This is a genomic window from Achromobacter sp. FW305-C-30-7, from assembly GCF_058783105.1.
The window spans coordinates 385,325-500,667 of sequence record NZ_JBYSYI010000001.1; the positions used below are offsets into that span (position 1 = coordinate 385,325).

At 64.5% G+C, this 115,343-nt stretch carries 97 protein-coding genes (1 of these 97 cut by a window edge); 55 read left to right on the forward strand and 42 right to left on the reverse strand.

The window, feature by feature from the left end; genetic code table 11:
* Positions 1-177: 177 nt before the first annotated feature.
* The 6 genes from AC3WOB_RS01945 to AC3WOB_RS01970 all read left to right on the forward strand — a co-directional run bounded on the left by AC3WOB_RS01945 (position 178) and on the right by AC3WOB_RS01970 (position 9,257).
* Positions 178-741: a hypothetical protein gene (locus tag AC3WOB_RS01945; protein ID WP_492274000.1), complete on the forward strand. Its 564-nt coding sequence runs from the start codon at positions 178-180 to the stop codon at positions 739-741.
* A 334-nt stretch (positions 742-1,075) separates the two neighbouring features.
* A complete protein-coding gene (locus AC3WOB_RS01950; RefSeq protein ID WP_492274001.1) occupies positions 1,076-1,669 on the forward strand; it encodes a recombinase family protein in 594 nt (197 codons plus the stop codon).
* A gap of 456 nt (positions 1,670-2,125) precedes the next feature.
* Entirely contained in the window at positions 2,126-2,485 is a 360-nt protein-coding gene (locus AC3WOB_RS01955; RefSeq protein ID WP_492274002.1) for a hypothetical protein, read from the forward strand.
* 640 nt (positions 2,486-3,125) lie between these two features.
* Entirely contained in the window at positions 3,126-3,428 is a 303-nt protein-coding gene (locus tag AC3WOB_RS01960; protein ID WP_492274003.1) for a pentapeptide repeat-containing protein, read from the forward strand.
* Between the two features lie 229 nt (positions 3,429-3,657).
* Positions 3,658-7,947, forward strand: coding sequence for a hypothetical protein (locus tag AC3WOB_RS01965; RefSeq protein WP_492274004.1), 4,290 nt, complete (start codon positions 3,658-3,660; stop codon positions 7,945-7,947).
* 107 nt (positions 7,948-8,054) lie between these two features.
* The gene (locus AC3WOB_RS01970) at positions 8,055-9,257 is read left to right on the forward strand and encodes a tyrosine-type recombinase/integrase (RefSeq protein ID WP_492274005.1); all 1,203 of its coding nucleotides are present in this window, start codon (positions 8,055-8,057) and stop codon (positions 9,255-9,257) included.
* Positions 9,258-9,303: 46 nt separating this feature from the next.
* Here the strand turns inward: AC3WOB_RS01970 and AC3WOB_RS01975 are convergent, their stop codons facing one another.
* Together AC3WOB_RS01975 and AC3WOB_RS01980 are read right to left on the reverse strand one after the other, a co-directional pair.
* Positions 9,304-10,290 (reverse strand): DUF4435 domain-containing protein, encoded by a 987-nt coding sequence (locus AC3WOB_RS01975; RefSeq protein ID WP_492274006.1) that lies wholly within the window; start codon positions 10,288-10,290, stop codon positions 9,304-9,306.
* 1 nt (position 10,291) lies between these two features.
* Positions 10,292-11,809 (reverse strand): AAA family ATPase, encoded by a 1,518-nt coding sequence (locus AC3WOB_RS01980; protein ID WP_492274007.1) that lies wholly within the window; start codon positions 11,807-11,809, stop codon positions 10,292-10,294.
* Between the two features lie 437 nt (positions 11,810-12,246).
* On the opposite strand from AC3WOB_RS01980, the gene AC3WOB_RS01985 reads away from it, so the two are divergent.
* Positions 12,247-14,385, forward strand: a complete 2,139-nt coding sequence (locus AC3WOB_RS01985) for a laminin G domain-containing metallophosphoesterase family protein (protein ID WP_492274008.1) — start codon at positions 12,247-12,249, stop codon at positions 14,383-14,385.
* Positions 14,386-14,417: 32 nt separating this feature from the next.
* Here the strand turns inward: AC3WOB_RS01985 and AC3WOB_RS01990 are convergent, their stop codons facing one another.
* The 4 genes from AC3WOB_RS01990 to AC3WOB_RS02005 form a co-directional block, all read right to left on the reverse strand.
* Positions 14,418-16,001 carry a sulfatase-like hydrolase/transferase gene (locus AC3WOB_RS01990; protein WP_492274009.1) on the reverse strand — a complete coding sequence of 528 codons (1,584 nt, stop codon included), beginning with the start codon at positions 15,999-16,001 and terminating at the stop codon, positions 14,418-14,420.
* A gap of 4 nt (positions 16,002-16,005) precedes the next feature.
* A complete protein-coding gene (locus tag AC3WOB_RS01995; protein ID WP_492274010.1) occupies positions 16,006-16,992 on the reverse strand; it encodes a Bug family tripartite tricarboxylate transporter substrate binding protein in 987 nt (328 codons plus the stop codon).
* A 22-nt stretch (positions 16,993-17,014) separates the two neighbouring features.
* Positions 17,015-17,446 carry a MarR family winged helix-turn-helix transcriptional regulator gene (locus AC3WOB_RS02000; RefSeq protein WP_049797877.1) on the reverse strand — a complete coding sequence of 144 codons (432 nt, stop codon included), beginning with the start codon at positions 17,444-17,446 and terminating at the stop codon, positions 17,015-17,017.
* A 292-nt stretch (positions 17,447-17,738) separates the two neighbouring features.
* Entirely contained in the window at positions 17,739-18,713 is a 975-nt protein-coding gene (locus AC3WOB_RS02005) for a LysR family transcriptional regulator (protein WP_492274011.1), read from the reverse strand.
* Positions 18,714-18,837: 124 nt separating this feature from the next.
* Between AC3WOB_RS02005 and AC3WOB_RS02010 the strand changes: the two genes are divergently transcribed.
* Both AC3WOB_RS02010 and AC3WOB_RS02015 read left to right on the forward strand, forming a co-directional pair.
* Positions 18,838-19,806, forward strand: a complete 969-nt coding sequence (locus AC3WOB_RS02010) for a Bug family tripartite tricarboxylate transporter substrate binding protein (protein ID WP_492274012.1) — start codon at positions 18,838-18,840, stop codon at positions 19,804-19,806.
* Entirely contained in the window at positions 19,803-21,329 is a 1,527-nt protein-coding gene (locus AC3WOB_RS02015) for a sulfatase-like hydrolase/transferase (protein ID WP_492274013.1), read from the forward strand. Before AC3WOB_RS02010 ends, AC3WOB_RS02015 begins: the two co-directional genes overlap by 4 nt.
* A gap of 115 nt (positions 21,330-21,444) precedes the next feature.
* Here the strand turns inward: AC3WOB_RS02015 and AC3WOB_RS02020 are convergent, their stop codons facing one another.
* The 6 genes from AC3WOB_RS02020 to AC3WOB_RS02045 all read right to left on the reverse strand — a co-directional run bounded on the left by AC3WOB_RS02020 (position 21,445) and on the right by AC3WOB_RS02045 (position 27,413).
* Positions 21,445-22,374 (reverse strand): electron transfer flavoprotein subunit alpha/FixB family protein, encoded by a 930-nt coding sequence (locus AC3WOB_RS02020; protein WP_013392407.1) that lies wholly within the window; start codon positions 22,372-22,374, stop codon positions 21,445-21,447.
* A gap of 2 nt (positions 22,375-22,376) precedes the next feature.
* A complete protein-coding gene (locus tag AC3WOB_RS02025) occupies positions 22,377-23,126 on the reverse strand; it encodes an electron transfer flavoprotein subunit beta/FixA family protein (protein ID WP_454668052.1) in 750 nt (249 codons plus the stop codon).
* A 25-nt stretch (positions 23,127-23,151) separates the two neighbouring features.
* Entirely contained in the window at positions 23,152-23,601 is a 450-nt protein-coding gene (locus AC3WOB_RS02030) for a MarR family winged helix-turn-helix transcriptional regulator (RefSeq protein WP_207467849.1), read from the reverse strand.
* Between the two features lie 67 nt (positions 23,602-23,668).
* Positions 23,669-24,478: an enoyl-CoA hydratase/isomerase family protein gene (locus tag AC3WOB_RS02035; RefSeq protein WP_492274014.1), complete on the reverse strand. Its 810-nt coding sequence runs from the start codon at positions 24,476-24,478 to the stop codon at positions 23,669-23,671.
* 96 nt (positions 24,479-24,574) lie between these two features.
* Positions 24,575-26,593 (reverse strand): oxidoreductase, encoded by a 2,019-nt coding sequence (locus tag AC3WOB_RS02040; protein ID WP_492274015.1) that lies wholly within the window; start codon positions 26,591-26,593, stop codon positions 24,575-24,577.
* Between the two features lie 49 nt (positions 26,594-26,642).
* Positions 26,643-27,413 carry an enoyl-CoA hydratase/isomerase family protein gene (locus AC3WOB_RS02045; protein WP_492274016.1) on the reverse strand — a complete coding sequence of 257 codons (771 nt, stop codon included), beginning with the start codon at positions 27,411-27,413 and terminating at the stop codon, positions 26,643-26,645.
* Positions 27,414-27,606: 193 nt separating this feature from the next.
* On the opposite strand from AC3WOB_RS02045, the gene AC3WOB_RS02050 reads away from it, so the two are divergent.
* From AC3WOB_RS02050 to AC3WOB_RS02075, 6 genes are all read left to right on the forward strand, one after another.
* A complete protein-coding gene (locus AC3WOB_RS02050) occupies positions 27,607-28,581 on the forward strand; it encodes a Bug family tripartite tricarboxylate transporter substrate binding protein (protein ID WP_492274017.1) in 975 nt (324 codons plus the stop codon).
* A gap of 203 nt (positions 28,582-28,784) precedes the next feature.
* Positions 28,785-30,047, forward strand: a complete 1,263-nt coding sequence (locus AC3WOB_RS02055; RefSeq protein WP_492274018.1) for a CaiB/BaiF CoA transferase family protein — start codon at positions 28,785-28,787, stop codon at positions 30,045-30,047.
* Complete coding sequence (locus AC3WOB_RS02060; protein WP_207467856.1) at positions 30,023-31,177, forward strand: acyl-CoA dehydrogenase family protein; 1,155 nt, start codon at positions 30,023-30,025, stop codon at positions 31,175-31,177. Before AC3WOB_RS02055 ends, AC3WOB_RS02060 begins: the two co-directional genes overlap by 25 nt.
* A 22-nt stretch (positions 31,178-31,199) precedes the next feature.
* Positions 31,200-31,673, forward strand: a complete 474-nt coding sequence (locus AC3WOB_RS02065; RefSeq protein ID WP_173145130.1) for a MaoC family dehydratase — start codon at positions 31,200-31,202, stop codon at positions 31,671-31,673.
* Between the two features lie 20 nt (positions 31,674-31,693).
* Positions 31,694-32,461, forward strand: coding sequence for a glucose 1-dehydrogenase (locus AC3WOB_RS02070; protein ID WP_207467858.1), 768 nt, complete (start codon positions 31,694-31,696; stop codon positions 32,459-32,461).
* A gap of 62 nt (positions 32,462-32,523) precedes the next feature.
* Entirely contained in the window at positions 32,524-33,558 is a 1,035-nt protein-coding gene (locus AC3WOB_RS02075; protein WP_492274602.1) for a Bug family tripartite tricarboxylate transporter substrate binding protein, read from the forward strand.
* Positions 33,559-33,621: 63 nt separating this feature from the next.
* Here AC3WOB_RS02075 and AC3WOB_RS02080 read toward each other — a convergent pair whose 3' ends face one another.
* The gene (locus AC3WOB_RS02080) at positions 33,622-34,638 is read right to left on the reverse strand and encodes an acrylyl-CoA reductase family protein (protein ID WP_492274019.1); all 1,017 of its coding nucleotides are present in this window, start codon (positions 34,636-34,638) and stop codon (positions 33,622-33,624) included.
* Between the two features lie 126 nt (positions 34,639-34,764).
* Between AC3WOB_RS02080 and AC3WOB_RS02085 the strand changes: the two genes are divergently transcribed.
* The gene (locus tag AC3WOB_RS02085; protein ID WP_207467860.1) at positions 34,765-35,556 is read left to right on the forward strand and encodes an IclR family transcriptional regulator; all 792 of its coding nucleotides are present in this window, start codon (positions 34,765-34,767) and stop codon (positions 35,554-35,556) included.
* Here the strand turns inward: AC3WOB_RS02085 and AC3WOB_RS02090 are convergent.
* The 4 genes from AC3WOB_RS02090 to AC3WOB_RS02105 all read right to left on the reverse strand — a co-directional run bounded on the left by AC3WOB_RS02090 (position 35,533) and on the right by AC3WOB_RS02105 (position 41,650).
* Positions 35,533-36,696, reverse strand: coding sequence for a CaiB/BaiF CoA transferase family protein (locus AC3WOB_RS02090; protein ID WP_492274603.1), 1,164 nt, complete (start codon positions 36,694-36,696; stop codon positions 35,533-35,535). The genes AC3WOB_RS02085 and AC3WOB_RS02090 overlap by 24 nt on opposite strands.
* Positions 36,696-37,157: a PaaI family thioesterase gene (locus tag AC3WOB_RS02095; RefSeq protein WP_492274020.1), complete on the reverse strand. Its 462-nt coding sequence runs from the start codon at positions 37,155-37,157 to the stop codon at positions 36,696-36,698. Before AC3WOB_RS02095 ends, AC3WOB_RS02090 begins: the two co-directional genes overlap by 1 nt.
* A gap of 184 nt (positions 37,158-37,341) precedes the next feature.
* Positions 37,342-40,722, reverse strand: a complete 3,381-nt coding sequence (locus tag AC3WOB_RS02100; RefSeq protein WP_492274021.1) for a hybrid sensor histidine kinase/response regulator — start codon at positions 40,720-40,722, stop codon at positions 37,342-37,344.
* Between the two features lie 229 nt (positions 40,723-40,951).
* Complete coding sequence (locus tag AC3WOB_RS02105; RefSeq protein ID WP_013396630.1) at positions 40,952-41,650, reverse strand: response regulator; 699 nt, start codon at positions 41,648-41,650, stop codon at positions 40,952-40,954.
* A 493-nt stretch (positions 41,651-42,143) separates the two neighbouring features.
* Here AC3WOB_RS02105 and AC3WOB_RS02110 point away from each other — a divergent pair, with 493 nt between their 5' ends.
* Together AC3WOB_RS02110 and AC3WOB_RS02115 are read left to right on the forward strand one after the other, a co-directional pair.
* Complete coding sequence (locus tag AC3WOB_RS02110) at positions 42,144-43,778, forward strand: ShlB/FhaC/HecB family hemolysin secretion/activation protein (RefSeq protein WP_492274022.1); 1,635 nt, start codon at positions 42,144-42,146, stop codon at positions 43,776-43,778.
* An 80-nt stretch (positions 43,779-43,858) separates the two neighbouring features.
* The gene (locus tag AC3WOB_RS02115) at positions 43,859-46,885 is read left to right on the forward strand and encodes a two-partner secretion domain-containing protein (RefSeq protein WP_492274023.1); all 3,027 of its coding nucleotides are present in this window, start codon (positions 43,859-43,861) and stop codon (positions 46,883-46,885) included.
* A gap of 67 nt (positions 46,886-46,952) precedes the next feature.
* Here AC3WOB_RS02115 and AC3WOB_RS02120 read toward each other — a convergent pair whose 3' ends face one another.
* The 10 genes from AC3WOB_RS02120 to AC3WOB_RS02165 all read right to left on the reverse strand — a co-directional run bounded on the left by AC3WOB_RS02120 (position 46,953) and on the right by AC3WOB_RS02165 (position 59,124).
* Positions 46,953-48,143 carry a fimbrial protein gene (locus AC3WOB_RS02120; RefSeq protein ID WP_492274024.1) on the reverse strand — a complete coding sequence of 397 codons (1,191 nt, stop codon included), beginning with the start codon at positions 48,141-48,143 and terminating at the stop codon, positions 46,953-46,955.
* 35 nt (positions 48,144-48,178) lie between these two features.
* Positions 48,179-48,958, reverse strand: coding sequence for a fimbrial biogenesis chaperone (locus tag AC3WOB_RS02125; RefSeq protein ID WP_492274025.1), 780 nt, complete (start codon positions 48,956-48,958; stop codon positions 48,179-48,181).
* Positions 48,955-51,585, reverse strand: coding sequence for a fimbria/pilus outer membrane usher protein (locus tag AC3WOB_RS02130; protein WP_492274026.1), 2,631 nt, complete (start codon positions 51,583-51,585; stop codon positions 48,955-48,957). The genes AC3WOB_RS02125 and AC3WOB_RS02130 overlap by 4 nt, the downstream gene beginning before the upstream one ends.
* Before the next feature lie 81 nt (positions 51,586-51,666).
* Positions 51,667-52,398, reverse strand: coding sequence for a fimbrial biogenesis chaperone (locus AC3WOB_RS02135; RefSeq protein ID WP_492274027.1), 732 nt, complete (start codon positions 52,396-52,398; stop codon positions 51,667-51,669).
* 13 nt (positions 52,399-52,411) lie between these two features.
* Positions 52,412-52,972: a fimbrial protein gene (locus AC3WOB_RS02140; protein WP_013396623.1), complete on the reverse strand. Its 561-nt coding sequence runs from the start codon at positions 52,970-52,972 to the stop codon at positions 52,412-52,414.
* 323 nt (positions 52,973-53,295) lie between these two features.
* The gene (locus AC3WOB_RS02145) at positions 53,296-54,096 is read right to left on the reverse strand and encodes a winged helix-turn-helix domain-containing protein (RefSeq protein WP_492274028.1); all 801 of its coding nucleotides are present in this window, start codon (positions 54,094-54,096) and stop codon (positions 53,296-53,298) included.
* 33 nt (positions 54,097-54,129) lie between these two features.
* Complete coding sequence (locus AC3WOB_RS02150) at positions 54,130-55,140, reverse strand: fimbrial protein (protein WP_492274029.1); 1,011 nt, start codon at positions 55,138-55,140, stop codon at positions 54,130-54,132.
* 40 nt (positions 55,141-55,180) lie between these two features.
* Positions 55,181-57,685: a fimbria/pilus outer membrane usher protein gene (locus tag AC3WOB_RS02155; protein ID WP_492274030.1), complete on the reverse strand. Its 2,505-nt coding sequence runs from the start codon at positions 57,683-57,685 to the stop codon at positions 55,181-55,183.
* 15 nt (positions 57,686-57,700) lie between these two features.
* Entirely contained in the window at positions 57,701-58,510 is an 810-nt protein-coding gene (locus AC3WOB_RS02160; protein ID WP_013396619.1) for a fimbrial biogenesis chaperone, read from the reverse strand.
* A gap of 83 nt (positions 58,511-58,593) precedes the next feature.
* The gene (locus AC3WOB_RS02165) at positions 58,594-59,124 is read right to left on the reverse strand and encodes a fimbrial protein (protein WP_013396618.1); all 531 of its coding nucleotides are present in this window, start codon (positions 59,122-59,124) and stop codon (positions 58,594-58,596) included.
* Between the two features lie 524 nt (positions 59,125-59,648).
* Here AC3WOB_RS02165 and AC3WOB_RS02170 point away from each other — a divergent pair.
* The 7 genes from AC3WOB_RS02170 (at position 59,649) to AC3WOB_RS02200 (ending at position 67,809) form a co-directional block, all read left to right on the forward strand.
* On the forward strand, positions 59,649-61,502 hold the full coding sequence (locus AC3WOB_RS02170) for a hybrid sensor histidine kinase/response regulator (protein WP_492274031.1): 1,854 nt from the start codon (positions 59,649-59,651) through the stop codon (positions 61,500-61,502).
* A 23-nt stretch (positions 61,503-61,525) separates the two neighbouring features.
* Positions 61,526-63,205 carry an ATP-binding response regulator gene (locus tag AC3WOB_RS02175; RefSeq protein WP_492274032.1) on the forward strand — a complete coding sequence of 560 codons (1,680 nt, stop codon included), beginning with the start codon at positions 61,526-61,528 and terminating at the stop codon, positions 63,203-63,205.
* An 11-nt stretch (positions 63,206-63,216) separates the two neighbouring features.
* Complete coding sequence (locus AC3WOB_RS02180) at positions 63,217-63,846, forward strand: response regulator transcription factor (protein ID WP_013396615.1); 630 nt, start codon at positions 63,217-63,219, stop codon at positions 63,844-63,846.
* A 24-nt stretch (positions 63,847-63,870) separates the two neighbouring features.
* Positions 63,871-64,269: an Hpt domain-containing protein gene (locus AC3WOB_RS02185; RefSeq protein WP_492274033.1), complete on the forward strand. Its 399-nt coding sequence runs from the start codon at positions 63,871-63,873 to the stop codon at positions 64,267-64,269.
* Between the two features lie 79 nt (positions 64,270-64,348).
* Positions 64,349-65,134 carry an EAL domain-containing protein gene (locus AC3WOB_RS02190; RefSeq protein WP_013396613.1) on the forward strand — a complete coding sequence of 262 codons (786 nt, stop codon included), beginning with the start codon at positions 64,349-64,351 and terminating at the stop codon, positions 65,132-65,134.
* Positions 65,135-65,239: 105 nt separating this feature from the next.
* Entirely contained in the window at positions 65,240-65,950 is a 711-nt protein-coding gene (locus AC3WOB_RS02195; protein WP_492274034.1) for a LuxR C-terminal-related transcriptional regulator, read from the forward strand.
* Positions 65,947-67,809, forward strand: a complete 1,863-nt coding sequence (locus AC3WOB_RS02200) for a sensor histidine kinase (RefSeq protein WP_492274035.1) — start codon at positions 65,947-65,949, stop codon at positions 67,807-67,809. The genes AC3WOB_RS02195 and AC3WOB_RS02200 overlap by 4 nt, the downstream gene beginning before the upstream one ends.
* An 8-nt stretch (positions 67,810-67,817) precedes the next feature.
* Here AC3WOB_RS02200 and AC3WOB_RS02205 read toward each other — a convergent pair whose 3' ends face one another.
* Complete coding sequence (locus AC3WOB_RS02205) at positions 67,818-68,207, reverse strand: SecDF P1 head subdomain-containing protein (protein ID WP_013396610.1); 390 nt, start codon at positions 68,205-68,207, stop codon at positions 67,818-67,820.
* A gap of 117 nt (positions 68,208-68,324) precedes the next feature.
* On the opposite strand from AC3WOB_RS02205, the gene AC3WOB_RS02210 reads away from it, so the two are divergent.
* Both AC3WOB_RS02210 and AC3WOB_RS02215 read left to right on the forward strand, forming a co-directional pair.
* Entirely contained in the window at positions 68,325-68,771 is a 447-nt protein-coding gene (locus AC3WOB_RS02210) for a hypothetical protein (RefSeq protein WP_492274036.1), read from the forward strand.
* Positions 68,772-69,083: 312 nt separating this feature from the next.
* Positions 69,084-71,339 carry a TonB-dependent receptor gene (locus tag AC3WOB_RS02215; protein WP_492274037.1) on the forward strand — a complete coding sequence of 752 codons (2,256 nt, stop codon included), beginning with the start codon at positions 69,084-69,086 and terminating at the stop codon, positions 71,337-71,339.
* A 52-nt stretch (positions 71,340-71,391) separates the two neighbouring features.
* Here the strand turns inward: AC3WOB_RS02215 and AC3WOB_RS02220 are convergent, their stop codons facing one another.
* The 5 genes from AC3WOB_RS02220 to AC3WOB_RS02240 are packed head-to-tail and all read right to left on the reverse strand — an operon-like array spanning position 71,392 to position 75,608.
* A complete protein-coding gene (locus AC3WOB_RS02220) occupies positions 71,392-72,411 on the reverse strand; it encodes a Bug family tripartite tricarboxylate transporter substrate binding protein (RefSeq protein WP_492274038.1) in 1,020 nt (339 codons plus the stop codon).
* Positions 72,412-72,467: 56 nt separating this feature from the next.
* On the reverse strand, positions 72,468-73,241 hold the full coding sequence (locus tag AC3WOB_RS02225; protein WP_207467899.1) for an SDR family NAD(P)-dependent oxidoreductase: 774 nt from the start codon (positions 73,239-73,241) through the stop codon (positions 72,468-72,470).
* Complete coding sequence (locus AC3WOB_RS02230; protein ID WP_207467900.1) at positions 73,238-73,957, reverse strand: SDR family NAD(P)-dependent oxidoreductase; 720 nt, start codon at positions 73,955-73,957, stop codon at positions 73,238-73,240. Before AC3WOB_RS02230 ends, AC3WOB_RS02225 begins: the two co-directional genes overlap by 4 nt.
* 10 nt (positions 73,958-73,967) lie before the next feature.
* Entirely contained in the window at positions 73,968-74,864 is an 897-nt protein-coding gene (locus AC3WOB_RS02235; protein ID WP_013396604.1) for an isocitrate lyase/PEP mutase family protein, read from the reverse strand.
* A 21-nt stretch (positions 74,865-74,885) separates the two neighbouring features.
* Complete coding sequence (locus AC3WOB_RS02240) at positions 74,886-75,608, reverse strand: GntR family transcriptional regulator (RefSeq protein ID WP_492274039.1); 723 nt, start codon at positions 75,606-75,608, stop codon at positions 74,886-74,888.
* A gap of 297 nt (positions 75,609-75,905) precedes the next feature.
* Between AC3WOB_RS02240 and acnA the strand changes: the two genes are divergently transcribed.
* Genes acnA through AC3WOB_RS02260 form a run of 4 tightly spaced genes read left to right on the forward strand, consistent with a single transcriptional unit; the run spans position 75,906 to position 81,783 of the window.
* On the forward strand, positions 75,906-78,605 hold the full coding sequence (gene acnA, locus AC3WOB_RS02245) for an aconitate hydratase AcnA (protein WP_242702487.1): 2,700 nt from the start codon (positions 75,906-75,908) through the stop codon (positions 78,603-78,605).
* Positions 78,606-78,635: 30 nt separating this feature from the next.
* Entirely contained in the window at positions 78,636-79,997 is a 1,362-nt protein-coding gene (locus tag AC3WOB_RS02250; RefSeq protein ID WP_492274040.1) for a dihydroorotase, read from the forward strand.
* Between the two features lie 33 nt (positions 79,998-80,030).
* Positions 80,031-80,759: an isochorismatase family protein gene (locus AC3WOB_RS02255; RefSeq protein ID WP_013396600.1), complete on the forward strand. Its 729-nt coding sequence runs from the start codon at positions 80,031-80,033 to the stop codon at positions 80,757-80,759.
* Between the two features lie 22 nt (positions 80,760-80,781).
* Entirely contained in the window at positions 80,782-81,783 is a 1,002-nt protein-coding gene (locus AC3WOB_RS02260; RefSeq protein ID WP_492274041.1) for a CobW family GTP-binding protein, read from the forward strand.
* A gap of 34 nt (positions 81,784-81,817) precedes the next feature.
* Here AC3WOB_RS02260 and AC3WOB_RS02265 read toward each other — a convergent pair whose 3' ends face one another.
* Together AC3WOB_RS02265 and AC3WOB_RS02270 are read right to left on the reverse strand one after the other, a co-directional pair.
* Positions 81,818-82,624 carry an N-acyl homoserine lactonase family protein gene (locus tag AC3WOB_RS02265; RefSeq protein ID WP_492274042.1) on the reverse strand — a complete coding sequence of 269 codons (807 nt, stop codon included), beginning with the start codon at positions 82,622-82,624 and terminating at the stop codon, positions 81,818-81,820.
* Positions 82,625-82,666: 42 nt separating this feature from the next.
* A complete protein-coding gene (locus AC3WOB_RS02270) occupies positions 82,667-83,410 on the reverse strand; it encodes a GntR family transcriptional regulator (protein WP_492274043.1) in 744 nt (247 codons plus the stop codon).
* Between the two features lie 220 nt (positions 83,411-83,630).
* Here AC3WOB_RS02270 and AC3WOB_RS02275 point away from each other — a divergent pair, with 220 nt between their 5' ends.
* The 7 genes from AC3WOB_RS02275 to otnK all read left to right on the forward strand — a co-directional run bounded on the left by AC3WOB_RS02275 (position 83,631) and on the right by otnK (position 89,760).
* Positions 83,631-84,044 (forward strand): carboxymuconolactone decarboxylase family protein, encoded by a 414-nt coding sequence (locus AC3WOB_RS02275; protein WP_042796185.1) that lies wholly within the window; start codon positions 83,631-83,633, stop codon positions 84,042-84,044.
* Positions 84,041-84,958 (forward strand): NAD(P)-dependent oxidoreductase, encoded by a 918-nt coding sequence (locus tag AC3WOB_RS02280; protein WP_013396589.1) that lies wholly within the window; start codon positions 84,041-84,043, stop codon positions 84,956-84,958. The genes AC3WOB_RS02275 and AC3WOB_RS02280 overlap by 4 nt, the downstream gene beginning before the upstream one ends.
* Before the next feature lie 170 nt (positions 84,959-85,128).
* Positions 85,129-85,767, forward strand: a complete 639-nt coding sequence (otnC, locus tag AC3WOB_RS02285) for a 3-oxo-tetronate 4-phosphate decarboxylase (protein WP_013396588.1) — start codon at positions 85,129-85,131, stop codon at positions 85,765-85,767.
* Positions 85,768-85,781: 14 nt separating this feature from the next.
* Entirely contained in the window at positions 85,782-86,582 is an 801-nt protein-coding gene (gene otnI, locus AC3WOB_RS02290; RefSeq protein ID WP_492274044.1) for a 2-oxo-tetronate isomerase, read from the forward strand.
* A complete protein-coding gene (gene denD, locus AC3WOB_RS02295; protein WP_492274045.1) occupies positions 86,579-87,553 on the forward strand; it encodes a D-erythronate dehydrogenase in 975 nt (324 codons plus the stop codon). The genes otnI (AC3WOB_RS02290) and denD overlap by 4 nt, the downstream gene beginning before the upstream one ends.
* A 12-nt stretch (positions 87,554-87,565) precedes the next feature.
* Entirely contained in the window at positions 87,566-88,507 is a 942-nt protein-coding gene (gene ltnD / locus AC3WOB_RS02300) for an L-threonate dehydrogenase (RefSeq protein WP_492274046.1), read from the forward strand.
* Positions 88,504-89,760, forward strand: coding sequence for a 3-oxo-tetronate kinase (otnK, locus tag AC3WOB_RS02305; RefSeq protein ID WP_492274047.1), 1,257 nt, complete (start codon positions 88,504-88,506; stop codon positions 89,758-89,760). The genes ltnD and otnK overlap by 4 nt, the downstream gene beginning before the upstream one ends.
* Before the next feature lie 78 nt (positions 89,761-89,838).
* On the opposite strand, the gene AC3WOB_RS02310 is transcribed toward otnK, so the two are convergent.
* The gene (locus tag AC3WOB_RS02310; protein ID WP_492274048.1) at positions 89,839-90,546 is read right to left on the reverse strand and encodes a FadR/GntR family transcriptional regulator; all 708 of its coding nucleotides are present in this window, start codon (positions 90,544-90,546) and stop codon (positions 89,839-89,841) included.
* A 244-nt stretch (positions 90,547-90,790) separates the two neighbouring features.
* Here AC3WOB_RS02310 and AC3WOB_RS02315 point away from each other — a divergent pair, with 244 nt between their 5' ends.
* On the forward strand, positions 90,791-92,806 hold the full coding sequence (locus AC3WOB_RS02315) for a TonB-dependent receptor domain-containing protein (protein WP_492274604.1): 2,016 nt from the start codon (positions 90,791-90,793) through the stop codon (positions 92,804-92,806).
* A gap of 94 nt (positions 92,807-92,900) precedes the next feature.
* Here the strand turns inward: AC3WOB_RS02315 and AC3WOB_RS02320 are convergent, their stop codons facing one another.
* Positions 92,901-93,791 (reverse strand): LysR family transcriptional regulator, encoded by an 891-nt coding sequence (locus AC3WOB_RS02320; protein ID WP_492274605.1) that lies wholly within the window; start codon positions 93,789-93,791, stop codon positions 92,901-92,903.
* 191 nt (positions 93,792-93,982) lie between these two features.
* Between AC3WOB_RS02320 and AC3WOB_RS02325 the strand changes: the two genes are divergently transcribed.
* The 11 genes from AC3WOB_RS02325 to AC3WOB_RS02375 all read left to right on the forward strand — a co-directional run bounded on the left by AC3WOB_RS02325 (position 93,983) and on the right by AC3WOB_RS02375 (position 106,652).
* Positions 93,983-95,452 (forward strand): NAD-dependent succinate-semialdehyde dehydrogenase, encoded by a 1,470-nt coding sequence (locus tag AC3WOB_RS02325; protein ID WP_492274049.1) that lies wholly within the window; start codon positions 93,983-93,985, stop codon positions 95,450-95,452.
* A gap of 17 nt (positions 95,453-95,469) precedes the next feature.
* Entirely contained in the window at positions 95,470-97,101 is a 1,632-nt protein-coding gene (locus AC3WOB_RS02330) for a GMC family oxidoreductase (RefSeq protein WP_492274050.1), read from the forward strand.
* Between the two features lie 43 nt (positions 97,102-97,144).
* On the forward strand, positions 97,145-98,347 hold the full coding sequence (locus AC3WOB_RS02335) for an ABC transporter substrate-binding protein (RefSeq protein ID WP_492274051.1): 1,203 nt from the start codon (positions 97,145-97,147) through the stop codon (positions 98,345-98,347).
* A gap of 78 nt (positions 98,348-98,425) precedes the next feature.
* Complete coding sequence (locus tag AC3WOB_RS02340; protein ID WP_080551115.1) at positions 98,426-99,340, forward strand: branched-chain amino acid ABC transporter permease; 915 nt, start codon at positions 98,426-98,428, stop codon at positions 99,338-99,340.
* Complete coding sequence (locus AC3WOB_RS02345) at positions 99,337-101,103, forward strand: branched-chain amino acid ABC transporter ATP-binding protein/permease (RefSeq protein WP_492274052.1); 1,767 nt, start codon at positions 99,337-99,339, stop codon at positions 101,101-101,103. The genes AC3WOB_RS02340 and AC3WOB_RS02345 overlap by 4 nt, the downstream gene beginning before the upstream one ends.
* A 9-nt stretch (positions 101,104-101,112) precedes the next feature.
* The gene (locus AC3WOB_RS02350; RefSeq protein ID WP_492274053.1) at positions 101,113-101,835 is read left to right on the forward strand and encodes an ABC transporter ATP-binding protein; all 723 of its coding nucleotides are present in this window, start codon (positions 101,113-101,115) and stop codon (positions 101,833-101,835) included.
* A gap of 10 nt (positions 101,836-101,845) precedes the next feature.
* Entirely contained in the window at positions 101,846-103,036 is a 1,191-nt protein-coding gene (locus AC3WOB_RS02355) for a CaiB/BaiF CoA transferase family protein (protein ID WP_013396574.1), read from the forward strand.
* Positions 103,037-103,047: 11 nt separating this feature from the next.
* The gene (locus AC3WOB_RS02360) at positions 103,048-104,001 is read left to right on the forward strand and encodes a hydroxymethylglutaryl-CoA lyase (RefSeq protein WP_492274054.1); all 954 of its coding nucleotides are present in this window, start codon (positions 103,048-103,050) and stop codon (positions 103,999-104,001) included.
* 83 nt (positions 104,002-104,084) lie between these two features.
* Positions 104,085-104,870: a 2-oxo-tetronate isomerase gene (otnI, locus tag AC3WOB_RS02365; protein ID WP_207467944.1), complete on the forward strand. Its 786-nt coding sequence runs from the start codon at positions 104,085-104,087 to the stop codon at positions 104,868-104,870.
* Positions 104,871-104,983: 113 nt separating this feature from the next.
* Positions 104,984-105,964: a Bug family tripartite tricarboxylate transporter substrate binding protein gene (locus AC3WOB_RS02370; RefSeq protein WP_492274055.1), complete on the forward strand. Its 981-nt coding sequence runs from the start codon at positions 104,984-104,986 to the stop codon at positions 105,962-105,964.
* A 112-nt stretch (positions 105,965-106,076) separates the two neighbouring features.
* Positions 106,077-106,652 carry a hypothetical protein gene (locus tag AC3WOB_RS02375; RefSeq protein WP_013396570.1) on the forward strand — a complete coding sequence of 192 codons (576 nt, stop codon included), beginning with the start codon at positions 106,077-106,079 and terminating at the stop codon, positions 106,650-106,652.
* A gap of 37 nt (positions 106,653-106,689) precedes the next feature.
* On the opposite strand, the gene AC3WOB_RS02380 is transcribed toward AC3WOB_RS02375, so the two are convergent.
* Together AC3WOB_RS02380 and AC3WOB_RS02385 are read right to left on the reverse strand one after the other, a co-directional pair.
* Positions 106,690-107,595, reverse strand: a complete 906-nt coding sequence (locus AC3WOB_RS02380) for an EamA family transporter (RefSeq protein WP_013396569.1) — start codon at positions 107,593-107,595, stop codon at positions 106,690-106,692.
* Between the two features lie 43 nt (positions 107,596-107,638).
* Positions 107,639-108,283 carry a LysE family translocator gene (locus AC3WOB_RS02385; RefSeq protein WP_492274056.1) on the reverse strand — a complete coding sequence of 215 codons (645 nt, stop codon included), beginning with the start codon at positions 108,281-108,283 and terminating at the stop codon, positions 107,639-107,641.
* A gap of 193 nt (positions 108,284-108,476) precedes the next feature.
* Here AC3WOB_RS02385 and AC3WOB_RS02390 point away from each other — a divergent pair, with 193 nt between their 5' ends.
* The 5 genes from AC3WOB_RS02390 to AC3WOB_RS02410 all read left to right on the forward strand — a co-directional run bounded on the left by AC3WOB_RS02390 (position 108,477) and on the right by AC3WOB_RS02410 (position 111,905).
* Entirely contained in the window at positions 108,477-108,938 is a 462-nt protein-coding gene (locus AC3WOB_RS02390; protein ID WP_013396567.1) for an Lrp/AsnC family transcriptional regulator, read from the forward strand.
* Between the two features lie 115 nt (positions 108,939-109,053).
* Positions 109,054-109,581, forward strand: coding sequence for a DUF4142 domain-containing protein (locus tag AC3WOB_RS02395; RefSeq protein ID WP_492274057.1), 528 nt, complete (start codon positions 109,054-109,056; stop codon positions 109,579-109,581).
* The gene (locus AC3WOB_RS02400) at positions 109,574-109,942 is read left to right on the forward strand and encodes a cupredoxin domain-containing protein (RefSeq protein WP_492274058.1); all 369 of its coding nucleotides are present in this window, start codon (positions 109,574-109,576) and stop codon (positions 109,940-109,942) included. The genes AC3WOB_RS02395 and AC3WOB_RS02400 overlap by 8 nt, the downstream gene beginning before the upstream one ends.
* A gap of 21 nt (positions 109,943-109,963) precedes the next feature.
* Positions 109,964-110,656 carry an RNA polymerase sigma factor gene (locus AC3WOB_RS02405; RefSeq protein WP_492274059.1) on the forward strand — a complete coding sequence of 231 codons (693 nt, stop codon included), beginning with the start codon at positions 109,964-109,966 and terminating at the stop codon, positions 110,654-110,656.
* A gap of 319 nt (positions 110,657-110,975) precedes the next feature.
* Positions 110,976-111,905: an Abi family protein gene (locus AC3WOB_RS02410; RefSeq protein ID WP_492274060.1), complete on the forward strand. Its 930-nt coding sequence runs from the start codon at positions 110,976-110,978 to the stop codon at positions 111,903-111,905.
* 9 nt (positions 111,906-111,914) lie between these two features.
* On the opposite strand, the gene AC3WOB_RS02415 is transcribed toward AC3WOB_RS02410, so the two are convergent.
* The 3 genes from AC3WOB_RS02415 to AC3WOB_RS02425 form a co-directional block, all read right to left on the reverse strand.
* Positions 111,915-114,299, reverse strand: coding sequence for a copper-transporting P-type ATPase (locus tag AC3WOB_RS02415; protein WP_492274061.1), 2,385 nt, complete (start codon positions 114,297-114,299; stop codon positions 111,915-111,917).
* Positions 114,300-114,425: 126 nt separating this feature from the next.
* Positions 114,426-114,800: a hypothetical protein gene (locus AC3WOB_RS02420; protein WP_492274062.1), complete on the reverse strand. Its 375-nt coding sequence runs from the start codon at positions 114,798-114,800 to the stop codon at positions 114,426-114,428.
* A 171-nt stretch (positions 114,801-114,971) separates the two neighbouring features.
* A protein-coding gene (locus AC3WOB_RS02425) for a hypothetical protein (RefSeq protein WP_013396560.1) crosses the window boundary here: on the reverse strand, positions 114,972-115,343 show its 3' portion. 342 nt of this gene lie beyond the right edge of the window; the window shows 372 of its 714 coding nt (coding positions 343-714); its start codon lies off the right edge, out of view — the gene reads right to left on this strand; the stop codon is at positions 114,972-114,974.

The window sequence follows — 115,343 nt, forward strand, 5'->3', positions numbered from 1 at the left end:
GCGTTTGCTGCTGCCAGACAGAGGGCGCGGTCCTTGACGCACTGGGTCGTTCCAGGCACCGCCGCCCCTATGGGGAATCGGTGGGAGGCGCAGGGAGTCTTGGCGAGCGCGGAGCTCTTGGCCTCTGAGGTAGAGTCCGACCTACTACCTGCACCTGAGTAACCCCAGGAGTTCACAGTGATCCGCCTATTTATATCGTCCGCACCGAAAGAAATCCAACGCGACAAGCGCGACCCGTCAGTCCAAGGAACGGGCGTATCGCCATCTGACGTGGAGACGGAGTGCGCCGCCTTGGCGTCCAGGGTAGATGCGCTGGAAAAGGCCGATATGGGCCGGCAGCATGAACTGGAACACCTACGTGACACCGTACGGATGTTGCAGGGATTCATCAAAGATATGGACGCAGCGGCGGCAACGGAGCGGCAGGTCGCACGAGGGGTTAGTAAGAGTGTCGCGGAACTTGCCACATACAGTCGACAAATGGGCCAAGACATGGATCGCCTTGGGGCGGCAATGCGCGATGCGTTGTCGGCGCAGCGGGAGGAACTTCAGGGCTTGAATGATTCGGTGGCGGCTGACATTACCACCTTGTCTTTTGCGGCGTGCATCACACTGCGCAGCGATGACGCGCTAATACCTGCTGTGCGGGAGTTTGGGCGACGTAGGGTGGCTGATGCCAGTCCCGAGATGCAAGAAAGGATAAGGGCGGCGTACCTCGAATTGCTGGGCATCGAAATGTGAGTTGCCGGGCTTCTCTGCGCCCCCTATGCGCGGGATGGCTCAGTGCGGCCGCCGATTCCCGCCAGCTTTTTTGGGTCAGAATTAAATCGACATAGGGTGACCAGGAGATCGCCGCTCCATGGGTTCCCCTTTTTGGGTCAGAACAGAGTGATTCAGAGTGGTTCCTAAAGCGATGCGGCTATCGCGGCACCATATCCCGGAGGACGGTCCAATACTTGTAAGTAATGAGCCATCTTAATCGGCGCTGTAATTCAGTAGGATCAAAATCATTTGACACTATGATTTGATCCGGCTCATAATTTTGGCTATCTATTGAGCCATATGAGCCGCCACTATGAGCAACCTCGCCTACTACCGCGTCAGCACGCAAGGCCAAACCATCGACACTCAGCGCCGCCCCTTCCAAGAAGTGACGATGGCGCGGGAGTTCATCGACCTCGGCGTGAGCGGCAAGACACTGATGAGCGCCCGCCCGCAGGCTGCCGCTATGTTGGACTTCGTGCGGGAGGGGGACCTATTGCACGTCTACGCCCTCGACCGTCTTGGACGGGACTCCATCGACGTGCAAACGACTGTCCGGGACCTCCTTGGGCGCGGAGTGCGCCTGTACGTTCACGGTATAGGCGAGATTGCTCCGGGGCCAACCGGGGCGCTTGTTGTAGCGCTGCTGGCCCAAGTTGCCGACATGGAAAGGGCGCGGATTAACGAGCGCACCAGCGACGGTAAGCGGATCGCCCGGGAAGCCTTCGCCGCGACCGGCAAGACTCACCACGGCAAAGCGAGCCTCGGAGGTCGCCCCGCTAAGCATGACCCCGCCGAGATAGCAGCGTGGCGCAAGGAACACGGAGCATCGCTGACCGCCACTGCGCAACACTTCAAGGCCAGTGTCGCTACGGTCAAACGAGCTTGCGCGGCCTCCAAATTCTGACCCGGGCATCCCGCAATGCTGCGATCCCCAGACTTTCGTGGAGGCGCTGAGACTCGCGCCGGAGCAGACGGCGCAAGTACCCCTGCACGCCGATCTGGCCTAGTGGTTCATTCAGACTCAATGGGCCACAGCGCCCATTAAAGGTCCATGGAGAGCTACGCGCCTCCCAAGCCTCCTTATCCCTTTCCCCACACCTCCAGCGCCTCCTGGCACACCTACGTCCCCATGACACCCCAAGACCAAACCCTCTTTGATCCCCGGACCATCAGGCCACATCCGGACATCCAGGCGACTCACCGGGCTTGCAATGTCTGCCGTGCTGTCCTGCCCCTGGACCCCTACCACTTCCACCGCAACTACCGCGCGTATCCGTGGGCACCTAGCTACTACACGCGAGCTTGCACCCATTGCCTTGCCGAGAGGCGCAAGCGATGGCGCAAGGAGAACCGCGACACCGTGAACCGCAAGGAGCGCGAGCGCCGAGCCCGCATCAGAGCGAATACCAGGACCGCTGGCTACTTCATGACTGAGGCGGGAAAGGCCCTGTTACGCCAGCGGGCGGACGCAACCAGGGCATCGAAGGAGGCTAGGGCGCTTACTCGCCGCCGCATGCTGCGCGTCTACGGTCCCCGACCTGATGGAATCAAGCTACTTATCAAGGCACGACAGGCCGAGGCCCGCCACCGCCGCCTGAACGGTCAAAGCACGCCTAGCAATCGCGGCGAAACTTCGGAAACCCAGGACCGCCCGACCGCCACCGATTACGCCGCAATCCTCGCCGCCATGCGCAGCAAGCATGCCGCCGAGCGCAAGTAGAAGCACACCCATCCGCTAAGCCGTTCGGCAAGGCGCACCTCTTCCCGTTTCCCCACGACCTATGACACATCCTGAATCTCGGGAGGCCCCCGCTTGCCCGCCGCCTACGAAGTACTGCCCGGCCTGCCGGGACGTTCACCCGCTTCACTACTTCAACCGAGACACGAGTCGCCCCGATGGTCTCCAGTCCTCATGCCGTAGGGCAAAGAGCATTTGGAATCGCAGGCGCTATGTACACCAAACCGCCTGCCGGGCGGCCATACTCCCGCTGGATTTCCGGGCGAGCAAGGTAGCTCTATTAAATCTACAGAGAGTTGAAGGCTGAGACCTATAAGACTCTATAGATACTTAGGAAGGGCCAACCACTCGCTTGCGCTTCGCCTAGGTTCGAGGCATCATGCAGCCTTCGCATAGACAACTGCGAACTGGTTTGGCGACCAGAATGTTCCAAGGCGGATGACCGCCTCCCGGCGGTATTTTTACGTCCGTTCGCACTTGCGCACCCTCTTTGGGCGGGCGATTGCGGGGATACCTTCGGGTATGCCGGTTCCCTTGGACGCCGGTTCGCCAACCCTGCTTTCTGCCCGCCCACCCCTACATCATCGGGGCGCGGGCTTAACCTGTACGGGAGCCCCGCCGCATGACCGCAACTCAGATTTCCTTCGCCTTCATCCCCTCCAAGCTTCAAGGCGTGCCGCCTCTCAAGGTGCGTCTGCCTCTCCCGGTTTTTGAAAAAGAAGACGCCCTCGGGTGCGCCCTGGAACTCATCGCGCAACGTGGGACTCATCTGAAGCACCGGGACTTGTCTGGGGCTTCGCTCCAAGGTCTTCAGCTTCAAGGCCTGATGCTGACCTCTTGCGACCTGACGGGAGCGGACCTGACGGGCGCGGACCTGCGCGGGGCCACACTTCGTGACTGCGCCTGGATGGACGCACGGGTGTAGCGCGAAAGCGCGGGGTATTCGCTACGCCGATTGCCCCACATCGCTGTCCTCATCCCATTCCCGCCCCTAGCGACATCCGGGCCGCTTAGCCGTCCACTTTTCCCAAGATCACACAACCACGCGACCGCCGCCCGTCGCGTAGTCAGCACGTCTGTGCGTATCGCAGCCTCCCCACCCCCACTAAACGACTGCGAGGCCGCACAAGGCTTTCAGCAATCAACGGACTCCCATGGACATCTCGAATCAACCCGAAGCCTCGGCTTCCCCTCTCGACACTCCTGTAAACGACACGGCCCGTCTGGAGAACACCATGCTCCCAGCGCGGCCGTCGTCGCCACCCATCAATGATGGCTGGAAGCCCGACGAATCCGTGGCCCACCTAGACGACCCCGATTGGGTTGATGCTTTCAAGGCCACGTGGATGTTCAATACCAGCGTGGGCCAGTTGATCCGCCATGCTGGCTTGGACGACGCTGATCCGCATGATCCGACCCGCCAGAACTTCAACCCGTTCCAGCATTACGCGGCGATCAAGGACACCTTGCCAGAAGAGATCAAGCGGGCGGTCTACAACGGCCAGTTCGATCACGTCCGCTCAGAGTCAGAGTGGGAGCGACAACAATCCCTTATCTCCATGAACCTCGCAGACCGGCGTACCGCCGCAAGTCACAACGCCTCGGGCGTAGCAAACTTCATGGCGTCAATGCTGGATATTCCGACCCTTCTGAGCTTCGGGACTCTCATGCCTGCTATGGCCGGGGGCACCATCGCCGCTCGTCTTGCTCAAGGCGCGTCCATCGGCGTCCTGGACGCCGGGGCCTCCGAGGCCGTCCTGCAAAACCTGGACCCCACGCGCACCAAGGAAGAGGCCATCATGTCCATTGGCGGCGGCATCTTCATTGGCGCCGGCCTGGGCGCCGCTGCGGGCCTGATCTCCAAGAAGTTCCACCCTGGCTCCCCGGACAATCCCCTGAACGCAGGCGCTCCCGCAATGGACACCTTCGAGCAACGGGTCGGCCAACCCTACCCCGAGGGGGACGCCCGCTCCACGGTTGACTCCGCGACGGGTGGCTCCATCGGTGCCGCCGCTGTGCGCCACGATGACTTCTCCATCGCCGTGGGCGACTCCAAGTCCGCCCAGCTGGTCGATGCGGCCCTGAGTGCCCCTACGCCCATCGGACGCCTGAACGGCTACATGGGCAATGCTCAGGAAGCCATCGTCAAGCTGTTCGACCTGGGCGGGCTGGCGACCAAGCGCAACATGCGCGGCCAAGCCCACGGTGTCGAAGCCGAGGCATGGCTGCGCCACTACCAGCACATGGGTGAGGCCACCGTCCGCGACATCGACACCCACATGCGGGAGGCGATGGTCGAGGTGAACGGCTGGGCCAGTTCCAAGCTGGGCGGCGCGGCTGACCAGATCACCCAAGGTCTCTGGGACCCACGCAAGCTGACGCGGGAGGTCTACATCGACCTGCTGCGCAACCAGCGGGCCGCCATCGTCACTGGCAACACCAACGTGGACGCCGAGGCGCTGAAGACCCTGACCGACCTGGGACTCCACCAGGAGCAGGCCGCCATGGTGCTGGGCAAGGTGAAAGCCTCCAGCAAAGCCTATGGCGATCACCTGGACTCCATGTGGGCCGAGGCCGAGCGCATCGGGCTGGCGACTCCCGAGATGCGCAAGGAGAACTACGGGATGCCGGTGATCTACAACACCCAGGCAATCGCTGAGAAGCGCGGGGTCGCCCGTGCCTTGCTCATGCGCAACCGGGCCGACAACCCGTCCGAAGAGTTCCTGATCGAACACGGCTACATCAAAGACCCCAACGCCAAAGTCCCCGCCGGGGAAACTGAAGCCGCTGGCCCTACCTACTCATCCTGGCAACAGATCGTGGACGCTCAAGACCACGGGATGCAGGACGATATCCTGACCCACTACCGTGGGACGCTGGAAGACCTCCGCATGGAGGAAGCACACCAGCGTGTGATGAGTGCCCAGCAGGCTCAGTTGAAAGCCACCGAAGAGTTCGCTGACTTGGCCTCGGGCCTCTCCGAAGCCAAGCGCGACCTGAAGAACGCATCGCTCAAGATGATGCGGGCTGAGGTCCGCAACTCCGAGGCGAACTGGCATGGCCGCTCCCTGGCCTCTGCCACCAGCGCCGCTGAGAAGGCCGAAGCGAAGGTCCACGCGATCCTCCGCAAGATCGAGGACCCCGACGCCCTGTCGGCTGACCTCCGTGCCCAGCTGGAGGCGGACGGCTTCAAGCTGGACCGCAACACCAAACAGGTGCGCGAGGCTTACCAGCTGGTGGATGAAGTCCAGGAAACCGTGGACGCCCTCAAGATGCAGAAGGGTGATGCTGGTCCGACGATGCCGCAAGACGTCGCCCGCGCCAGCGCAGAGCTTCGTGAAGCATTCGAGATGCGCCGTGAGGCGCAGGAAGTCCTCAAGACCGCCAAGGCCGAGTTCAACGCTACCGCTGCCCGAATGGGTAACGCCCGCGATTGGCAGGCCGCAGTGGACAAGGAAGTCCGTCGCCTCATCACCAACGAGGACGCCGCCCTGAATGCTCCTGGTCTGCGCTCCACGCTCCTGTCCCAACGGGAGCGCCTGGACGCCATGGCCGAAGCATACGAGCGTGCGGTCGCCAAGTGGCGCGAGGCCAGCGGCATCTACCGCGAAGCTCGCACCGCCAACAAGCTGGGCAAGGTCGAACTGGCCCAGTCCGCCAAGGAACTGCGCCGCGCCATCCGCGCCCGCACTCGGGCCGAGAAGCGCAGCCCGCTCTCTCATGAGGTGGACGACTGGCTCGACCGGATGTCCGGGGCCGACTCCCGCCGTCCTGGCGGTCTTCTGCTGGACGCAGACCCAATCACGGGTCGCCTGCGTGAGCGGACGATCAAGTGGCGTCCCGACGAGTTCAAGGAACTCATGGACCAGGGCCTGCTTCACAGCGACCCGATCTATGGCCTCCAGCGCTACTCGAAGGACATGGGGGCCGAGATCGCCATCCATAAGGCGTTCGACGGCCAGGGCAACGTGGACATCATGAAGGGCATCCGCGACGAGTACCACGCCCAGATCGAGAAGGCCCGCGCAGCTGGCGACACCAAGTGGGTCGAGCGCCTGAACCATTCCCTCCAGAAAGCGGAGAAGGACGTGGCCCAGGGATTCGACCGCATCCGGGGCATCGCCTACGAGAACACGGATCGAAACGGTCTGCTGTGGCTTGCCGACACCATTGGCCGCATTGGCCTCCTGCGCTACGTGGGAGGCTTTGTGCAAGGCTTTGTGGGTGAGGTAGCCACCTCGGCCGTCGCGGCTCGTGGCGGCGCTCTGGGCCTCGGCAAGACCATCGCCACGATGGGCCGAGACATCCGGTACATCCTGAAGCAAGCCGAGAAGGGAGACCCGGGGTTCAAGGAACTCGCCAAGATTCTCGGGACCTTCGAGAACTCCATCCACATGGGCCTGAGTGATCGGGCCTACGGTGGCGGCCCTGGCGACATCGCTGGGATCGGCACCGGGCTGGTGAAGAAGACCACCGCCGCGTTCGACCGCGCAACGCACCTAGCCGCCGACAAGATCGCCACCGTGACCCTGCTGAAAGGCTGGTCCGACATGGCGCGTCGAAGCGCCGGTCTGGTGCAGCTGTCGAACATCGCGGAGTGGACCCAGAAGGTCCACGCGGCCAAGGGGTCCTGGGACTCTGTGCTGCCCGAGAAGGTCAGGCTGGACCTGCTGACCCTGGGCATCGGGGAGCAGGAAGCCCGCGCCATGGGTCGCCAGTTCTCCATGCACTCCGAGATCGTCAAGGATCACGGCGGCCTGGTTAAGCCGAACACCCACAAGTGGATCGCCTCTGGCAATCCCGAGGGGCGTGAGATGGCCGACCTGCTGTCGGTGGTCCTGGAGAAGACGCAGAACCGCGCCAGCTACGCCAAAGGCATGGGGCACATGCCCCTGCTGATGGACAAGTGGTACGGCAAGCTGTTTCTCCAGTTCCAGTCCTACGGTCTCCAGTTCTTCAGCAACTTCATGCGGGTCAATGCGCAACGCATGGCCCTCACGCCGACCGACCTGAAGGCTTACCAAGCCATGAGCCTAATGCTGGCCGCAGGCGTCATCACGACCGAGATTGCCTACATCCGCGCCAAGGGGCGCAGTGACCTCCAGGGGACCACTGCATCCCTGCCCGAGCGCGGCAGTGGCGAACACATCAAGGACGTCGTGATGCGCAGCGGGATGCTTGGCTACATGAGCAGCTACGTCGATGCGGGGCTGACCACGGCCTTCCCGTCGCTCAAGGGCGCGGGGTCCAAGTACAGCAACAACTCGAACTGGCTGGTGAACCTGCTAGGCCCTGGCTACGGGGTCCTCGACACGGTGTCCAGCGCTTCTGCCAACGCGGCAGCGGGGGACTGGAGCAAAGCCGGTCGCCAACTGAAGACGCTGATTCCAGCGCGACAACCCGTCGATCTCCTGCATGGACTCGGCATGACACTAACCAACTAGGGCGGCGATGGCGGCAGTAGTCTCATACAGCGAATGCTGCCGTCGATGGGCTCAAGAACTGCTAGGCCCAGCTTGGGTCCGGCAAATCCAAGGATTGAGGAATAATCATGACGGTTTTTAAACGGGCCGGATCGTCCGTATGGCAGTGCAAGTTCTCTGTTGACGGCGTAGTGGTCCGAGAGACAACTGGATGCCGGAGAAAGATTGACGCCCAAGCCTGGGAGGTGAAGCGCCGGGACAGGATTCGCGTAGAGGTTGAGGTTGCACGCCGTGGTTACCGAAATTTGACGCTCTATGAGTTGGCCCAGGCTTGGCTATCGGTATCTCAACATGTTCACCGCGATCACAGAAACAATGGCTCACGGGTCCGCAAATTGTTTGGAGATGAGCTGCGCCGTATTGGTGGACGTCAATGGCAATTGATGGAGGGCGTGAGGTTCGGACTGCCCCGTGATCTTCTCGTAGCATCGTTGACTCAAGAACATCTTCTTGGCCTTAAGGCGGCGCGTCTACGCGAAGGGCTGGGCTTTGCCACAATTAACCGCGAGATGGCACTTGTTCAGTCGCTTGTCGGCTACGCGAAATCCGTTAACGTTCTTACACCCGAACCTCCCCTTGTGTGGTCGCATGGCCGGAATCGGGCGGCCTCCCTCAAGCTTCCTGAGCGGAAGGGAAAGCTCCGGTGGCTGTCGATGCATGAAGAGTTCAAGTTACTCTCCAGCCTTGCCGACAGAGCTAGAGGACGTAGTGGAGATCAAGCCGCGACAGACGTCTACATACTCACAATGCTTTTGCTAGATACCGGAGGAAGATATAGCGAAGTCGCGGGGTTGAAGTGGTCTCAGCTCGATCTTAAGGCCGGGACCATCAGCCTGTACCGTTCGAAGGTGGATAATGAAAGTCTTCTGCACTTGCCGCTTCGCACTCTGACGGTGCTAAGGACGCGCTGGGAAATGATGAAAGGGCGGGAATACTCATACGTATTCCCAAAACTCAAAGGCGGCTCCTGGGCTGGTGTTGATCTTCCTAGGGGGCACGCGACCGACGCGATCCAGAATCACATTGAGAAGTGTGGACTGAACGCCGACCCGCAGGCCGACAAGGTGACGCCCCATACCTTCCGCGACACCTTTGCGGCGCGGCTGGTTCAAGCTGGGGTTTCACTGCTGAAGGTGTCGAAGCTTCTGGGCCACGCGAATGTCTTGATGACCCAGAAGTACGCACACTTGTCGCCGGAAGCGACTGGAGCGGAGGCTGCCGCTGTATTGGACAGCCTCCACTCAATAAAATTGACCGCAGATAGCGGCTAAGTGTAACTGCCACTTTATGCTGCAACTTGGAGCATAACCAAATATGTCATCCGTATGCGGCTCTCGCTGCGACAGGTTTGAGCCCGTTTGGACGAGGTATCGTTTGAACGAATTGCCTGAATAGAGGGGGAGGGAGAGACTTGGCTGCGATCGAATCAAGAGATATCTGCCCATTCGCTACAGCCGCGATTTTCTCCGCGCCCTTGAAGAGGATTGGTTGTTCCGAATTCCTGTCTTTACCTAAAAGGTCTAGCCAGCGGAGGAAGAACATAAAAGCAAATTTCCCTCGGTAGTTTATACGGTGATCCAGTTCCTCGAATTCTCCATGGAGACTGTCGATCTCTTCCTGCGCCGGCTCTCGCTCAAGTCCGACTATCGCTGCAATTTCCTCTTGTAGTGCATCCACGGTGGTTAATGTGACGTCGGCAAGCTTCTTCAACTTGTTGGGTATCGTGGTTGTATTGATACCAAGGCGCCGTGCATAAAAAATCCGTTCGTTGATTGGCTTGGTCGCAACAAGAAACGCGGTATATATTTCTTCAAAAACACCTAGGACATTCTCTCTGCTTTGACGGTCTCCGTGGCAATGCAGTTCGACCGCTAAAATGTTCTCTAAAACTTCGCGATGTACTAGGTGGTTTTCAAATGAATAGCTATCAGAAATGTAGACATCGGAATCAATAGGGTGGCCGCGCATTCCGTCGAAATCACGATCAACCAGAAAGTAGACGCCTTTGCCTAAGCCTGAAATGTCACGCCTTAGTAGCTTTCTGAATTCCAGCAGCTTCCCCTTGCCATTGCATACTTGGAATTCATAGTCTAGATCCGGGTCGAGATGTCGGAGCCAGTGAAAATAAACTTTCTTGTCTTCTACGCCCTCGCATACAAATACCAGGCACTCGGGGTTTTGACCGCGAAAAGTAGCTAAAGTGGTTTTGTGGACAACGGGCGAATTTCTAGCGTTTCGCATCTGCTGAACTAGGTCTTCCCCACCCTCTTTTGGGATTGCCTCCGGTGCTATTTCCTGCGCCATCTTATGCTCCACACTCGTTGTCCGCGATTCTTACCTGAATTGCCTTGGCAAAAATATCGAGTTCATTATCGAAAATAAAAGGCGAGTGTGTGATGGCAATTACCTGTTTACACAGGTTTGCATTCAGGATGTCCGGTAATATCTTTCGTTGCCAGTCCAGTGATAACGATAGTTCTGGCTCGTCTATGAGCACTAGCTTTTCCTTTGGATACAAGTAAAGCCGGGCGAATAGCGAGATCATTTGTTTTTCGCCGGATGATAGTGCATCTAGAGGAATTTCCTTTTCTCGGCGTCCACTCCACACAGATACGTCGAGGCTGGCCCGCTCCAACTTCAATTCTTTGTCGTCACCGTTGGACACCCCTTCTCGGTCCGTTGTTGGATCATCGGCTGACAGATACCTATTGCAATTAGCGACGAAATTCTCCACTACCTGCTCAGTTTTGCGCGTCTTTTGAATTACGCTGTTAAGCTTTCCTAGAAAGTAGGTAAGGAATTTAACGGAATTTTCGGGAATATTTCCGGTGTATATTTGACCTAGGTCCGGTATTTTGTTGGGGCGACCATAGGGGCCGAAGAATCCATATCGATCATTTCGCGAGTCCTTCATGCGATCGAAAAATATGTTTAATTCTTCGTTGGTGGGTCTATCTGCTAAACTCGGGCTTTGATTTTCAAATGCGCCGCTTATTAGATCATCAATAATATTTGCACTAATTTCTGCATATTTTTGATTTGATTCTGACATGATCTCTTGGTGCAGTTGCTTGAGCCGCGCAGAGATATCAGAAAGGCCGAATTGGATGTCGCCTGCGTGGAGGCCGCGACGCGTGAGGCCGAGACGTGCCTGAATTGTAGGTGGCCGGCGGTAGGTGCGAGACTCGTCCGGCTCTGGTAAAGAGAGCTCGATGCGCCTGTACGTTGGCAAGTAGACAATCTCGATGTCGGCCAGCGCCTTAGCCACGTCATTCCGCAGGGATACGATGGGTGATTCAGGATCACTGGTTGCTTCGAAAATCGTGCGGAATTGTCTTTCGGTCGATTCAAATGTATGTGAGCTATGTTGATAAACTTTGTAAAAAACTGGGTGCCGTAATAGTTCTTGCCGATCTCCAGCAAGAACGGGATACTCCCAAAGTACAAAGAAAAGGACGTCGGCTAAATCGAGTTCAAATGTCTTGGCAAAGCGTTGCGCAGCGGGATTTTCGTTCACCTTTGTCAGAAAGTAATCCAGGTCGGACTTGTCTAGGACGAGTAGTCGATCCACGCCTCTCAAGCTGCATTCAATCTTCTCGAAGCTCAGGTCGGCAAGGCGCCCGAACTGGCATCTGAGGAACGCGTCTAACGCGCCCAACATTGTGGTTTTTCCCGCGCCGTTGCGTGCGATGAGAATTGTTGCTGCATACTCTGAATCGAGACTAATTGACCGGTAGCCAAATAGGCCCGTAATTGCGAAGTGCCTTACAAAGGACTGTCGGGCACCTGCATTTTCGGGGACGACATTTGTGGATGTACTCATGACCGCTCCTTTTTCTGTTAATGTAACAATTATTGTGAATTGAATCTACTGCTCTCTTTCATGAAGGAGCGGCGCGTTCGATTCGCAAGTATTGCCATCATTTAGTGTGCAGTCTGTCCAGGAGTGTTGAGTGACGGGCGACCGTTAACACGGGATGTAAACGAGTGATAGAATTCAGGACGTGTCAATTTGGTGCACCGCTCGAGACTGACATGACACAAGTCTCCCTGGGCAGGGGGCAGGGTTTCGCGAGGTTCGAATCCTCTCGCCCCGACCACTCATGTGGTCGAATTCATGAAGGTGTTTCCCGACGCCTTTGGCTGAAAGCCGGTATCGCGCAAGCGCTGCCGGCTTTTTTGCATTTGCGTGGCAGACATCGTCATTGGGCCGTCATTCCGCGTCTCTAGACTCCCGCCTTTTTTGAACAGGCAGCAGAGATGACGAAGGACAGCAAGCACGGCCAGGGTGACACGCAGATCGGGGAGCAGGCGGCGGATGCCTTGCCGCTGGCGCCCGACAACCGGCGGCGCAGTTTGTTGCGCGCCGGCTTGGGCGTGACGCTGTTGCCCATGGGCGGCAGTTTCCTGCTTAGCGGCTGCAATGGCGGCGGCGATGACGACGATGAAGATGACGGCGATGGCGGCACGGGCAAGCCCCAGCCGGCCTTGGTGTCGAGCTTCGCGCTGGCGGTGCTGCCGGATACGCAGTTCTATTCGCGCTACGCCACCGACGCCGAAAACCAGCAGTTCATGCGCAAGTACGGCAGCGAGCCCTACCAGGCGCAGACGCGCTGGGTGGCCGAGCACGCCAAGGCGCTCAATATTCCGTTCCTGGTCCATCTGGGCGATGTGGTCGATCAGCAGGGCAAGCCTGATCAGTGGAAGGTGGCCAGCGCCGCGATGAAGGTGCTGGAAGACGGCAAGGTGCCGTATTCGATCCTGGCGGGCAACCATGACGTGATCGTTGACCGAGATTACGTGGACGAGAGCAGCCAGTCGGCCAACACGGATGCGCAGCGCGATCTGGCCAAGGAACCGTACCTGCAGCACTTCAGCGTCACGCGGGCCAAGCAACAAGCGACCTTCGGCGGCCGCGATGCCAGCGGCTTCCATGAGTACCACGTGTTCGAGGCCGAAGGGCAGAAGTTCCTGGTGCTGTCGCTATCCTGGCGCGCGTCGAATGACGCGCTGGCCTGGGCCAATCAGGTGTTGCGCGCCAACCCCACGTTGCCCGCCATCCTGGTCAACCACCAGTTGTTGAACATCGACAAGGACGGTGTCAGCCCGCTGGAAGTGCCCTACGGCAAGATGTTGTGGGACAAGCTGATCCGCGACAACGATCAGATCTTCATGACGCTCAACGGCCACTACCACGGCGCCACCCGCCTGACCAAGACCAATGCCTATGGCCACGCGGTGGAGGAGATGGTGGTGGACTACCAGATGGCCTATCAGGGCGGCAACGGCCTGATGCGTCTGTACGAATTCGATCTCGGCAACAACGAGATCCGGGTGCTGTCGTTCTCGCCCTGGGTACCGCAGAAGCCCAAGGACACGCTCAATGCGTTCGACCAGGCGGTGCTGACCGCGCCCAATGAGCAATTCACCATCAAGATGGACTTCGCCAGCCGCTTCTCCGGCTTCAACAAGACATTCAAGGCCGCGGCGCCCACGCATACCTCGCTGGTCGAGCAGGCCACGGCGTTGATCCTGGCCAACTACACGGATCCCGCGACCATCGAGCAAAAGCCGGCCGCCGACAGCAATGACTATCCGTTGGTGGCGGGGACGCTGGCGCACTGGCGCTTCTTCGGCGGCAAGGCCGGGCAGCCCGTCAAGGTTGGCGAAACCGTCGCGGATGCGGCCGGCCTGAACCCGGTCCGCCGCGCGGCGCTCAACATCGACGGCGTGGCGGGCGCGCAGGAAGGCGACCTGCTGTGGTCGGACGATCACCACTTCTTGTCCGCCGCGCCCGGTTCGGTGCGCTTCCTGAATACGGACAAGAACACGGCGCGCATGAGCTACTTCACCACCGATGCCGCGGCGGCGATCAACAGCGCCACGGTGCCCAACGGCTACACGGTCGAGGCCTTCCTCAAGATCGACAAGGACTGGAGCGCGCAGAAGCACGCCTGGATGAACGTGATGACGCGCGACGGCAAGCGCGGCGACCTGGCCGGGTTCACGGGCGGCGACCCGGAATCCCCGCCCCTGATCTTCGCCGTGTCCAGCCTACGTGAGATCCAGTGGGAAGTCGTGCCGGCCGTGGCGGGCGAGCGCGGCGGCAAGACCAACTGGTCGGGCGAGATCATCGCGGACAAATGGTTCCATGTCGCGGTGGTCAACGACGCTGACACGCACGAGACCATCCTCTATATCGAGGGCGCGCCGGTATTGCGCAACGTCAGCAACGCGCCTGGCCTGGCGACGCTGGCCGCCGACATGCCCTGGGTCATCGGTGCGGGTTCGTGGGACGGCGAACGCGCCGACGGCTTCTTCGGCAGCATCGGTGAAATCCGCATCGTGGAAAAGGCGCTCAAGCCCGCGCAGTGGCTGACCGCGCGCCGCGCCAGCTAGGCCGGCATGCGGGACGCGCGTGGCGCGTCCCGCTACCAAACGCCGATCTCGATACCGTGCCGCGGCTCGATCGTGTGGCGGGAGACCATGATGCTCTCGTCGGGCACGGTTACGCTGAGCTTGCGCGTGCGCATCCATTCGAAGAGCCGTTCCTTGTGTTCCGACAGCACGCGGGACAGTCCCTCGTCGCCGGCGACGTCGCGCAATTCGTCAGGATCGAGCGACATGTCAAACAGCTGTTCGGCGTGTCCGTCCCAATAGATGTACTTCCAGTTCTCGGTGCGCACCATGTAGCCTCGGCAATGCCGGGGATCCTGGGCCAGTTCAACGCGCGCTTCGCGGTAGGCGTAGTCAATCTCGCTGATGGCCGCATCCCGCCAGCCCGGGTTGCGGCCGCGGGTATGGCCCAGCAGGGAATCGCCTTCGAGCAAATGGTTGGGTCGTTCGAACCCCAGCGCATCCATGACGGTCGGCAAGAAGTCTATGGATTCCACCAGCGCGGCTGAAGCGCTGCCTCGGCTTGCCGACGCATCGTCGTGTGGATCGACCACGATCATCGGAATGCGCACCGAAGGTTCATGGAACAGGTCCTTGTCGCCCAGCCAATGATCGCCCAGATAATCGCCATGGTCTGACGTGAAGACGATGAGCGTGTTCTGGTCCTGACCAGTTTCGCGCAAAGTGGCCATCAAGCGGCCGAGATGATGATCGATTTGCGAGATCAACCCCATGTAGGGAATCTTGACCCGTGCCGCGACCTCGTCGCGTGCGAAGTTCACCGACTCGCGGTGCTTCAGATAGGCGGCATAGACGGGATGGGGGTTGATCAACTCAGCTTCGGATTTGACGGTCGGGATGCAATCATCCACGCCGTACAGGTCGTGGTACGGCGCGGGCGCCAGGTAAGGCCAATGCGGCTTGATGTAGGAAAGGTGCAGGAACCAGGGCTGGTCGTCCTGCCGCCGGACAAAGTCGATCGCCACGTCCGTGGTGTAGGCCGTCTCCGAGTGTTCCTCCCGGACCCGCGCCGGCAAATGCACGTTGCGCATCTTCCAACCGCTGACGCGCGTGCCCGCGACATCGGTTGCGGACATCACGAATTCGTCCCACGGGTTCGGTCCGCCATAGCCCGCGTTCCTGAGAAAGCGCGTGTAGGGATGATCGCCGCCGGGGTCCGCGTGTCCTTCGTAGCGATCCACGACTTCGAAACCGCCTTCAAGCATTGCGGAGCCGTCCGCCGCTGGAATGCCCAGACGCCGTATCGCCTCCATGTCGGCCGCGAAATGGGTTTTTCCCGCCAGCGCGACGCGCACGCCATGCGGGCGCAGAAAATCTCCGATGGTCTGTTCGCGGATGGACAATGGCACGAAGTTCCAGATGGCGCCATGGCTGAACATGGACCGCCCGGTGTAGAACGACATGCGCGAGGGGCCGCAGGTAGGCGCCGCGCAGTATGAACGGGTGAATTTCACCCCTTGGGCCGCCAGGGCGTCGATGTTCGGCGTTTTTATGGTGGGATGCCCATAGCAGCCAAGATAATCGGCGCGCAGTTGGTCGCACATGATGAAAAGAACATTCTTGATCTTGTTCATCGGCTTGCCGCGTTTGCCATCCATGCTTTTACTCCGCCTTGATTCCGGCGCTGCGAACCAGATTTCCCCAACGCCGGGACTCGGCGGCGATAAGGTCCGAGAACTGCGCGGGATTGCCCGTGACGGGGTCTACGCCCAATGCCAGGAACCGGTCCGCAACGTCGGGGGACTTCACGGCCTTGGCAAGCTCGGCATTGAGCCGCGCGATTACTTTTGCCGGCGTGCCGGAGCGAACGACGAAGCCGTCCCAGCCGCTGACGTCGAACTCCGGGTATCCCGATTCGATCATCGTGGGTACGTCCGGCAGGGCGGAAATCCGCTTGGCGCCGGTCACGGCGAGCGCGCGGACGCGGCCTGTCTGAATATGGGGAACGATTACGCTGCTGGTCACGAACATGAACTGCAGACGCCCCTGCAACAGATCGCCCACCGCCTGCGGGAATTGGTTGTAGGGCACGTGGGTCGCCAGCACGCCCGCTTGTTGCTTGAACAGTTCACCCGAAAGATGGGCCGGCGTACCGCTGCCGCCCGAGCCGAAATTGAAGTCATTGGGCTTGGCCTTCAGCAGCGCGACCAATTCGGCGACCTTGTGGGCTGGAATGCTGGGGTGGACGGTGAGCACATTGCAATAGCTGGTGAACTGGCCGACCGCGTTCAGGTCGCGCGACAGGTCCACGGTCAGGGCCGGATAGAGTGCGGGCGCGACTGAGATGGGTTGCAGCATGGTCATGAGGGTGTAGCCGTCGGATGGCTGGCGCAGCAGTTCGCCCAGGCCTACCGTGCCGGTCGCGCCGGGCCGATTCTCGACATACACGGATTGCCCGATATTCGTCGTCATTTTCGCTGCGACGATGCGCGTAACCACGTCGGGCGGAGTGCCTACCGAATACGGAACAATGGTTCGTATCGGCTTGGTGGGAACCCATGAATCCTGCGCGTCAGCCGCCTTGGGCAAGAGGGCTGATGCGGCGAAAGCAAATGTCGACTGCAGGGCGGAACGACGGCTCATGTTCATGGTGGGTCCCTCGCATCAATGGCTAATCCAGGTCGCTGGAATCTCGTGAATCGAACGAAGCGACGTTGCGCTTGATCTTCTTCAGCACACTCATCAGGACGGTCATCTCGCTCGGAGATATTCCCGTGAGGAACCGCGCGTAATAGTCCAGCACCGCGGGCAGCGATTCGACGAAGAGCTGGCGGCCCTGCTCGGACAGGAACACATGCGTTTGCCGCTTGTCGGTCTCATGTCCGATGCGCTCGATCAGTTCATCGCGTTCCATGGCGTCGAGGATGCGGCTCAGGTTGGAGCGTTCGATCACGCTGAGGTCCGCCAGCTCCGACACGCTGTGTCCGTCGCGGTCGGCCAGGATGCTCAGGACTCGCCACATCAGGGGAGAGCAGTGATGGGCGGACAACACGCGAGCGATGTTCCGGATATGGAAGCGGTCGATGGCCAGGAAGTAGTGCATGGGCCAATCCGTGACGTGGAATAGATCCTCCGCGTCTTTGATCGGCGCCGTCGACTTCTTGGGAACAGCTTTCAGGAGCGGCTTTATGTTCGTCATTTATGTGTGAATAATCGGTGAAAAATCACATAATTAATTTAGGGCTGGGCATTTGCCGTGTCAAGGCGTGAGGGAGTCGGTAGTTTCACTAACAGCCGATGCGTGGAGCGGTTGTGCTGCGTCCGAAGCGCAGCTGCGCATCATGCCGAGGCTCGCCGGTCGGAGGCGGTCGCTGGCTCGACGCCAGCCAACTGACCTACCTGTCTGGGGAAGCCGCCGCCGCCTCGGCGGCTTCCGCCCGCAGGCAGTCAATCAAATCCCGCATCCGCGGCGACAAATCCAGGCTGTGGTGCCGCACGATGCCCAGCGGACCGAACACGGGCGGTAGTTCGATGTCCAGGATGGCGATGCCGTGGCTGCTGGCGGGATGGCGGGCGACGCAGCGCGGCAGCAGCGACAGCAAGTCGCTATTGGCCATCAGCATCATATTGTTCAGGGCCGAAGCCGATTCGATGCGCGATGGCGGGTACAGGCCTTGGCGTTGCAGCAGCATGTCCAGGCCGATGCGTGCAGGGCTGCCGCGCGGCGGCATGATCCACGGGTAGGCGGCCAGTTGGGCCCAGGAGACCTGGGCCACCCCCGCCAACGGATGCCCGCTGCGCGCGCACAAGCACATCGGTTCTTCGTACAGCACCTGCGCCAGGGTATCGGGCGTGCGGACGGCTGCGCCCATGCGCGCCACCAGCAGGTCCAGCTTGCGGGTGTGCAGGTCCGGCATCAAGGCTTCCAGCGAACCCTCGCGCACCAGCACATTGACGTTGGCGGCCCGTTGCTCGAAGCGCAGCAGCGCGCGCGGCACCAGGTAGGCCGCCGCCGCCGAGTTGACGCCGAGATGGATGGTTTCCACGTCGAGGTCGGGCGCGCCGGACCATTCGCCGCTCATGCGTTCCAGGTCGCCCAGCACCCAGCGTGCGTGGCGGATCAGGGAGTCGCCGTGGGGCGTGGGGAAGGTGCCTTTCGGTGTCCGGTCGAACAGCCGCGCGCCCAGCATGTCCTCCAGTTCGGCAATCATGCGCGAGACCGCGGGCTGGGTGGTGGCCATGCGCTGCGCCGCCGCGCCGACGTTGTGGACTTCGTCCAGCAGCAGCATGAGTTGCAGGTGACGCAGGCGCAGCCGGCCGCGCAGGTACCAGCCGGGCTGCAGGGACGGAACGGGATCTGGAGAGTTCATCTGAACATATCAATTCTGATATGAGAAGCCCAAAATATATCATTGGACTGGAATGTCCCGGTGTCTGATGATCCTCCCTAGCGAGCTGCCCGTGAATGAGGCGAGCCGCGGGATGGAGACAATCATGCTGAAACGTATATGCGGCGCCTTGGCCGCATGCAGTCTGGCCGTTCCCCTGGCGGTCTGTGCAGCCTATCCGGACCGGCCCGTCACATTGGTCGTGCCGTCGGTGCCGGGCGGCGCGGCCGACGTGGTCGGACGCCTGGTCGCGGCGGAAATGTCCAAGCAATGGAGCGTTCCGGTCATCGTGGAAAACCGCGCGGGCGGCGCCGGCGTCATCGGCTCCCAGGCCGTGGCCCGCGCCAAGCCTGACGGCTATACCTTGCTGCTGGGGCCGGACGCCTCGTTCACGGCCGTGCCGTACCTGATGCAGGATGTGCCGTATCGCACCGAGGACTTCGCGCCGGTCGCTACGCTGGCGACCCTGCAATACGTGCTGGTCGCGTCGCCCTCGGCGCCGTTCAAGTCCTTGCGCGAACTGCTGGAGCAGGCGCGCGCCCGGCCCGATGCCATCACCTACGCCAGCGGCGGCCCGGGATCTACCCATCATCTGGCGATGGCGCTGTTCGAGCACGCGGCCGGCATTTCGCTCGAGCACGTGCCGTACAAAGCCGCGCCCCAGGGCTTTGTCGGCGTGATGGGCAATCAGGTCGATCTGATGTTCATCGTCGCCAGCACGGCCGTGCCGCAGATCAAGGCCGGCAAGGTGCAGGGACTGGCCAACGCGGGAGCCGCGCCCATCGCAGGCGCGCCCGACCTGCCGATGGTGAAGGACGAAGTGAAGGACTTCACGTTCTACAGCTGGTTCGGCCTGTTTGCGCCGGCAAAGACGCCGGCGCCGGTACTGGCCGATTTGCAGCGCGCCGTGGCCGCCGTGCTGAAGAGTCCCGAGGTCCGGGACAAGATGCAGGCCCAGGGCATGATCGTGGGCGACCAGGACGGGTTGAGCTTGAGCGAACGCATCGCCCATGACACCCGCGTTCTCGCGCCCGTGCTTTCCGATATCAAGACCGCCATCAGCAAGCAGCAATGAAACGCCCCAATATCCTCCTCATCACGACCGACCAGCATCGCGGCGACTGCCTGGGCTTTGCCGGGCGCCAGGTCAAGACGCCGCACATCGATCATCTGGCGCGCACCGGCACGCATTTCGCGGCCTGCATTACGCCCAACCTCGTCTGCCAGCCTTCGCGCGCCTCCATGCTGACCGGCCTGCTGCCCCTGACGCATGGCGTCCGCGACAACGGCATAGACCTGGACCTGCGCACCGGAGAGGCAGGCTTTGCCGGCAGCCTCGCCGCCGCGGGTTATGACACCGGCTTCATCGGCAAGGCGCATTTCTCCACGCACCATACTTTCCAGGCTACCGGACGGCCCGAGTGCCAGTACAGCGAGGCCGGCATGGGACCAGGCTGGGCGGGCCCATACATGGGCTTCGAGCATGTCGAGCTGGTGGTGGAGGGCCACAACTACTGGCTGCCCACGCCCTTGCCCGGCGGCCTGAACCATTCGCGCTGGCACTACGGCGACGGCCTGGGCGAACTGCGCAACCAGCTGTACCAGACGGATCTGGGGCCGGCCAGCGGCGCGCCGCAGACCTTCAACTCCGCACTGCCCGCGGCCTGGCACAACTCGGCCTGGATCGGCGACCGCACCATCGACTACTTGCGGGAACAGCGCGACCAGCCATTCTGCCTGTGGGCCTCGTTCCCCGATCCCCATCATCCCTTCGATTGCCCCGAACCCTGGTCGCGCCTGCATCACCCCGACGAAGTCGACCTGCCGCGCCATCGCGTCACCGACTACGAGCGCAGGCCCTGGTGGCACAGGGCGAGCATGGAGAGCAAGCCCATGGGAAACGCCGAGGTGCAGGCGGTGCGCCAGAATTTCTCGCGCATGCCGACCCAATCCGACGAGGCGCTGCGCCGCATCATCGCCAACTACTACGGCATGATCTCGCTGGTGGACCATCAGGTGGGGCGCATCATGAAGGCCTTGAGCGATTATGGGCTGGACCAGGACACCATCGTAATCTTCACTTCCGACCACGGCGAATGGCTGGGCGATCATGGGCTGATGCTCAAGGGGCCGATGCCATACGAAGGCCTGCTGCGCGTGGCCATGGTGGCCAGCGGCCCCGGCATCGCAGCCGGAAAGAAGGTGGAAGACCCGGTTTCCACGCTGGACCTGGCTGCGACCTTCTGCGACTACGGCGGCGCGCCGGCTCTTGGGCCGCAGCATGGCCGCAGCCTGCGCCCGCTGCTGGAAGGCCGGGATGCCCCACGCGAGTTCGCGCTGAGCGAATGGGACGTGGCGGCATCGCGCTGCGGCGTGGAGCTGAAGCTGCGCACGGTGCGCACACGCGATTGGAAGCTGACGGTGGAACTGGGTAGCGGCGCGGGCGAGATGTACTGTCTGACTGAAGACCCGGACGAGATGGACAATCTGTTCGACGATCCCGGTTATGCCGCGAAGCGGCGGGAACTGGCAGCCATGCTCGACACCCGGCCCGCCGACCAGTTGCCGGCGCGCGTACCGGCGTCCGGCATCGCCTGAACGCGCGCTGAGGACAGGACGGTTACGCCTGTTCCGTAGCCGGCAGGGCTACGGACATGAAAAAGGCCCGCCAGCGCGAAGCTGGCGGGCCTTCAATACTGCAGCGCGATAGGACTTACAGCGCGCCGGTCAGTTCAGGCACGACCTGGAACAGATCGCCCACCAAGCCATAATCGGCCACGCCGAAGATCGGCGCTTCCGGATCCTTGTTGATGGCCACGATGACCTTCGAATCCTTCATGCCGGCCAGATGCTGGATGGCGCCCGAGATACCAACCGCCACATACAGCTGCGGCGCGACGATCTTGCCGGTCTGACCGACTTGCCAGTCGTTAGGCGCATAGCCTGCGTCGACCGCGGCGCGCGAGGCGCCGAGTGCGGCGCCCAGCTTGTCGGCCAGCGGATCCAGGATCTTGAAGTTCTCGGCGCTGCCCAGGCCGCGGCCGCCGGAGACGACGACGCGCGCGCCGGCCAGTTCGGGACGGTCGCTCTTGGCGACTTCGCGGCCCACGAAGGTGGACAGGCCCGAATCGGCGACGGCGGCGATTTCTTCCACCGCGGCGGAACCGCCCTGCGCGGCCACGGCGTCAAAGCCGGTGGTGCGCACGGTGATGACCTTGACGGCGTCGGCCGACTGCACCGTGGCAATCGCGTTGCCGGCGTAGATCGGGCGCTGGAAGGTGTCGGCGGATTCCACGCCGATGATGTCGGAGATCTGCGCCACGTCCAGCTTGGCAGCCACGCGCGGGGCCACGTTCTTGCCCGAGGCGGTCGCCGGGAACAGGATGTGGCTGTAGCCCGAGGCCACCGCCAGCACCTGGGCGGCGACGTTCTCGGCCAGGCCGTCGGCCAGTTGCGGCGCGTCGGCCAGCAGGACCTTGGAGACGCCTGCGGCGGCAGCGGCCTGGTCGGCCACGGCGCGCGCGTTGGCGCCGGCGACCAGCACGTGCACGTCGCCTCCGATCTTGGCGGCGGCGGCGACGGCGTTCAGGGTTGCGCCCTTGAGCTGGGCGTTATCGTGTTCGGCAATAACCAGCGTCGTCATGTTCAGACCACCTTCGCTTCGTTCTTGAGTTTGTCCACCAGGGCCGCGACATCGGCCACCTTGATGCCGGCCTTGCGGGCGGGCGGCTCGCTGACCTTCAGCGTCTTCAGGCGCGGCGCGGCGTCCACACCCAGTTCTTCAGGCGTGACGGTGTCCAGTTGCTTCTTCTTGGCCTTCATGATGTTGGGCAGCGTGACGTAGCGCGGCTCGTTCAGGCGCAGGTCGGTGGTGACAATGGCCGGCAGCTTCAAGGTCAGCGTTTCCAGGCCGCCGTCGACTTCGCGCGTGACCGTCACCTTGCCGTCGGCCAGCTCGACCTTGCTGGCGAACGTGGCTTGCGGCCAGTCCAGCAGCGCGGCCAGCATCTGGCCGGTCTGGTTGGCGTCGTCGTCGATGGCTTGCTTGCCCAGGATCACCAGCTGCGGCTGTTCCTTGTCGACCAGCGCCTTCAACAGCTTGGCCACGGCCAGCGGCTGCAGCTCGGCATCGGTCTGGACCAGCACGCCACGGTCGGCGCCGATGGCCATGGCCGTGCGCAGCGTTTCCTGGCATTGCGCAACGCCGCAAGAAACCGCCACGACCTCGGCCACCGCGCCCTTCTCCTTCAGGCGGGTCGCTTCCTCGACGGCAATCTCGTCAAAGGGGTTCATGGACATCTTCACATTGGCGATATCCACGCCGGTTTGATCAGACTTGACGCGCACCTTGACGTTGTAGTCAACGACGCGTTTAACGGGTACCAGTATTTTCATGGGTTTCCTAAGCGATAGGCAGGCGTCAGAGTTCTACCTCGGCGATGTCGTGCTGCAAGCGATTCAGGTAATGCAGGAAGGTCACGCTATCGTCGAATTGAAAGCTCTTCATCGCTTGCCGGTAAAACTCGTAGATGTTGGGCTGGATCTCGTCCCAGAAACGCTGGCCGGCCGGCAACAGAATGACGACGCGCGCGCGCCGGTCATTCTTGTCGGGAACCCGGCGCACATGGCCTTCGCGTTCCAGGCGCTTGAGCACGCCGTCCAGGCTTTGCCGGCTGACCACGAGATAGTCGGCCAGTTCGCCGAAGGTCATGCCGTCTGCCGCCTGAGGCCGAGTCAGCGCGCCCAGCACGGCCCACTGCACGGTGCTGATGCCAAGCTCGTTGCTCGCTTGGCGCTGCAGGGAGTTGCCAAGTTGGAACAGACGGAAGAACAACCGATTGTGGATCTCGGCGCCTGATTTGTTTGCCACGATGTTGTCGCCCTTGCAACAGATGAATGAAAGCGAGATTACCTCATGGCCTTGCGGGGCACGCTTCCTAGAAGGGGGTTTCGATCGGGAACCGGGGCGGTCGCTTCTGCAGGAAGGCATCCATGCCCTCCTTGCCTTCCGGGCTGGCCATGCCGATGAACTCCATCGCCAACGACGCATCGAAGATCGGGCCGGCCTGCCGTAGCCAGTTGTTCAGCGCGTGCTTGGTCCAGCGGATGGCGCCAGGCGCGCCATCGGCCAGCCGCGATGCGAGCTCGACCGCTTTGGCTTCGACCTCCGAGTCGTCCAGCGCGAGAGAGATGAGATTCATGCGCTCGGCTTCCTCGCCCGTGAAGCTGTCCGCCGTGAGCAGATAGTATTTTGCCTTGGCCATGCCGCACAGCAGCGGCCAGATGATGGTGGCGTGGTCGCCGGCGGCCACGCCGATTTTCATGTGCCCGTCGGAGAAGCGGGCGTCCTTGGATGCGATGGAAATGTCGGCGAGGACCACGCACGCGAGGCCGGCGCCGACGGCCCAGCCGCGCGCTGCGCTCACGATCGGCTTGGAGCAATTGATCATGCCGTAGACGATGTCGCGCGCTTCCTTCATCGTCTGCATGCGGGTGTCGTAGTCGTCGGCGCCATGGCGTTCATGATTGAGATCGCCGCCGGCGGAGAAGGTACGGCCTTCTCCGGTCAGCAGAATGGCCGAGACCGTGGGGTCGGCATCCACGTCCCGCCAGATCTGGGAAACTTCGCGGTGCATGGCTGCGTCCATGGCGCCCATCTTGAGCGGCGAGGCGAGGGTGATGCGCAGTACGCGAGGGTGCGGCCGGTCGAACTTGAGCCGGGTGTAGGAGGCATAACGGTCGTTCATGGTCAGCAATTCCTGTAGTGAGGGGATAAGAAGCCGCGGCGATATCCGGCGGTGGGGTCGTGGCGGGATGGATTCCCGCGAACAGCGAGATCTCGGTCAGAAGGCATGGGCCAGCCGCAGCGCCTCCTCGATGGCGCGAGCGGCATCGAGTTCAGCCGCGTGCCGCGCGCCTCCTATGGTTTCCACGCGCAGGCCGGAGCCGGCCAGGGCCAGGCTCAGTTCGTTCTGCGCTATCTGGCCCGCGCATACGATGACGTCATCCACCGGAAGCACTTCCGTGACGCCATGACAGGAGTAGGTCAGGCCCGCGTCGTCGATGCGGTGATAGCTGGCGCCGGAAATCATCTGAACGCCAGCGCGCTTCAGGCGGGTCTTGAGGATCCAGCCGGTGCTTTTACCCAGGCGCCCGCCCGGCTTGTCCGGGCTGCGCTGCAGCATGTGGATGACCCGCCGCGGCGCGCATGGCGAAATGTGCATCATGCCGCCGGGGTTTTCCAAGGATGCGTCGATGCCCCAGTGCTGCCGGAACCGTTCGGGTGACAGCGATTCCTCTGCGTCGCCCAGGAGAAATTCCGCGATATCGAAGGCAATCCCCCCGGCGCCGATGAGGGCCACGCGAGCGCCGACGCGGCGACGTCCCGACAGGACTTCGTCGTAGAGGGCGACTTTCGGATGGTCGATGCCGTCTATGTCGGGCAAGCGCGGCGTCACGCCCGTGGCCACGACGACGGCCTCATATCCTCCCGCTTGCAATTGCGCGGCAGTGACTCGGCGGCCCAGCGCGACGGTCACACCGAGTCCCGCGAGCCTCGCCTGGAAGTACCGCAGCGTTTCATTGAATTCGGTTTTTCCTGGTATGCGGCGGGCCAGGTTCAGCAAGCCGCCCAGATCCTGTCCCGCCTCGTACAGCGCAACCTTGTGGCCACGTTCGGCCGCGTAGACGGCGAAGGCCATGCCAGCGGCGCCGCCGCCCGCTACCGCGATGTGGCGCGGCGTCGCAGCCCGGCCTGCCGGGTAGTCGAGTTCGCGCCCGGCGCGGGGGTTGACCAGACACGACGCCGCGCGCTCGGTGAAGATATGGTCCAGGCACGCCTGGTTGCAGGCGATACAGCTATTGATGAGGTCGGCGCGGCCCTGGCGCGTCTTGGCGGCGAATTCGGGATCGGCAAGCAGAGGCCTCGCCATTGACACGAAGTCGGCGGTGCCGCCAGCCAGCAGGCGCTCGCCGACTTCGGGCGTGCTGATGCGGTTGGAAGCAATGACGGGAATGGAAACCGCGCGCTTGATGTTGCGGACGGCGAACCCCCAGGCAGCTCGAGGGACGGACGCCGCAATAGTGGGGATGGACGACTCGTGCCAACCGACGCCGGTATTGAGCATGTCGACGCCGGCTTGCTGCAGGCGTTGCGCAAGCTGCGCGGTGTCGGTGCCGGTAAGTCCGTCTGGCACCAGGTCTATGGCCGAGATCCGGTAGATGAGCAGGAAGTGGACGCCGACGGCGGCGCGTACGGCCGCTACGGTTTCAATGGGAAAGCGGATGCGATTCTCGAAGCTGCCGCCGTAGGCGTCGCCGCGGAGGTTGGTGCATGGGCTCGTGAACTCATTGAGCAGATAACCTTCGGAGCCCATGATCTCCACACCGTCGTAGCCGGCCTCTTGGGCGAGCCTCGCGGTATGGGCTATCGCCTGCACAGTCTGTGCAATGCCTTCCGGCGTCAACGCGCGAGGCGTATGGCGATTGATGGGCGCGCGCAGCGCCGTGGGACCGACGCACAAGGGGTGCTTGGCATAGCGTCCAGCATGCAGAATCTGCAGCACGATCCTGCCGCCTTCCTCGTGCACGGCCTGCGTGATGGCCATATGCGGCGCCAATTGCTCCGGGTGCTCGAGGACGGGCGCGTCCTCCTCCATCCGGCCCGCCAGGTTCGGCGCGTATCCCCCGGTGAGTATCAGGCCGATTTCGCCGCGCGCGCGTTCGCGGAAGAACTGCACCTGTCGTGCCAATGGCTTATCCAGGGTTTCGATTCGGGTGTGCATGGCGCCCATGACCATCCGGTTGCTCAAGGCGAGAAAGCCGAAGTCATAGGGTTCAAGCAAGTTGGGGTAGGTGTGCATGATTTACCCGGATTTGCGAAAGGCTGGGGATGGGCGGGGCGGACGCGTGTCAGCTGTCGGTGAACCGGGCAGGCCGCTTGGCCAGGAAGGCGGCCATGCCTTCGGCCGCGTCGTGCGACCGCACGCAGAGCGCGAACATGTCGGCTTCTATTGCCAGCCCAGGCGCCAGCGCGCCGTCCAGGCCGCGGCGCATGGCTTCGCGCGCCAGGGATGTCGCGACCTTGCTGTGTCCGATCATGGGCTCCAGGAAGGCGCGCCCCAGGTCAGCCGGGGCGCCGTCGTCCACGATGCGGTTGACCAAGCCGATAAGCAGTGCCTCCTCGGCATCGACTGCGCGGCCGGAGAGCACCAGTTCCGCCGCGCGGGCCTCACCTATCAGACGGGGCAGGCGTTGGGTGCCGCCATAGCCAGGGATGAGGCCCAGCTTGATTTCGGGCAATGCCATCCTGGCCTTGGCCGTGGCGATGCGGAAGGTGCAGGCAAGCGCCAGTTCCAGGCCGCCGCCGAACGCAAATCCGTTAATGACCGCCACGCTGGGCAGGGCTGATTGCTGGATGCGATTGAAGAGGGCTTGCGCCTGGCTGACACTCGCGCGATGCGTAGCGGGCGCGCGGGCCTGGAGTTGCGCGATGTCCGCGCCGGCGCACAGCGCTTTGTCGCCCGCACCGGTAAGCACCATGGCGCGGCAGCCGGAAGCCTCCGCGTCGTCCACCGCCGTGCGCAGGTCAGCGAGCATCTGCTCGTTCAGCGCATTGAGGGCCTGCGGGCGATTCAACTCGATCACTGCGACTTGGTCGCGAAAATCCGTCACAACGGTCATGCTTGCCTCCGTTTTTGAATTTATATCAACATCATGATTTAAATGCGGAGCACTTGTAAAGGAAAAATTGCCTTTTGCGAGATCACGAACATATAATTATGAACATCGTTCATATAAGTGAACGAAAGAGAAGACGCATGGCGACAGACGGGAATGTGCCCGGCCTGGGAGCCGGCATGCGGAGGAGACAACCATGAAACTGTTGCGCACACTGGCGGCCGCGCTCGCCAGCAGTCTGATCCTTGGCCCTGGTGCGGCAGGCGCTCAGCCGGCCTTTCCCGCCAAGCCCATCCGGGTAATCGTTCCGTTCGCGCCGGGCGGCGCTACCGACCAGGTCGCACGCCTGTTGGCCGCCCAGGTGTCCGGCGAACTGGGAGTGCCCGTGGTGGTTGAGAATCGTCCGGGAGCCAATGGCAATATCGGCGCCGAAGCCGTGGCTCAGGCGGCACCCGACGGCTACACGCTTTTGCACAGCACATCCGCGCTGGGCTTCACGGCTGCATTTGGCCAGAAAGTCTCATACAACCTGGACAAGAATCTGGCCCCGGTTTCCCTGCTGATCGACCAGCCTTTGCTGGTCATGGCCAGCAATCCCCTGGGCGTGGCGAACGTGCAGGAACTGAAGGCCTATGCGCAGAAGCACCCGGGCAAACTGAACTATGGCTCGTCAGGCACGGGAAACTTGACGCATCTGGCCATGTTCGTGCTGCTGCAGGCGGCCGGAATCGAGGCTACGCACATTCCCTATAAGGGCGGCGCGGGGGCATTCCCCGATTTCATCGCGGGGCGTTTGGATTTGTTCGCGGACCCCATCAATTCGGCCTATCCCTATGTTCGGGACGGACGGGTCAAGGCGCTGGTGGTGACTGGCAAGGACCGGTCGCACCTGCTGCCCGATGTGCCCACCGCGTCGGAGGCGATCCTGCCCGGCTTCCAGATGGGCGCCTGGCAAGCCTTGATGGCGCCTGCGGGAACGCCGCCGGAAGTCATCGTCCGCTTGAATCAGGCCTACGTGAAGGCGTTGAGCGACCCCAAGGTGAGCGCCCAATTGGCGGCGCAGGGGGCGGTGCCCAAGGCGACCTCGCCGCAGGAGTTCCGGAGCTTCCTGCAAGCCGAAATCGATCGTTGGAAAGACGTGGTGCAAACCTCGGGCATTAAGCTGGACTGACGCCGCGCGACCAGTTGGTCGGGCTGAAGGAAATCATTCCCTGTTCTTGTCGTTTCAACGCGGTAGTACGCCCATATGCATCATGATATTGATATATATGGGCAAAAAAAGAACCGGAATTTTATTGTCCATCAGTACTGTCGAATATAAAATAATAAACATCATTCATAAATATGAACGATTTTACATCTGAGGCTGGGCATATGGCAGGATCTCTCTCTCACTTGCGCGTGCTGGATCTGACCCGTGTGCTGGCCGGGCCCTGGTGCACGCAGATGCTGGCCGACCTGGGGGCCGATGTCATCAAGGTGGAGCGCCCGGTGCTGGGTGACGACACCCGGCACTGGGGACCGCCCTGGATTGAGAATGACGGCGGCGAGCGCGTGGGCGACTCGGCCTACTTCACGTCCGCCAATCGCAACAAGCGCTCCGTCGCCATCGACATCTCGACCGCGCAGGGGCAGGAACTGGTGCGCGAACTCGCGCGCCAGTGCGACGTGCTGGTGGAAAACTACAAGGTCGGGGACCTGGCCCGATACGGTCTGTCGTACGCCCACTTGCGCGAAGTGAATCCGCGCCTGGTCTATTGCTCCATCACGGGCTACGGGCAAGACGGACCGTGCGCCCACCTGCCGGGCTACGACTTCATTTTTCAGGGCGAAGGCGGGTTGATGAGCATCACCGGCGAGCGCGACGACAAGCCGGGTGGCGGTCCGATGAAATCGGCCATTGCCGTCGCCGACGTGCTGACCGGTTTGAACGCCACCATAGGCATACTTTCGGCCATCGAGAGCCGGCACGCAACCGGCGTTGGCCAGCATATCGACGTCGCTCTGTTGGATACGGTCGTCAATTTCGGGGCCAACCAGATAGCCAGCTATTTCGCCAGTGGCGCGGTTCCACGCCGCTGGGGCAACGAGCATCCCAACCTCGCGCCTTACCAAACCTTTCCCACGGCAGACGGGCACATCATCATTGGCTGCGGCAACGACGGCCAGTTCCGCAGATTGTGCGAGCTGATCGGCATGCCTGAAATGCTCAGCGATCCGCGTTTCACGGACATGCCCGGCCGCAACATCAACCGCGCCGACCTGGTGGGCGCGTTGGAAGAGCTGTTCAGAACGCAGCCGTCCAGACATTGGCTGGGCCTGCTTGCCAACTCTGAAGTCCCGAACGGCTCCATCAACAACTATGCGCAGGTATTCGAGCATCCGCAGGTAATACATCGCGGCCTGCGCGTGGACATGCCTCACCCTGGGGGCACGACGGTGGGCATGGTCGCCAATCCGATCCGTTTGTCCGGCACGCCGGTGGAGTACCGGTATCCCCCTCCATTGCGCGGACAACACACCGCCGAGGTGCTCGCTTCGCTGCTCAACAAGTCCGGGGCCGACATCGAGGCGCTGGAAGCAACACGAATCATCGAGATCAGGAACATCCCATGCACGACAGCCAATACGCTTTGAACGACGATCAGCTGCAGATACAGGATCTCATCAGGCGCGTGGCGCGAGAAAAGGTTGCGCCGCGAGCCAACGAGATCGACAGCAGCGCCGAGTATCCCCATGACATGTATGCCCTGCTCAAAGAGCTTGGGCTGTTCACTCTCCCGTTCCCCGAGCAGTATGGCGGGGCGGGCAGCATGTTGTCGGCATGCCTGGCAATCGAAGAGTTCGGTCGCGTTTGCTACAACACCGCCTACCTGCTGCTGGTCCAGTGGGTGCCGTTCGGCGCCATCCTGCATGGCGGTACAGAGGAGCAGAAGGCGCGGCTGCTGCCCGGCCTGGCCAGTGGCGACCTGCGCGGCGCCTTCTCCACCACCGAGGCCCAAAGCGGTTCGGACGTCAGCGGCATCAAGACCCGCGCCGAGAAAGTCGACGGTGGCTTCCTGCTGAACGGCGCCAAGATCTGGTGCACCAACTCGGACATCGCGGACTTCATCCTGGTGGCGGCAAAGTACCGCGAAGACGGCAAAGACGGAATCAGCCTGTTCATCGTCGAGAGAGGTACGCCCGGCCTGCAGGTTGGGCGCAAGGAAGAAAAAATGGGCGCACGCGGCGTGCCGTCCTGCCCATTGTTTCTTGACAACGTGCTTGTGCCCGACGCGAACATGCTGGGCGGTGGATTCAGGGCGGTAATGGAGGCGTTCAACGCCAGCCGTCCGCTGATCGGGGCGCGCGGCGTCGGCCTGGCCCAGGGCGCGCTGGACCACGCAATCGAATTCGTCACCAATCGCACGGCATTCGGCCAACAAGTCAGTGAGTTCCAGGGCGTGCGCTGGATGCTGGCCGACATGGCGATGCAGACTGAAGCCGCGCGCCAACTGGTCTACCGCGCTGCCTCGCTGGTGGATGGCGGCGCGCCGGCGGCGGCCCTGGCCCCGGTGGCGGCGATGGCGAAATGCTTTGCCAGCGACACGGCCATGAAGGTCGCGACCGATGCCGTGCAGCTGTTCGGTGCGGCGGGAATCTCGTCGGAGTATCCGATCAACCGCTATTTCAGGGATGCCAAGGTGTTGCAGATCATCGAGGGCACCAACCAGATCCAACGCAACATCATTTCTAACAGTCTGTTGGGCCGTCCAGCCCGCAAGTAAAGACACACACAAGGAGACCGCGATGAACCGCGAAGAGATCGAAACCGTAGGCCTGGGCATGTACTTCGAAGACCTGCCGGTCGGACGCAAGTTCAAGACGCTGGGACGCACTATCCAGGATGCGGACGTATGCGCCTTCATCAACTGCATACATATGACCGAGGTGTTGTTCACCGACATGGAATTCGTCAAGAACGAATCCGACATCAAGGGCCGCTTCGCGCCTGGATCGTTCGTGTATGGCATCTCGGAAGGGTTGTTGACTCAATCGACCATGCAGAAGACGGGCTACGCCTTTCTGAACATGGAACTGGATATCAAAGGACCGGCTTTCGTCGGCGACACCATCCACGTCGAGTGCGAGGTGATAGAAGCGCGCCTGTCCAACAGCCGCCCGGGGCGGGGCCTGGTGCGTACCTTCAACAAAGTGGTCAAGCAGGACGGCACGGTCGTGATGACGTACACCCCCCTGCGCATGATCAAGTGCCGTAACTAAGACTAGCCAGGAGAGAAACCATGAAGGGCCTGAAAGAAAAGGTTGTGATCGTCACGGGCGGCAGCGGCGGCATCGGTGCCGCGCTGTGCGAACGCTTTGCCGAGGAAGGCGCCAAGGTCGCCATATTCGACTTGAACGCCGAAGGGGCGGAGCAGGTCGCCGCGCGCCTCCGGGAAAAAGGCGGCCAGGCATCCGCGTATCGCGTGGACATCACCGACTACGCCGGAATCGTCGCCGCCGTCGCTCGGGTCGAGGGCGAGCAGGGTCCGGTCGATGTGCTGGTCAACAATGCGGGCTGGGACCATGCCGCGCGGTTCCTCGATACGGATCCGGAATTGTGGGACAAGATCATCAACATCAATCTGAAGGGCCCCATCAACCTGCATCACGCGGTGCTCAAGGGCATGGTCGTCCGCGGCAAGGGGCGCATCGTCAATATCGCGTCCGACGCCGGCCGCGTCGGTTCTTCCGGAGAATCGGTGTATTCGGCCTGCAAGGGCGGGATCATTGCGTTCACCAAGACCATGGCGCGCGAGGTTGCGCGCAAGCAGATCAACGTCAATGTGGTCTGCCCCGGTCCGACTGACACTCCGCTCTTCCGTGATTTCGCCGGCGAAGGTGAAAGCGGCGCCAAGCTGCGTAACGCGCTGGAGAAGGCCATCCCGTTCGGCCGGCTGGGCCAGCCCGGCGATGTGGTTGGCGCGGTGTGTTTCATGGCGTCGGACGACGCGGCATTCATCACCGGCCAGGTTGTCTCGGTGTCGGGTGGATTGACCATGGCGGGCTAGATCCCGCCAGCAAAACAGGGCGCGCAGCGCCCATGGCCGAAAGGCAGGAACAGGAGACAAGCATGATTCACTGCAAGCAATCCCGCAGGGCGGCCGGTCACGGCCGTCGCGGATACGCATGGCTGGCCGGCGTCACGGGCTCGGCTGTTCTGGTGATCGTGGCGGGCGTGGCGGCGCCCGACGCCATGGCCCAGGAAAACTATCCTTCCAAACCTATCAAGGTCGTCCTGGGCTTTTCCGCCGGCGGGGGGACCGATGCGATCGCGCGCGCGCTGGCGAAACACATGGCCGGCACGCTGGGTGCGAACGTGTTGATCGACAACAAGCCCGGCGCCAACGGCAACATTGCTGCCGAGGAAGTCAGCCGGGCGACGGGCGACGGCTATACCTTGCTGTACAACACCTCATCCATTGCGTCGAGCCCCGCGCTTTACAGCAAACGGCTGTCCTACGACGTGAGCAAGGACCTTGTGCCAGTCGCGCTCACGGCCAGCCTGCCGATCGTGCTGGTGGTGCCGGCAAAGTCGCCGTTCAAGACCGTGGAGGAACTGGTGGCCTACGCCAAGGCGAATCCCGGGAAGCTCAACTACGCGTCGGCAGGCAACGGCAATGTGACTCATCTGGCCGCGCTGTCGTTCGAGGATGCCGTTGGCATCAAGGGCATGCATATCCCTTACAAGGGCGAGGCGCCCGCGCTGGTCGACCTGATGGCCGGCATGGTTGACTATTACTTCGCGACGTCGGCGGGCGCCATTCCCGCAGTCAAATCGGGACGCCTGAAGGCGCTGGCGGTTGCGACGAAGGTGCCGCTGGATACCCTGCCGGATGTGCCCACGCTGGATGCAACGGTGGCCAAAGGCCTGGAGATGTCGGCATGGTCCGGGATGATGGCGCCAGCCGCAACGCCGCCGGCTATCGTCGTCAAACTCAATAGCGCAATTGAAAAGGCCTTGGCGGACAAGGAAGTGCAGGCGTATTTCGCCAACCAGAGCGCGCAGGCCTCGTCGTCCACACCTCAGGAGTATGGAGCGTTCCTGAGCAAGGAGATTGACGCTTTGGCCAAGGTCATCAAGAAGGCCGGGGTAACGCTGGATTGACGTCAGGCCAATTGCAGCGGGCCGCAACGCACTGGACGTTGCGGCCTGCGGTCGTTCCGGATATCAGGCCGGAAATTCCACGATGGTCCTACCCCAGGATCGACCGTCCAGCATGCGCTGAAGTTGTTGGGCAAGCTCATCGAGCGTAATGGTCTTCACCTGTTCCAGCGTGTGCTGGGGTCTGAGGTCGCCAGCGAGGCGAGTCCAAAGCTCGGCTTCCAGATCCAGGTAGTAGGTCAGGTTGACACCGATGAGGCGCACACCGCGCAGGATGAAGGGCAGCACGCTGGTGGACAATTCGTTGCCGGCCACGTTGCCGAAACTCGCCACGCATCCCCGCGGCATGGTGGACCGGAGCATCAGGTCCAGCGGCTTGCCTCCCAGCGCATCCAGCGCGCCAGCCCAACGGGCCGGCTCCAGCGGCCTGCCTTGGTCGACCAGATCCGTGGTGCCTAGAACGGCCTGGGCCCCCAGGGCTTGCAGATAGGACGCGCGGCCAGGCTTGGCGCTGACCGCTGCGACCCGATATTGCAGCCGCGCCAGCATTTCGATGGCCATGCTCGAGACAGCGCCGGTCGCTCCGTTGACGAGGATTTCGCCCCGTTCGGGCTGGCAGCGGGCCTCCTGCAGCAGGTGGACAGCGAGCGCGGCGGTGTAGCCGGCGATCCCGAGCGTGGCGGCGTCGCGCAATGCGAGCCCGCCGGGTAGCTTGATGACCCAGTCCGCGGGGACACGCAAGTACTCCGAGAATCCGCCGTCGTGGTCCACGCCGAAGCCCCGTCCCAGCACGGCGACTTCATCCCCTTCACGGAACCTGCGGTCGCCGGACGCCACGATCCATCCCGAGGCGTCACTGCCCGCGACGCGCGGGAATTTCCGGATGACGTTGCCATGCTCGGTAGTGGCCAGCGCATCCTTGTAATTGACGCCGGCGTACGCCGTGCGTATGACCACATCCCCCGGCGATAGATCGGCCAGGGCCAGGCACGCTAGGCCAGAGGTCATTGGCCCGTCGCGCCGGATCTGGTATGCGCGGAATGCGCCGGGGCCTGGCGCGCCGCCCGTGGGTGTTGGTTGCATTGAGGTCTCCTTGTTCTTGCTGCTTTTTGATCATTGCGCCGGTCCAAGCGGCGCCGCTTTTACAGGTATCATTCGAGAATATGAACGCAGTGCATACACATTGCTCCAGGCTGATCTGACCCATTCATGAAAACCCGATCCGAAACGAGTCCCGCCACTTCCGAGCCCCGCTCCTTGCTGCGGATTCTCGGCATCTTTGAGGTGCTGGCGCGCGGTGCAGGTGGCGCCACGCTCGCGGAACTGAGCAGCGAACTCGAGGCGCCCAAGAGCAGCCTGCTCTTGCTGTTGCGGCCCTTGGTGGCCCATAAGTACCTGATGCATGCGGCCGGACGCTACGAACTGGGGCCATCCATCTTCCAGTTGTCGGCCGAGGTGCTGGCCAGCGCGGGTGTCACCAAGATCCTGCGGCCCTATGTCGAGGAGCTGGCGGCGCGTTGTGAGGAAAGTGTGTTCCTGGCGCTGATCGACAAGGAAGCGAAAACGGTTACCTATATCGATGGCATCGACAGCAAGCAACCGGTCCGGTACTCGGTGCCGATCGGCACGAAGCGGCCGCTGCACGTGTCGGCCGCGGGCAAGTTGCTGTTCGCGTTTCAGGACCAGGCTTGGCAAAAGAAATACCTCAAGACCGCAAAACTCAAGTCCATGACTGGCAAGCCTCTGCCGGACAAGGAGGCTTTCGAGTCGCAGCTGCAGGAAATACGTGCTTCCGGAATTGCGGTGAGCATGGGTGAGGCGGTCGCAGGCGCGTCTGGCATCGCCGCGCCGATCGTCAAGGCTGACGGCACGGCCAGCTACGCGCTGATGATTGCGGCGCCCAGCGACCGTTTCGTGCAGTCGCTGCCTGCCTTGCGGCAGCTGCTGCAGGAAGTGGCCGCAGATGCTTCCGCAACCTTACGGCACATGCCCGGCAATTGAGGCTCCAGCCAGCTGATTGCGCCATTGTGTCTGTTCGGCGGGCGATAACCATCCCGCCAGCGCCGCTTCCATCGTGCTGGCGCTAGCGGCCTCGGGCGGCGTCGGCTTTCCCGGGGCCGTGCGCGAGAAGCGCGGGGCAGGCGCCGGCTGCATGACGCCGGCGACCTCGATCAAGACCTCCCGCTCCCGCATATGAGGGTGCTCGGCGGCCTGGTCCAGCGATAGCACCGGCGCGACGCATACGTCCGTCGTACCGAGCAGTTCGCACCACTGCGCCTGCGTCTTCTTCCTGAAGGCGTCGGCGAAGATGGACCTGGCCAGCGGCCATCCGTCGCGGTCGGCTTGGCGGCCGAGTGATTCACGGTCCAGACCCATGAGTTCGAGCAGCCTGTCGTGGAACTTGCGTTCCAGCGGCGCGACGGAAATCCACTTGCCATCGGCGCACTCGTAGACGTCATAGAAATAAGCGCCAGAATCCAGCATGTTGTGGCCACGCTTGTCGTTCCAAAGCCCGGCCGCATGCAGGCCGAACAGGGAGGTCGCGAGCGATGCAGTGCCGTCCACGATGGCGGCGTCGACGACCTGGCCCTGTCCTGACCGGGCGGCTTCGATGATGGCGGCGAGCACGCCCAGGGCCAGGTACAGCGCGCCGCCGCCGAAGTCTCCCACCAGATTCAGGGGCGGGGTCGGCGGCTGGCCTTCGCGGCCCATGGCGTGCAACACGCCGGTCAGGCCGATGTAATTGAGATCATGGCCGGCCACCTGGGCCAGCGGTCCGGTCTGGCCCCAACCCGTCATCCGGCCGTAGACCAGACGCGGATTGCGTGTCAGGCACGAGTCGGGTCCCAGTTCCAGGCGTTCCATCACGCCGGGCCGGAAACCCTCGAGCAAGGCGTCGGCGCTTTCGACCAGACGCAGCACCAGGTCCCGTGCCGTGGCGCTCTTGAGGTCCAGGGCGATGGCTTTGCGGTTGCGCAACAGCAAGTTGAACCTGAGCGGGCGCTCGATGCCCAGCGATGGGGGTTCCGGCCGGTCTATGCGCAGCACGGTAGCGCCCAGGTCCGCGAGCAGCATTGCGGTCATCGGGCAGGGACCTATGCCCGCGAACTCGATGATCTTGATTCCCTTGAGCGGACCCATCATGCCTCTCCCTGACTGGCCGGGGCTGTCTCGCCGCCGGGCGCCGCGCTGACAGGCGCCGGCACGAGGTAGAGCGCGCGGCCGCTGGCGATGAGATTGCCCTCTGTGTCCAGCACGCGGGCATGCGCGGTCGCGAAACGCCTGCCCAGGTGTATGACCTGGCCCTCGGCCCGCAAGTCGCCGGGTTTGGCCACGCGGTGGAAGTCCACATGCATGTCGATCGTGGGGACGGGAACGCCCACTTTCAGGGCGACCGCGTAGTCGCCAGCGGCATCGATCAGCGTCGCAAGTATGCCGCCATGCGTGGAGCGGATATCGGGGTTGGAAATGAGTTCCTCGCGCCAGCGGATGCCGAGCGCGATGCCGTCGTCATCGACTCGCAGCACGGACATGCCTAACCATCGGTTCAAGGGACTGCGGTTGACGATGCGGCTTGCCTCGGCGAATGCGGTGGGACTCATAAGGCCTCATGTGGCTGGTCTGCCCGCCGGTCTTCGGCCGCTCGGGTCAGATTTTTGATTGTTCATTATTATGAACGTCATTCATAAATATACTGGTGGAGAAAATGGAGTGTCAAGGCCGGAAATTCGGGGCCTTGCGTGCCGGCGTCCGGCATCGCCTGACCGCGCGGCGTGGGCAGGGCGTTCATGCCTGTTCCGTAGTCCGCTGTTCGTCGGCTGTCTCGACGGCGTTCTTCACGGCCGCGAGCACATCGTCGCAGATGCCCGATACCGCCTCCGCCGAGCCGCGGACACCCAAGTGGTCCAGGTGCGCATCGAGTTGCGCGCATTGTGTGGCCAGCGCAGGCAGGCGGAAGATGGCCAGCATGCCGCGCAAGGCGTGCAGTTCGCCGCGCAGGCGGCCCCTATCCTGGTCCATGGCGGCTCGCTTGATGGTGGCCAGGGATTGTGCGCAGGATTGTTCGAAGGTGCGCAGCAGCGCGGGTGGAAAGGCGCGTCCGTCGGTCAGGGCTTGCGGGCCGCCGGAATCCGCCGTGGACTGTTGCAGGCTGGGCGCGGCTTGTCCGCACACGTCCAGCAAGGCAAGTTCGAGTTCGGCCAGCGGCAAGGGCTTGGTCAGCACGCGCGCGATGCCCGCTTCATCGCAACGTTGCCGCTCGTTTTCCGTCACGCAAGCGGTGGCGGCGATGACAGGCATGTCCGGCCGGACGGAGCGGGCCTGGCGGGCCAGCGCATAGCCGTCCATGCCGGGCATCGCCAGATCCGTCACCAGCACGTCATAGCGGCGTGATGCCAGCAGCGCGCAAGCCTGCGCGCCGCCCTCCGCCAGATCGACTTCGCAGCCCAGCAGTTTGAACTGCTCTTCGAACAAGCCGCGATTGGCGGCGTTGTCTTCGGCCACCAGTACCCGCAACGATCGTACCGGATGCGGCGGCGCCGGCACGGGCATTGCCGTGGCCAGGGGCGCGTCCTGCAACGCGTGCCGCAGTGCCCAGGCCAGGCCCTGCAGCCCATACATGGACACGCTGAGCTTGCGCCCCGCATCCTGTGGCATGGAGGGGCCCAGCATGCCGCAGTCGATCACCCATGAGGACTGGTCCAGCAATCTGTCCTCGTCCCGGGGCTGCCAATCCGCTTTGTTCCCCCAAATGATGAGGACCGTCGCTTCGTCCAGCATGTCCGCGTCCAGCTCGGAAGGGTGGCGGCGGGCGTGAACGCGCAGTCCCCAGGTGCGCAGGACGGCTTCCAGATGGTGGCGGCAGTTGTCGCGCGCAGCCAGCAGCAATACCTGTTCGCCGGCGAACCATGGCCTGTCGTTTTCACCGGCGTCGATACCTGGTTCCAGGGTGAACGCAAACAGGCTGCCGCGTCCAGGTTCGCTGCGCACCGACAGGGAGCCGCCCATCGCCTCCACCAGTCGGCAGCACAAGGTCAGCCCCAGGCCGGTGCCGCCGTAGCGTCTGCCTATGGTCGCGTCGGCCTGGCTGAAGGCGCGGAAGACGCTCTGCGTCTGTTCTTCGGTCATGCCTATGCCCGAGTCCTCGACCTCGATGGCGATGCTGGTCGTGTCGGTCCGGACACGCAGCACCACCTGGCCCTGGTCGGTGAACTTGATGGCATTGGAGAGCAGGTTGTGGATCACCTGTCCCAGCCGGGTGGCATCCCCCCGCATCGGCAGCCTGAGCGCAGCGCCCAGCTCGCCGAGCAAGGCCAGGCCCTTGGCTTGAGCTTGGGGCGCGAACATGGACAAGGCGCGCGAGGCGACTTCGAGCAGGTCGAACTCCGTCTGCTCCAGGCTGAGCTCGCCGGCCTCGATCTTGGAGAAGTCCAATACGTCGCTGATCGTGGCGAGCAGCAGGCCCGACGAGGCGCGCACGGTTTCGAGCCGGTTGCGCTGGACTGGCGCCAGGCGCGAGCGCGAGAGCAGTTCGAGGTGTCCCAGGATGGCATGCAGCGGGGTGCGGATCTCATGGCTCATCGCCGCCAGAAAGGCCGACTTGGCGGCATTGCCGCGGTCGGCAGCGGCCTTGGCCTCGCGCAGGCGCTGCGCCAACTGGTACTTTTCGGTGACATCGATGAATGCGGCCACGACCACGTTGGCACCCCGGTAGCGCGCACCCGCCATGCTGACCGACAAGGTGACGGGATTGCCGTCGCGGGCCACGAAAGAGAGGTCTTCCTCGACCACATCCGTGTCGCGCGTGCCTGCAGCCACGCCTGCGCGCCGTCGGTAGCGGTTGGCCAGTTCCGCCGACAGGCTGAATTTTCCCGCGCCCACGCGCGCAGTCATCTTCTCCATGGCCGGGCTGTGCAGCAGCGGGCTGCCGCTGGCCGCATCGATCAGGCCCAGGCCGACCGGCGCTGTTTCGATGAGCGTACGGTTGAGATGCTCGCTTTCCAGCGCCAACCGGGAGCGGTTCATCAAGGGCCGGACCACGCGCAATTCGAAGTAGAACAGCAGGGCCCATATGAGCGCCAAGGTCGTTGCGGTCATGGTGGCGGGCATGGTCAGCTGCGCGGCAATGGCGTTGACGATGCTGCTCCAGTCCAGCGTAAAGACCAGCACCCAACTGGTGGGACCCAGGCCTTCCGAAATCGAGAACTGGCCGGAGCGTGTCCTTTCCTGGCGTGTGCCGGCAGGGATGTCTGCAAGATCGGCGGCAGGCGCCGCGTCCTGTGCGAGGTCGGACTCCGCGCCCGGCGATGCGGCGATGAGTTGACCGCTGGCCGACAGGATGGCGAAATCCCCAGCCTGCCGATTCGCCGCTGGCGATGCGCCGGGCTGCAGGGGGGCATACTCCGTCACCAGCACGGCGACGGGCACTCCCTTGTCCAGTATGGTTCCACCGATGCGGAACACCTGCTTGCCGGTAATCGGATTGGCGACGGGAGGGATCCAGCGCAAGGAGCGCCACGTATCGGCGCCTGCGTCCGTGGCGATCAGCATGCGCCGGCTGACCTCGCCCGTCAGCAGGGCCAGGTAGCGGTCGCGGTCGGCCAGGATCCTTTGGCGGACGGCCTGGTCTGGGGCGGGGACCAGACCCGCAATGCTGCCGTTGACGCCAAAGAAGAACGAGGCCAGCGAGTTGCCATGGTCGGCGGGGCTGCCTGAAGGAATGCGGCCGATCTGCTCGGCCAGATTGAAGAACTTGCCTATTGCCGCATTCGCCACCCGCCCGCTCCCCGAGCCCAATATCCATTGCGAGCGGGAATCCTCGTCGGATTCCAATAACAGTTCTTCGCCCTGGCTGCGGTACTTTGCGATCTGCACAGCGTCGAAGGGAGCCGCTTCCCGCCACATCAGTTCCGCGCTGGCCAGACCGATGCGGAAGGCGTTCTCGCGTGTATAGATTTCCTTCATGAGCACGGCGTGTTCAGCCACGAAGGATTGGCGCACATACTCCAGGTACTTGTCGGCGGTGGTCTTTGCTTCCAGGGCGAAGGTCAACAGCACCGCAGCCGTGATCAGCACTCCGCCGCCCAGGCTCTGCCAGCGCTGATAGCGGCGAAAGCGCGTCACGGTGTCGAGCCGCGAGGGGCTCAGGCGGTGGCGTAGTCGAATCAAGATGCGGCAGGATATGTATCAGGCGGCGCCGGCATGCCGCCGCGGATGGGCGGGCGCAGCGGGTTTCAGGGGCGGGCGCAATCACTTGAACATCATTCCGGCCGCTTTGACGCAAAGGGGCGGTGGCGGCTTTGATGTGGATCAAGCGGCTGCCATTCGGATGCTGGATGCGTTCTACGTGTCGACATTGCACAAGCGACAGCGTGTGGGGCGCCCGCCCGGCGGGGATTCAAGCGACTTGCTCGTCCTCCTCTTGGGGCAGCGCCGCGTTGGCCGCGGCCAGGGCGGGCTGGTCCGGCAGTGCGGCGCAGCCGTATCGGATCAAGTCCGCATCGCGTTCAAGACCCAGCTTTTTCATCGCGCTGCGCTTCTGTGAACTGATCGTCTGCACGCTGCGGCTGGAGATCTGCGCTATTTCGGTGATGGTGGTGCCCGCACAGAACAGGCGGATGATCTCGGCCTCTCGCCGCGTCAGCCGGGATGGTTGCGGCGAGAGGGATTCGCGGATGATCATGTCCTTGACCGTCGGCGAATAGTAGGTCCGGCCGCGGCTCATCGCGTGTATCGCTTCGGCGATATGGCGCGTGGAGTCCGCTTTGCTGAGTATGCAGAGATTCTTTTCGGCCAGCAGCGCCCGCAGCAGCGTGGGATGCTCGATCATCGTGAGCACGGCCACGCGCAGCGCCGGGAAACGCCGTCGCAGAAAACCGATGAGCCCCAGGCCGTCGCCGTGTTTGCCGCCCGGCATCGCATAGTCCGAGACCACCGCGTCGCAGGGTTGCGCTTCCAGCAGGGCAACCAGGTCCGTGGAATTCCTGGCGCAGCCTATGACTTCGATCGCCGGGTCCCGCGCGAGCTCATGGCTCACGCCCAGGGACACGATGGGATGATCGTCGGCGACGATGACGCGGATGCGGCCGTGTGACATGTTTTTTTCCGTTCATCCAGAGCCTGCTACTGGAACCGCCGCGCGTCCATGGCCGGTTGCCGCGGGATTCGAAAGCAGGCGTTTGAAACGCCGTATGTGCGTGGCAGTTGTGACGATGCCGCTTGCCGCCATAGTACCGACTGCTGGAACGCGGAAGAATAGGAGGAGTACGAAAGTGCGGCCTCCCTCGCCGCCGCTTTGCACTCCCTGGCAGCCTGCTGCGGAATCGTAGAAGTACGACTCTGTTTTCGTAGCCTTCCCAAAGCCCCGCCGCCGCGCGATCCGTATTCTGCCTGCAAGACGAGCGTCGCCCGGCATGGCCGGAGCGGCAGCCGGCCGGGCAGCGAGCGCTTCCCGTGCAAGGTGGCTGAGAGCAAGGGGATGGGGAATGACAGGGGAGCGTACCGGCAAACCCGGGCAGGCGGACGCATGCTTGCGCCGCAAGCGCTCAAGCGCATGCCAACGAGCGGCCGCTACGGGCGTCGGGCTGACCATGGTGTTGTACGCGAGCAGCTCGTGGGCGCAGATTCCGGATGCGGGGCGCGCCATTCGCGATCTGGAATCGGCCTTGCCCGCCATGCCCGCGGCCAGCAGCGCACCCGACGTGCAGCTGCCCGAGCTGCAGCCGCCTGCCGCCGCGTCTGGCGAGGCGGACGCGGGCCCTTCCGTCCTGGTTCGCGAGTTTCGCTACGAAGGCAACCATGTCGTCGACGCGGTCACATTGCAGGCGCTGTTGGCCGATCTGGCGGGCACGGCGTTGACGTTGCCGGAGCTGCGCGCGGCCGCCGATCGCATCACTGCTTACTACCACGATCAGGGTTATGTGCTGGCGCGCGCCTATTTGCCGCCGCAGGACCTCGATGCGGGCATCCTCCGCATCGCCGTGCTGGAGGGCAGCTACGGCGATATCCGCCTGCAGAACCGCTCGCGGGTCCGCGACGTGGTACTGGAGCAGCCGCTCTCCGTCCTGAGCGCGGGCGATACGGTGCAGGCCGACGAACTGGAGCGCGCGCTGCTGTTGTTGAGCGACCTGCCCGGCGTGGCCGTGACGGGTACGCTGCAGGCTGGCGCCGAAACCGGCACCACCAGCCTGCTGGTGGACGCTGACGCGGGGCCGCTCATCTTCGGCAGCCTGGACGCGGACAACTTCGGCGGCTACTACACCGGCGAGTACCGGCTGAGCGGCAGCTTCGGCGTCAACAGCCCCCTGCGCCTGGGCGATCAGCTCAATCTGCGGCTGCTGGGTAGCGACCGCGGTCAACGCTACTACAACGCGGCCTATCAGCTGCCGCTGGGGCCCTGGTCCACGCGGGTCGGCGTGGGCGTGTCCAGCATGCGGTACGAACTGGGCAAGCGCTTCGAACCTCTGGGTGCGCATGGCCGCGCCGAAGTGTCGACCGCGTTCATTCAGCAGCCCTTGGTGCGCACGCGTCGCGCCAGCCTGCGCCTGCAATTGCAGTATGAGCGCAAGCGTCTGGCTGATCGCATGGACCTCTTCGAGGTCAGCAGTCGCAAGCGTATCGGGCTATGGACCGTGGCCCTGGCCGGCAGCAGCGAGGACGGATGGTTCGGCGGTGGACGGAACGCCTGGAATCTGTCGCACAGCCGCGGCCGGCTGCGGCTGGGCGACGCGCAGGCCGGGCGCGAGGATCGCCAGACCGTGCGTGCAGCCGGCTGGTTCGGCAGGACCAATCTCTCGGTCAGCCGATTGCAGCAGCTCGCAGGCCGCTTCCAGCTGTTTGCGCGGCTGGAGGCACAGTGGGCTTCGAGGAACCTGGACAGTTCGGAAAAATTCAGCCTGGGCGGCCCCTATGGCGTGCGCGCGTACCCGCTGGGCGCGGCCAGCGGCGACGAAGGTTGGCTGGCCAGCGCCGAGTTGCGCTACCAGCTGGCCCCCGGCTGGCAACTGAACGCCTTCGCGGACCGGGGGGGCGTGCGTCTGAGCAAACGCCGCTGGGCGCAGGGCGACAACCGCAACGGCCTGGGCGCGGCGGGATTCGGCATTACGCAGTTCGGCGCCAGCCATCAGGTGAATGTGAGCATCGCCTGGCCGATTGGGCAGCAGCCACTCGCGACGGAGGCGGACCAGGAGCCCCGTTTCTGGCTCCAGGCATCGCACTACTTCTGATCCAGGCGCAGCACGCGCGCAATTTTCCCAACCGGCGCAGCCTGCCATGACGGCGGACCCGCCACTCTTGCGAGGCAATCATGAACAAGACATATGCATTGGTATGGAACGAGGCCAGACAATGCTGGAGCGTGACGCGCGAGTCCGTGCGGCGTCACGGAAAAAAGGGGGGCGGCAGGCGCGGCAGCGTCGCGGCGCTGGCGCTGATCGGCTTGGCGGGCCTGTCTTCCGCGCATGCTGCGCCGACGGGCGGAACGATTGCGGCCGGCAACGGTATCGGCGATATCCACAATACGCTGGACCGGAAGCAGGTGTCGATCAACCAGCACACGCAAAAGCTGATCATCGACTGGAACAGCTTCAATATCGGCGCCGATGAACGCGTCGCCTTCAACCAGCCGGGCGGCAGTTCCATCGCGCTGAACAGAGTGAATGGCCTGTCGCCGAGTTCGATCCTGGGGCGCATGGACGCCAATGGCCAGGTCTTCCTGGTCAACCCCAACGGCATCGTCTTCGGCAAGGGCGCGGAGGTCAATGTGGGTGGCCTGGTTGCCTCGACCAAGTTGCTTTCCGACGCGGATTTCAACGCGGGCAACTACCGTTTCACGGGGGCGTCGGAGGCCGCTGTGCTGAACCAGGGCGTGATCGCGGCGCGCGATCGGGGCAGTGTCGCGCTGCTGGGCGCCAAGGTCAGCAACCAGGGTGTCATCCAGGCGCGGCTGGGACGGATCGCGTTGGCGGCAGGCGGAACGTTCACCGTGAACTTCGACGGCAACGGCCTGCTCGATCTGCGGATGGATGGCGCCGCGCTGTCCGCCCTGGCTGAGAATGGCGGCATGCTGAGCGCCGACGGCGGGCAGGTGCTGATGACCGCCAAGGCTGCCGGCGCAGCCTTGCGCACGGTAGTCAACAGCCAGGGTATCATCGAAGCGAAGACGCTGCAGGGTCAGGGCGGCAAGATTACGCTGGATGGCGGCGACGCCGGCCTGGTGGTGGCTGCCGGCAAGATGAATGCGAGCGCGCTTGCCTCGCATGGCAATGGGGGCGAGGTAGAGATCCGCGGGCAGCAGGTGACAGTGCGGCTCGGCGCCGAGGTCGATGCGCGGGCGTTGAATGGCGATAGCGGAACGTGGCGCATCGCCTCGGCGGACGTGGCCGTGGGTGCAAACGCCAGCGCGGCAAACGCCACGGTGCATGCGGACACCATCGCCAGCAACCTCGCGGCCACGAACATCGTGTTGGAAGGCACTGCGGGCGATGTCGCGCTCAACGGTCCGGTCGCGTGGCGCAGCGGCAACGCGCTAGGCTTGATCGCGGCGGGGGATGTTGCGGTCACCGGAGACCTGACGGCGACCGGCCAGAACGCCGCCATCGCCATGTCCGCTGGCGGCGAAATCGCGCTCAACGGCAAGACAGCCATCAGCGGCATCAATGGCGCATTGTCCTTGCAGGCGCCAGGCGGCCATGTGCTGGGCGAAGGCGCGTCGATCACGCTGTCCGGCGTGGGCGCCTCGTTCCACGCGCATGGCCAGCGCTACGCCGTTATCCAGAACCTCGCTCAACTTCAGGATATCGACCGCAATCTGAGCGGCTTGTACGTGCTGGGCAACAACCTGAGCGGTCGCGGCGCGATCCAGTCCATAGGCGGTTCGCACGGCACCTTCTCGGGTACCTTCGACGGGCTGGGCAATACGCTGAGCGGCTACTCGGTCAGCGGAGCCGGTCCCAATGTGGGCCTGTTTGCCGCATCGTCCGGCAGCATCCGTAATATCAACCTGGCGTCGATGAAGGTGAATACGCCGTCCAGCGGCGTGGCGTCCATGTCGGTGGGCGCGCTGGTGGGCTACAACTCAGGCCAGATCATCAACGTGTCCACTACCGGCATGTACGTGAAGGGCAGTTCGTACCACCGCAATGTGGTGGGCGGCCTGGTCGGCACCAACGTCGGCGGCAGCATCGACCGGGCCAGCGTCGCGGGCAACGTGTACGCGGGTTCGCACACGGTCGCGCTCGGCGGGTTGGCGGGCGAGAACCTGAACTCCGTATCGAGTCGCGGCACCATCACGCGCAGCGTCTCGCACAACGCCGTATCGGGCGTCATGCAGCGCGATGAGCTGGGTGGCATGGGTGGTCTGGTTGGTGTGAATCGCGGCTTGGTCGCGGACGCCTCCAGCCACGCGGGCACGCAGGCCACGGGCGCTGGCCACAGCGTGGGCGGACTGGTGGGCAACAACCTGGGCGGGGCCATCGAGCGCTCGTTCGCTACTGGGTGGGTGCAGAACGGCAGCAACGCCTACACGGGCGGCCTGGTGGGCTTGAACAGCGGGAGCATTTCCGGGTCGGCAACTGAGGGCGGTGTCAGTGCCGAGGGCGGCGGATCGACCGGCGGCTTCGCCGGACGCAACACCAGCAGCGGCCTGCTGGCGGATGTCACGGCCGCGGGCGACGTGACGGCCGTGTATGGCGTCAATGTGGGCGGCCTGGTCGGCGCCAACGACGGCCGCATCGATACGGCAGAAGCGGGAGGCGAAGTCAAGGCCGGCCAAACCCGCAATGGCGGCCACGCGGGCGGTCTGGTTGGCTACAACAGCGGCAGGATAGAAGCCTCGGTCGCCCGCGGCAAGGTTGCTGGCGGGGCCTATGCCTACACCGGGGGCCTGGTCGGCTACAACACCGGGACGCTGGCGACGGTCAACGCCAGCGGCGACGTGAAGGCGGGGAAGAACAGCGCGGTAGGAGGGCTGGTTGGCGCCAATCGGGGCTTTATCGTTTCAGCGATGGCCAACGGCAATGTTTACGGCAGCTTCAACAGCCATGTCGGCGGCGTGGTGGGCGAGAACGGCGACATGGGGGAAGTCCTGCAGTCGTCTTCCGCGGGGGAGGTTGGCGGCGCCGGCCAGGCTTACCTTGGCGGCATCGCGGGCCTCAACCAGGGCGCGATCACCTATTCCAGCGCGAGCGGCAAGGTGAACTTCGTCAACTCCCTTTCGCACACCTATGGCGGCCTGGCCGGTGCGAACTATGGGGTGATGCGCGCCAACAGCACGTTCGGACTGGCATCCCTGGTGCCGCAAGTGGGCTTGAACCACGGCATCGTCGAACGTTGATTGGCGGTGCTTGAAAAGGGCCGTGGGCGCTTGCGTCTATGGCCTGTTCGCAAGAGGCGCAGCCATCTCAAGGAAATTCGAAGGTGAACTCCGCGCTACCGTCGGCGATGCCGGCCTTGACCATCCCGTCGGCCGGCGCCGTGCGGATGTAGTGGGCCCGCAGCGCCAGCACGGCCTGGTCGCCGACGCGTTGCATGTCATACGCGATACCGTGGCGGACGGGAGTATTGGCGGTATCGTCGATCATTGCGATGCCTATGCCCTCGGCCGTTTCCGAGCCAGGCTTCAGGCTCAGCACATAGGGATCCAGGTTCGGTCCGTACTTGTCGGCGAAGGTAATGGTCGGCTTGGCCGCGGCGCTGCATTGGCTCAGCACGATGGAGAATTCCTTGGAAGGCGAGGTGGCCCCCGGCGTGTCGAAAATGGAGATGGGCAAGTCGCCCAGCGAGACCGCTATCGTCCGATAGGCGCCGACCTCGCACTTGTTGGGCACGATCACGCCGGTGCCGCCGCCGATGCCGATGACGCCCGTGCCCTGGTAGGAAAAGGGCTGATTGCCGCAGACGCCGGCAATACCCGGCGTCCACACGGGAAAGCTCTGGATGACCTCGCCGTAGCCCACTTTGCCCTGCTGATAGTTGACCGCATAGAGCATCAGCGTAATGTTGGGGTCTACTCCAGTCACTTTCAGTTCCCCGCTGGGCAGGTTGGCCGCGGAGTCGGTCAGTACCAGGCGCTGGATGTACTCGGTGACGGTGGAGTTCTTCTGCGATGCCGACCCGGAGGTGTCGTAGTACACGGGACGCTTGTCCACGACCACGGGCAGTGCGCCGGGCTTGATCCGTCTTTCGACGCCATCCGCGCCCATGACGGATACCTGCAATCCAATGCCGGGCACGTTCGTCTGCGCCGTGCCGTCGGCGGCCACGCCTACGTTGTGGCCCCATTGCGCCGCCGCGACCAGTTCGTGGAGCACGCCTGGCGATACTCCCGAGCCGAACTGGAAGTTGTTGAAGAGCCCGGCTCCCCGCTCGAACAGCACGTCGCCGATCTGCGAGGAACTGGTCAGCGGCGAGACTTCGCGCCAGGGGCCGCCGGCCTGATTCGACTGGCTGCAGTGGATGGCGGGGCGATTCATGACCAGTTCGCTGCGGGCCGGGGCGCATGGCAGCGCCACCGCAGCGGCCAGCAGGACGATGGCGGACCGTGCCGGGCGGTCGGGGCCGTGAGTGAGCGCGGGAATGGGAGGCTTGTTCATCGGGTGTTCTCCTGGATGCCGGGACCTGCCCGGACTCAGTCTGCGGGCGCGAGCGTCGCCACGCCGCGGACCAGGGCGCCGGCGTCGTCGGCCGCCTCATAGTGCAGCGTGGTTGAGCCTGCCTCGGGTTGATGGCCGGCGGGCAGCGTGAACCGGCTGGTGGCGTAGGGCGGCAGCGTCAAGCCCTCCAGGCGCCGCATGCCGGCTGCCGCGGGGATCTCCAGCCGCGCCAGCGATACATGGAAAGGGGTGGGGTTGCGCGCCTCCAGCTGCCATGGCGCGGCGGCGTCGCCTGTCCGCCCATATTTCCACCTGACATGTGCCGGAGCCTCCCGCGGCTTGCCTTGCAGTCCCTGGGGGCGGAACAGGATCTTCATCCGCAGCCGGACCGACAGCTGCAGCCGGTTGCGGCGTGATGGCGGCAGCGAGGGGATCTCGAGGAAGTTGATCCAGAACACCGACTCGCGGTCCTGCGGCAGGGACCCGCCCGTGTAGCGCAGTTCCAGCGCCCTGCGCTCGCCGCCATCCAGCCGGTAGACCGGCGGGGTCAGCACGAAGGGCGCGGACAGCTTGCTGGGGTCGGTGCGCGTCTGCGCCTGCTCCTGGTCCAGCCACGCCTGCACCAGAATGGGCGCGTCTCCCGAGTTGCCGGTGCGTATCGTCAGCGACCTGGCTTGCGCCGGGTAGATGAAGCGCGTGCCGATCACGCTCAGGCCCGCATGCGCCCAGGCCGCCATGGTGGTCGTCAGCAGGCCGGCGGCCAGGCACGGCGCGCATGCGCGCAGAATCGCCCGGCAGGATCGCAGGCGCATCATCGACGCGCCAGCGGGCCGGGGCTCGCTGGCCCGCCGCCGTCCGCCGGCATCGGCGCGCATGTGAGGGAGAGCTCGTCATAGCCTTGGTCGCGCTGCCGCGCGCGCTCCGGCAAGGCGTAGTCGATGGCGCAGCGCTGCTGTGGCCCGGGTCCCCAACGCACGATGACGCGGCCCCGGTCCTGTTCCACCCGCATGACGATGCGACTGCCCTGGCCCACCGCGCCCAACGGCTTGTCGTTGGCGGCATCCAGCACTTCCGCGCCGAAGGGCAACGCGGCGCCGTCGGCCTGGCGGCCGTCGATCAGTACCGGCCGCGCCACGCGGGTGGGATAGGACAGCAGCACGACCGCGCCAGCGCGCGGCGCCACATTGCGCGAACTGGCCTGCAACTCCACGTCGTCGGGGATGTCGCGCGGATCGATGTCGACCGTGTTGAGCTGGTAAGGGCTCAGGCTGGCGACGACGCCGTAGCCGCGGCCGTCCAGGCGATCGCCGCCATAGCCGATCTGCGCGCCTTCGGCGTGGTCGGCGCGGACCAGCGCTACCGTTTCGCCCAGCGTCTGCGAGAAGGTCACGCCGCCGGCATGGGCAAGCACCCCGCCGGATGCGTTCAGCGATGCCTGGCGATAGCCGGAGCCTTGAGAAATGCCCGCACCCACCCAGGCCTGCGGCAGGCGGTAGCCGATGTTCGCGCTTGCCGAGTTGGCGTTCTCGCGGCTGGCGTGAGACGCCGACACCGAATAGGTGCCGCGGTCGGATTCGCCCATCGTGCCGGCGACCGAGGTGGTGACGTTGGCGCCGGCGCGCGAGTCTGCGCTGTAATAGGTGTTGAGCGTGGGGGCGCCGCGCTCGGCCCGCCCCAGGGGAATGGAGAGATTCAGGGTGATCAGGGTGGAGTTGTCCCGACCGCCGCCCCGGTAGGAAGTGCGCGTGGCGAGGTTCTGCATGCGCTGCACGCCGAAGGAATAGGAGATGTCGCGCCAGCGGTTGCTATAGCCCAGCGCAAAATTGATGGTGTTGCTGTGGCCTTGCCAGTATTGGATGGCCGAACCCGACAAATAGACGTTGCCGCCGTTGGCGCCCAGCTGCTGGCTGATGTTGGCGTCGAACCGGCCGCGCGTGCGGCCCAAGTCGCCGAACCAGCGGTAGCGCTGCGGCGTGCCTTGCAGCGCGATGCTCTCGCGCAGGCCCACGAAGCCGCTGGTGGAATAGCGGTAGGCCAGCAGCGAAAAGTTGGTGCCGCTGTTGGGCAGGTTTTTGCTGTACGACAGGCGGTAGCTGGCGCCGGTGCGGGTGCCTTCGTCCGGCAGATCGGCACGGGACAGAGTGACGTCGGCCGCGAATGCCCCAATCTGGGTATTTACCGCGGCGCCCGCCAGCACGGAGCCATAGTGCCGGGTGAACGCGAGGCCGCCGTAACCCGTGTACATGTCGCCCAGCCCGCGCTTGAACGTGCCTTGGAGCAGATACTGCGAGCTGCTGCCCATGCCCAGGTCTATCGCGCGCCCGGCGGTCAAACTGTAGCGGCTGGTGCCGGGCCGCAGCAGCTGGACCGTCGTGGCGAAGGGCACGACGAAGCTGCGCGAACTGCCGTCCGCCTCGACGATGCGCACGTCCAGGTCCCCGCCGTATCCCGCGGCCTGCAGGTCCTCGATCGCGAAGGGGCCGGGCGCCACCGTGGTTTCGTACACGAGATAGCCGCGCTGGTACACCGATACCTGGGCATTGCTGTTGGCGGTGCCGCGCACCGTAGGGCTATAGGAGCGCAGCGCGCTGGGCAGCATGCGTTCGTCGCTGACCAGCTGCACGCCCCGAAACGACACGGAGTCGAACAGATCGCCTTCGGTGGAGCTTTCGCCCATCAGCAGCTGCGACTTCCATGCCGGCACATCTGTCTTCAGGTAGGTATAGCCACGCTGATAGCTGGCGCCGTGGCCGGGCGACCAGGTGGCGCTGCCGTAGTGGCGCAGCCTGAATGCGCCCACGTTGATGCCGGCGTTCAGGCCGGCATAGCCGCGCGTGGTCTGCGTCCCCCGGCTGTCCGACGTGAAGAGATTGCTGTTGTAGTTCAGTCGCGCCGCCGTCACGCCACTGTCCCAGTTCGACGGATCCACGTAGGCGCCAGGCGTGGCCAGGCGCAGATAGTATTTGGGCACGGTGAGGTAGAGCTTCTGCTCGGCCGCCTCCAGCTTGACCTGCGCGCCGGGCACGTAGTGCGACAACTCGCTGCAGGCTGCAGTCGCGGACAGCGCAAGCATGCCGTCGCCGCGCGCGGCCTTGTCCGTGTCCAGGCCCAGGCGCGCCAGCAATTCGCCGTCGTAACAGGGCGTGGCGCCGTCGCTGCCGGCCAGGAGGCGGAACTGGATCTCCTCCACGCCGCGCCACTGTCCGTTGACGTAGATGTCCAGCCGGTGCAGGCCAGGCTCCATGAGGTTGCCGCGTTCGAAGCGGCTCGTGTCGATGGCCGTGCCGCCGGCGCCCTGGAACATCATCTGCGGGTCGAAGAACGCCTGCTTGCCATGTACGGGCGCGGCCCAGGCCGCCGCCGCCAGCAGCGCGGCAGAAAGGCCGGATGCCGACCTGAACGCGGCCGGGCGCGGGTTCGCGGGACGAGCGAGGTTTGGCAAGCGGGGGCAAGCCCTTGCGTGTGGGTAATCCATCGGGACGTGTCAGCTCTGTGATGCGCAGGTCTAAGTTGCGCCGCGCATTTATTCGGTAACGGTCTTCTCGTTCTTGCTGGTTCCGCCGTAATCGGTGATGACCTCGTACTGGACCGAGACTTTGCCCGCAGGTTTGGGCGCGTGTGCCGGAAAGGCGAAGCGCGTTTTGTCAAAGGGCGCCACCATGCCGCCTTCCAGGGCGGTTCGCCTGCCCCCCGCGATCAGATCGATGCTCGCGAAGGACACGTGGTAGGGCGTCGGGTTCGTGACTTCCAGCGCCTGCCCGCTCAGCTTCCAGGTCAGCAGCCCTGGTGCGGCCTGGACATGGGGGCGCAGCGAACCCGGCCTGAAGAACACCTTGATGCGCGACCGGAACTGGAAGATCAGCACATTGGCGTCGTTCGGGTCGCGCGGCGGCGTTTCCAGCACGTTGAGATAGAACAGGCTTTCGCGGTCGGCAGGCAGCGGCTCGCGGGTATATGAGATTCGCAGCACCGCGCCACTGTCGGGGTCCACCCGAACGACCGCTGGCGCCAGGACGAAAGGCACGCGCATGTCCACTGGCGAGGTATCGGCATTGCCGTCGTCCAGCCAGCTCTGCGCCAGCACGGGGCCGGCGCCCGCGTTGCGGATGGCCAGTGTCGCGTCCCGGGTTTCTGGTGAAATGACCAGGCGGGTGCTTTGCAGCACGAGCCCGGCCCGGGCGGGAGCCGCCCAGGCGCACAGGGTCATGGCGCAAGCGGCCGCCAGGGATGAAACGATGCACGCTATCGGCGCCATGACCGGCCCGCGCTCAGTTGTAGGAGAGCAGGTACTTGATGCTCGACGCGCCCGACCCGGCGCCCGCCGCGCCGCCGACCTCGACGTACTTGGCGGCGTACTTCAGTTCCGCGGAGCCTGGGCTGCCCGCGATTGTGGCGATCTGCGGCGTGGTTTCCGAACCGCCGATGGGGATGACGGAGGTGTTGCCCGTTGCGTTGTTGCGGATCTGGATCTCGACGTTGGGGGCGCGGTCGGCGTCCAGCAGCGCCAGGTTGCCCGCGGGCGTGCCGTTGGTCGGGTCGAACATGATGCGGACCTTCCTGCCATCGGTGCAGCCTGCGCCGCCAGCAAGGTTCAGCTGGAACTCGGCTTCGACCGCATTGCCCAGGCCCACTTCTTCCGGAGTGGGCGTGCCCAGCTGCACCGTCTGCGTGTTGCCCAGGCCAGGCGTGTTGCCGTTGATATCGCAACCGGGTGCGCGGATCACGCCCATGAAATTGATGACGCCGTCGACGGCATGGGCGGGTACTGGCGCGAGCACGGAGACCAGGGCTCCGGATGCCAGGAGAGAGGCGACGAGACTGCGTTTCATGTTGTATTTCCTTTGAAGCTAGGCTTGCCCGCGGCGATCGAAACCATCCCGGGCGCGGGCCGGACCAGGGTCCTTGCGCGTCAGGAGAGCGTCGATCTCTTGAGGGATTTCCGTAAGGCCAGGCACCGCGAATGCGGTGATATGGCGGTTCATACCCGCCGGCCGCATGCGCGAATCAGCGCATGCCGGCGAGTACGGATACTGTATGGGGCAGGGCCGGGAAATTTAGTCGGAAGACATCGATTTCCGCGTCTGAGGAATACGAAATTGCGTCGAGGGTGAGTTTGCCGCCGCCTTTGCTGCGCGGCGCCTGGCGGCCGCTGCTAGTTTGCGCTGCTCAGCGGATGAACAAACGTATAGCCCTGCCCATAGCTCGTGCGCAGCGGCAGTTCGATCCCCGCCAGCCGGGCCCGGCGGCGCAGGCGGCCGACTACGCTGGAGACGATGGCGCGCTGCAGGTGCGCGGGGCGGCCGGCGGCGTCCGGCCAGACCTCGCGGTGGAGGTCGGCAATGCTGCGATACCGGAAGTCATGACCGCTCAGGCACGACAACAGCGCGTATTCCTTGTTGCTCAGCGCAATCTTGCCGGCGCTGTCCGGCGCGCGCAGCGTCTTCTCCGTCTCGATCAGCGCCCACTCGCGGACCGGCGTGACGCGGACGCTCGCGACGGTCCCCGTCAGGGCTCGCCGTTGCCGTGCCTGCGCCTCCTGCGCGGGTACGGCTTCGCGCTGCAGACGCGCGCGCAAGGCCGAAGACAGGCGTTCCAGGCTGCTCAGCGCCGCCAGCAATTCGTCGATACCCGCATCCGAGGACAGGCAGGCGTCTGCGCCAGCGCATACCAGTTCGGCCCTGGTATTGGAGGAGTCATTGGCGGTGATCATCAACACCAGTCCGGCGACATAGGGGCCGCGGCGCGCGTACAGCATCGAGGCGAGCCATTCCGCGCTGCCGTGCAACACGACATGGTGCAGGCCGGGTTCGGCCAGCTGCTCCTGCAATCTGGCGGCGGACTGGGTCAGGCACACCATCTGGGCGCGGTCGCCCAGCCCCTGCACCAGCGCCGCAGCCGGTTCTATCGCTTCGACGCAGACATGGACGGTGTGGTTGAAAGTGGTTTTCTTCATGATCGATGGCCTGTGGTTCGGGGGCGAAAGGGCTCATTTGTATTCAAGCGTGAAGGTGGCCGTGCCGTTTGCGACGCCCGCGGTCACCTGGCTTGCGGTCTGGTAGTAGCGGGCGTAGAACGGCACGTCGTAGACGCCGTCCTTGGATACGCCCACCAAGGCGCTTTGGCGATAGGCGACCGGCTGGCGGTCCTTGTCCAGGATCTGGATGCCGACGCCGGTCGCGGCATTGGTGTTGGAGGTCAGGGCGATCACGCCCGGCGCGCCTGAAGCGTCGGCCGTGGCGTCCATGCGCAGGTACACGGAATTCAGTTCGGGTTCGACTTTCCAGCAACTCAGCTTGATGCTGAAACGTTGTTCGGCTGCCGTACTGCCGACCGAGCTGAACATGTTTTTCCAGACCTTGCCGAGCTGAACCTTCATATCCTTGTCGGACACGGAGCAGGAAGGGGAGCTGATGGTGGTGGCGCGTCCGCTGACTACTACTCGCAGAGCGTTGTGCGGGTCGTCCGATGTGTACATGGAGGCATATATCCCTTCATCGAGAGGACCGTTTCCCGGTTTGTCATGGGACTTGTAGAGTTCGACGGTTACCATCCATTTACTGTTGGTACTCCATTCAGAATTAGCTTTTGAAAATGGAAAATGCATGGGTGACTGGCCAGGCCAAGGCTTGAAGCCTATTCGAATTGCGATCCCGTAAATGTTCGTCGAGTAGATCCGGTTGCCGCTGGTATGTTGAACTCCCTTGTGGACGGTGCCGATCAACGAACTATCGCCACCGCTGTCGCAGGTAACGATCGATGTGTCGTCGTGCGAGACGGGGAATTCCTTCCGGGCAATTGTGCGGCTGAGGGTGCCTTCTGCATTCGCTGGCACGAATATGGTGCCCAATGCGATATTGATCACATTCTTGTCTAGCCCTTTTCCCAATGTGCATTTCGCCTGGCTTTGCGGCGCATACACACACAACATTAGCGCCAGGCAGGCCAACGACAGAAGTCCGCCTGAACGATTGCTCTTAGTGGTCTGATGCTCTTTCATCTCGTGTCCGTTCTATGTTTTGCGATCTTCAATAGGTGCGTCACTGGCACATGTAGCTGACTTCCCGTATGGGCGCGGGACGTTCCTCTTCCGGCAAGCTGTAGGACACGCTGCAGCTATCCTTGGCGCTGCGGCCCCAGGTCACTTGTATCGTTCCGGATTGCTGTGCCCCCGTCACGAAAGCCTGACCGTCCGGCCCCACGATGCCGATTTCCTCGCCCGCTTCGTTGTCGATGCGCGCGCCGAACGGCACCACGCTGTTGTCCTTGCGGGTCAGCGTCAGCATCAGGCGATAGCCCACCACCGTCTCAAACCCTGCCTGTATCACCGCGCCGCGGGTGGGCACCAGATTCACCGCCGCGTTCCTGACTTCCACGGTGTCGCCCAGGTCCGCGGTGATCATGGCCAGGCGGTTGGAACGGTACGGACTCAGACTCGGTACGATGGCGTAGCCGCCGGCGTCGGTGCTGACGCCCGGATGCGATTCGAAATGCACATCCTCTGCCGACGGCGCGCGCACCAGCGCCACGGTTTCGCCCAGGGGTTGGCCGAACGTTACGCCGCCGCCATGTACAACGATGCCGCCGTACAAGCCCGCGTTGATCTGGTTGGAGTTCCGCCCCTGCGACGCGCCCAGGTCGAAGCGGCCGACTCTGGACAGGTAGCTGGCGTTTCCGGTGCTGCTGACGCTCTCCTGGTTGGAGGTGGCGGCCATCAGGTTGTAGGTGAGCCGGCCGTCTTCGAGCGCGGAGCCATAGACGCTGGTCTGATGGCTGGTCCGGCCATTGTTGCTGGTGATTACGGAATACTGAGCGCTACTACGCGAGGTGCCCAGCGGAATCGACAGCGACAGCATGACCCGCCGGTCGTTCGAACCGTTGCGGCCGGTGTTCATGTCAACCTGGACGTTGTAGCTGACCTGTCGGTAGAAGCCTGAGTATCCGGCCTGGATCAGCCTTTCCTTCTGATTCGTCTGCCAGTACGACTGCTGGCGCGCCGACGCGTAGATCGAGCCCCATGAGCCCAGCGACTGGTTTACCTCGAACCGCAGTTCGTTGCGGCGGCTGGGCATTCTGTAGCCCCGTTCGAAATCGTCGATGCCGGTCGCTTCCTGGAAGGTCCGGTAGCCGCTGGTGGAGTAGCGATAACCGGCGACGCGGAAGTTGGTGCCGGATTCATCGAAGGACTTGCCATACAGGAAGCGCACGGATTGGCCCTGGGTTTTCAGCCGCTCGGTGGAGGTGCGCGCATGCGCCAGGTCCAGGGAGATCGCACCGAAACTGCGCAGGTTCTTGCCCACGCCCACCAGGCCGGATTGGTAGATGCTGGCGGCGGTGACGCCGCCATACAGCGAGAACTCCTGGCCCAGGCCGCGGGCAACCGTTCCCTGCACGAAGGTGGGCTCGCGTTCGTTCGAACTGTAGGCGTTGCGATACCGCCCGGCGGTGGCGCTGTAGCGCCAGGTGCCTTCGCGCAACAGCGTGGGCACGGAGGCATAGGCCTGCACGTAGCGGTTCTGGCGGCCGTCCGCTTCCGTGATGGTGACTTCCAGGTCGCCGCCGGAGGAGGAGGGGTACAGGTCGTCCAGCACGAAGGCGCCGGGCGCGACATAGGCGTTGTACACGATGTAGCCGTTCTGCCTGACGGTGACGAGGGCGTTGGTCTGGGCAATGCCGCGTATGGTCGGCGCATAGCCCTGCATGCTGTCCGGCAGCATGGCGTCGTCCGAATAGACCTGCACGCCGCGGAACGGCACGCTGTCGAAAAAGTTGCCGGGCGTGTAGCCATCGCCGAGCAGCAGTTGGCCGTTGATCGAGCGCAAGTCGCGTTGCAGATTGGTTTCCTGCGACTGCCATTCTCCGCGTCCGTTGGTGCCGCGGTTGTAGTTGGAGGCGTGGCGCAGGCGCCAGTCGCCGAAGTTCAGGCCTCCGCGCAATCCGGCGTAGGCCGTGTAGGGTGATTCGGCGCCGCGGCTGGAGGAATTTCCTCCGCCCTGGCGCGACATGTTGAACTGATAATCCAGCAGACCCGAGGTGATGCCCTTGTCCCAGCGCGACGGGTCGACCGAATCCCGCGCCGAGCGCTTGAGCGCGGCTTGCGGAATGCTCAGATGCAGCCGTTGCTTGCCGCCATCGAAGTTCACGGCGGCATCTTGCACCAGGGCGGGCAGGTCCACGCAGGCGCCGTCCACGCCAGCGGATTCGGGCAGTGCGGCCATGTTGACGCCCCAGGTCTCCAGTTGGCTGCGAGTCAGACAGACCGAAGGCTGCTTCTGGCCTTCCTGGGTTTCGACGAGGATTCTGCTCCTGCCCATGGACTGATCGTTGACGAACACGTCGGCCAGGTACTCGCCCGGCAGCACCTTGTTGCCGAAACTGAAGATGGACAGGTCAGCCTGCGGCTGGTCTCCGCCCGTGCCCAGGAATTCCTGATTGAAGACAGTGCCCGCCGGCTCGGCGGCCTGGCCTGAGAAGGAGGCCAGGCCCAGCAACAGCGATGCCAATGCCGCGGTAGGCGGCATGCGACCCTGCGATACGCCATTCATTGCGTGCTCCGGGCGTTAACGCGCGGCAGGCGCGACGAGCTCGGCCTTGACGTGGACCGGGACCTGCGCGCTGGGCACTCGGACTTTTTCCTCGGGGGTCTCGGCGCCGTAGTCGTTGATGGTCGTGAACACGACGTCTACGTCCCTGGGCGCGGACAACCCGGACAAGGGGTACTCCAGCACGCCGCCAGGCGACACCATGCCGCCGTTGATCTCCTGCTGGCCGCCGTTGATGGTCAGCGTGGCGAAGGTGACGTGATAGGCGGACGGATTGGCGATCTTCAGCACCGCGCCCCTGCCGCCGGAGACGACAGCCCATTGCAATTGCTGGCGCTGTTCGCCAGGTTGGCCTGCCAGGCCCGACGGCCGGTAGAACAGTTTGATGCGGGTGCGCACCGCGATCTGCAGCACGTTTTCGTCCTGGCTCTTTTCCGGAATTTCCTTGACGTTGAGCCAGAACACCGATTCGCGGTCGAGGGGCAGATTGCCGGCCAGGCGCAGTATGCGCAGCACGTTTTCCTGGCCCGGATCCAACCGCGACAGCGGCGGGCTGGCCACGAACGGCGCCTTGGCATTGCCTTCGCCGGCATCGATCCAGGCCTGCACGACGTAAGGGGACACGCCAGTGTTCTTGACGGGAATGGAGGCCTCGCGGTCCTTCTCGTTGAAAATGACGCGGGTGCCGCCGACCAGCACGCCGGCTGCCGCATTGGCGTGGGCCAGCGTGGCCGCCAGGGCGAAAATCATGAAGGGTCGCGCCTTGTGCACGAACCGTTGCGCGATGTCTTTCAGCATGGGGATCTCGATGTTGTGCTCGCAAGCCATCGGGTTCTCGTGGAACCGCCTGTTGCGAGGAGGCTTGCGGCCAGCCCCTCGCCGTGAGGGACTAGCGGTCCGGCGTAGCGGCGTTACTTGTAGTTGACCGTGAACTGCGCGGTGGCGTTGGCGGGGCCGACGGTGACCGTGTTGGCGGTCGATACATAGACGGCGCCGAACTTCAGATTGTTGGTGCCGGCGCGCAGCGTGTAGTCGGGGGACTCCGCTCCCAGCTTGATTTTTTTCTGCGCGGCATCGCGCAGTTCGACGGCCACGCCGGTGGCGTAGCCAAGTTCACCGATGCCGATGGCCAACGTGTCCGTGTTGATGGTGTCTGCGGTGCCGGTGAAGGTCACGCTTGCGCCCTTGGCCGTGGCGCTGCAGTTGGCCAGCTGGAGTTCGAATTGCGCGGGCGTCGAGTACTTGCCCACGGCGCCGTCCAGGGTGGTCCGCGACACTTTTCCAAGCGGAACGACCAGGTTGGTTGCTTGGGGAGAAACGTCGCACGGCGCATCGACGATTTCGCCGACGAAATTAACCGTCCCGTCTGCGGCCAGGGCGGCTTGGGAAACAGCTGCCGCGGTGGCAAGCAGGGCAAACTTGGCAATCGTGTTCTTGTTCATGGAAGTAAATATCCTGAGTCGATTAATAATCAAAAACGCCGCCTGGAAATTATTGAAAACAGATGGCGGCCGATTTTCGAAATGCTGTCTATGGGTTTTCAGGAATTAACTTCCGTGCAATCCGGCTGTTATCAACATTCAATTCGGATATTGATGAAAAGGCGCAGCCAGATATTCAATTCGTCTGCTCCTCCGGATCCCGCGTCCTGCATTTCGTCGGCAACCGAAAGTTAAAAGAATCAGAATTTGTGAAATGTAGGAATCCTCCCTTCTTGTTGTATGAAATTTCATATGAAAAAGATGATCGGCGATTCTTGCCAATAATTGCCAATATTGTCCAAATGAGGCGATTTAATTGGTATTTTTTGGGCCGTTTTGGGCCGTGATTTGAAAGCAACGTTTCGTGGATTTTGTTGGGCCGCGGACGCGTGCAATGGGTTTGTGGCAAGCCTTCTGCGATAAAATCGCGGCTGCGCAGCGCGTACCAAATCCAGCCACAGGCACGACCACCGACCCTCCCCAGAATGAAGCCGGAAGTTCTTGCGAACGCTATGCAGCGCAGCGGCGTCGTCCGCACCCGGATAGCGGTTGGGACGGCCGCGATTCTCATCGCTCTATGCGCGTATGGCGCGCCTATCGTTGCCGAGCGCTTGCAGCCGCATGCCGCGGCCACAAGCTGGTCCTGGGTGTTGAGCGGCGTGTTATTTCTCGCCCTTTTGTCGGCCGGGGGAGTATTGCGGCGCGCCGCAAGAAAAGACCGGGATCCGCTGCGGCGCCTGAAGCAGGTCGGCCGCCTGATTGCCGCCGCGCCCGTGGATATCACCGTGCGGGACAAGTCGCTGCGCATGGTCGCGTCCAGCGCGGGCATGCAGCGCTTTGTCGATATCACGGTCCGGAACGGATGGGTGAGGCCGGAATTCATCGATCTGGAATTCCTTTCCCGCGATGAGAAGGATCAGCTTCCGATGCCGGCTAGCGTGGCGGCCTTGGTGCGCGAGTACCAGACTGCGATGGCTACTGGCGCAGCGCGCTCCTATGACTTTTACAATGAGGTGGAAACGGTCGGCATCAAGGCGCCATACGGGGGGCGGGTGACGCCGCTGTTCGGTGTGCACGGCGCAGTCATAGGCATGATATCCAAGGGGATGTATTTCCTCGGCCATAGCCAGTCGCTGGACGACTCGGCCGCCGCGCGCGGTAGGGCAGAGCGCGTCAATGACACCAAGACCCGATTCCTCGCGGCGGTCAGCCGCGATGTGCGCAATCCCTTGAACGCCATGGCGGGGCTGCTGGAGATGGCTTTGTGCGATGCCGCGACTCCCCGGCAATCGAAAGAGATGCTGGCGACTGTGCGGTCTTCCGCCCAGTCGCTGCTCCAGTTGCTGCCTTCCATTGTCGATATCCGTGGAATGGAGACGGGAGATCTCCCGTGCACGAGCGCCCCCATTTCGTTGCGCAGGGTCGCGGCGGACGTGGTGGCGCTGTTCGCGCCCAGTGCCTATGAGAAAGGCATAAGCCTGACGCTGGAGGTGGCTCCCGAGGTCGCCGCCTGTCATTTGACAGATGCGAAAGGGGTGAGTCAGCTGCTCAACAACTTCCTGTCCAACGCCATACGCTACACGGCGCGCGGCGGGGTCCGGATACACCTGGACGGCGCGCCGCTGGAAGACGGCCTGCAATGGGTCACGCTGTCCGTCATCGATACCGGCAGCGGCATCGAGCCGTACATACAGCAGAAGCTGTCGGAGTCCCGCTATGAAGCGGGACTGAGCGCCTCTCCCGATGGCGCTGGCCTGGGCTTGCACTACTGCCAGCAGATGGTGCACCGCATAGGCGGCACCATCCGTATTTCCAGCGCTGTCGGCGAGGGCACCCATGTCCATGTGCGTGTGCCGTTGGCGCTGGGACCCAGCCCATCAAGCGATGTGGCGCAAGACACCGCGCCCGGCTTGGCGCCACGGCCGGCCGCCGGGCTGCGGACGCTGGTTGTCGAAAGCGAGGCCGGCAACCGCTTGCTGCTGAAAAGCCAATTGGAATTCCTCGGCCATGAGGTGCTGGTGGCCGACCACGGCGCCCAAGGCGTGGCGCTGGCGCGTGACAGCCGGCTGGACCTGGTTGTTTGCGATGACGTGTTGCAGGACATGGACGGCGCCGGGTTCATCCAGATGCTGCGTGCGGGCTCAGGCGAAAGCGCCGCTGTTCCCGTGCTCGGCTACACGGCCGGCGCGCGCGCCGAGGATCGCGAGGCGGGCCTGCGGGCCGGCATGCATGAGGTATTGGTGAAACCTGCGGGTCTGCGTGAACTGGAGCAGGCGCTGGCCTCCTGTTTGCCGGCGGCGTGCGCCCGAGGCGGGCTGGCGCGGGATGGAGCGGCATAGTGGCTCCTCGCGAGGCAAGCGCCATGCTCACGCTTTCCGTGTTCCTGAATATGGTCCTGGCGGCGGCGCTGATTGCCGCATTGGTCTGGGTCGCGCTGCGCATTCGCGGCGCCAGGTCTGTGCGCGGTGAGCTGGCCGGGCTGGCGCGCTTGGCGGATACGCTGCCCGTCGCGCTTTTCGTCCGGGATCTCGATCTCAACCTGATGACGCGCGACGACTCGCTCAAGGCGTACGCCGACACGTGCCGCAGCGAGGGCTGGGGCCTTCCCCTGCATGCCACGCTGGAGTCCCTGTCCGCGCCGGCCCCTGAAAGCGGACAGCCTGCCAATCTGGAAGAGATCATCCGCGACTATCGCCAAGTGCTGGCCAGCGGCGAAACGCTGGTGCGCGAGCATGCTTTCAAGCATGATCCCGCATCCGGGGTGGCGGCATGGGCCGCGCCCTTGCGCGGGGCGGACGGCGCCATCATCGGCTTGATAGGGGGCAGCGCGCGTTTTCGCGGATTTTCCGACATGCTGCGGGAAGTGTCCGAAACCCGGTTGGGCATGGAGAGGGCCAATTTGATGAAGTCGACCTATCTTGCGTTCATCAGCCATGAAATCCGCACCCCATTGAATGCGATCATCGGCATGCTCGAGCTGATCCTGCAGCGTGGCGGCCTGTCCGGCGACACGCGCGAGAAGCTTGTGGTGTCGCGCCAGTCGGCCCAATCGCTGTTGTCCCTGATCAGCGGCCTGATCGATATCTCCAAGCTGGAGACTGGCCATTTCCAGCTGCGGCGCAAGAATGTCGATCTGCGCGCGCTGGCGGCCGACACGCTGGCGCCATTCCGGGCTGCCGCGGAAGCTAAGGGCCTGCAGCTGTCGCTGGACATCGAGGTTGAGCTCGCGGAGCGCCATTTTTCGGATCCGATCCGTCTCAAGCAATTGCTGGACAAGCTGTTGTCCAACGCGGTCCGTTTTACGGACCATGGCCGCATCGATGTTGCGCTGCAAGCCGGGCGGGCGACGGAGGAGATCCAGTGGATAACGCTATGCGTGGCGGACACCGGCCCCGGGATCGCCGCGGAGGTTCAGGCCAGGCTGGCTGCGCCGCACTTTGAGCCTGCGCTCAGGGAGCAGGGCGCAGGCATCGGATTGGGGCTGTCAATATGCAGCGAGCTGGCGCGCTTGATGGGCGGATCCATGGAAGTGTCCAGCGTGGCCGGACAGGGCACAAGGATATCGGTGCGCTTGCCGTTGGCGCTGCCGCCTTCCGAACACGCCGCCGTGGCGTCGGCCCCTGCGCTCGCGGCGGCCGACGCCGGCGGCCTGCGCATACTCGTCATCGACGACCATGAAGCCAACCGGCTGCTGCTCAAGCATCAGCTGCGGATGTTGAAGCATTCCGCGCAATTCGCGCAGAACGGCGCGGCCGGCCTGGCGTTGGCGGAGCGGCTGGAGTTCGATCTGATCATCTGCGACTGCGTCATGCCCGTCATGGACGGCGCCGCGTTCACGGCCGCCCTGAGGGCGGGCGGCGGCCTGAATGCGGCAACGCCGGTGCTGGGCTATACCGCGAGCGAACTTGAACTCGATCTGGCTTCCGGCGCGCGGACCAGCATGAACGCCGTGCTGATCAAGCCTGTGGATCTGCAGACGCTGCAATCCTTCATCCTCGCGCATGGCAGGCGACCGCCGGCTCGCGGGACTACGATTCACTGAAGGAGGACGAGATGTCGACTGTCCTGATTGTTGATGATCATCCCGCATTTCGTCTGGTCCTGAGGACGCAGATTGCGCTGTTGCCCAGCGCTAACCGGATAATTGAGGCGGACAATGGGGTCGACACGCTGGCGCTGGCCAGGAGCGAACGCCCGGACTTGATCGTGCTTGATCTGGACATGCCAAAAATGGGCGGCCTGGAAGCCATTTCCAGAATCCTTGCCGTTAATCCGGACTTGCGGATACTAGTCGTGTCAGCGCATGATCCTTCCGTATTCGCGTCGCGCGTGGCGGAACTTGGCGCCTGCGGCTACGCCAGCAAGCGTCTGGAAATCAAGGAACTGGTGCGCTGCATCGAGTCCGTGCTGGCGGGCTATAGCGTGTTTCCGAACTCGGCCAAGGCGGCCAGCAACGCGGACGTGGTGGATTTCCATCAGAAGAAACTTGACCTGCTCTCCAACAAGGAAATGGTCGTCACCCAGATGCTGGCTCAGGGTTTGAGCAACAAGGAAATCGGCGACGCGCTATTCATCAGCAACAAAACGGTGAGCACGCACAAGACCAGGATAATGAACAAATTGCAGATCGGGTCTCTGGTTGAATTGGTCGATTTCGCAAGAAAGTCGAAAATTTCGATGTAAAAACTCAATACGGCGTATTCCCGCGTGAACAATCCATCGGCTCCGGCCATTCATCCCGTGCAGGAAGCCCGGCAGGCGCGGGTAGCGGAGGTGTTGCGCGGCGAGCTGCTTTCCAAAGTCGGCAACGACCTGGACATCGCCGCGGAGCTTGCTCGGAGCCTGGATCAGAACCATAGGAAGGACGTCGATGGCTTGCTGCTGGCGGTCACGCAGGAGCGGTGGGCGGAGGTCAAGCGATATGTGCATCGAATCCTGAACACCGCGCAGTTGCTGGGCTGTGGCGCCTTGGTTGAGCTTTGCCTGCGCGTCGAGGGAATGCTAGCCGAGGAAGGCGGCCAGGCGCGTGCGGAACTGTTGGACGACTATGTGCCGGTGGTCCAAAACTTGAGCGCAATCCTGGAGCGCGTGAGGCGCACATTCTGAATCATCCTACATTTTTCGTTCCCAAAGCGTCGTAGAGTGGCGGGATGTAATTTCGCCCCAAGCCCACCAGGAATGAAGTATGAAACGCGCCATAGCGCAAAGCCAGCAGCTTGGCGACGAAGAAGTCATGTTGATGGCACGGCGCGGCGACGGCTTGAGCGTCGTGCTGCAGCCGCAGTTCAATCTCCTGAATGGCGAAATGGTCGCCGCGGAATGCCTGGCCCGTTGGACTCACGCGGTCAGGGGCGAGATCGGACCGGCCGAATTCGTTCCCGCCGTTCATCGCCTTGGCGTGGATCTGCCTTTTTTTGAACAGATCTGCCGCCTGGCGGTCGCCGCTTCGGCCGCCCTGCGCGCGCAGGGAATCGACGTGCCCCTGGCGATCAACGCATCGGCCTCGACCTTGTCCAGCCAGGGCGCGATCGATGCCTTGGTGCACCATGCGGGAGCCGCGAACATTCCGTTGACGCGGTTTCGCATCGAGTTGACCGAGGACCAGCCTGTTACCCGCCTCGAACCGTTGCGCAGGTCGCTGAAGAAATTCGCGAAGGCGGGCTGCCAAGTCAGCATGGACGATTTCGGAACCGGCTACGCCTCCTTGCAGCTCTTGAACGCGCTGCCCATCGCCGAACTGAAGATCGACGGCCGTTTCGTGCGCCGCATCCGCCGCGACAGGAAGGCGCGCGAAATCACCCGCCTGTCGGTGCTGCTGGGGGAGCGGCTCGGTTTGCGCGTGGTCGCCGAAGGCATTGAAAGCGCGCCGGATATCGCCCTGCTCCAGTCCATGGGGTGCAGCCACGGGCAGGGCTATGTGCTGTCCCCGCCCATCCTGCTTTCCGAGTTTCTCGAAAGCCGCAAGCGCTAGCCGCGCCAGGGCCAAATTCCTGTGAAAATACCCATTTCCAGGGATATGCGGTTTCACCCGGCTGAGACATAGTTCAGGCTGGGCAATTCCGCCCGCTCTCATCCGATGACCGCTCACATGCTTGCTTCCGAGTCGACCCTGCCTGCCCCGGTGCTGCTGGTGGAGGACGAACCCCTGATCTGCCGCCGGCTGGAAGGCCTGTTGCTGCAGCTGGGCTATGCGCCGGAGGCGCTGGTGTACGCCGCGACGCTGGCGCAGGCGCGCGAGCGCCTTGCCAGCCAGCCGTTCGCGCTGGCGCTGGTCGATCTGGGCCTGCCTGACGGCAACGGCACGGACCTGATCGCCGAGATGCACGCGGAAGATTCCAGCCTGGCGATCCTGGTGATTTCGGCTTGGAGCACGGAGGACGCAATCCTTGCCGCGTTGCGCGCGGGCGCCACGGGCTATGTGCTCAAGGAGCGTGACGACCTGGAGGTGTCCCTGTCGATCCGCAGCGTGCTGCGCGGCGGGGCGCCGATCGATCCCTTCGTGGCCCGTCGCATCATCGAAGAGCTGCGCCCCAGGCGGACAGAGCCGTCCGATGCGGCAGCGGGCGACCCGGCCGAGTCCGCTGATTCGGGCGAAACCCTGAGCCCGCGCGAAAGCCAGATCTTGCGCCTGGTCTCCGAGGGGCTGGGCAACCGCGAGATCGCCGAGGAACTGCACCTGTCGCGCTATACCGTCGAATGCCACGTCAAGCACATCTATCGCAAGCTCGCCGTTTCTTCGCGGACGCGGGCCATACACGCGGCGCGCACGCGCGGCTTGCTCGATTGAAGTGGCTTGCCGTCCTGTGGCTGGCGCTGTGGCTGGCGCCGGCATGGGCCCAGGAACCCGCTGGCGCCTGCACGGCGCAGGTGCTGTCGATACAGGTCGCGCAGGGCGGCAACGACGGCCGCAGGCCCGATTCGGCGCAGTGGCAGACGGTCGCGCTGCCCGATGACTGGAGCGCCCGCTGGCCGGGATACAGCGGCACGGCCTGGTATCGGATAGGCTGGCGGCGCGATTGCGCCGGCGCTGCGGACGGGCAGGTCGCGCTGGCGCTGGAGTCGGTCGTCATGGCGGGCGAGGTCTATATCAACGACGAACGGATCTGGAGCGATCCGCAGCTGACCGAGCCGCTGTCGCGCAGCTGGAACATGCCGCGCTACTGGCTGATTCCCGACGCCCTGCTGCATCCCGGCGAGAACACCTTGTGGATTCGGGTGGTCGGCGTGGCAGGGCAATCGCCCGGCCTGGGGCCGGTCTATCTTGGCGGGAAAGGCCCCGTGTTGCAGCGCTACGAAGACCTGTGGTGGCGCCACCGCACGCTGTTCACGCTCAACCTGATCGTCTCGGCGGTGCTGGGCGGGCTGTGCTTCTGCATCTGGCTCATGCGCCGCGAGCAGCGCGCCTTTGGTTGGTATGCGCTGATGGCCTTGTTCTGGGTGCTGTTCATCGCCAACGTGCTGGTGACCAGTCCCTGGCCGTTCCCGGACAGCCTGACGGCGGCCCGGGCCAACATCATGGTGCTGGTGCTATACGTGGCCTGCTTTTGCGTCTTTACGTGGCGCTTCGGCGGGCAGTCGCTGCCGCGCATCGAAAAGGCGCTGTGGCTGCTTGCGGCCGCGCTGCTGGCGACGCTGGCCTTCGTGCCGCAGATCCATCTGGCCGAGGTGCAACTGGGCGTGGTGCTGATCGTGTCCGCGATTTTCTTTGCCAATTGCCTGCAATTCCCGTTGCATGCGCTGCGCACCCGCCGGCCAGAGCACGCGATGCTGGCGGTGTGCCTGCTGGTCTTCGTTGCCGCCTGCGCCCACGATCTGTTGCGGGTGCTGAAGCTTATCGACGGCGAGAATATCTATACGCCGTTCACCAGCGTGGTGGTCACGCTGTGCATGTCCGCAGTGCTGGGGCTGCGCCATGCGCGCAATGTGCGCCGCATCGAGCGCTTCAACCAGGAACTCGCCGACGGCATCGAGCAGGCGCGCACCGAACTCGCCACCACGCTGGAGCGCGAGCACGCGCTGGCGCTGACCAATGCCAGGCTGCAGGACCGGCTGCAGATCGCGCATGATCTGCATGACGGGCTGGGCGGTTCGCTGGTGCGCATGATGGCCATGGTGGAGCAGGCCAGCGCGCCGTTGCACAGCCAGCAGTTTCTATCCATGCTCAAACTGCTGCGCGACGATCTGCGACAGACTATAGACAGCGGCTCCAGCGCGGGCGTCACGGTGCCGGCCACGCCGCGGGAATGGATAGCGCCATTGCGTCACCGCTTCATGCAGCTGTTCGACGAACTGGACATCAGCGCCAACTGGCGGGTTCCCGAACAGTGGCGCGCGCCGCCCAGCGCCTTGCAGTGCATGGCGCTGACGCGGCTGGTGGAAGAATCGCTGGTGAACGTGCTCAAGCACAGCCGCGCCCGGCGCGTAGAGGTGGAATTGCGCCAGCCCGAGCCTGACCGACTGGAGCTGCGCATCGAGGACGACGGCGTCGGTTTCGATGTGGCCGCAGTGCTGCGGGCGGGCATCAGCGTGGGCATGCGCAGCATGCATACCCGCATCGCCAGGGTGGGAGGCACGCTGGAGGTGGCCTCGCGGCCGGGCCAGACCGTGCTGACGGCCACGCTGGGGCCGCGTGCGCCCCAGACCTGAGGGCGGGGCTACTTGGCGGTGTTTTCGTCGTCCACCGTCAGTCCGCCGCTTTTCATGATGCTCTGGGCGATCTCTTCGGCGGACTTGCCGGCGAAGCCGTGTTCGCCCGCGGTGATGCGGAAGCTGTCGCCTTCCAGCGGACTCTGCAGCGTGGCCGAGGATAGCAGCACGCCGCCCGAGCGCAGCTGGATGCGCTTGCCCACCCGGTCTCGCGTGAAGTCGGCCAGGGCCTGGCGGCTTTCGGGCTTGAGTTCGACGTCCACCGTCCTGGCGGAGGTTTGCGGATCGGCCCCGGCGGTGGCCCGCGCCACCTGCAGCACGACGGTTTCAGCGTAGGCCGCGCAGGGCAGCAGCGCGGCAAGCACGGCCGCGCGGCCGAGTTGTCTCATTGATGGCATGGCAAGCTCCTTCCGATGGACAGGCCCTCCATGCTAGCCCATGTCGCGCCAGCGCCCGGCCGCGCGGTCTAATATTGCGCCTCGGCTCTGGACCGAGCCGCCACCAAGGAGAGTTTCATGGCAGTGCGCGGAATCTGGTTGTTGTCTGGCTTGTTGCTGGCGGGCGTGGCCCATGCGGGATCGGCGCCGGCGGAGCTGCGCTGTGTCTCGGATAGCGGCAAGGTCGCGCTGGAAGGCTCGATTCCTTCGCCGTCTTCGGAGGAGCTGGATTTGAAGCTGCGTTATGCCGACGGCGGCTTGTCGTTCAATTCGAGCAAGAATGACAGCTACGTGGCGGAAGACTTCCCGCAGTCGGTGTTCACCCTGGTGGTGGCGACCCGGGACCTGCCGTTGAAGCTGTACGCCTTGCCGTCCAGCGTCGCGGTAAAGAAGCGCGAGAACGGCGACGTCACCGGCAAGTTCCTGGCCAAGCTGACCTCGGCGCGGCCGCGCACGACGTCGGGGGCGCAGACGGATACCCCGCTGAAGGCCACGCTGAACTGCGAATACCGCTACTCGCTGTAGCCGGACGCTGCGTCCGGCCACCCGGCCCCTTGTTCCGATGGTTGCCCATCGGGAAAAGGGGCTTTTTGCCGTCTGAAGCCAGCGGATGCGCGGCGATGGCTGCGTGCTGAAAGCAGTTTTCGTACCTGGAGTGTTGTTATTACGCCGCTTTTGCGGCTGCCTTGGCCACTAAATTCCATGAAATTGACATTTTTCTGAATAAAAGCTGACTGTTTGTTGAATGTAAAAATAGGAATGAATATCATTGGCGATCTTATAAAACCAAGAGCGCGCATGGCGCACCCGCCGCGGGGCGGTTCCTGAAAGAGTCCAATGAGCAAAGCAGATAGATCGACGGCCCATGCCAAGGCCGGTGGCAACCCTTCGGCCTCCATTTATGCAGCAATGTGCGGCGCGCTGATGTCGCCGGGCCTGGTCCTGGCCCAGGGCAGCCAGGCGCCAGGCGCCGTGCATCAGTTGTCGCCCGTCCACGTGCAAGGGCAGGCGGTCAGTGACGGCTACGAGGCCAACATCGCCTCCTCTCCCAAGATGACGGCGCCCTTGCTGGATACCCCGCGGTCGGTCACGGTGATCACCGAACAGCTGATGCGCGACCGGGCGGCCACCTCGCTGATGGACGTGCTGCGCACTGCGCCGGGCATTACCTTTGGCGCCGGCGAAGGCGGCACGCCCACCGGCGACCGGCCCTTCGTGCGTGGCTATGAAGCCAGCACCGACATGATGGTCGACGGCATGCGCGACCTGGGACGTTTCTCGCACGAGACCTTCAATCTGGAGTCGGTCGAGATCCTGAAGGGGCCGAGCTCCGCGTATTCCGGCCGCGGGTCGACTGGCGGCAGCATCAACCTGGTCAGCAAGAGCCCCAAGCTGGAGAACTTCGCGGAAGGCACGGTCGGCGTCGGCACCGACGACAACTGGCGCCTGACGGGTGACGGCAATTGGGCCCTGGGCGAAAGCTCGGCGTTCCGCCTGAATTTCATGAAGCAGGGCGGCGACATTCCGGGCCGCGACCACGTCGAAACCGACCGTTGGGGCGTGGCGCCCTCGTTCTCGTGGGGCCTGGGCACGCCGACGCAAGTCACGCTCAGCTACTACCACTTGCAGAACGACGACACGCCCGATCTGGGCATTCCGTTCAAGAACGAATCGCGCCCCGACCGCGTCACACCGCCCAAGGTGGACCGCGACAACTATTACGGCCTGATCGGCCGCGACTACCGCAAGAACCAGGCCGACATGACCACCCTGATGGTCGAGCACAAGTTCAGCGACAAGCTGAAGCTGCGCAACGGCACGCGCTATAGCGAGTCCACCAACGAATACGTGATGACGCGCCCGTCCTTCGACAATTGCGCGGCGCGCGTGGGCGGCAGGCCCAACCCCGCCTATGGCGTGGCGCCCTGCTCGAACGAAGCGGATGGCGTGCAGATGAGCAAGGCTCTGCGCAGCCTGAACCAGACCAACCGGTCCTTCATCAACCAGACCGACATGTTCGGCGAATTCACCGCTGGCGGGCTGCGGCACAGCTATGTGGCCGGCCTGGAGTTCAGCACGGAAACCATCAGCAAGCGCGATGGCGTGCCGTCGGGCGGCTTCGACAAGACCCTGGTGGACGATCTGTACAACCCGAATCCCCGCCAGCCGTATACCGGCAGCCTGAGCTGGGGGCCGCGCTACGACGCCGCCAAGACCATCACGCGCGCGGCCTACGTGTTCGACACGGTCAAGTTCAGCGAGCAGTGGGAAGCCAACGCCGGCCTGCGCTATGACAACTACCGCGTGACCAGCGGCAACGTCGAGCGCACCGACAATATGTGGAACTACCAGCTGGGCCTGGTCTACAAGCCGGCGCCCAACGGCAGCATCTACGTGTCCTACGGCACCTCGTCCAATCCGTCCGGCGAAACGGCGGGCCAGTCTGGCGGCGCGGACGGCGCGGCAGGCGGCCGCTTGACCGCAGGCACCGCGGCGCTGGCGCCCGAGAAGAGCCGCAGCATCGAACTGGGCACCAAGTGGGATGTGTTCGACGAGCGCCTGTCGCTGACCGCGGCAGTGTTCGAAACCCGCAAGACCGATGCCCGCAGCTCCGATCCCATCACCGGCGACGTGACGCTGTCCGGCAGCAACCGCGTGCGTGGCATCGAACTGGGTGTGGCGGGTTCCATCACGCCCAAGTGGCAGGTGTGGGGCGGCTACAGCTACATGGATCCGAAAGTCACCAGCTACCAGAGCGGCGGCAGCGACTTCAGCGGCAATCAGATGAAGTTCATCGCCCGCCAGAGCGCCAGCCTGTGGACGACCTACAAGTTCCTGCCCGAGCTGACGGTGGGCGCCGGCGCAACCTTCACGGGCAAGCGCTACGTCGACGATGCCAACGTCTATCAGCTGCCTTCCTACTGGCGCTATGACGCGATGGCGGCCTATCAGTTCAACAAGAACTTCGGCCTGCAGCTGAACCTGAACAACCTGACCGACGAGACCATCTACGAGGCCTCGCACGTGGGTCTGTTCAGCTACGTCGCGCCGGGTCGTTCGGCGATGCTGACCGCCACGTTCCGGTACAACTGACGTGGATCGCGCCAGCCCCGCGCCTGCGGGGCTGGCGCTCCGGCTGCGCGTGTCAGTCGATGCGCGCGCCGGAGATCTTGACGGCCTCGGCCCACTTCGCGATTTCCTGCTGCACGAAAGCCTGGAACTGTGCAGGCGTGGACGGCGTGAACTCGCTGCCGGAGGCGACGATCTTCTCCTTGGTCTTCGGATCGGCCATGACTTCGCGCATGTCGGCCGAGATCTTTTCCACCAGCGGCTTGGGCGTGCCCTTGGGGGCGAAGAAGCCCGACCAGGGCGGCGCGGCATAGCCGGGGAAGCCCTGTTCGGCCACCGTGGGGTAGTCGGGCGCGCTGGCAAAGCGCTCGCCCGTGGTCAGCGCCACGATCTTCAGCTTGCCGCTCTTGGCATACGCCTGGACGGCGGGCAGGCCCGTGATGCCCACCTGGATCTGGCCGCCCAGCAGGTCGGTCACCATTGGCGAGCTGCCGCGGTAAGGAATGTGCGCGATTTCGAACTTGCCCTGATTCTTGATCAGTTCCATGCCCAGGTGCGAGGCCGTGCCGTTGCCGTCCGAGCCATACGAGTAATGCGCATCGGGTTTCTTCAGCAGGGCGATCAGTTCCTGCAGCGTGTTGGCCGGCACGTCGTTGTTGACGATGATGGCGTTCGGATACAGCGTGGCCTGCGTGATGGCCTCGAAATCCTTGATCGGGTCATAGCGCATGTTCTTGTAAAGCGAGGTGTTGATGCCGTGCGAACCCGTCACGCCCAGCACCAGGGTGTAGCCGTCGGGCGCGGCGCGCGCCACGTATTCCGAACCGACGTTGCCGCCCGCGCCGGGCTTGTTTTCCACCACGACCGGCTGCCCCCACTTCTTGGAGAGTCCTTCGGCCACCAGGCGCGCGGTGATGTCGGTGGCGCCGCCGGCCGGGAAGGGCACGACGATGGTGACCGCGCGGTTGGGGAAATTGTCCGTGCCCTGCGCAAAGGTGGGGGCGGCGGCCAGCCCGATGGCGCTGGCGAGCAGCGCCAGCATGGTGCGGCGGGTGGTCGGCCGCGAGTGCGTGGCGGAGATAGTTGAGTACTTCATGGTTCAAGCCCCTTGTAGTGTGATGTAAGCCTTGCGTGAAGTTGGCGGCGGCCGCGCTACAGCGCGGTGTATCCGCCGTCCGCGCGTATGTCCGCGCCCGTGATGAACGAGGCGGCATCGCTGATCAGGAAAACTGCTGTTTGCGCGATTTCGTCGGTGGTGCCGAGGCGTCCGGCGGGATACTTGGCCGACAGCGCGGCGCCGGCGGCTTGCGCGCTGCCGTAGCGTGCGACAAGCCGGCTGGTGAGCACCGCGCCTGGAGAAAGGCTCAGGCCGCGGATGCCGTCGGCGGCATGGTCCACCGCGATGGCGCGCGCCAGCGCGATCAGGCCGGCCTTGCTGGCGCCATAGGCGCCGCGGCCTGGCGCGGCCACGCTGCCCAGCTGCGACGCGATGTTCAACACCACGCCGCCGCCGGCCCGCGCCATGTGAGGGATGGTGTACTTGCTCATCAGCCATGCGCCGGTCAGGTTCACGTCCAGCGCCTGTCGCCATTGTTCCAGCGTCAAGTCCGCGACCTTGTTGCCTGGCGTGACAGTGGCGGCGTTGTTCACCAGGGCGTGGATGGCGCCCCAGTGCGCGACGGCATGCTCGACGGCGTCGCGGGTGGCGTCCGCGTCGGTCACATCGCAGACGCGCGTCAGCACGCGGGCATCCGGCGCGCCCAGTGTCTGGCGGCATTGCGCGAGCGATTCCAGATCCCGGTCCAGCAGGGCCACGCGGGCGCCGGCAAGCAGGCAGTGCGCGGCGATCGCCTGGCCCAGTCCGCCGGCCGCGCCGGTCACGATCACGGTCTTGCCATCCAGTGCCGGTGTGGCTGTCGTCGTCATAGCGGCATCGTTCCCAGCGAGGCGCCGCCGCAGACATAAAGCGTCTGTCCGGTAATGGCGCCGGCCTGCTCGCCCAGGAAGAAGGCGATGGCCGCGGCGACTTCGCGCGCTTCGATCAGGCGTCCCAGCGGCAGGTCCATCCGTGGCGGCGCGCCGCGCTGCGGGTCGTGCAGCATTGGGGTGTCGACCGCGCCGGGGGCGATCACGTTGACGGTAATGCCGCGGACGATGAGTTCGGCCGCCAGGCTGCGCGCCAGGCCTATCTGCGCGGACTTGGTCGCGGCATAGGCCAGGCGCTGCGCGCGCCCCAGCACGGCGCGGCTGGACACCAGTGCGATGCGGCCGCGTCCGTCCGGCAGTTGCGGCGCCAGCGCGCGGACCAGCGCCATCGGCGCGGCCCCGTGCAGTTGCCACAGCAATGCCGCGTCTTCCGGGCGCGTATCGAGCGCGCCGCCGGTGCGTACCACGCCGGCGCAATGCGCCAGCGCGGTCGGGGCGCAGTCGTCCAGCAGGGCGCACAGGCCGCGCAGGGCGGTGGCGTCGGCCAGATCGCAACGCAGATGGCGATACAGCCCATGGCCCAGGATGGCGGCAGGCGCGATGTCCACGCCCGTCACCCGCCAGCCGGACGCCAGCAGCAGTTCGGCCAACGCCAGGCCGATGCCGGACGATGAACCCGTCAGGACGCAATGCGCCTGCGCATTCCGCTCAGTCATGGCGAGGTACTCAGTCGGCCAGCGTCGTCAGCCGCTTTTCCATGGCGCGCATCTGCTCGTAGCCCATCAACTGCATGATGTCTTCGATGCCCACCAGCAGGTCGGGGCGGTCCGCGGGCTCGCCGCTGGCGATCACGCCCTGCATCACTTGCAGCGCCTGGCGCATGCCATAAATGGCGGCGGCCGGCAGCATGCGCGGCAGGCTGATGCGCTTGACGCCGATTTCCTTCAGGCGCGGCAGGGGGATCAGGGGCGTGGTGGGGCGGTTGCGGATGCCGAATCCCATATTGACGCTGACCGGGATGCCGGCGGCGTCCACCAGGCGCTTGATGTCGTCTTCGGTGCGCACGGCGTCGGGAAACAGCATGTCGGCGCCGGCGCGGGCATAGGCGCGGGCGCGCTTGACCGCGCCTTCGATGCCTTCGATCGCGAGGGAGTCGGTGCGGGCGATGATGACGAAGTCATCGTCGCGCCGGGCCAGGCAGGCGGCCTCGATCTTCTTGACCATTTCCGCCTCGCTCACCACATCCTTGCCGGGCATGTGGCCGCAACGCTTGGGGCTGACCTGGTCTTCGAGGTTGATTCCGGCGACGCCGGCTTCCTCGAACATCTGCACCGTGTGATAGACGTTCACGGGGTTGCCATAGCCGGTGTCGGCGTCGGCCGTGAGGGGGATTGAGACGGAGCGAGCCAGGTGGCGGCAGTGGGTGACGTTTTCCGACAGCCCCATCACGCCGATATCGGCGATGCCCAGCAATGCGTTCGACACGGCCGCGCCACTGGTGCAGGCAGTCTTGAAACCCGCGGCTTCGACCAGGCGGATGCTGTATCCATCGTATACGCCGGGGGAAACGATGAAAGGTTCGTTCTTCAGCAATTGCCGGAACTGGTGGCGCGGGTTGTTCATGTCGTACTGCTCCAAAGAGTGTCAGGCAGCGGAGACGGGGTGCCCGGCGATGCCGGACGCCCCTTCCGCCAGATGTTCAAAAAGGTGTTGCGCCGCGCGTTCGATGTGCGAGCGCATCAGCGATTCAGCCAGTTCGGCGTCGCGCGCGCGGATTGCGCGCAGGATTTGCCAGTGCTCGGCGTAGGCGTCGTCCTTGCGCTCCAGCACGGTGCCGGAGTGCCGGCGGTAGACGCGCAGCAGGTGGTATAGGTCGCCGCAAAGGGCGTTGATGATGCGGTTGTTGCCGCTGGCGCGCACGATGCGCTCGTGGAAGTCGAAGACCCGCGGCGCCGGCGCGCCGCCATTGGCGGCCTCCAGGCGGCGCTGGCGATCCTGCTCCAGCTCGACCAGCAACTGCGCGATTTCCGCATCGCTCATGCGGCGGGTGGCCAGGTTGCAGGCCACGCCTTCCAGCGCCATGCGCATCTGGAACAGTTCCAGCGCGGACTCCGCCGACAGCGTCACCACGCGCGCCTTGATGTAGGGCTCGCGCGTGATCAGCTGGATCCCCTGCAGGCGGCGCACCGCCTCCCGCACCGGGCCGCGGCTGACGCCGAATTCCTGGGCCAGCGCGACTTCATTGATGACGCTGCCCGGGGCCAGCCGGCCTTGGTAGATGGCATCCAGCACTTGGTCGAAGACCACGTCGGCCAGCGGGCCGGTGGCGTCTTCCTTGATGGTGATGGAGGTCGTGACAGTGTTCATAGTGTTGACAGCCTATCAAAGAGATCTAAAAAGTGTCAACTCTTTTGGAGTTGGGATTGTTTTGAGCGCAGGCCGGGATTGCCTAGCCTGTACAGATAATTTATCTATTTTAACGAGAAATTTACGGGTTATCCCTGGGGCTGAATGAAGGATTAATCTATCTACACTTGCGTCAGAACTTCACGAAACTGTTTTTAGTAAGTCTTCTTCTGCTCCATGTTTCTGCTGTAGTGTTGACACTATTGTTTCGCAAGCCGTAAGATGAACTCAGTTGAGATTTTCCCGATTACCGCTGCCATGATCCAGTCTTTCCCCTGTTGCGGCAGGACGCTGCGCTACGCGGACCTGTCCGCTGCCGCCCTTGCGGCGGGCCGCGACATCGCCGCGTATCCCTACGTCATCCGCGTATTGCTGGAGAACCTGCTGCGCCACCGCGCCTGGGGCGCTGCCGTTTCCGAGGAAGAAATCGGCAGGCTTTGGGCTTGGCGCGAACATCCCGGCGCCGACTTGCCGCTGCATGTGGCGCGGGTGATCCTGCCCGATTCCAGCGGCCTGCCGGTGCTGCAGGACCTGGCGGCGTTGCGTGATGCAGTGGCCCAGGCGGGCGGGGACGCGGCGCGGGTGGACACCCGCATCCCCGTGGACCTGATCGTCGACCATTCCCTGCAGGTCGACCATTGGGGCGATGCAGGCGCGGTGCAGCGCAACCTGCGCCGTGAATTCGAGCGCAACGACGAGCGCTACCGGTTCCTGAAATGGGCGCAGCAGGCCTACAAGGGCCTGCGCGTCATTACGCCCGGCATCGGCATCATCCATCAGGTCAACCTGGAATACCTGGCGCCGGTGGTCGCGCGCCAATCCCGGCCAGATGGCGACTGGGCCTACCCCGATTTCGTTATCGGCGGCGACTCTCATACCCCGATGGTCAACGCCTTGGGCGTGCTGGGCTGGGGCGTGGGCGGCATCGATGCCGAGGCGGCTTTGCTGGGCCATGCCTACACGTTTCCGATTCCGGAGGTGGTCGGCGTGCGGCTGCGTGGCGCCATCGAGGCGCCCGCGCTCACCACCGACGCCGCGCTGCTGATCACACAGCAATTGCGCGCGGCGGGCGTGGTGGGTTGCATGGTCGAATTCTTCGGCCCCGCGGCAGAGGCGCTAGGCGTGCCGGAGCGCGCAACGATCGCCAACATGGCGCCCGAGTACGGCGCCACCTGCGGATTTTTCCCGATCGACGCCCGCACGCTGGACTATGCCCGCATGACCGGGCGGAGCGAGGAGCAACTGGCGTTGATCGAAGCCTATGCGCGCGCCAACAGCCTGTGGCGCGAAGCCGGCGCAGCCGCGCCGGCCTATAGCCGGGTGATAGAGATCGACTTGTCGGCGGCGCGTCCCAGCGTGGCTGGTCCGCGCCGGCCGCAGGACCGCATGGACGTGGGCGATGTCGCGGCGGACTTCCGCCTTCGCCTGGGCATGTCCCTGGCCGAAGGCGGGTTCGGCGTGGACGCGGCCGCCCTGGCCGCGCATCCACCCAGCCGCGCAACGCCGGGCCACGGCTCCGTGACGCTGGCGGCCATCACTTCCTGCACCAACACCTCCAATCCCAGCGTGATGCTGGCCGCCGGCCTGGTCGCGCAAAAGGCGTTGGATCGGGGCCTGACGCCGCCTGCCTGGGTCAAGCGTTCACTGGCGCCGGGTTCGCGCGCGGTGACGCGCTACCTGGAATCCGCTGGTCTCCTGCAGGCTTTGCAGGCGCAAGGTTTCCACGTGATCGGCTATGGCTGCACGACCTGCGGCGGCAAGTCCGGCCCGCTGGATGCCGCGGCGGCCGATGCCATCACCGAAGGTGGCCTGGTGGCCGCGGCAGTGCTGTCCGGCAACCGCAATTTCGAAGGGCGCATCCACAAGCTGCTGCGCGCCAACTACATCGGCTCGCCCGCAATGGTGGTGCTGTATGCGCTGGCCGGCAGGATCGATGTGGATTTCGAGCACGAGCCGCTGGGACCTGGTGCCGATGGCGCGCCCGTCTATCTGCGCGACGTCTGGCCCAGTCAGGAGGAGATAGCGGCACTGCTGCCGCTGGCCGCGGACCCGGCATTGTTCGCCGAGGTCTATGATCCCGCCAGCCTGGACAGCGCGATCTGGCGCGACCTGGCGGCGCCCTCGGGCCTGCGCTTCCCCTGGGATCCGGAATCGCAATACCTGGTCGAGCCTCCCTTCTTCAAGGCTGAGCCGGGCCGCGATGCGCTGGCCGATCTCGAAGCCAGCCTGGCGCGCGGCCGTGTGCTGGCCGCGTTCGGCGATTCGCTGACGACCGACCATATCTCGCCCAGCGGCGAGATCCCGGTGGACACGCCGGCCGGCGCGTACCTGATCGACAAGGGCGTGGCGCCCCGCGACTTCAATACCTATGTGGCGCGCCGCTGCAATCACCATGTGATGACCCGCGCCACCTTCGCCAACATCCGCATCAAGAACGCCTTGGTGCCCGGCGAGGAAGGCGGCCTGACCTGCCATTACCCCAGCGGCCGTCGTATGGCGGTGGTCGATGCGGCAGAAGCATATCGTGCCGCGGGCGAGGCCAGCGTGATCCTGGGAGGCAGGGACTACGGCATGGGCAGCAGCCGCGACTGGGCCGCCAAGGGCTCGGCGCTGCTGGGCGTGCGCGCCGTGATCGCGGAATCCTTCGAGCGCATCCATCGCGCCAATCTGGTGGGCATGGGCGTGTTGCCGCTGGCGTTCGTGGCGGGCGAAGGCTGGCGCCAACTGGGTTTGACCGGCGCGGAAATCCTGCGCTTCGAGAACGTGGCCAAGGGCGTGCTCCAGGGCGAGCCCATCGCCGTCATCGCCGAGGACGGCGAGCGCCGCATCGTCTTCCAGGCCTACGCCCAGGTCCTCACGCACGCCGAACGCAAGCTCATGGCGGAAGGCGGCATCCCGGCCAGCGTCCTCAACGGCTTCTTGAACGACACGGAGGCCGCGGATGCGGCCCATTGCTGACAACGCGCATCACTCAGGACACACGACATCATGCTGGATCTGCTACTCACCAATGCAAGACTGTTTTTGCCGCAGCAGGGCTTGACCGAAGGCGTGCTTGGCGTCATCGATGGCCGCATCGCCATCATTGCCGAGCCGGGTACGCCGCTGGAAGCTCGCGAGACCATCGATTGCCAAGGGCTGTGGGTACTGCCGGGACTGATCGATCCGCACGTGCATTTCGGCTTTGGCTCGCCCGAGACCGACTTCGAAACCGAATCGCGCTTCGCCGCGCTGGGCGGCACCACCAGTGTGTTGTCGTTTCATCGCTCGGCGGACATCCGTGAATCCTTTGACAAGGTGCGCGACCGCGCCCTGTCGCAAAGTTGTGTGGATTTCGGCTTCCATTTTGGCATCACCAGCAATCTGCATGTGGAGACGCTGGAGGAAATCTCGCGCCGCTTCAATGTGAATTCCTACAAGCTCTACATGATGTACAAGGGCGCGGCGGGCCTGTCCAAGGGCTTTACCGACATTGACGACGGCCTGCTGTATTCGGCGCTGCGCGCCACCGCCGCGATCCCCGGCGCGATCATGGGCGTGCACTGCGAAAACGTCGAAGTGATTCCGGTCCTGCGGGACCCGCTGCGCGCCGCCGGCCGCGACGACCTGAAGGCCTGGAACGAACAGAGCCCGGACTTCCTGGAAGCGGAAAACGTGCACCGCGTCTGCTACTTCGCGGCCAAGACCGGCGCCGCGGTCAACATCGTGCACCTGAGCAGCCGCGAAGCGCTGGACGAGGCGCGGCGCCACCGCCGCACGCCGGACGCGCCGCCCATCTACGTCGAGACCTGCCCGCACTACCTGTTCCTGAACGACGAGTCGCCCGCCGGGACCTATGCCAAGGTCAACCCGCCGGTGCGCGGCCAAAGCGATGTGGACGCCATGTGGGAAGGCGTGCTGGACGGTTCCGTCACCACCATCGGCACCGATCACGTGCCGCGCAAGCGCGCCACCAAGGACACGGACATCTGGGCCGCCAGCAACGGCTTCCCTGGCACCGGCCTGATGTTGCCGGTCCTGTTGCATGAGGGCTACCACCGCCGTGGCGTGCCGCTGGAAACCCTGATGAAGGTCTGCACGGAAAACTCCGCCCGCATTTATCGCATGCCCGGCAAGGGCAGCATCGAGATCGGCAAGGACGCCGACCTGGTGCTGGTGGACCCGGACCTGGAGCGCACCGTCGATCCCGCCACGCTCGAATCCAATTCCGACTACTCGCCCTACGAGGGCATGACCCTGAAGGGCTGGCCCGTGCGCACCCTGGTGCGCGGGCGCACCGTGGCGCTGGACGGCCGCATCACCGATGCCGCGCGCAGCAACCCGGGCGGCCGCTATCTCAAGCGTCTTTGAACTGAACCTACTCTCTTTCTGGCAGGCATTACCATGAGCGAAACCAAGCGAATCTGGGACGACTTTCTGACCGAGCGCGACAAGCAGGTGCTGGCGCAGGCCGGCTACGGCAAGCGCGGCGGCTTCGGCAAGCGGCCGGCCCTGTTCATCATCGACGTGCAATACAACTTCTGCGGCGACACGCCCGAAGACATCCTGGAAGGCCTGAAGCAGTACCGCACCCACTGCGGCCGAGAAGCCTGGGACGCGGTCGCGCATATCGTGCCGCTGCTGGAACTGGCGCGCGACAAGAACATTCCGGTCTTCTACACCGAAAGCGGCCGCCGCGCCGACTTGCTGGACAGCGGCGTGCAGGTGGGCAAGAACCATCGCGGCGGCGAAAAGACCGTGCTGGCCAATACCCACGCCACCCAGACCGTGGAGCCGCTGGCGCCGCGGCCGCAGGACATCCGCATCACCAAACAGAAGCCGTCCTGCTTCTTCGGCACCATCTTCATGAGCCACCTGAACTTCCTGGACGTGGACACGCTGATCCTGGTGGGCTGCACCTCGTCGGGATGCCTGCGCGCCACCACGGTGGACGCCTATTCGTACAACTTCAAGGTCATCATTCCCGAAGAGGCGGCGTTCGACCGCTTCCAGGCCAGCCATGCCATGAGCCTGTTCGACCTGAACTGCAAGTACGCCGACGTGATTCCGTCGCGCGAGGTGCAGGACTACCTGCGCAACCTGCCCGCGCCTGCCGGCGCGGACCAGGCCTGAAGCGCGGCAGGGAGCGCGCGCCATGGCCGTGACTGCCGCCGGACCGCTGCCGGTCTATTTGCTGACGGGCTTCCTGGGCAGCGGCAAGACCACGCTGCTGTCGCGCCTGGTGCGCAGCCCGCGCTTTGCCGACACGGCAGTGATCATCAACGAGTTCGGCGAGATCGGCCTGGACCACATGCTGGTGGGCCGCGCCGACGACAGCGACGTGGTGTTGCTGGATTCAGGCTGCCTGTGCTGCGCGGCCACCAGTTCGCTGCAAGACACGCTGGAGTCGCTCTATTACCGGCGCCAGCGCGGGGAGATTCCCGCCTTTACGCGGGTGGTGGTCGAAACGTCCGGGTTGGCGGATCCCTGCCCGGTCATCAACACGCTGGCGGCGGATCCGCTGATCGCCCGCCATTACCGTTTCGGCGGCGTGGTGGCGACGGCCGATGCGCTGCATGGCATGGTGACGCTGGACGCCTATCGCGAAGCCAGCACCCAAATCGCCATCGCCGACCGAATTGCGCTGACCAAGACCGATCTGGCCGATGAGGCCGCCATAGAGGCGCTACGGTCTGCGTTGCGCGGCTATAACGCCAGCGCACCCATCCGCGCGGTGTCGCCGGATACCGTGGATGAGGATGCGCCCGCGCTGTTTGATGGACTGCGGCCCGAGCATCTGGACGCAGCCGTGCTGACGGCCGCGGCGCCGCTCGCCGCAGGGCCGCTGGCGCATGTGCTGCGCTATGGCATCGTGTCCTACGCCTTCCCGCAGAGCCGGCCGGTGGGTTGGGAAGACTATGCGCGCTGGACCCGGCACATGCAGCGCCATATCGGTGACCGCCTGCTGCGCGCCAAAGGCTTGCTGCGCTGGACGGACGGCACCTTGCGCGCGGTGCACGGCGTGCGGCACGTATTTGCAACGCCCGAGCCCGTCACCGTGCCGGAAGGCGCGGGGCAGACGGGCGCCATGGTCCTGATCGTGCAGGACCTGTCGTCCGAAGAAGTGGACGAGGCGATGCGGCCGCTGGATTTGTGAGTCTGTCCGGCAGCCGCGCCTGGGGCGATCGCGCTCAGGGATGCTTGCCGGCGCCACCCAGATGCAGCGCGACCACTTCGGTATCCATGCCAGCCAGGCCCGGATACCGCGCCCTGACCTGAGGATCGTGTCCCGGCACGATATGGTCCGGAGACTCCGCGAATTTCAGCAAGATCTCGTAGCCCGCCAGCATGTCGGCAACGTTGTCGACGATGGGAAACGGCGCGTCCCGCCCCATATTTTCGTAGTAGTGGCTGGCGTCCGAGGCCAGCACCATCCAGCCGCGCGCCGTGTGCACGCGCACGGCCTGCAGCCCGCGCGTGTGGCCGCCGATGTGCAGCAGTTGCAGGCCCGGTGCGATCTCGTCGTGGCCGTGGTAGAACGCCACGCGCTTGTCGTACACGCCGCGCACCACGTCGACTACGTCTTCCACCGCGTAAGCGTGGCGCAGCATGTCGAAGCGCATATTGCAGCCGCAGGCATAGTGCAACTCGCTTTCCTGGAGGTGCAGGCGGGCGTGCGGCAGCTTGCGGATGTTGCCCGCATGGTCGTAGTGCAGATGCGTGACGATGACGTCGCGGATGTCGGCGGGCGCGATGCCCAGCTTTTCCAGCGCGTCTATCGGGCAGCGCAGGAACTCGCGGCCGCGCGCCCGGGCCGCCTCTTCATTGAATCCGGTGTCGACGAGATAGACGCGTGCGCCGTTGCGGATGACCCAGACGAAATAGTCCATCGGCATCGGTCCGTCGTGCGGGTCCGGGGGCGTGATGAAGTTCTGGCTGCGCCGGCGCGCCACCGTGGCGTAGCGTAGGGCATAGACTTCGTAGCGGGGCAACGTCATGCGATGGCTCCGGGTGCGCGCAGGACGTACAGGATGAACCCGCTATCCTGCCGAGCCGGGCTTGCCCCGCCCCTTCCTTGCCGGGCGATCGTCTTCATTGTCGGAAGTCTCCTGTTGCTGGCGCTTGAGCACTTCGAGCGCGGTGCGTTCCGCGTTCACGATGTGGCTCTGCGCGGCGCTTTGCGCGCCTTGCGGGTCCCGAGCCTGGATGCGCTCGTAGATCAGATCGATTTCGGCCATGCTTTCCGGCAGGCGCTCGGCGCGCGCGAACGACGTGGCGCGCAGCAGGTTGATGCGCGATAGCAGCCCGGGCAGCATGTCCTTGACCAGATCGTTGTCGCAACCGCTCAGCAGCACGTCGTAGAACTCGCGCTTGGCGGCCAGCAGGGCTGACTTGTTGCTGCCCTTGGCCTGGCGGTGCAGGGCTTCCACGGCTTTGCGCAGGCGCTCGACGTCGCCGTCGTCCGCCAGCCGCGCGAATTCATGCGCGGCGTAGCCCTCCAGCAGGGCGCGCAGGGCGTACAGGTCGCGGGCAGCCTTTTCGGTGATGCGCACCACGGTGGGGCCGCGATGCGGTTCGATGGAAATCAGGCGTTCGGCCTCCAGCGTGCGCAGCGCCTCGCGCAGGGTACTGCGGCTGATGCCGAGCTGATCGCACAACTCCTGTTCGCGCAGACGCTCCCCGCCCTTGATCCGGCCATCCATGATGGATGCGCGCAGGAACTCTTCCACGCGGATGCGCAGGGTGCTGGGTTTCTCGAATACCGCGCCTGTCTGGCTGGCCATGGTTGTCTCTCGCCTTAAAAGACGCAATATATCCCGCCGGCAGACCGTGCCGCCGGCCCGGCGCATGCGGCGCATTATTGTGCCGATTTTTTTTGTAGTCAAGAATATTGTCTGACAATCAGACTATTGACGATTTCAGGAAAATTGCCGGACAATCAGACAAAATAAATCCGATGGGCCGCTGACCTCGCAGTCCGTCATCCCACGCAAAGAGGAACTCATGGCAGACATCAAATCCGAAACCCAGGCCCTGTTCGACCAAGGCCTGAACCTGCGCCGCGAGGTGCTGGGCACTGAATACGTGGACGGCTCTCTGGCCCGCGCCAACGAATTCATGATGGCCTTCCAGCACATCACCACCGAATGGTGCTGGGGCTATACCTGGGGGCGCCCGGGGCTGGAAAAGAAGACCCGCAGCATGCTCAACCTGGCGATGCTGACGGCGCTGAACCGGCCGGCCGAGATCAAGCTGCACGTCAAGGGCGCGCTGAACAATGGCGTGACGGTCGAGGAGATCAAGGAGATCTTGCTGCAGGCCACGGTTTACTGCGGTATCCCTGCAGGGCTGGACGCGTTCAAGGTCGCCAACCAGGTGCTGGAAGAAGAGGGCGCCTTCAAGGAGTCCAAGGCATGAGCGCCCCGCAAGAGCGGGTGGGCCTGATCGGCATCGGTAGCATGGGCTGGCCCATGGCGGCCCGCCTGGTGCAGGCTGGCTTTGCGGTGACGGTGTTCGACGCCGTGCCGGGCCAGGCCGCGAAGTTCGCCCAGGAAGTGGGCGGCCAGGCCGCCGCCACCTGCGCCGAACTGGCGGCGCAGTCCGACATCATTTTCACCATGCTGCCCACCAGCGCGATCGTCGAGCAGGTGCTGGGCGGCGAGCAGGGCGTGCTGGCGGGCTTGCGCCCGGGCGCTGTCGTCGTGGACATGAGTTCCGGCGTGCCGGCGCATACACAGCGCCTGGCGCAGGCGGTGGCTGCCGCCGGGGGCGTCATGGTCGACGCGCCGGTTTCCGGCGGCGTGCCGCGCGCCCGCACGGGCGAGCTGGCCATCATGTACGGCGGACCCGCGGCGACGCTGGAGCGGGTGCGTCCGGCCCTGTCGAGCATGGGCACGACGATCACGCCCGTGGGTGAGGTGGGCAGCGCCCACGCCATGAAGGCGCTGAACAACCTGGTGTCGGCCGGCGGCTTCCTGATCGGGGTCGAGGCCATGCTTATCGGGCAGCAGTTCGGCCTGGATCCGAACGTCATCGTCGACGTGCTCAATGCGTCGACCGGCATGAACAATTCGACCCAGAAGAAGTTCAAGCAATTCGTGCTGTCGCGCCAGTTCAATTCCGGCTTCGGCCTGGACCTGATGGTCAAGGACCTGGGCATCGCGCTGGGCATCGCGACCGATACCGGCACGCCCACGCCGTTCGCGTCGCTCTGCCGCGAACTGTGGGCCTCGGCCGGCAAGACGCTGGGCAAGGGCCAGGATCACACCGCCGTCGCGCGCCTGTCCGAGCAACTGGCCGGCGTCGAGCTGGGCGCCCGTCAGAAAGACTGACCGAGTTGCGGCCGGGCGGGCGCCCGGTCGCAACTCGGTGTTTACCCCGAGCCAGCTTTTTGCCATAAATTTGTATGATGACCTTATGGCTTCGAACTCTGGAGGAAGGTCGTCATGCCTGCAGCATCCGTGCCATGCGAGTCCACCCGTCGCCATGACGGTGGGCGGCCATGACCGAGGAATCCCGCATCCGCGACGAGATCTGCGCCGTCGGCGCCAGCCTCTATGACCGTGGCTATACCGTGGGTGCGGCCGGCAATATCAGCGCGCGTCTGGACGACGGCTGGCTGATCACGCCGACCGACGCCTGCCTCGGACGACTGGACCCCGCCGAACTGTCCAAGGTCGACGCGGCGGGCAGGCATGTGTCGGGCAGCAAGCCGTCCAAGACGCTGGAACTGCATCGCGGCATCTACCAGGCCAGTCCCGGCGCGCGCGGCATCGTGCACACGCATTCCACGCATCTGGTGGCGTTGACGCTGGCGGGCGTATGGCGGCCGGATGAAGTGCTGCCGCCCATCACGCCTTATCAGGTCATGAAGGTCGGCAGGATTCCGCTGATCCCCTATCGCCGCCCGGGCGATCCGCAAGCTGCAGCCGAGGTCGCGGCGGTGGCGGGCGACGTGCGCGGGGCGCTGTTCGAGCGCCTTGGGTCGGTGGTGTGGGAGCGCTCTGTAGCCCATGCCTCCTATGCGCTGGAAGAACTGGAAGAAACCGCCCGTCTTTGGCTGATGAGCGATCCCCGGCCCGCGCCATTGAGCACAGCGGCGATAGACGAACTGCGGGCCGTGTTCGGCGCGCGCTATTGAACCTGGAAATTGCAATGTCGCGCCTGGCCGCCAATCTCAGCATGATGTACACCGAGCATCCCTTCCTGGACCGATTCGAGGCGGCCGCGCGGGACGGGTTCGCGGCAGTGGAGTTCCTGTTTCCCTACGAGTATCCGGCAGCCGAACTCAAAACGCGGCTGGAGGCACAGGGGTTGAGCCAGGCGCTGTTCAACGCGCCGCCGGGAGATTGGGCCGCAGGCGAGCGCGGCACGGCCTCGCTGCCCGGCCGCGAAAGCGAATTCCGGCATGGGGTCGAGCAGGCCTTGGAATATGCCGCCGCGCTCGGCAACCGCAAGCTGCATCTGATGGCCGGACTGATCCAGCCTGGGCAGGACCGCGCCGCGCATCGCGCGGTCTATCAGGAAAATCTGGCGTGGGCCGCACGCGCCGCTGCGTCGGCCGGCGTGACGGTGCTGATAGAACCGATCAACACGCGCGATATCCCGGGCTTCTTCCTCAACCGACAGGACGAGGCGCAAGCCATCTGCGCCGCGGTTGGCGCGGACAACCTGAAGGTGCAGTTCGACATCTACCACTGCCAGATCGTGGAAGGCGATATCGCGGTCAAGCTCAAGCGCGACATGGCCGGCATTGGCCACATCCAGATCGCGGGAGTGCCGGACCGCCATGAGCCGGATCTGGGCGAACTGAACTATCCCTACCTGTTCGAGCAGATCGATGCGCTGGGCTACGCGGGCTGGATCGGCTGCGAGTACCGGCCTCGCGCCGGCACCTCCGCCGGGCTGGGCTGGGCCCGGCCCTACCTGACACACACGGGACATACCGCGACATGAAGATACTCATCACCGGCGGCGCCGGCTTCCTGGGGCAGCGCCTGGCCCGCAGGCTGTTGGAGCGCGGCACGCTGACCCTGGTTGGGGGCAAGCCCGAAGCCATCACTCAGATCGGTCTGCTGGACGTGGTGCAGGCTCCGGGGCCGGACGATCCGCGCATTCATGCGCAGGTCGGCGACATCGCCGATCCCGCGGTGCTGCGGCAAGCGATCGGCACGGACACGCGCGTGATCTTCCATCTGGCCGCCATCGTCAGCGGCCAGGCCGAAGCGGATTTTGACCTGGGCATGCGCATCAACCTGGACGCGTCGCGCGCGCTGCTGGAGACCTGCCGCGCCCTGGGCCACCAGCCGCGGGTGATCTTCACCAGTTCGGTCGCGGTATATGGCGGTACGCTGCCGGACATCGTGCGCGACGACACCGCGCTCAATCCCCAATCGTCCTATGGCACGCAGAAAGCCATCGCCGAACTGCTGCTGGCGGACTACACGCGGCGCGGCTACGTGGACGGGCGCGTGCTGCGCCTGCCCACCATCAGCGTGCGTCCGGGGCGGCCCAACGCGGCGGCCTCCTCGTTCGCCAGCGGCATCATCCGCGAACCGTTGAATGGCGTGGAGGCGGCATGCCCGGTGCGCGCTGACACGCGGCTGTGGTTGCTGTCGCCGCGCGGTGCGATCCAGGCGTTGATCGCAGGCTGCGAACTGGACGCGGCCGCCGTCGCGGATCGCGCGCCCATCAATCTGCCGGGCGTGTCGGTTACGGCGGCCGGAATGGTGCAGGCGCTGCACGAAGTCGCCGGCGACCAGGTTGCCGACCGCGTCCGCTGGCAGCCTGATGAACGCGTCGAGCGCATCGTGGGCAGTTGGCCAGGCCGCTGGGACACGGCCCGCGCCGAAAAGCTGGGCCTGCGCGGCGACGCCGATTTCGCGGACATCATCCGCGCCTACATGGCTGACGACCTGCCGCGCTGAGCGCGGGCCGCAGTGCATTCCCACCGTAGCCGGACCGCCAACGATATGAGCAATTCTCAAACACCATCCCGCCGCGTCGGCGTCATCGGCCTGGGCGCCATGGGCGCAGGCATCGCGCAGAGCTTGCGCCGGGCAGGCCACGATGTGCATGTGTACGACATCCGCAAGGAGGCGGGCGCGGCATTCGCGGCGCAGGGCGGCGTGGCCTGCGCCACGCTGGCCGACATGGCGGCCGCCTGCGACATCGTCATCAGCGTGGTCGTCAACGCCCAGCAGACCGAGGCGGTGCTGTATGGCGAAGACGGCCTTGCCGCCGCGCTGCGGCCGGGGGCGGTGTTCGTGATGTGCTCCACCGTGGATCCCAACTGGTCGATCGCGCTGGAGGCGAGGCTCGAAGCGCAGGGCATCCTGTATCTGGATGCGCCCATCTCCGGCGGCGCCGCGCGCGCGGCCTCGGGCGAAATGACCATGATGACCGCAGGCCGCGCGGCCGCCTATGAAGCCTGCGGCCCGGTGCTGGAATCCATGGCGGGCAAGGTTTACCGATTGGGCGACCGCGCCGGCGCGGGCAGCAAGGTCAAGATCATCAATCAGCTGCTGGCTGGCGTGCACATCGCCGCGGCGGCGGAAGCCATGGCATTGGGCCTGCGCGAAGGCGTGGACGCGGATGCCTTGTATGAAGTGATCACGCACAGCGCGGGCAATAGCTGGATGTTCGAAAACCGCATGGCCCATGTGCTGGCGGGCGACTACACGCCGCTGTCCGCGGTCGATATCTTCGTCAAGGACCTGGGCCTGGTGCTGGACACCGCCAGGCATACCCGCTTTCCTCTTCCGCTGGCGTCCACCGCGCACCAGATGTTCATGCAGGCCTCCAGCGCCGGCCACGGCCGCGAGGACGATAGCGCGGTGATCAAGATATTTCCCGGGATTGCCCTGCCGGAGGCCAAATGAGCATCAAGCTGGGCTGCATCGCGGACGACTTCACCGGCGCCACCGACCTGGCCAACAACCTGGTGCGGGCCGGCATGCGCACCGTGCAGACCATAGGCATACCGGGCGAACCCGTGCGCGGCGGCGCTGATGCCGTCGTGGTTGCGCTCAAGACCCGCACCTTGCCGGCGGCCGAGGCCGTGGCGCAGTCGCTGGCGGCGCTGGACTGGCTGCGGGCGCAGGGCGCGGAACAGATCTACTTCAAGTATTGCTCCACCTTCGACAGCACGCCCGCAGGCAATATCGGGCCTGTCGCCGATGCGCTGATGCAGCGGCTAGGTACGGATTTCACCATCGCCACGCCGGCTTTTCCGGACAACAAGCGCACGGTGTTCAAGGGCTATCTGTTTGCGGGCGACGTGCTGCTGAACGAATCGGGCATGCAGCATCATCCGCTGACGCCCATGACTGATCCGAACCTGGTGCGCGTGTTGTCCGCGCAGACCACGCGCCGTGTCGGTCTGATCGACCATGCCGTTGTTGCGCGTGGCAGCGAGGCGATCCGCGCTTGCATCCAGGAGTTGAAGACTCAGGGGATCGAGATCGCCATCGTGGATGCCGTGTCCAATGATGACCTGCTGGCCCTGGGGCCAGCGCTTGCCGGCATGCCGCTGGTGACGGCGGGCTCGGGAGTGGCTATCGGCCTGCCGCGCAACTGGGGCTTGACGCCCGCCTCCGCGCACGCCGGACAGCCGCGCGTGCCGGGCATGCAGGCGGTAGTGGCGGGCAGTTGCTCGGCGGCTACCAATGGCCAGGTGGCCGCGTTCATCGAAAGCGGCCGGCCCGCGCTGGCGCTGGATCCGCTGCGGCTGGCGGCTGGCGACGACGTCGTGGCGCAGGCGTTGGCCTGGGCCGATGCGCGCCTGCGCCTCGGCCCGGTACTGATCTACTCCACGGCGCAACCCGAGCAGGTGCGGCAGGCGCAGGGTGCGTTGGGCGCCGCGCGCGCGGGCGCCATGATCGAGGATGCCATTGCGCGCGTCGCGGTCGGGCTGGTCGAACGCGGCGTGCGCCAGTTGATCGTGGCGGGCGGAGAAACCTCGGGCGCGGTGGTGCAGGAGCTGGGGCTGGAACAGATCGCCATCGGCGAGCAGATAGATCCCGGCGTGCCTTGGTGCTGCGGCCATGCGCTCGCGGCGCAAGGCGACATCAGCATTGCGCTGAAGTCGGGAAACTTCGGCGCGCGGGACTTCTTCATCAAGGCGTTCGGCTAGGGCGGCTGTCGCAGCTTCGACCTGTGCCTGTCGGTCCAGAGCGGCAATGCGCGGCGCTGCCGCGCCGGCTGTCCTAGCTCAGCGGTGCGCCTGGCTCAGCCGCCTGGCGGCATTCACCATGTGGATGCGGGCGGCCTCGCGTGCGCCGGCCACATCTTTGCTGCGTATCGCTTCGACGATGGCGACATGTTCCTGCAGCACCGCCCGCATAAAGTTGGCGTGGCGGGCCTCGTTGGCGCGCGTGACGCGCGTGGCGGCTTCCAGGAACTGGCTGACGAAAGCCAGGGTCGTCAGGAAATAGGGGTTGCCGGTAGCGCGGGCGATGCTGCGGTGGAAGGCCACGTCTTCCTGCACGCCGTCGCCGCCGTTTTCAACGGCCCGCGAAATGGCGGCCAGGGCGGCGTCGATCTCGGCCATGTCCTGCTTCTTGCGCACTGCCGCGGCTTGCGCGGCGATCTCGGTTTCCAGCGCGCGGCGCAGGTCCACGATATGCAGCACCGCGTCCAGCGAGGAAAGATCGGCGGCGTCGATGCGCAGGGCGCGGTTGCCGGCGTGGCCGGTGACGTACACGCCGCTACCTTGCCGCGCCTCCACGATGCCATCCTGCCGCAGGCGTGACACCGCTTCGCGTATGACCGTGCGGCTGACACCGAACTGTTCCGCCAGGGCGCTTTCGGTGGGCAGTTTTTCGCCGGGCGGTACGCGGCCTTCGTCGATCTCGGCGAGCAGGCGTTTGGCGACCGTGTCGGTCAGCGTGGGATGAGTCGGGAGTCGAGGGAACGCCATCGCCGTATGATACGCGCGCCCAAGCAGGGCAGGGCCATGAGGGCTCGACCTGGCTTTCATTGAGCTCACAGCCTTGCGTCATTTTCGAAATGTTATATCATTCGCCAATTGGTTGGTACGTTATAACATTTAAAAGAGGGCGATGATGAATGGCAAGAAACTGGGGCGGCAAAGGGAGCGCGGTGGCCGGATCGCCGTGCGGGCGGGCCGCCGGGGCGCGCTGAAACCCTTGGTCTGCGCGCTGATGTTGGCCGCGCCCGCGGCGCAAGCAGAAGAGGCTGCGGCCGAACGCGCAGCCGCCAAGACCCTGGCGCCGATCACGGTATCCGCCAATCCGCTGGGCCTGGACCTGAACAGCACCACGCTGCCTGCCTCGGTGCTGGAAGGCGACGCGCTGGTCGAACAGCGCAACGGCACCCTGGGCGACACGTTGAAGAACCTGCCGGGGGTCAATAGCGACACCTTCGGTGGCGGCGCCAGCCGCCCCGTGATCCGCGGACAGACGGCGCCGCGCGTGAAGGTGCTGTCCGACGGCTCCGAGGTGATGGACGCGTCCAGCATTTCTCCGGACCACGCGGTGACCGTGGAGCCGTTGCTGGCCGAGCGCATCGAGGTGCTGCGCGGCCCGGCCACGCTGCTGTACGGTGGCGGCGCCATCGGCGGCGTGGTCAATGTGGTGGACAAGAAGATCCCGACGGCAGTGCCGGAAAAAGGCATCGAGGCCGAAGCCGAATTGCGCGGCGCCACCGGCACCAAGGAACGCGCGGGGGCGGTGGGCATCACTGCCGGTGAAGGTCAGTTCGCGGTGCGCGTGGAAGGTTTGAAGCGCCGCACCAGCGACTACGACGTGCCCGACTGGCCTGGCGGCAAGCTGGAAGGCTCGTACAGCGAGTCGACGCAGGGCACGGTGGGCATGTCCTGGATCACGCCGCGCGGCTACGTCGGCCTGGCGTTCACGCATCTGGAAAGCAAGTACGGCCTGCCGGGACACAATCACGAATACGAAGGCTGCCACCCGCACGGCACCCATCTGCATTGCGGCGGCCATGACCATGGTCACGGCGAAGAGGGTCACGATCACGACCATGAGCACGAGCATGGCGGCGTGCCCTACGTGAAGCTGCGCAGCAACCGCCTCGACCTGCGCGCCGAGTACCAGGATCCGTTCGCGGGCTTCGAGAAGATCCGCGTGCGCGGCGGCTTGACCGACTACCAGCACGACGAGATCGAAGGCGGCGAAGTCGGTACGCGCTTCAAGAACAAGGGTTACGACCTGCGCGTGGAAATGCAGCACAAGCCCATCGCCGGTTGGCGCGGTGTGGTGGGCGTGCAGAACGCCTACAGTGATTTCCGCGCCGATGGCGAAGAGGCTTTCCTGCCGCGCAGCAAGACGCGCTCCTATGGCCTGTTCGTGCTGGAGGAGTACCAATTGAACGACTGGCGCTTCGAACTGGGCGCGCGGCAGGACTGGCAACGCATCTCGCCCACCGGCGGCGCACAGCGCAGCAGTCTGTCGGGCACGTCCTTGTCGGCCGCAGCCATCTGGGACTTCGCGCCGCAGTACTCGGTGGCCCTGTCACTGTCACGCTCGCAGCGCTTGCCCAGCGCGCAGGAACTGTATGCGGATGGCGTGCACCTGGCCACCAATACGTATGAGCTGGGCAATGCAAACCTGGGCCGCGAGACGTCGCACAACATCGACCTGACCCTGCGCAAGCATTCGGGCGACACGACGTTCTCGGCCAGCGTATTCCACAACCGCGTGAAGAACTACATCTACGCCAACACGCTGGATCGCTACGAGGACTTCCGTCTGATCGAGTACACCCAGCGCGACGCGGAGTTCACGGGCGTGGAAGGCGAACTGCGTCACCAGTTCACCCCGGTGTTCTCGGCCGCCGTGTTCGGCGACTACGTGCGCGGCAAGCTGACTGGCGGCGACGGCAACCTGCCGCGCATCCCGGCGGCGCGCGCCGGCGTGCGCGCCGACATGAAGTGGCAGCAGTGGTCGGGCGGCGTCGAATACGCCCGCGTGTTCGCGCAGAAGGACATTGCCGCCTACGAGGAAAGCACGCCCGGCTACAACATGGTCAATGCGGTAGTGGCCTATCGCGGCCAGTACGGCGCTACGGGTTATGAAGTCTACCTGCGCGGCACCAACCTGCTGAACAAGCTGGCCTACAACCACGCGTCCTTTATTTCGACGGTGGCGCCGCTGCCCGGGCGCAGCGTGCTGCTGGGCGTGCGCATGACGTACTGACGCAGGAACACACGCTGCCAGCAGCGGAGACGGTCATTCCGTCTCCGCTTTTTTTTGCCCGGGAATCGAGGTCGGGAGCGGCTCTCACGCCAATTCAGGGCTGGCGCTTGCTCAGGTGGTTGACGAAGAGCTTGGCGGCCGTGGGCAGGGCGTCGAAAGAGCGCACGCAGATCTGGATCTGGCGTCGCGCCCAGGCCTCGGTCAGCGGAATGATGCGGATGTCGAACATGACCGAGTAGCGGCGTGCGATGTCCAGCGGCAGCACGCCTATGCCCAGCCCCGAGTTCACCATGAAGCACAACGCGTCAAAACCGGTGACCTGCACCTTGAGCTGGATGTTTCGCTTTTCGTCGCTGGCTGCGTTGGACAGGATGCGGTTGATGGCGCTGCCGCGGTGCAAGCCGACGAAATCATGTTCCAGCGCTTCGGCGAAGCGGAAGCCCGGCTTGTCCTGCAGGGGGTGGTCGGCGGGCACGACCAGGGCGAGCGTGTCTTCCCGGTAGGGAAGAATCTCTACATCGTGGTCCGGCGCCGTGCCCGAGAAGATGCCCACATCGGCTGCGTTTTCGGCCACTGATTTGATGATGGTCGAGGTGATTTTCTCTTCCAGATCGACCTGCACGTTGGGGTAGTCGTTCAGGAAGAGCTTGATGTCCTGGGGCAAGAACTGGGTTATCGCGGAAATATTGGCGTGCACCCGGATGAAGCCGCGCAGGCCGCGCGAGTAATCGCGCATGTGCACCGAGATTTCATCGAGTTCGTGCAAGGCGCGCCGCGCCATGGTGGACAGCGCGATGCCGGCCGGCGTGGGGCGGATGCCCTTGTTGGTGCGGATGAGCAGCCGGATCTTGAGGTTCTCTTCCAGTTCGCTGATCCGCTTGCTGATGGCCGCCGCGGCGATGTGCTCGTGTTCGGCCGCCGCGGCGATGGTGCCTTGCTCGACCACGCTGATGAATAGCTTGAGGGAGGTGGGATCGAGGCGCATGGCGGGACGGACGGGAAAGCGGACGAGATGGCTCATTGTAGCCATGCACGGGTTTGTCATCGCGGATGACGATGGCGGCATCGCTAATGACTGCTGTTGCACAGGCGGGCGCCGGGGCTATCCTCCCCAAAAAATTCCGTCCGACCCCCAGCGTGGACCGTGCGGAGCATGATGGATGGAGTGCGAGACAAATGAATCTGCAGAATAGCCAGCTGCTGCGGCAGCAGGCCTACATCGGCGGCACCTGGTGCGACGCCGACAATGGCGCCACCATCACGGTGCGCAATCCTTTCGATGCAAGCGTGCTGGGCACGGTACCCAACCTGGGCCAGGCCGAGACCGCCCGCGCCATCGCGGCAGCCGATGACGCGCTGCCGGCCTGGCGGGCCAAGACGGGCAAAGAGCGTGGCGCCATCCTGCGCAAGTGGCATGCGCTGATCGAGGCGCACGCCGACGACCTGGCGCTGCTGCTGACCCTGGAACAGGGCAAGCCGCTGGCCGAGGCCCGAGGCGAACTCAACTACGCGCTGTCCTTCGTCGAATGGTTCGCCGAAGAGGCCAAGCGCGTCTATGGCGACGTGCTGCCCCACACCCGCGGCGACCAGCGCATGCTGGCCATCCGCCAGCCTGTGGGCGTGTGCGCCGCCATCATCGCCTGGAACTTTCCTTCGGCCCTGGTCACGCGCAAGGTCAGCCCGGCGCTGGCCGCCGGCTGCACGGTGGTGCTCAAGCCGTCCGAACTGACGCCGTTTACCGCGCTGGCGCTGGCCTGGCTGGGCGAGGAGGCCGGCATACCGCCCGGCGTTCTCAACGTGGTCATCGGCGACCCCGCGCCCATCGGCACGGAATTGACGCAGAACCCGACGGTGCGCAAGCTGACCTTCACCGGGTCAACCCAGACCGGTCGCCTGCTGATGCAGCAAAGCGCTTCCAACATCAAGAAGCTGTCGTTGGAACTCGGCGGCAACGCGCCCTTCATCGTGTTCGAGGACGCCGATCTGGACGAAGCCGTGCAAGGCCTGGTGCTGTCCAAGTTCCGCAACGCCGGCCAGACCTGCGTGTGCGCCAACCGCGTCTACGTCCATGCCAGCGTCGCCGACGCCTTCAATGACAAGCTGCTGGCGGAAATGCGCCGCATGAAGGTGGGCAGCGGGCTGGAAGAGGGCGTCACCCAAGGACCGCTGATCGACCAGCGCGCCGTGGACAAGGTGGCGCGCCTGGTGGACGACGCCACCGCGCGCGGCGCGCGCCTCCTGGCGGGCGGCAAGCTGCGCGAGCCGGGAACCTTGCTGTATGAACCGACCCTGATTGCCGGCATCACCGACGCCATGGAACTGGCGCACGAGGAGATCTTCGGCCCGGTGGTGGGGATCAGCACCTTCGAATCCGAAGCCGCGGTGCTGGCGCGCGCCAACGACAGCGCCTCGGGTCTGGCGGCGTATTTCTACACCGCCAACCTGGAACGGGTCTGGCGCATGATGGAAGGGCTGGAGTACGGCATTGTCGGCGTGAATACCGGCGCCGTATCCAACGAGGTCGGGCCTTTCGGCGGCATCAAGGAGTCGGGCGTGGGCCGCGAGGGCTCCAAGTACGGCATCGAGGAGTTCCTGGAAATCAAGTACGTCTGCCTTGCCGGCAAGTCGTTCAACGCGATTCCCTGACGTACGCGGATCCAGACATGAGCCAAGCACAGCCTTCTCTCCGCGACGCGGACCAATTCGATTACGTGATCGTGGGATCCGGCGCGGCCGGTTCCATTCTGGCCAACCGCCTGAGCGCGGACGGCTCCACGGTCTGCGTGCTGGAGGCCGGCCCGCCGGACCACAGCCCCTATCTGCACATTCCTGCTGGTTTCATCAAGGCGGTGTTCAACAAGAAGTACGCCTGGCAGTTTTCCAGCGAGGGTACGGCGCAGACCAATGGCCGGCGCGTGCCGATTCCGCAGGGCCGCACCCTGGGTGGTTCGACCTCCATCAACGGCCTGGTCTACAACCGCGGCCAGGCGGCCGACTTCGATCATTGGGCCGCGCTTGGCAACACCGGCTGGTCCTATGACGAGGTGCTGCCGTACTTCAAGTCCATGGAGCGGCGCGTGGGCGGCGACGACCGCTACCGCGGCCGCAAGGGCGAGCTGCCGGTCACGGACATAGACTGGATCCATCCGCTGTGCGAGGCCTTCATCGCCGGCGCCGTGGAGCAGGGCATTCCGCGCAATCCCGATTACAACGGCGCGGATCAGGCCGGCGTGGGCTACTTCCAGCGCACAATCGACCGTGGCTGGCGCATGAGCACGGCCAAGTGCTTCCTCAAGCCGGCCATGGGTCGCAAGAACCTGGAAGTGCGCACCTACGCGCAGGCGACGCGCATCCTGTTCGACGGCGGCAAGGCCGCTGGCGTGGCCTATTGCCATCCGGCTCATCCCTCACGGGTCCGCGCGGTGCGCGCGCGCCGCGAGGTGATCGTATCCTGCGGCGCGATCAACACGCCCAAGCTGCTGCAGCTGTCGGGCCTGGGTCCGGCGGAATTGCTGCGCCAGCACAACATCGACGTGGTCCGCGACCTGCCGGGCGTGGGCGAGAACCTGAGCGATCACTACTCGGTGCGGGTCGTGGCGCGCGTGAAGAACAGCCAGACCATGAACCAGCTGGTCAAGGGCTTGAGCCTGGCCGGCCAGATCAGTCGCTGGATGATGAAGCGTCCCAGCATCATGGCGCTGAGCCCGTCGCTGCTGCATTATTTCTGGAAGTCCACGCCGGACCTGGCACTGCCCGACCTGCAAGGTGTGTTCACGCCCGCCAGCTACAAGGAAGGCTATGTGGGCATGCTGGACGACTTCCCCGGCATGACCGCGGGCGTCTGGCAGCACCGGCCCGAGAGCCGCGGGCAGGTGCACATCCGCTCGGCGGATCCGCTGCAGGATCCCGTGATCCTCGCCAATTACCTGGAGAACGAGCGCGACCAGATGACGTTGGTGCGCGGCATCCGCCTGGCTCGTCAACTGCTGCGTTCGCAGGCCCTGTCGCCGTATTTCGACAGCGAAGTCCTGCCCGGCCCGCTATGCGAATCCGATTCCGAATTGCTGGACTTCGCGCGCCGCTATGGCGTGTCGTCCTATCACGTCAACGGCACGGCCCGCATGGGCCAGGCTGATGACAAGTATGCGGTGGTCGACCCCCAGCTGCGGGTGCACGGCATCGCCAATCTGCGCGTCATCGATTCTTCGGTGATGCCAGCCATGCCGTCGGCCAACATCTGCGCGGCCACCATGATGATCGGCAACAAGGCCGCCGACCTCATCAAACAATCCTGAATTGCCAATCAGCGGTCACCAGAGTGATCCAGAAGGAGACAAGATGTACTTCAAGCATTTTCCCAAGACGATGAAGTCCCTGCTGATGGCGGCGGCGCTTGTGGGCGCCAGCGGCGCCGCGCTGGCCGACGACATCAAGATCGGCTTCAACAGCGACATGTCGGCCACCGGTTCGGCGGACTTCGGCATTTCCGCGCTGGCTGGCGCGCGTCAGGCGGCCGATGAGTTGAACGCGGCCGGCGGCGTGCTGGGCAAGAAGGTCGTCATCGTCGAACGCGACGATGTGGGCGCGCCTCCCAAGGCCATCCAGAACACCAACGAGCTGGTCGACAACGTCAAGGTCAACGCCATGCTGGGCGGCGTCAACTCCGGCAACATGCTGGCCTGGCTGCACCTGGTGCAGCAGAAGAAGATCCCGACGATCTCGCCGGTGGCCACTGCCACCGACATCACCGGCCGCTACGCGAAGTCGCCGCCGAACTACGTGTTCCGCGTCTCCATGCGCGACCGCGACCAGATTGCGCTGCTGGCGGCCTATGCCGCGCGCGCCAGCAAGAACGGCAAGGTCGCCATCATTGCCGACACCACCGGCTACGGCCAGCAAGGCGCCAAGGATGCGGTCGAGATCCTGGCCCTGCACAAGATCACGCCCGTGGCCAACGAGAAGTTCGGTCCCAAGGACACGGACATGTCGTCGCAGCTGAACAAGATCAAGAGTTCGGGCGCCGACACGCTGATCGTCTACGCGCTGGCGGACTCCAATGCGCACGTCATGCGCAGCCTGGAAAAGATCAGCTACTTCCCGACCACGCTGGCCTCCTGGGCCAACCTGAGCTCGCCGTTCCTGCGTATTGCCGGCCCGGAGCTGGCCAGCAAGATGATCTTCACGGCGTCGATCACCGAGGACTCCTCGCCCCAGTCCAAGGCGTTGTACGACACGCTGATGAAGCGCGATGGCCGCGTGCCGACCTACGTCATGGCCGCGCAGGCGTATGACTCGGTCAAGCTCATCGCCGCCGCGATGGAACAAGCCAAGTCGACCGAAGGCGAGGCCGTGCAGGCCGCGCTGCAGAACCTGGCTCAGGCCAAGGGTGTCATCAAGACCTACGAGAAGCCGTTCACCGCGGAGAACCACGAAGCGCTGTCGGTGAAGGATTTCCGCCTGGTGCGCTGGATCGACGGCAAGGTGGTCACGGTCGACGATGAGTACACCCGCGCGATCAAGCCGGAAGACCTGAAGCTGTAAGGCGCCGCGGTAACGAGAAAGATCTCTCCCCGGCGCGGCAGTACGCGCCGGGGAGTCGTCAATAGGGGGGCATCCAGCATGCAAATACTACAAGCCATCTTGAGCGGGCTGGCCATGGGCAGTGTCTACGCCCTGGTCGCGTTCGGGTTCAGCATCACGTACACCACGACCAAGACCTTCAACTTCGGACAGGGCGCATTCCTGGCGTTGGCGGGACTGATCGGCATCAGCGCCATCCTGCTGGTCAGCCAGGGCAAGCTGATCGGGTTTCCGAATCCGGAGGACGTGACCTGGGGCACGTTCCTGTTCGCCCTGCTGGCCGCCATGCTGGTACTGAGCCTGCTGGGCTACGTGCTCTACATCACCGCCATCCGCCACTTCGTGGGCGAGGCGGGCCTGTCCTGGGTGATGAGCACCATAGGCTTCGGCATCATCATCCAGAACCTGGCGCTGCTGGTCTGGGGCCCGGCGCCCATCGCGGTGGCTTCGCCATTGGGCGAGGGCATCATTACGGTCCTGGGTACCGGCGTGCGGCCGCAGGAAATCCTGGTGTTCGGCACCACGCTGGTGCTGATGATCGTGTTTGACTGGGCTTTGCACAAGACCAAGATGGGCAAGGCGGTGCGCGCGGTGGCGTTCAGCAAGACCGCCGCCAGCCTGATGGGCATCAATGCCAACGCGGTGGCGATCGCCGTGTTCGCGATCAGTTCGGCGCTGGCCGCGATCGCGGGCGTGATGGTTGCGCCGATCGCGACCGCCTCGGTGTTCGTGGGCACGCTGTTGTCGCTCAAGGCCTTTTCGGCCGCGATCCTGGGCGGGTTGGAGAATCCGCGGGGCTGCATTTTCGGCGGCTTCCTGATCGGGCTGCTGGAATCGCTGATCGGTCTCTGGTATTCGAACCTGCGCGAGATCGCGGTGTTCGCGTTGATCATCGTGGTGCTGTATTTCCGCCCGGCCGGAATTCTGGGCCGCGTGCATGCGGAGAAAGTATGAAGCTCTCCAAAATTCTCATTCCCCTGGTCATCGCGGCGCTTGCCATCGGCTACGCCTATTCGGGCTTGAATGACTTCTATCTGCTGATCCTGTTCAACATCGGGGTCTATTACATCGCTGCCACGGGCTTCAATATTCTGGTCGGCCAGACCGGCCAGAAGTCGCTGGGCCACGCCGGCCTGTTCGGCGTGGGCGCCTACACAGTGGCGCTCCTGACGGTGAACTACCAGGTCGATCCCTGGCTCGCGCTGGCCTGCGCCGCGGTCGTGTCCGCGGTGTTCGGCGTGGTGATTGCGATTCCGGCGCTGAAGGTCAAGGGGCCAAGCCTGGCGATGGTGACCATCGCCTTCGGCCTGTTGATCGAAAAGATCGTGTCGGAATGGACCGACGTATTCAAGGGCCAGGAAGGCTTCTATGGCATTACCGGCCTGACCTTCGGCGGCGCCACGCTGGACAGCCGCCAGTGGGTGGTGGTGGTCGTGGTGTTGGGCCTGGCGCTGCACGCCATGACATCGCTGTTGTTGAACGGCCGTTTCGGCCGCGGCTTTGCCGCAGTGCGCACGTCAGAGATTGCGGCCGAGAGCGTGGGCATCAGCGTCTACCGCTTCAAGATCCTGGCCTTCGCCATCAGCGCCATCACCTGCGGCATCGCGGGCGGCCTGGTGGCGCAGCAGAACCAGTACATCAACTCGGATTTCGTCAACTTCAACCTGTCGGTGTTCTTCCTGGTGCTGGTGCTGTTCGGCGGCCGCACGCCGGCAGGCTCGTTCCTGGGTGCAGTGGTGCTGACGGTGATCGACGCCATGCTGGCGCGCTGGCCGGAAGTGCAGCATTTCGCCTACGGCCTGATTCTGCTGTTCGCGCTGTACGCCATGCCGGAAGGACTGGCGGGCCTGTTGGCCAAGGTGCTGCCCAAGCGCGGCCAACGCGAGGCGCTGGCCGCCGACGCAGGCGCTGCCGACTGGACGCCGGCTCCACCGGCCAATCGCGGCGGCGCGGCGTCCGGCTTCCTGGAAGTGAAGGATCTGTACAAGGCCTTCGGCGGCGTGGTGCCGACCAACAAGGTGTCGTTCACGCTGCAACAGGGTACCGTGGTGTCGCTGATCGGCCCTAATGGCGCCGGGAAGACCACCACCCTGAACCTGTTGTCGGGCCTGGTGGTGCCGGATGCCGGCAGCATCCGCTTCAAGAACCGGCAGATGGTGGGCTTGTCGCCCAACGAGATCGCTGCCTCGGGTATCGGCCGTACGTTCCAGAACCTGAAGCTGTTCGACGGGCTGAGCGCTCTGGAGAACGTGATGGTGGGCTTCTACCGGGTGCAGAAGTCGAGCTTCTTCTCCAATCTGCTGGGTCTGCCGGGCAGCCTGGCCGAAGAGCGGCGCATCCGCCGCCAGGCTTACGCCATTCTTAAGTTCTTCGAACTGGACCGTTACGCGGACGATGCCGCCAACAGCCTGCCCTATGGTCTGCAGCGCCGCCTGGAAATCGCCCGTGCGGTGGCGGCCATGCCGGACCTGCTGCTGTTGGACGAGCCCGCCGCCGGCCTGAACCCCGCGGAAACTGACCAGCTCACGGACCTGATCGTGAAGCTGAAGAACATGGGCCTGACCATTCTGCTGATCGAGCACCACATGGACCTGGTCATGGCCATTTCCGATCATATCGTCGTGCTGGACTACGGCGTGAAGATCGCCTCCGGCCTGCCGAACCACATCCAGGAGAATCCGAAGGTCATCGAAGCCTACCTGGGCGCGCCGGCATAGGAGACAGCAATGAGCCGTTTACTGGACATCAAGAATCTGGCGGTCAGCTATGGCGCCGTCAATGCCCTGAAGCAGGTGTCGCTGCACGTGGACACGAACGAGATCGTGACCATCATCGGCGGCAACGGCGCGGGCAAGAGCACCATGATGCGCGCGCTGTCGGGCATCGAAAAATCTACCGGCGACATTACTTTCGCCGGTCAGGACCTGGGCGGAATCAGCGCGCACAAGCGCGTGGGGCTGGGCATCGCGCACGTGCCGGAAGGACGCCAGGTGTTCCCCGACCAGACGGTCCACGACAACCTGATGCTGGGCGCGTTCCTGCGCAAGGAATCGCCCGCCGAGCTGGCAGCGGAGATCGAACACTGCTATGCGATGTTCCCGCGTCTGAAAGAGCGCCGCGCGCAGTACGCAGGAACCCTGTCGGGCGGGGAACAGCAGATGCTGGCCATCTGCCGCGCCCTGATGAGCAAGCCGCGCATCCTGATGCTGGACGAACCGTCGCTGGGGTTGGCGCCGCTGATCGTGGCCGAGATCTTCAAGATCATCAAGTCGCTGAAAGAGCGCGGCATGACGATTTTGCTGGTCGAGCAGATGGCCAATCAGGCGCTGGCGATCTCCGACCGCGCATATGTCCTGGAAGTGGGCTCCATCGTGATGGAGGGCACGGGCCAGGAGTTGTTGGCCAGCGAGCGCGTGCGCGAGGCCTATCTGGGAAAACACAAGAGCTGACGAGGCAATCATGTCATCCAAACCATTGAGCGGCATCCGAGTGTTGGAGTTGGGCCAACTGATCGCCGGACCGTTCGCCGCCAAGATGCTGGGCGAATTCGGCGCCGAGGTCATCAAGATAGAACCGCCCGGCAAGGGCGATCCGCTGCGCAACTGGCGCCTGATCCATGACGGCACCTCCGTCTGGTGGCAGGTGCAGTCGCGCAACAAGAAGTCGGTCAGCCTGGACCTGCGTAAACCCGAGGCGCAGGATCTGATACGGACCCTGGTCAAGGACATCGACGTGGTGGTCGAGAACTTCAAGCCCGGCACCATGGAGGGCTGGGGCCTGGGCTGGGAAGAACTGCGTGCCATCAATCCGCGTCTGGTGATGCTGCGCGTGTCGGGTTACGGCCAGACGGGCCCCTACCGCGACTTGCCGGGCTTTGGCGCCATCGGCGAGGCCATGGGCGGCCTGCGGCATCTGAGCGGCGAGCCGGACCGCACCCCGGTGCGCGTGGGCGTGTCGATCGGCGATTCGCTGTCGGCGCTGCACGGCGTCATCGGCATCCTGCTGGCGCTGCGTGCGCGGGACCAGAACGGTACGGGCCAGATGATCGATGTGGCGTTGTACGAGTCGGTCTTCAACATGATGGAAAGCCTGCTGCCCGAATACTCGGTGTTCGGCGAGATCCGGCAGCCGGCCGGCAGCAGCCTGCCGGGCATCGCGCCCAGCAACGCCTACCGTTGCCAGGACAACAAGTACGTGCTGATCGCCGGCAATGGCGACAGCATCTTCAAGCGCCTGATGGGCGTGATCGGCCGGCCCGACCTGGCCGAGGCGTCGGAACTGGCGAACAACGCCGGGCGCGTGAAGCACGTGGTCATGCTGGACGACGCGATTTCGCAATGGACCGGCCAGCATCCGCTGGACCTGGTGCTGGAGCGCCTGAACGACGGGCAGATTCCCGCCGGCAAGATCTATGACGTGGCCGACATCGCGGCCGACCCGCACTACCGGGCACGCGGCATGATCCTGGACGGCGCGCTGCCGGACGGCACGCCGGTGCAGGTGCCGGGCATCGTGCCCAAGCTGTCGGAAACCCCCGGCGAGGTGCGCAGTCCGGCGCCCGCCTTGGGGCAGGACACCGACGAAGTGCTGGCCGGCCTGGGCATAGTCGAGGCGCAGCGCCAGGACTGGCGCGCGCGCGGCATCATCTGAGGAGTGCGGCCATGAATGTGAACAACCCCGGCACCAACGCCAGCCGCCCGCGGCTGTACATCCAGGAGGTCGCGCCGCGCGACGGCTTCCAGAACGAAAAGCAGTTCATTGAAACGCAGGACAAGATCGCCTTCATCAACCGGCTATCGGCCAGCGGCTTCGCCAAGATCGAGGCGACGTCCTTCACCTCGCCCAAGGCGATTCCGGCCTTGCGCGACGCCGAGATCGTGATGCACGAGATCGAGCGCAATCCGGACGTCGTCTACACGGTGCTGGTGCCCAATGTGCGCGGCGCGCAGCGGGCGCTGGAGTGTCAGGTGGACGAGGTCAACCTGGTGATGTCCGTCAGCGAGACCCACAACCGCGCCAATCTGCGCATGACGCGGGAGCAGTCGTTCGAGCAGTTGAGCGACGTGGTCAACGCGGTGCGCGACAGCCGTGTTGCCATCAACGTGTCGCTGTCCACCGTGTTCGGCTGCCCGATGGAAGGCGACATCAATGCCTTCGACGTCTTCGAACTGGTGGGGCGCTTCGCGGCGCTGGGGGTGGACGGCGTGACGCTGTGCGACACCACCGGCATGGCTTATCCCACGCAGGTCGGCAAGATTGGCCGCGAGGTCCGCAAGCTGTTTCCCGGGCTGACCGCCACCATGCATTTCCACAATACGCGCGGCATGGCGCTGGCCAATACCCTGACGGCCATCGAGGCGGGCATCGACCGCTTCGACGCCTCGTTGGGCGGTCTGGGTGGCTGCCCGTACGCGCCGGGCGCCAGCGGCAATGTCTGCACGGAAGAACTGGTGCACATGCTGGAACTGATGGGCTACGACACTGGCGTGGACCTGGACGCCATACTTGGCGCATCGGCGACCTTGCCCGCGCTGGTGGGGCACGATGTCCCGAGCCAGTTGCTCAAGGCTGGCCCGCGCCTGACTTTGCATCCGGCGCCCGACTTCGGCGTCTGATCGGGTGCGCGCCGCGGCAGCGACGATGGCGGGGCGGGCGCATGTGCTAATTTCCAGCCATGCCGCCCGGTCCGGAGCCCGCCATGTTGAAGTTCGCCGCCAATCTTTCGATGATGTACACGGAACACGCGTTCCTGGACCGCTATGCGGCCGCCGCGGCTGACGGATACGCCGGTGTGGAATGCATGTTTCCCTACGAGGCCCCGGCCGCCTTCGTGCGCGAGCGCATGGACGCGGCCGGCGTGACGCAGGTGCTCTTCAATGCGCCGCCTGGCGTGGCCGCCCGCGGCGATCGCGGCCTGGCCGCGCAGCCAGGGCGGCAGGCGGAATTCCAGGCGGGCATTGAACAGGCGCTGTCGTACGCCACGGCGCTGGCCTGCCCGAACCTTCATGTGATGGCGGGCTTGGTCGCGCCTGACGCCTCGCGCGAGGCCATGCTGGACTGCTATCGCGAGAACCTGGACTGGGCTGCGCGCCAGGCGCGCTCGGCCGGCGTTACCGTGCTGATCGAACCCATCAACACCCGCGACATACCCGGCTACTTCCTGAACCGCCAGGATGAGGCGCATGCCGTGGTGCAGGCGGTCAATGCGTCCAATCTGAAAGTGCAGATGGATCTCTACCACTGCCAGATCGTCGAAGGCGACGTCACCATGAAGCTGCGCGAATACCTGCCAACGGGGCGGGTCGGCCATCTGCAGATCGCCGGCGTGCCGCTGCGCCAGGAACCCGACCGGGGTGAACTGGATTACGGCTGGGTCTTCAGCGTGCTGCGCGAACTGCAGTACAGCGGCTGGATCGGCTGCGAATACCGTCCGGCCGCCGGCACCTCGGCCGGCTTGCGCTGGCTGGCTGCGGCCCGTACCTGAGTCTTGCGTGCCTGGCGAAACTCCGGGTTTTTCCGGTGATGTGCGCCGACGTTCCGGGTCCGATAATTAATCATTAATATGTTAAATAAATAGGCAGGCGAGGAGAGCGCGACATGTTCAAAGGCATTTTGCAGGGCGCCTTGCTGGCGACGGCGCTGGTCGGGGTGGCGGTCGCTCCGGGCATGGCTGCGGCGGCGGAGTTTCCTGATCATCCGATCCGCTGGCTGGTGCCGTTCAGCGCAGGCGGCGGCAGCGACATCGCCACCCGCGTCGTTGCCAAGCACGTGGGCGACGCGTTGGGGCAGCCGGTGGTGGTGGAAAACCGTCCGGGCGCCGCCACCATCGTCGCCGCGCAGGAGACCGCGCGCGCCGCGCCCGATGGCTACACCTTGCTGACGGCCGGGATGAGCACGCTGGCGCTGAATCCCTGGCTGTACCAGAAGCTGCCTTACGATCCGGCGAAGGATCTGACGCCCGTCTCCACGCTGGTGGCGCTGCCCATCGTGCTGGTGGTGTCGCCCGATTCCTCGATGCACACGCTGGCGGACGTGACGGCGTACCTCAAGCGCGACACGCCGGGCAGCTATGCGTCCCTGGGCGTGGGCAGCCCGCATCACCTGGCCATGGAACTGTTCCTGGATACCATCCAGGGCCGGGCTACGGCCATACCCTACAAGGGCACGCCGCCCGCCTTGCAGGATGTGGCGTCTGGCGTGGTGCCGATGATGATGGCCGATCTGGCGGCCGCGCGTCCGCTGATCCAGGCAGGCAAGCTGCGTGCCATCGCGGTGCCGGCCGCGCAGCGTTCCGGGCAATTGCCGCAGGTGCCGACCTTCGCCGAGGCGGGCGGCCCGGCGTTCGAGGCCGCCGCCTGGCAGGGCGTGGTCGCGCCTGCCGGCACGCCGGCTCCGGTGGTCGAGAAACTCAGCCAGGCCGTCGCCCAGGCCCTGCGCTCGCCGGAAGTGGCCGAGCAACTGAAGCTGCAGGGCATGGAGCCTACCGGCAGCACGCCGCAGGCCTTCGCGGACTATGCGCGCAAGGAATACGAGCGCTGGGGCGCAGTGATCCGGAGCAAGAACATCTCGGCCAATTGAAGGCGCGTGGTAACAGCCGCGGCAAGGTGTAACCGGCAAGTTCGCAGCGGCGACGCGGGCGTACGATAAAGGCACGTACATCCTGTCCGGCAGCCCGGGCAAGGAGCACATCATGTCTCTGATCGTAGCAGCCCGGTTCGAGGGCTTCGAAGCGGCGCACGCCGCAGCCGAGCGCCTGTCCGCCAACGGCTTTCCCCACTGGGACATCAACACCTTCTACGTCAATCCGGCCGGCGAGCATGGCCGCTACCCCTTGGGCGGCGACCGCCGCTCCGATCCGGACTCGGGGCGCGCCGATATCGGCGCCTTCCTGGGCGCAGGTGGCGTGGGTGCCGGTTTCGCGGTGTTTGGCGGGTTCGTGATGTCGGAAATAAGCGACTCCACGCCGCTGATTCTGGCCGCCGCAGGGGTGGGCGCCTATCTCGGATCGCTCTTCGGCGCGCTCTGGGTCACGGGCCACGGCAGCACCCTGCACGGCCACTTCAATCCCGATTCCCATGCCGAGATCCGGCAGGCCGGCGTGATGGTCGCCGTGCGCACGCGCCCGCAACGCGAAATGCTCGCATGCCGCATCCTGCGCGATGCCGGCGGCGCCGACGTGGAACACGCCAACGGCCGCTGGCGCAACAACCACTGGGAAGACTTCGACCCGCTGGCGCCGCCCCAGCGCGAAGTGGGATTTGGCTGAAACGCCCGCGGGCCGCGGCGGCGGCGTCCGTCCGCGTTCAGTCCGGCGCGGGCGTGGGGGCGGTATTTTGCCGGCGGGCGGTGGCCGCGCAGCCGGCGGAAGCCACGATGATGCCGCAGATGGCCAGCCATTGCGTCTGTGACAACTGCTCATTCAGCACGATCACGCCGGCCAGCGCGCCCATGGCGGGCTCCATGCTGAGCAGCACGCCGAAGGTTTTCTGCGGCAGGCGCCGCAGCGCCACCATTTCCAGCGAATAGGGCAGGGCGCTGGACAGTATGCCCACGGCGATGCCGGCCAGGATCAGGGTCGGATCCAGCAATGCCGCGCCGGCGTGCGCCGCGCCTATGGGCAGCGCCACCAATGTCGCCGCGGTCAGCCCGAGCGAGGTGGCCTGCCCGCCATGCACATTGCCCGCCATCTTGCCGAAGATGATGTAGAGCGCCCAGCACACCGCCGCGCCCAGCGCAAAGGCGATGCCGACGGGGTCCAAGTCATGCACCGATTGTCCCGTGGGAATCAGCAGCACCAGGCCGGCGATGGCGCAGCCGATCCAGACGAAGTCGATGGCGCGGCGCGACAGCGCTACCGCCAGGGTCAGCGGGCCGATGAATTCGATGGCGATGGCCACGCCCAGCGGCAGCGTGCGCAAGGCCATGTAGAACAGCAGGTTCATGCAGGCTAGCGTCACGCCATACAGGGCGATCTTGGCCGCCGCTTGGCGCGTCAGCGGAAAGCGCCACGGACGCCAGATCGCCACCAGGATCAGCGCACCGATGGCGATGCGGTAGGCGGTCGTGCCCTGGGCGCCCACCATCGGGAAGAGCGACTTGGCGAACGAGGTGCCGACGCACAGCGAGGCCATCGCGCCGATCAACGACAGGATGGGGAGCAGGGTGGAGGACGAGGCGTTGCGTCCGGTGTTCAGGGTGGCGGCGGTCATGGCAATGGCGGAAAGACAGGATACGTACGGGACGGCGGGCGGTTCAGGGCGCCAGGTGTTCGGCGGTGGAATAAAGCACGTAAAGCGCCAGGCCCAGCATGACGGCGCCGAGCAGGCCCTGCTGCATCCGCAGGAACCAGGGATTGCGCCCCACCCAGCCGCGGATGCGCGAGGCGCCATAGGCGAAGCAGCTGCCGTAGGGCAGGCTCAGCACCTTCATCGTCACGCCCAGCACCAGCATCTGGATCCACACCGGCCCGTTGTCCGGCGTGGTGAACTGCGGCAGGAAGGCGATCATGAACAGCAGCACCTTGGGGTTCAGCAGGTTCGTCGTGAAGCCCTGCCAGAACGCGTCGCGCGCGTCTCCGGGGCGGGCTGCCAGCGACACGTCGGCCGAACGCGCGCAGCGGACGATGGCCTTGATGCCCAGGTAGCCCAGGTACAGGCCGCCCGCGGCCTTGATGCCCATGAACAACGACGGGAACGCCTGCAGCACCGAAGCCAGGCCCAGCACCACCGCCGGCACCTGGATGAAGCCGGCGGCGACGTTGCCCAGGACACTGTGGAAGGCGGGCCGGAACCCCTGCGTCATGCCCCGGGACAAGGTCAGCGCCATGTCGGGCCCGGGCGTGAGTTTGAGCGCCGCGTCGGCGGCGAGGAACAGCAGGAAAAGCTGGAGTGACGGCATGATACGGGGGGGCGGACGTACCCGCGGCGCGGGCAGAGGGCTCCCAGTGTAAGCAAGCCGGCTGAATAATTCCTGCATCGCGGGGTGCGGAAATGAAGTTTCCCGTCAAAATGGGGCCGGACTCAGGCGCCGCCGGGCTTAGAATCTATCGGCGGGCCTCTTCCGGTCCGTTTCCAGCCGTTCCGAGACCCTGATGGAACTAGACGATTTCGACCTCCAGATCCTGCAAAGCATGCAGGAAGACAACCAGCGCACCAGCCAGGAAGTCGCGCAGCGCGTGAACCTGTCGCCGGTGTCCTGTCTGCGCCGCATGAAGCGGCTGCGCGAGTCCAAGGTGGTGCTGGGCGACGTTTCCGTGGTCGACCCTGCTGCCGTGGGCCGGGGCATCATGATGGTCGTGCTGGTGACGCTGGAGAGCGAACGCGCCGACAAGCTCGACCAGTTCAAGCGCGCCATGCAGTCCGCGCCGGAAATCATGCAGTGCCTGTCGGTGACGGGCGAGGTGGACTTCGTCCTGACCATCACCATGCGCGACATGGCCGAATACGAAACCTTCGCCCAGCGCAATTTCTGGGGCAATCCCAACGTCAAGCGCTTTTCCACGCTGGTGGTGCTGAACCGCGCCAAGTACGGCATGGCGGTGCCGGTGGGCTGAACCCTTCGTTGTCCCGCGCCGGAACGCGGCGCGTTTTCGCGACATCCAACCCCATAGGCAGGCAAGATTCCTGGCCATTCCGGCCGCGCCTGCATCCATGGCTTCGGGGGATGAGATGAAAGCGATTCAAGCAAGATGGTTCTATGCGCTGGCCTTGGTGAGCTGCGGGGTATTTGCCCACGGTAACGGGCCGACGGATCCGCAGATAGCGGCCATCGTGGTGGTGGCCAACCAGGTCGACATCGACGCCGGCAAGCTGGCGCAGGACAAGACCGGCAACAAGGAGGTCCGCGACTTCGCCACGCTGATGGTGACCGATCATTCCGCGGTCAACAAGTCGGCCGGCGAGCTGGTGCAGAAGCTCAAGGTCAAACCCGAACCGAATGCGACCAGCGACAGCCTGCAGCAGGGTGGGGACAAGAACCTTGCCGCGCTCAAGGGTATGAGCGGCGCTGCATTCGACAAGGCCTATGTGGACCATGAAGTGGCCTATCACGAGGCTGTGATCCAGGCGCTGGACACGACCCTTATTCCCGGCGCGCACAACGCGGATTTGAAGGCCCTGCTGGTCAAGGTGCGGCCGGCCTTCATTGCGCACCTGGAACATGCCAAATCACTGCAAAAGAGGCTTAACGGTGGCTGATACCCGCTTACTTTCCGCGCACGGGCGCGCCGGTCTGGCCGCGTTATGCGCCAGCCTGGCGTTGGCGGGCGGGGGCGCGGCCGCCCAGCAACGCCCCACTGGCACCCAACTGGCCGAACATGTCGTGACCATAGAAGGAATGCAGTTCAGGCCCGCCACGCTGACCGTCAAGCGGGGCGACAAGGTGACATGGATCAACAAGGACCTGGTCCCGCACACCGCCACTGCGGTTTCCAAGGCGTTCGATTCAGGAGTGATCGCCGCCGGCGCATCCTGGACCTACACTGTGAAAGAGGCAGGCAGCAACGCCTATGCCTGCCTGTTTCATCCGACGATGCAGGGCACCTTGATTGCGCAATGACGCACGGCGGAGGTCAGACTCATGACTGCACTTGCGGCGCTGGCGGCAACGCCGGCCGAGGATGAAGATCTGGCGCTCGCGCATCGCATCGCGGCGGGCGAGCAGACCGCATTCGAATTGATGATGCGGCGGCACAACCGGCGGCTCTACCGCCTGGCGCGCGCCACCCTGCGCAACGACGCCGATGCCGAGGACGCCTTGCAGGAAACCTACCTGGCGGCCTATCGGCACATGGCGGCGTTCCGCGGCGAATCGACGCTGTTCACCTGGCTGTCGCGGCTCCTGCTCAACGAATGCTATGGCCGGCTGCGCAAGCACAGCCGCCGCGAGGCGCTGTTCCCCATCGCCGACGACATAGAGAAAGAGGTTGATGCGATGACCATCAACGACTTCAATCCCCCCTACCACGCCGCCGCTCGCGCCGAACTCAGAGGTTTGCTGGAAGCGCGGCTGGACGCCTTGCCGGTCTCGTTCCGCACCGTGTTCGTGTTGCGCTCGGTCGAGGAACTTTCGGTCGAGGAAACGGCGCATTGCCTGGGCATTCCCGAAGCCACCGTCCGCAGCCGCCACTTCCGCGCCAATGCCTTGCTGCGCGAGTCGCTGGCGCGGGATGTGGGAGTGGTGGAAAAGAGCTTGTTTGAGTTCGATGGGGATGATTGCGACAGGGTGGTGGAGAGGACGCTGGCGCGGTTGGGTGAGAGCTCCAAAAACTAGGTAAATGTTGATATGTACCCACCTGTCGGAACAAAGCGTCTGAGCGGAGGCATCTTATAGGCTGAAAACGTCCCATACGCTGTTGTGTGCATTGTCGATGCGGCGCCAGAATTGCTGGAATCGCGCAACGGTCAGGGAAGCGTATGCAACTGGGGAAGCAAAGGCCTGTGTATCGGTCTTATATCGGAAGAGGAAGCGTTGCCATTGGCGGGCCTCTGGGTATACTGCGCTTAACAACACCCGCCACACTTCAGGCCCGTGCGCGAACGCAGGCACAGTGCTCCCAGGGCGGGTTTCTCATTTCTGCGGGAAATTTGTCGTGAAGTACGCCAAACTCCCGCTGTCTAACGCTGACCTGCTTGCCCGCTGGCGAGGAAAAGGCCTGACGGTTTCTAACGTTGGGGATGCCGAGCGTGCGTTGAGCTTTGTCGGCTATTTTCGTCTGCGAGGTTATGCGCTGTCTCTCATGACGCCCACGCCAGCTGGACGCATGTTTCTGCCTGGGGTGAGTTTCGAAGACGTTATCGTCCGCTATGAGTTTGATCGCGTCCTTCGGCGTATCACTCTTGGCCAGCTCGAACAGATCGAGGTGGCCGTGCGGACCGTCATGAGTAATCAGATGTCCATGCAGTATGGGCCGTTCTGGTATCTGAATCACCCTGCTCAGGTTTTGGGGCATGCGCCGGGGCATGGCAGTCGGCCGGAACCATTTCCACTCGGCAACTTTCTTGGAACTGTCGAGCGCGAGACGCGCCGCTCCAGGGACTTGTTCGCCCAGCATTACTTCGAGACCTACACAGAGCCCTTGCTGCCGCCCAGTTGGTTGATGGCGGAGTGTTTGTCTTTTGGCAAATGGTCGCAACTTTACAAGTATCTGCAAAAGGCAGATTGTGCGCATCCCAATCCAAAAAAGGTCGTAGCGAAAGCATTCGGCCTGACCGTTCCTCTAGTCGAGTCATGGCTGCACGCACTGACCTTGTTGCGCAATATCTGCGCTCACCATGGGCGGGTGTGGAATCGTCGCTTTGTTTTCCGGCCTGCCGTGTACAACCGGGCTGCAGCGCACTTCAACGACCCGCAAAGCTATTACTGCCTTGCGGTCGTAATGCGATTGCTTTCAAAGGTAGTTGATAGTCGTGACGAATGGCCGGTACGCTTGCTGGAGTCGTTTCGGACGCACGCGGCCATTACGCCGGCAGATTTGGGTTTTCCACAGGGCTGGAGGGATGACCCGATCTGGAATGGGTAGATCGGGCGCTTATCGCAACCTCAACGCATTGAATATCACCGAAGCCGAACTCAAACTCATCGCCAGCGCCGCGATCATCGGCGACAGTAGCCAGCCCGTGAACGGATACAGTAGGCCCGCCGCTATCGGCACGCCGATTCCGTTGTAGACAAAGGCGAACATCAAGTTCTGCCGCATGTTGCGCACGGTGTCGATCGAGATCTGGCGCGAGGCGGCGATGCCGCGCAGGTCGCCCTTGACCAGGGTCACCTGGCCGCTGTTCATGGCTACGTCGGTGCCCGTGCCCATGGCTACGCCTACGTCGGCTCGCGCCAGCGCGGGGGCGTCGTTGATGCCGTCGCCCGCCATCGCCACCACGTGGCCGTCCTTTTGCAGCTTTTCCACCAGCGCCAGCTTGTCGGCCGGCTTGACCTCGCCATGCACTTCGTCGATGCGCAGCGCGGCGCCGACGGCGCGGGCGGTGGTGAGGCCGTCGCCCGTTGCCATCACGATGCGCAGGCCGCTGCCGTGCAGGTTCTGGATCGCTTCGTGCGTGCTGGGCTTGATGGGATCGGTGACCGCCAGGATGCCGGCGAACTTGCCGTCCACGGCCAGGTGCATGATACTGGCGCCTTCGCCGCGCAGGCGTTCGCCGTCCGCGCGCAGGGCGTCGACCTGCACGCCTTCCTGTTCCATCAGGGCGGTGTTGCCCAGCGCCAGGCGCTTGCCTTCCACCGTGCCACGCACGCCTATGCCGCTGCCGGAGTCGAAGTCCTCCGCCTTGGCAAGCGCCAGGCCCTGCGCGCGCGCCGCGCTGACGATGGCATCGGCCAGCGGATGTTCGCTGCCTTGGTCCAGGCTGGCCGCCAGGCGCAGCACTTCGTCGGACGTGTATCCCGGCGCCGCGATCGCGGTGTCGAAGGCTGGCTTGCCTTCGGTCAGGGTGCCGGTCTTGTCCACGATCAGCGTGTCCACCTCGCGCATCTTCTCGATCGCGCCAGCGTCGCGGAACAGCACGCCCTGCGCTGCGGCGCGGCCCGTGGCCACCATGACCGACATGGGCGTAGCCAGTCCCAGCGCGCAGGGGCAGGCGATGATGAGCACGGCGACGGCGTTGATCAAGCCATACACCCAGCTGGGTTCCGGCCCGAAAAAGCCCCACACCAGCAGTGTGGAGATCGCCACCAACACCACGGCGACGACGAACTTGCCCGCCACCACGTCCGCCATGCGTTGCATGGGCGCCTTGGAACGTTGGGCGTTGGCGACCATCTGCACGATCTGCGCCAGCATGGTGGCGGAACCTACCTTCTCCGAGCGCATCACCAGGGTGCCGCTGGTGTTGAGCGTGGCGCCGATCAGCTTGTCGCCTTCGCACTTGCCGACGGGTACGGGCTCGCCGGTGAGCATGGATTCGTCCACGGCGCTGCGGCCTTCGGTGACGGTGCCGTCCACCGGAATCTTCTCGCCGGGACGCACGCGCAGCAGGTCGCCCACATGCACGTGGTTCAGCGGCACGTCTTCCTCGCTGCCGTCGGCGTTGATGCGCCGCGCCGTCTTGGGCGCCAGCCCGAGCAGGGCCTTGATTGCGGCGGATGTCTGCGAACGCGCTTTCAGCTCCAGGATCTGCCCCAGCATGGTCAGCGAAATGATGACCACGGCGGCTTCGAAGTACACCGCCACGCGCCCCATCGATACGAAGGAGTCCGGGAACACGTCCGGCGCCAGCGTGGCGACCACGCTGTAGATGAATGCCGCGGCCGTGCCCAGGCTGATCAGCGTCCACATATTGGGGCTGCGATGCGCGAGCGACTGCCAGCCGCGCACGAAGAACGGCCAGCCGGTCCAGAACACGACCGGCAGCGACAGCGCCAACTCCAGCCAGCTCTGGGTCGCCATGTCGAACCAACCCATGCGATGGCCGAACATGGCCATCACGGCCACGATGAGGGTCAGGGGCAGCGTCCACCAGAAGCGGCGCTGGAAGTCGTTGAGTTCGCTGTTGTCCTCCTCATCCAGCGGGATAAGGGGCTCCAGCGTCATGCCGCACTTGGGGCAGTTCCCGGGGCGATCCTGGCGGATCTCGGGATGCATGGGGCAGGTGTAGATCGTGTCGGCGAGAACGTCGACGGTAGCGTCCATAGGGGCGGCTGCTGTCGGCTGGGCAGCTACGCCGCCGTGTTCGTCGCTGCCCGCGCGGTGCTTACTGTGATCGTGGTCGTGATGCTGCGGCCGGTGCGCGCCATGACCGCCATGCGCATGCGCCGACTGAGCGTGCGCCTGTTCTTCCAGCACCAGATGCATCTGGCACTTCGGGCAGCGGCCCGGATGGTTCTGGCGGATCTCCGGGTGCATGGGGCACACATAGAGCGTGCCTTCGTTCGATGCCGCGTCGCCGTGACGAGAGTGATTCATACCCATCCCTTTCGAGTGCCGGTGTGATCCTTCGTGCGCCCATTATGCCCAGGCAGGGTGCGCGCAGCGCAATTGCTGGCGGCCGGTGCCACTGCGGCGCCGGCCGCCAGCAATGACTCGTGGCGCTCAGCCCTTGGCAGCCGGGGACGCCGCCGAGGGCGCATCGCCCGCCGGATTCATCATCGATCCCATCATCTCGTGGCAGCCTTGCATGCTGGCGCCATTGGCGGGCATGGACTTCATATGTTCGCCCATCAAGGCCTGGCGCTCTTCGGCCGTCTTGGCCGCAGCCATCTGCTGGTGCATTCCGCCCATGGCTTGCATGTGTGCTTCCATGTTCTTCATCATGCCGGCGCCCGGCGCCTTTTGCGTATTGGAGGCCGGCTCGGCCGTGGCCGGATGATGCGTGTCATGTCCGCCGCTGGCGGCCTGCGCGTAGACCGCGCCTGTCATTCCCAGGCTCAACGCGCACGCACTGAACAAGGTGGTCAGGGTCTTCATGGTCAGCTCCTTTCTGTGGTCTGAAGTGCATGGACTCCAGTGTGGAGGGCTGACAGGGGCGGGGAGGTTACGCGTGGATTACTTTTTTGTAATGTTCCAGGGGCGCCGCATGCGCGATTTCAACCAGTACGCTTGCCCATGCCTTCTAGACCGCTTTTTGAAGAACGGCTATCATCCGTTCTCAGGCCACCGCGTAAAGATCGCATCCTGTTCCAAGGCCCGCGTCCGCCACGCATTGAGCAGGTCGGCCAGGGTCTCGTGGGTCAGCCCATACGTTTCACCCAAGCTGGAATTGCGCCCGACGATATGGCGGTTGAGCCCCGCAGTGCCGCCGCGTTCGACCGCGGCATCGTCGAAAACGATGAGCTTGGGCACCGCGCGGCTGACGCTGACCACGGTGAATTCGCTGGTGTCCTGCCAGCGTATGGTTCTGCCGTTCCACACCTGCCGGGTTTCGAAGCCATCGCGGCCTAGCCGCAAGGCGGTATCGTCTTTCGCGGCGCGCACCAGCAGCATGACCGCGCCGAGCAGAAAAAACCCGGC

Bases quoted from the DNA above. Each gene is read 5' to 3' on its own strand.
- AC3WOB_RS01950 (WP_492274001.1), top strand. From the start codon at position 1,076: ATGAGCAACCTCGCCTACTACCGCGTCAGCACGCAAGGCCAAACCATC.
- AC3WOB_RS01960 (WP_492274003.1), top strand. From the start codon at position 3,126: ATGACCGCAACTCAGATTTCCTTCGCCTTCATCCCCTCCAAGCTTCAA.
- AC3WOB_RS01965 (WP_492274004.1), top strand. From the start codon at position 3,658: ATGGACATCTCGAATCAACCCGAAGCCTCGGCTTCCCCTCTCGACACT.
- AC3WOB_RS01970 (WP_492274005.1), top strand. From the start codon at position 8,055: ATGACGGTTTTTAAACGGGCCGGATCGTCCGTATGGCAGTGCAAGTTC.
- AC3WOB_RS01975 (WP_492274006.1), bottom strand. From the start codon at position 10,290: ATGGCGCAGGAAATAGCACCGGAGGCAATCCCAAAAGAGGGTGGGGAA.
- AC3WOB_RS01980 (WP_492274007.1), bottom strand. From the start codon at position 11,809: ATGAGTACATCCACAAATGTCGTCCCCGAAAATGCAGGTGCCCGACAG.
- AC3WOB_RS01985 (WP_492274008.1), top strand. From the start codon at position 12,247: ATGACGAAGGACAGCAAGCACGGCCAGGGTGACACGCAGATCGGGGAG.
- AC3WOB_RS01990 (WP_492274009.1), bottom strand. From the start codon at position 16,001: ATGGATGGCAAACGCGGCAAGCCGATGAACAAGATCAAGAATGTTCTT.
- AC3WOB_RS01995 (WP_492274010.1), bottom strand. From the start codon at position 16,992: ATGAACATGAGCCGTCGTTCCGCCCTGCAGTCGACATTTGCTTTCGCC.
- AC3WOB_RS02000 (WP_049797877.1), bottom strand. From the start codon at position 17,446: ATGCACTACTTCCTGGCCATCGACCGCTTCCATATCCGGAACATCGCT.
- AC3WOB_RS02005 (WP_492274011.1), bottom strand. From the start codon at position 18,713: ATGAACTCTCCAGATCCCGTTCCGTCCCTGCAGCCCGGCTGGTACCTG.
- AC3WOB_RS02010 (WP_492274012.1), top strand. From the start codon at position 18,838: ATGCTGAAACGTATATGCGGCGCCTTGGCCGCATGCAGTCTGGCCGTT.
- AC3WOB_RS02015 (WP_492274013.1), top strand. From the start codon at position 19,803: ATGAAACGCCCCAATATCCTCCTCATCACGACCGACCAGCATCGCGGC.
- AC3WOB_RS02020 (WP_013392407.1), bottom strand. From the start codon at position 22,374: ATGACGACGCTGGTTATTGCCGAACACGATAACGCCCAGCTCAAGGGC.
- AC3WOB_RS02025 (WP_454668052.1), bottom strand. From the start codon at position 23,126: ATGAAAATACTGGTACCCGTTAAACGCGTCGTTGACTACAACGTCAAG.
- AC3WOB_RS02035 (WP_492274014.1), bottom strand. From the start codon at position 24,478: ATGAACGACCGTTATGCCTCCTACACCCGGCTCAAGTTCGACCGGCCG.
- AC3WOB_RS02040 (WP_492274015.1), bottom strand. From the start codon at position 26,593: ATGCACACCTACCCCAACTTGCTTGAACCCTATGACTTCGGCTTTCTC.
- AC3WOB_RS02045 (WP_492274016.1), bottom strand. From the start codon at position 27,413: ATGACCGTTGTGACGGATTTTCGCGACCAAGTCGCAGTGATCGAGTTG.
- AC3WOB_RS02050 (WP_492274017.1), top strand. From the start codon at position 27,607: ATGAAACTGTTGCGCACACTGGCGGCCGCGCTCGCCAGCAGTCTGATC.
- AC3WOB_RS02055 (WP_492274018.1), top strand. From the start codon at position 28,785: ATGGCAGGATCTCTCTCTCACTTGCGCGTGCTGGATCTGACCCGTGTG.
- AC3WOB_RS02060 (WP_207467856.1), top strand. From the start codon at position 30,023: ATGCACGACAGCCAATACGCTTTGAACGACGATCAGCTGCAGATACAG.
- AC3WOB_RS02065 (WP_173145130.1), top strand. From the start codon at position 31,200: ATGAACCGCGAAGAGATCGAAACCGTAGGCCTGGGCATGTACTTCGAA.
- AC3WOB_RS02070 (WP_207467858.1), top strand. From the start codon at position 31,694: ATGAAGGGCCTGAAAGAAAAGGTTGTGATCGTCACGGGCGGCAGCGGC.
- AC3WOB_RS02075 (WP_492274602.1), top strand. From the start codon at position 32,524: ATGATTCACTGCAAGCAATCCCGCAGGGCGGCCGGTCACGGCCGTCGC.
- AC3WOB_RS02080 (WP_492274019.1), bottom strand. From the start codon at position 34,638: ATGCAACCAACACCCACGGGCGGCGCGCCAGGCCCCGGCGCATTCCGC.
- AC3WOB_RS02085 (WP_207467860.1), top strand. From the start codon at position 34,765: ATGAAAACCCGATCCGAAACGAGTCCCGCCACTTCCGAGCCCCGCTCC.
- AC3WOB_RS02090 (WP_492274603.1), bottom strand. From the start codon at position 36,696: ATGGGTCCGCTCAAGGGAATCAAGATCATCGAGTTCGCGGGCATAGGT.
- AC3WOB_RS02095 (WP_492274020.1), bottom strand. From the start codon at position 37,157: ATGAGTCCCACCGCATTCGCCGAGGCAAGCCGCATCGTCAACCGCAGT.
- AC3WOB_RS02105 (WP_013396630.1), bottom strand. From the start codon at position 41,650: ATGTCACACGGCCGCATCCGCGTCATCGTCGCCGACGATCATCCCATC.
- AC3WOB_RS02110 (WP_492274022.1), top strand. From the start codon at position 42,144: ATGGTGTTGTACGCGAGCAGCTCGTGGGCGCAGATTCCGGATGCGGGG.
- AC3WOB_RS02115 (WP_492274023.1), top strand. From the start codon at position 43,859: ATGAACAAGACATATGCATTGGTATGGAACGAGGCCAGACAATGCTGG.
- AC3WOB_RS02120 (WP_492274024.1), bottom strand. From the start codon at position 48,143: ATGAACAAGCCTCCCATTCCCGCGCTCACTCACGGCCCCGACCGCCCG.
- AC3WOB_RS02125 (WP_492274025.1), bottom strand. From the start codon at position 48,958: ATGATGCGCCTGCGATCCTGCCGGGCGATTCTGCGCGCATGCGCGCCG.
- AC3WOB_RS02135 (WP_492274027.1), bottom strand. From the start codon at position 52,398: ATGGCGCCGATAGCGTGCATCGTTTCATCCCTGGCGGCCGCTTGCGCC.
- AC3WOB_RS02140 (WP_013396623.1), bottom strand. From the start codon at position 52,972: ATGAAACGCAGTCTCGTCGCCTCTCTCCTGGCATCCGGAGCCCTGGTC.
- AC3WOB_RS02145 (WP_492274028.1), bottom strand. From the start codon at position 54,096: ATGAAGAAAACCACTTTCAACCACACCGTCCATGTCTGCGTCGAAGCG.
- AC3WOB_RS02150 (WP_492274029.1), bottom strand. From the start codon at position 55,140: ATGAAAGAGCATCAGACCACTAAGAGCAATCGTTCAGGCGGACTTCTG.
- AC3WOB_RS02155 (WP_492274030.1), bottom strand. From the start codon at position 57,685: ATGAATGGCGTATCGCAGGGTCGCATGCCGCCTACCGCGGCATTGGCA.
- AC3WOB_RS02160 (WP_013396619.1), bottom strand. From the start codon at position 58,510: ATGGCTTGCGAGCACAACATCGAGATCCCCATGCTGAAAGACATCGCG.
- AC3WOB_RS02165 (WP_013396618.1), bottom strand. From the start codon at position 59,124: ATGAACAAGAACACGATTGCCAAGTTTGCCCTGCTTGCCACCGCGGCA.
- AC3WOB_RS02170 (WP_492274031.1), top strand. From the start codon at position 59,649: ATGAAGCCGGAAGTTCTTGCGAACGCTATGCAGCGCAGCGGCGTCGTC.
- AC3WOB_RS02175 (WP_492274032.1), top strand. From the start codon at position 61,526: ATGCTCACGCTTTCCGTGTTCCTGAATATGGTCCTGGCGGCGGCGCTG.
- AC3WOB_RS02180 (WP_013396615.1), top strand. From the start codon at position 63,217: ATGTCGACTGTCCTGATTGTTGATGATCATCCCGCATTTCGTCTGGTC.
- AC3WOB_RS02190 (WP_013396613.1), top strand. From the start codon at position 64,349: ATGAAACGCGCCATAGCGCAAAGCCAGCAGCTTGGCGACGAAGAAGTC.
- AC3WOB_RS02195 (WP_492274034.1), top strand. From the start codon at position 65,240: ATGACCGCTCACATGCTTGCTTCCGAGTCGACCCTGCCTGCCCCGGTG.
- AC3WOB_RS02205 (WP_013396610.1), bottom strand. From the start codon at position 68,207: ATGCCATCAATGAGACAACTCGGCCGCGCGGCCGTGCTTGCCGCGCTG.
- AC3WOB_RS02210 (WP_492274036.1), top strand. From the start codon at position 68,325: ATGGCAGTGCGCGGAATCTGGTTGTTGTCTGGCTTGTTGCTGGCGGGC.
- AC3WOB_RS02215 (WP_492274037.1), top strand. From the start codon at position 69,084: ATGAGCAAAGCAGATAGATCGACGGCCCATGCCAAGGCCGGTGGCAAC.
- AC3WOB_RS02220 (WP_492274038.1), bottom strand. From the start codon at position 72,411: ATGAAGTACTCAACTATCTCCGCCACGCACTCGCGGCCGACCACCCGC.
- AC3WOB_RS02225 (WP_207467899.1), bottom strand. From the start codon at position 73,241: ATGACGACGACAGCCACACCGGCACTGGATGGCAAGACCGTGATCGTG.
- AC3WOB_RS02230 (WP_207467900.1), bottom strand. From the start codon at position 73,957: ATGACTGAGCGGAATGCGCAGGCGCATTGCGTCCTGACGGGTTCATCG.
- AC3WOB_RS02235 (WP_013396604.1), bottom strand. From the start codon at position 74,864: ATGAACAACCCGCGCCACCAGTTCCGGCAATTGCTGAAGAACGAACCT.
- AC3WOB_RS02240 (WP_492274039.1), bottom strand. From the start codon at position 75,608: ATGAACACTGTCACGACCTCCATCACCATCAAGGAAGACGCCACCGGC.
- acnA (WP_242702487.1), top strand. From the start codon at position 75,906: ATGATCCAGTCTTTCCCCTGTTGCGGCAGGACGCTGCGCTACGCGGAC.
- AC3WOB_RS02250 (WP_492274040.1), top strand. From the start codon at position 78,636: ATGCTGGATCTGCTACTCACCAATGCAAGACTGTTTTTGCCGCAGCAG.
- AC3WOB_RS02255 (WP_013396600.1), top strand. From the start codon at position 80,031: ATGAGCGAAACCAAGCGAATCTGGGACGACTTTCTGACCGAGCGCGAC.
- AC3WOB_RS02260 (WP_492274041.1), top strand. From the start codon at position 80,782: ATGGCCGTGACTGCCGCCGGACCGCTGCCGGTCTATTTGCTGACGGGC.
- AC3WOB_RS02265 (WP_492274042.1), bottom strand. From the start codon at position 82,624: ATGACGTTGCCCCGCTACGAAGTCTATGCCCTACGCTACGCCACGGTG.
- AC3WOB_RS02270 (WP_492274043.1), bottom strand. From the start codon at position 83,410: ATGGCCAGCCAGACAGGCGCGGTATTCGAGAAACCCAGCACCCTGCGC.
- AC3WOB_RS02275 (WP_042796185.1), top strand. From the start codon at position 83,631: ATGGCAGACATCAAATCCGAAACCCAGGCCCTGTTCGACCAAGGCCTG.
- AC3WOB_RS02280 (WP_013396589.1), top strand. From the start codon at position 84,041: ATGAGCGCCCCGCAAGAGCGGGTGGGCCTGATCGGCATCGGTAGCATG.
- otnC (WP_013396588.1), top strand. From the start codon at position 85,129: ATGACCGAGGAATCCCGCATCCGCGACGAGATCTGCGCCGTCGGCGCC.
- otnI (WP_492274044.1), top strand. From the start codon at position 85,782: ATGTCGCGCCTGGCCGCCAATCTCAGCATGATGTACACCGAGCATCCC.
- denD (WP_492274045.1), top strand. From the start codon at position 86,579: ATGAAGATACTCATCACCGGCGGCGCCGGCTTCCTGGGGCAGCGCCTG.
- otnK (WP_492274047.1), top strand. From the start codon at position 88,504: ATGAGCATCAAGCTGGGCTGCATCGCGGACGACTTCACCGGCGCCACC.
- AC3WOB_RS02310 (WP_492274048.1), bottom strand. From the start codon at position 90,546: ATGGCGTTCCCTCGACTCCCGACTCATCCCACGCTGACCGACACGGTC.
- AC3WOB_RS02315 (WP_492274604.1), top strand. From the start codon at position 90,791: ATGTTGGCCGCGCCCGCGGCGCAAGCAGAAGAGGCTGCGGCCGAACGC.
- AC3WOB_RS02320 (WP_492274605.1), bottom strand. From the start codon at position 93,791: ATGCGCCTCGATCCCACCTCCCTCAAGCTATTCATCAGCGTGGTCGAG.
- AC3WOB_RS02325 (WP_492274049.1), top strand. From the start codon at position 93,983: ATGAATCTGCAGAATAGCCAGCTGCTGCGGCAGCAGGCCTACATCGGC.
- AC3WOB_RS02330 (WP_492274050.1), top strand. From the start codon at position 95,470: ATGAGCCAAGCACAGCCTTCTCTCCGCGACGCGGACCAATTCGATTAC.
- AC3WOB_RS02335 (WP_492274051.1), top strand. From the start codon at position 97,145: ATGTACTTCAAGCATTTTCCCAAGACGATGAAGTCCCTGCTGATGGCG.
- AC3WOB_RS02340 (WP_080551115.1), top strand. From the start codon at position 98,426: ATGCAAATACTACAAGCCATCTTGAGCGGGCTGGCCATGGGCAGTGTC.
- AC3WOB_RS02345 (WP_492274052.1), top strand. From the start codon at position 99,337: ATGAAGCTCTCCAAAATTCTCATTCCCCTGGTCATCGCGGCGCTTGCC.
- AC3WOB_RS02350 (WP_492274053.1), top strand. From the start codon at position 101,113: ATGAGCCGTTTACTGGACATCAAGAATCTGGCGGTCAGCTATGGCGCC.
- AC3WOB_RS02355 (WP_013396574.1), top strand. From the start codon at position 101,846: ATGTCATCCAAACCATTGAGCGGCATCCGAGTGTTGGAGTTGGGCCAA.
- AC3WOB_RS02360 (WP_492274054.1), top strand. From the start codon at position 103,048: ATGAATGTGAACAACCCCGGCACCAACGCCAGCCGCCCGCGGCTGTAC.
- otnI (WP_207467944.1), top strand. From the start codon at position 104,085: ATGTTGAAGTTCGCCGCCAATCTTTCGATGATGTACACGGAACACGCG.
- AC3WOB_RS02370 (WP_492274055.1), top strand. From the start codon at position 104,984: ATGTTCAAAGGCATTTTGCAGGGCGCCTTGCTGGCGACGGCGCTGGTC.
- AC3WOB_RS02375 (WP_013396570.1), top strand. From the start codon at position 106,077: ATGTCTCTGATCGTAGCAGCCCGGTTCGAGGGCTTCGAAGCGGCGCAC.
- AC3WOB_RS02380 (WP_013396569.1), bottom strand. From the start codon at position 107,595: ATGACCGCCGCCACCCTGAACACCGGACGCAACGCCTCGTCCTCCACC.
- AC3WOB_RS02385 (WP_492274056.1), bottom strand. From the start codon at position 108,283: ATGCCGTCACTCCAGCTTTTCCTGCTGTTCCTCGCCGCCGACGCGGCG.
- AC3WOB_RS02390 (WP_013396567.1), top strand. From the start codon at position 108,477: ATGGAACTAGACGATTTCGACCTCCAGATCCTGCAAAGCATGCAGGAA.
- AC3WOB_RS02395 (WP_492274057.1), top strand. From the start codon at position 109,054: ATGAAAGCGATTCAAGCAAGATGGTTCTATGCGCTGGCCTTGGTGAGC.
- AC3WOB_RS02405 (WP_492274059.1), top strand. From the start codon at position 109,964: ATGACTGCACTTGCGGCGCTGGCGGCAACGCCGGCCGAGGATGAAGAT.
- AC3WOB_RS02415 (WP_492274061.1), bottom strand. From the start codon at position 114,299: ATGAATCACTCTCGTCACGGCGACGCGGCATCGAACGAAGGCACGCTC.
- AC3WOB_RS02420 (WP_492274062.1), bottom strand. From the start codon at position 114,800: ATGAAGACCCTGACCACCTTGTTCAGTGCGTGCGCGTTGAGCCTGGGA.